The sequence below is a fragment of the Providencia rettgeri genome (assembly GCF_001874625.1).
Lineage (GTDB): Bacteria > Pseudomonadota > Gammaproteobacteria > Enterobacterales > Enterobacteriaceae > Providencia > Providencia huashanensis.
This window is the reverse complement of record NZ_CP017671.1, coordinates 1,557,129-1,672,471: the sequence shown is the minus strand read 5'-3', so window position 1 is coordinate 1,672,471 and position 115,343 is coordinate 1,557,129. Positions and strand designations below refer to the sequence as shown.

Genomic DNA, 115,343 nt, shown 5'->3' with positions numbered 1-115,343 from the left:
TTTCTGCATCGTTAAACCGACACAGAAGAAAGTCTTGCTAAAACGCTAGGGGCAATTTTAAGAATATCTTGCACCTCATCCGCCGCATCCATTTCTATCGCAGCACGCGGCATACCAAATACAACGCAACTACTTTCGTTTTGCGCATAAGTGATAGCCCCCTGCTGGCGTAAATTAAGTAGCCCTTTTGCCCCATCCATTCCCATTCCTGTCAGCAAAATGCCAATACATTTTCGGCCAACACACTGGGCAACAGAATCAAATAACACATCAACAGATGGGCGATGGCGGTTAACCGGCTCACTCTGTTGCAAAATGACTTGAAAACCTTTGCCTTTATCTGCAATTAGCATATGTGAGTCGCCAGGAGCAATGTACGCATGGCCTTTTTGCAGCAATTCGTTGTGTTCCGCTTCTTTGACTGTCAACACGCAAAGTTTATTTAGTCTTTCAGCAAACGAGCGAGTAAACCCTGCGGGCATATGCTGGGTGATCACTACGGGCGGGCACTCTTTAGGGAGCATTTCAAGAAATTGACGTATCGCCTCTGTCCCCCCAGTCGATGCACCAACCGCAATGACTCGGCTATTACAAACATATGGAGACAAAGCTTTAGCCTGTGAAATCGGCTCTGTAACTTTTTTCTCTGCACGCGTAAAACGACTGCGCTGTGTAATTTTTGACATCGCCGCTGCACGAATTTTTTCACCAATCACATCGCGATAACTGATCATCGTTTCACGGATACCAATTTGCGGTTTGGTGACAAAATCTACCGCGCCTAATTCCAATGCTTTTAACGTCACTTCGGAACCTTTAGAGGTTAATGTCGAAACCATGACGACGGGCATTGGGTGTAAACGCATTAATTTTTCTAAGAAATCAATACCATCCATACGTGGCATTTCGACGTCTAACGTAATGACATCAGGCTCATGTTGTTTAATTAAGTCACGTGCAACATAAGGATCTGGTGCGGTATCCACCACTACCATGTCTTCATGACTATTAATAATTTCGCGCATTAATTGACGCATCAGTGCTGAGTCATCCACACATAGCACTTTAATTTTTTTCATTACCCCCTCCTCGCAGCTTGCAAGCTGTAGACGGTTTGCCCTTTAATCACAAAACTTTGCGATAACTGAGATAAATTTTCTGAATGTCCAATAAATAACAAACCATCTGGCTTAAGCAATGGAACAAAACGCTCTAGCATTTTCATTTGCATTTCTTTATCAAAATAAATCATGACATTACGGCAAAAAATAGCGTCAAAACGATGCTGTAATTGCCAGTCATGGTCGCTAAGATTTAAGTAACGAAATTCAATCATTTGCCGTAATGCGGGTTTCACTCGGGCATAGCCATCAAACTCACCAACACCTTTCATAAAATAGCGCTGTCGCTGTAATGCACTTAGGTTCTTCAACTCTTCAATGCGGTATACACCCTGCTTAGCTCTTTCCAAGACTTCAGTGTCAATATCACTAGCAATCACTTTGGCATTAACAGCATTAGGCCCCAGAACATCACTCAGTGTCATGGCGATAGAGTAGGGTTCCTCACCAGTCGAAGAAGCTGCACACCAAACATTAATAGGGCTGTTTTTCCGTGTACGGATAAACTCCGCCAGCGTCACAAAATGATGCGGTTCGCGGAAAAAGGCCGTTAAATTGGTGGTTAAAGCATTTACAAAAGCTTGCCACTCTGGATGCTGAGGTTCACGCTCTAACATCCGCAAATAATCCGAAAAATTGCCGATATTACAATCCCTTAACCTCTTTAATAGCCGGTTATAGACCATATTTTTTTTATTCATGGTAAGGACAATGCCTGATTTTTTATGAATAAATCGACAAACCCGACTAAACTCATCATCAGTCAGTGGTTCCACCTGTGGTACAAAAAGCATCGTACTTGTCGTCCTATTCAATAAAAACCCAGAAGCAGCCGGATATTCAGGCTGCTCTTGATGGCGGAGGAAATGAAAATTGTGTTTCACTTCCTCAGCCGAAAACCAATAAATTGATTCACTTAAAACTGTAAATTAAAACTCATCTACTCAACGTCGAATTCGCTGAGTCCCATTTTCGGGGAGTTCAAAGAACGCAACGGTATCAACTAAGTTGTTGGCCTGATCTTCTAAGGCAGCAGTAGCACTAGTAGATTGTTCCACTAAAGCTGCGTTTTGCTGGGTGACAAGATCCATTTGGCTTACAGCGGTAGCTACTTGCTCAATACCCCGACTTTGTTCATTTGAGGCTGAAGCAATATTTCCCATCAATTCAGTAACTTGGTTAACAGCTGCAACCAACTCACTCATTGTGGTACCCGCTTCATTCACTAATTGAGAACCTTGACTTACACGGCCCACGGACTCATCAATAAGAGTTTTAATTTCTTTGGCGGCTTCGGCACTGCGCTGGGCTAAGGCCCTAACCTCCCCTGCAACAACAGAGAAACCTCGCCCTTGTTCACCCGCTCGCGCAGCTTCAACAGCAGCATTTAGCGCTAAGATGTTAGTTTGGAAGGCAATACCATCAATCACACTAATAATGGCACTGATTTTTTGAGAGCTGTTTGCAATCGACGTCATGGTATCGATGACATCTTCTGTAATTTCGCCCCCTTTCGTTGCCGTCTTAGAAGCACTCACCGCCAATTCACTCGCCTGACGCGCGTTGTCTGCGTTTTGCTTAACCGTTGCTGTCAGCTCTTCCATACTAGCCGCCGTTTCTTCCAAAGATGCGGCTTGCTGCTCAGTACGTGAGGATAAGTTATTATTGCCTAAAGCAATTTCGCGGATACCCGTATACATTTGGTCGGTATTTGAACGCAGCGCTGTCACTGATGTGACTAAAGACTCTTGCATTTGCTTTAACTTGCCAAAAACCTCGCCAATTTCATCACCCGTTTTCACTTCGATAGTTTGGTTTAATTTCCCATCTGCGACTAATGCAAAGTGTTCTCCCATACTTTTAAGAGGAGTGATTACCTTGCGTTTCATCCAATAGTGGGCAAATGCGATGACTACTATGATGATCACGATAACAGAGATAAATGAGCTCCAAGCGAAGGTGTTGTACATCCTTGCCGCAGATAAAGACTCTTCATTCTCGATTTTCAGTAAATCGAGGTAATCGCGAATCCCTGCTTCAAGTTGTTCTTGGTTTTCTTGAGCGGGTAAGGCAATGTAAGCTGGAACATCTTTATTATCTAAATGCGTTTTTAACGCTTTTAATGTGATAACAAAAGCTTGGTACCTTTCATCCAGCGCCGCGAGGTTCTCTTCTTCACTAAGGATTGGCTGGTTTTTAAATTCGGTGTAATCTTTAGCCGCTTCCGCTAGTAAATTATCGAATGTCACCTGTGTTTCTTCTATCAGAGGCTCATGCCCCCCAACTTTATTCAGTAATGCAATTTGCGTCAGGCTGTTACGTGCCTGCATTAAGTGTTTATTCGTTTCTTCTAATAGTGCACGCTTATTTGACCCTAAATCGATGCGTTCCAATGAATTTAATTCACTAACAACTATTCCAACAGAAACCCCGCTAGACACGATCTGCATCCCACAAAATAAAATGAGAAGTAGATATAAACTCACTGAAATCCGGATATTTTTACCAAACATTGAAATCCCCACTTGTGCCAGCTAAGAGAACTGATCGCCTAATACATTGCCTTGTTTTCTAATGCACAGAAACGCTGCAAAACCGAAGCTTTGCAGCGTAAAACTGAGCTTAATCGTTAGAAAGTTTCCCAATTGTCATCATCTTTATGTTCCTTCGATGATATTTTTGTTAAATCCGGCGTTTTAACGATATTCGAAACCGTTCTTTCTGCCGGTTTAATATTACGTATTTCACTTTGTTTTAATGGTGGTAAGCGGAAGATAGAAATCAATTGCGACAGTTTCGCGACTTGTTCTTCCAATACATTGGCAGCAACTGCCGATTGCTCAACTAAAGACGCGTTTTGCTGTGTGACTTTATCCATTTCGGCTACGGCGATGCTGACTTGGGCAATCCCTTTGCTTTGCTCATCGGAAGCCGTTGCAATATGAGTCATAATGTCTGTCACACGGGTAACCGATTCGACAATTTTAGTCATTGTCTCACCTGCGTCTTCGGCTTGGCGTGCCCCGGTATCCGTTCTTGATACTGAATCTTCAATAAGCGTTTTAATTTCTTTTGCCGCATCCGCACTACGCTGAGCTAAGTTACGCACTTCATCGGCAACGACTGCAAACCCGCGCCCATGCTCACCCGCTCGTGCAGCTTCTACTGCTGCATTCAATGCTAAGATATTGGTTTGGAAGGCAATGCTGTCAATGACGGCGGTAATATCAGAAATTTTTTGCGAGCTATCCGCAATGTTCAACATGGTACTCACCACATTGGAAACAACCTTACCGCCCTCTTTCGCAATAACCGATGCTTGGCTAGCAAATTCACTGGCTTGATGTGCATACTCAGTGTTTTGTTTCACCGTTGCCGTCAGCTCACTCATACTGGCAGAAGTCTCTTCCAAGCAAGCTACTTGTTGCTCTGTTCGTGCAGATAAATCATTATTACCCGCAGCAATCTCAGTAGTGCCTTGGTAAATAGTTTCGCTACCATCCAATACGCCACGCACCGTATTAATCAACTCCTGCTGCATGTGCTGGACACCATTCGCCAACTCACCAATTTCATTGTTCGCCGTTGTGGTTATATTTGGCGTCAAATCCCCTGAAGCAAAGACTTGAATTCGTTGATTTAATAAACTGAGAGGTTCAATAATTCCCTTACGAACATAGCGATAACTGAAGAATCCAATAAAGGCTAACGCAATCGATAACGTCATCAACATATATAATGACTGGCGATAATTATTGTCTGCATTTACGACTTCGGCTTGAAAGTCAGAGGAGATATCAGCAAAGTATGCGTTAAATTGCTCTTCAAATTTCACTTGATGCCCTGAGGTTCTATGGGCATAAAAACCTTCTAAATCACCTTTTTCTGCATATTCACCTAGCTTAATTAGTGCATTTCGGTAGGTTTCATAAGTGTTAAAAAGCTGTTCAAATTTGGCTTTATCATAATCCGAACTTTGCATTAGCTTCTTATAACGGTCATAAGCACCATCCGCCGCTTTGAAGTTATTTTTCGCAGCCTTAATCAGCTCTTCATTGGTGGCATCGTCTTGAATTTTGCGCCCTTCTAATAAATAAGCGTTAATTGACCGATTTAAATTAGCTCGAGCTTGTAATAAATTAACCCAACTTTCTGTTAAGACTTGCCTTTGGCGTTGTAATGAATTCAAGTAATTTATACTGTCGCTGTTATCGCCCAGTTTGGTAAACATCAAACCACTGGATACCAGCTGCAGTAAAATAAAGATAAAAATGACGGACAAAAGTCCTGATACGATTTTAATTCGACTGTACATGACGTTTTACTAACATAATTTTGTTGTATTTTGGATATCGGTCATCAAGCCAAAAACTTTAGCCAATGACTTATTATTATTTGCACAAATAGTTAGGCTGAGAATTACTCAGCCATGCTGTCAATTAGTGCCATTTCATCGCTTGTTAGTAACTTTTCAATATCGACTAATATCAACATACGGTCATTAACTGTCCCAAGACCTGTTAAATATTGTGTCGATAAGGTCACAGCAAAATCAGGTGGCGGTGCGATTTGTTCTTCATTTAATACCAGCACATCAGAAACACCATCCACAACAATTCCAACGACTCGGTCTTTTAAATTCACCACAATGACAACGGTATTATCGTTATACACCACGTTTTCGTGGGAGAATTTCACGCGTAAATCAATAATAGGGATAATCACACCACGTAAATTGGTCACGCCCTTAATAAAATCTGGTGTATTCGCGATACGAGTAACCTGCTCATAGCCACGAATTTCCTGCACTTTTAAAATTTCAATGCCGTACTCTTCTTCACCTAAAGTGAAAATAAGATAGCCTTCGCCGTTCTTTTCTTCTTCGTGTTTATTTAAATCATCATCTAACATAGACATGGTGTATGGCCTCTATTTAGTGCACGACAGGTTGAGAAACCTGTTGTTTCTTTTTAATCAAAATGCTGTTATTCATTCTTTGCAGCTCGGCCACATCTAAAATCAATGCAACAGAGCCATCGCCCATAATTGTTGCTGCAGAAATACCTGGGATCTTGCGATAATTACTTTCAATATTTTTCACCACCACTTGTTGTTGTCCTACTAGCTTGTCAACTAATAAGGCAAAGCGATGACCTGCATTTTGGATAATCAACACAATGCTGTTATCTAAATGGCGTTCAGCCCCGTCAATTGAAAAAACATTATGTAATTCAACGAGTGGTAAGTATTCTCCACGCACAAGCAACATTTTTTCTTCACCCGCTAAACGGTAAATATCTTCCTGACGTGGTTGTAATGTGCTGATGATGGCGCTTAACGGCACGATAAATACGTCTTCCGCAACTTTTACGGACATACCATCGAGAATAGCCAAAGTTAAGGGGAGTAAAATACGGATGATTGTCCCTTTACCTTCGGTGAAACCTATCTGAATACGCCCTCCCATGTCTTGAATGTTCCGCTTAACAACATCCATTCCAACACCCCGACCAGAGACATCCGTCACGACCTCAGCAGTTGAAAAACCGGGTGCCATAATCAGCATGGCTACTTCATCATTGCTCATCCCGTCATGCACATTCATGCCTTGAGACTTGGCTTTTGCCAAAATGCGTTCACGGTTTAACCCCGCACCATCATCACGAACTTCAATGCAAATATTGCCGCTCTGATGTGCCGCAGCCAACGTTAATGTGCCAGCTTCTGGTTTACCATTGGCTAACCGAACTTCTGGTTTTTCAATTCCGTGATCAAGACTATTGCGTACCAAATGATTTAGCGGGTCAACAATCCGCTCTATTAAGCTTTTATCTAGCTCCGTGGAGCTACCTTCCACTTTGAGTTCGATTTTTTTGCCTAATTTCGATGCAATATCGCGTACCATGCGAGGAAAACGGCTAAAGACATAATCCATTGGCATCATGCGAATAGACATAACAGATTCTTGTAATGCCCGTGAATTCCGCTCTAATTGCACAATCGAACTTAATAAATCGCTGTATTCGTTTTGGTCTACTTGCTGGCTATGTTGCGTCAACATAGATTGGATAATGACTAGCTCGCCAACTAAGTTAATCAGTTGGTCAACTTTTTCGACTGCAACACGAATACTGCTAGAGTCCCCTTTGGGTTTAGCTACAGCAGGTTTTTTCGATGTATTCGTTGTTACAGCAGTAGCCGGTGATGTGGCTACTGGCTTAGTTTCTTCCTTCGGCTCAACAACGTTGGCGTTGGCTTGGTTGTCAGGTTCACTAGCAGTGATTTTTTCAGGAGCAACAGCCTGGCAGTCGCTAAAAGAGACCGTTTGATGAGTAATTTGTGACTCGTCAACCACAAAACATAATACGCCACAAATATCATCAATATCTGTATTAGTTCCAAGCCAAGCCTGTAGGCTATCAGCGGTTTTTTCAGTGTGGTACAGATTGCCAAATAAACTTAATTCATCGGCAAGTAAATCAACTTCACTTTCTTTTAGTTGATTTAATGTGATCATAAAATAGTGTGAAAACTCGCCTTGTGACGTGGCCGTTTCAGCAATCTCAGTTTCAACTAATTGTTCCGTTTGCGATGGAGCTAGCTCAGTGACCTCCTCAGCATGGTTTTCAACCCGGCTAAGGACCTCGCAAATCCGCTTAAATGTTTCCTCATCAGGTAAAGAATCATTTTTATACGCATCTAACTGTGACGCCATTACATCTTTTGCATCAAGAAATACGTCAATGATGTCAGGTGTGAGCGTTAACTCATCATGACGCGCTTTATCCAGCAAGTTTTCCAATGTATGAGTGGTGTTTTGCAACTGAGTGAAACCAAAGGTTGCAGCTCCTCCTTTTATTGAATGGGCACTGCGGAAAATGGCATTTAGCTGTTCGCTGTCCGGGTCAAAAGGATCAAGCTCAAGTAAATGTTGTTCCATATCCCTGAGCAACTCATCGGCTTCATCGAAAAATGTTTGATAAAACTCGGTAATATCCATGGTTTTTATCCAGTTTCGCTTAGGTTTCACTTAACGCTGTCTGCCGGAATGACCGGCAGACAACTAAACAAATCATGTAATAAATTCAAATTACTATGATTTATCACGGTATTTTTACCGCAGATATTTCATCCACAATGGGGTCAGACGATATTTTTTGCGGTTTATTCAGCACATCGTTGATGGGTTTTGCCCCACTGTATTCACGTAATATTTGTTTTGCATCTTCATCATTTAACACGATAATGCTTATCCGGCGGTTAATAGGTGCAAGTCCATCTTCGGTATCTAAATGGATTGCAGATGCCATTCCTACAACTCGTAGTACCTTGTTTTCATCCATCCCTCCACGAATTAACTCACGACGAGAAGCGTTTGCTCGGTCAGATGACAGCTCCCAGTTACTATAATTTGCCCCATTAGCATAAGGTAAATCATCCGTATGACCGGAAATGCTGATACGGTTTGGGACATCATTCAGAAGCGGTGCAATCGCACGTAGGATATCGCGCATATAAGGCTCAACAGTGGCAGACCCCACTTTAAACATGGGTCGATTTTCACTATCAACAATTTGGATACGTAAACCATCATTAATCATATCAATGAGCAAATGTGGTTTTAATTCGTTCAAACGAGGGTCTTTTAAAATGGCTTGTTCAAGGGACTTTTTTAATTTTTCAAAGCGATAATTTGCGTCACCGTCAATAATATTGTTTGGTTCTGGCATCACATCCCCTTCGCGGAAAATAGGGTCTTTACCACCACCGGGAATTGGGTTTGTAGCATCCCCACTTTTTTTACCTGGGTTAATTGCGGTACTTAATGGGGTGCGAAAATACTCAGCAATCTGAGTCAGTTCCTGAGGACTTGAAATTGAGATCAGCCACATCACGAGAAAGAACGCCATCATTGCAGTCATAAAATCGGCATAAGCAATTTTCCATGAACCGCCATGGCCACTTTGCCGATGTGAATTACGCTTTTTAACTCGGATAATATGAGGAGTATTGGCTGCCATCCTAATGCTACTCCTCAGTCGTTTCTTGTGTGCGAGCGCCTACTTTCACCTCACGAACTCTATCCTCAAGTTCAACAAAGGAAGGTCTATCTACGCTAAAGAGTACTTTACGACCAAACTCAACGGCGATTTGCGGCGCATAACCTTGTAATGCTGAAAGAAAGGTCACCTTAATGCACTCCATCATTTTCAGTTGTTCGCTACTACGCTGCCTAATCAGTGCTGCTAATGGTAGAATAAATCCGTAAGCGACTAAAATACCTAAAAATGTCCCAACCATTGCATGGGCAATTAAAGCGCCTAACTCTCCCGCAGGACGGTCGGCCGAGCCAAGCGCATTCACCACGCCTAAAACTGCAGCAACAATCCCGAATGCAGGCATCGAGTCTCCAACCATGTTTAAACCTGAAGCTGGGACTTCATTTTCTTGACGAAAGGTTTCTAATTCTTCATCCATTAACGCCTCAATTTCATGGCTTTGTAAGTTACTACTTACCATCAGACGCAAATAATCCACCACAAACATCATGGTTGTTTCATCTTTTAAAATACGAGGATATTGGGAAAAAATTTCACTTTCTTGCGGGTTCTCAATATCTTTCTCAAGGGCAAGTAACCCTTGTTGACGTGATTTATTGAGTAATTGAAATAACAACGCCATTAAATCCATCGACATGGTTTTGTTATAAGAAGAACGGCGAAAGAGTTTTGGTAATACTTTGCACAAAGCGATGATAGATTTGCCACTGTTACCAACAACAAACGCACCTAAACCTGCGCCTAAAATAATGACAAATTCAGCTGGTTGATATAACGCACCTAAATGGCCACCGACCATTATATATCCGCCAATAACCGCTACTGTAACAATGAGATACCCGATGAGTATTAACACAATATTCCCTTTCACTCCGTTGGTTAACAGATGGCAGTCAAAGGGAATTTTGGAAATGACAGGCAAAAAGCTTTGCCTGTTGACCAATCAATCCAATTACATTACCGCTTTAGTAATGCCATCTTGTCGATATACCGTAATATCGGCTAGATGCTCGGAAAGTTTACGTTTTTTTATTGCTCTTGATGGCGGCTGGCATAAACTGCAAGTGAAACTGTTTTCAGGGATATGTGCATAAGTAATAAATGACCCATGGCAACAACTGCATTGTGAACTTTGCAACATGCCACTTTCAACAAAACGGACAAGCGTCCAAGCACGCGTTAAAGCTAACAAAGGTTCCTGATCAGGCTCTGGAATACATTGCTCAAGGTATAACCGATACGCTTTTAATATGGCATCAACCCCTTTGCATTGGCCACTTTTGAGTAAAAATTGATAAGCATTATAAAACATGGATGAATGAATATTTTGCTCCCATGTCATAAACCAATCTGTCGAAAAAGGTAGCATTCCTTTTGGTGGAGGGCAGCCTCTTAGCTCTTTGTACAAACGAACTAATCGGCCACGACTGATTTGAGTTTCGCTTTCTAACATTTGAAGACGAGCCCCTAAAGAGATTAACTCCATTGCTAAGCGAATATCATTCGCTTCTTTAACAATACTTTTCTCAGCTGCGGTACTCATCTTTTTCTCGCTATTTCATTGTCGCCTTCATTATGCGTTTGCAATAATCGGGTCGAAAGTAAGATACCTGTATGAATTTGTTGCAATTCATCCACCCTTGAATCACGAGTTAGCTTTTCTATCGTATCGCTATTCTCAAATCTAAACTGACAGATTAGCTGGTTTGTTTCTGCTAATTTGACTAATTGAGGAAGCGTGAGTTCTGCTAAAGTAGTTGCCATTGCATCAGAGATACCTAAACGGAACATCGCAGAGGCTTTCTCTTGAGAGATGAGTTTTTGGGCTAATAGCAAATATGAGAGGTTAATATCGTATATATGCTTCAGAAAATCTGTCGTCGAGCTCATTTTTTTTCCTTTACGAATATTTATCAACATCTGTGTGCAAAAAGAACAAATATGAATTTGAAAGTATTGTGTGTAGCCAAATTATTAAATATAAAAAGTAATTAAATTGGGTATATGTATTCCATTACTTTCCCATGTTGTCCATTGGTGAATACCCAGTTTGGAGTATAAAAACACAAAGTTTCAAACTTAAATTAAATACATTTCCTGAATACCTACAACAATAAAGAATGACTAGAAAGTTAGCATTTTCAGTAAAAGTCAGAATTTGCCGATGTCATTATTAGTCGTCAATTATTATGCACCACTAAATTAACTATTCAAGGTACTTATGTTTCTTTTTGTACCATTGGGATGATTACCCATTAATTCATTAAATAATCTTTATTATTTCTTTATCTTCTTTCATCTTATCCCAAATATCTACAACATTTTGAATCAACCTAAGGTAAATGGCAGGATTTTAATCAATCTCTTCACTCTCCTCATGTGATAACTAAGCAATAAAAACCAATCACAACATCAAAACCAACATATTGATCCAAATCAAGGTTTGGTATTGAGAAACTGAATTGTTGAAATTACATTTAAGTCAATATCGGCATAAGGGGAATAAAATTTAGTCATTAATTTTCAATGTGTTTAATTGAAAAACGAACCATCATTCAAAATTATTCAATCGTGTATAGATAAAAAATAATTATATTGTCATACATATTATCGCCACTCCACACAAATTTCATTAGAATCATTAAACATTGTCTATTATATAGTCACATCATAATATTAATAAAATTAATTAACTTTGTGAGTATTGTATATAATCAATCATTTAACTTAAAATTTATTGTTATATATTTTTGTTTATTTTATATTTTCAGTAATCATCTTGTTATTACTTCATTAAAGTCTATTTTTGTATTAATTCGATTTTATTTTTCTATTTAAATAGTCGAATATTTATTTTTTTTAATAAAATGATCAACCTACGATAACTAATCTCTTTTATCATTTTGAGAAAAAATAGAGGTTTCAATTAAGAACATTCTGTTCAGGATATGTTTTTTGTATCATTTTAATATACTCAAAATATGATCAAAATAATTGCCGATAAACACATTTTTACTGGTAACAATACTTATTTTTTTAAATGGCACCCAACTGTACACTGCCCACCTAATAACTATATGTTATTATTTACAAAGATTACTATATACTTTTATTTTAACTAATGGTGCTGACTAAAAACCAAATCTAAGTAAACCCCGTAATTCAATAACAACAACAATAAAAATAAATTAATTTTATTTAAAATAATTCAGTTAAAATAATGCTTATAAAAGATACAAATTTTGCTGCATTTTAAGCTTAAAAATATTGTTAAGTTTGTGACCTAATTCACATATATTTCTTGTCTTTCTTAATAGTTTCCGAATAAAACTATTCCGCTATTGATACATTTGTGTTAAGGCGACCATATAAAAAATTATCGGCCTTCCCATCAGGTTTTTAGCTAGTCTGTTTTTCCTTGGCCTACCTTATAATGGTTAGAGTTAAGCATACAAACTCGGAAGTCATGTGTTATCCCTTGTTTTACCCTCAAGCAAATGCAACACTTCCTCCCTCATTAAAAAAGCAAAAGGAAAGGTATGTTTACTTATCAAGCAACAGTCGAGTTTGTCGAGGAAGAAGGAGCATATGAAATCAGTTTTGCTGATTTTCCTGATCTTCAAGGTGTGAGCTATTGTAGAGAAGATGTTGAATTAGAAGCCCAAGAAATATTATTAGCCACTTTTGCAGAGTATATTGAAGGGAAAAAACGAATACCTACGCCAACTCAACCAACTGAGAATGCATTCACTGTCTACCTACCAATAACTTGCTGCCTAAAAATTGCCTTACATAATGCGATTCTAGATTCAAAAATTCAACGACTCGATATCGCCCGTAGGTTAAATATCAATGCGCAGCAGATAGAACGCTTACTCGATATCCATTATGCTTCTAAGCTCGATATTTTAGAGCAAGCTTTGTATTTATTAGGTTATGAAGCCTCAGTCACAGTTACCCCAAGGTAGTATTGAGGCCATTCATATTGGCGTATTGAAATATAATTGTATGGTTTAACTGGTGGTTTTCACCACCAGAAAATCACTTGTTTTAGTGATAAAAGAAAGGTTTATAACATACAGTTTTAAAAAACACTTAACAAAAAGTTAGTACCTATCAAAAACATCATAATCTGGTTTTTCACCTCTCATCACTGCTCTTTGTTGTTCATGTACAGCTTCTCTATCTATTCTTTTTTGTTCAGATGTGCGCTGATCTTTATGTGGCTTTGGCCATGTTGATTTATTCGCTTCAAAACTAGGATTAAATGTACACCCAGCAATCAAAAAAGAACAAAAAAGTGAAGAAATAAGTTTCATTAAGTCTATTTACCTAAGCGCGTATTAGAAGAAGCAAAACTTATCAGAATTAGAATATCACAACAAGATTGAAAGGTAGGTGTAGCCAGTTATTAAGGCACTATAGGTAGTTGGGTAATAACTAGTTGGGTTTCACTTTGCTTATGACACTCCACCCTATCCCCATCTTTATATATAAAATAATAACGCTTATTGTCACCTAGGGTTTTAATCAAAGAATCACCGTTTAAAAAATCGTAGATATTATATCTTGCATCTTCCTTGCGATACCGGATAGTCGGTCGCGATACAAAAAACTCGCTTCCCCATTTCAAAGTGGTAATTAAATAATTCGTATGTAGCACTGTCATTATTCCACGATCAGGGCAATCCAGTTGATAGGTTTTCATCGCATAAGTAGGTAAACTCATACTGTACAGTAATACAAAAATAGTGATTACCTTTGCCATTTTTACTCCGTAGGTTAGCTTATTGCTCGCATTTCAAGTTAAGCTAACTAGGTTCCTATCTACGTTGTTACAACACAAACATAAAAAACTGATATTCAATACAAGAAAAATGCGTAAAAACTATTTTTCTTATCAAAAAACACCCTCAACCTTGTGTAACATTCTCCAATGCAGCAACAAATTCAGTTAGCTTCGCCTAGATATCTCATACTTTTTTAAACAATCTTTGACTTATCGGTGGGCATTATTTTTTATAGGCTACAACCGTCCCCTCATAGAATATTAAAAAATCATTTTTGGCATAATTATTCACCTTGATGAATCCTACTCTATATGTTTATTGAAGTACGCAATGAAACTGACAGCAATAGACCATGTACATGTGTATGTCGATGGCCTTGACGATGCCATAAAATGGTATAAAGACATTTTATTTTTTGAAGTAACGCCTAAATTTAAGTTTTGGTTTGACCTAGGTGGGCCATTAGTCATCAACAACAATGATGTTCACCTACCCTTATTTAAAAGAACAATCAAAATATTGGTAACACAATCGCTTTTAGCGTAAACAAAGTGACTTTGTTAAGATTTATGGAACATTTGAAACATTGCAATGTTTCAATCTCTGCGGTTGACCATGATGTGTTTATATCTATCTACTTTACTGACTCATATAGTAATATGATATGAAATCATAACGTATAAGCACTTTACGCTATAAAGTTTAAACCGATTAAAAAGCTAACAGAGGTAGTGGAAATTGCGTCCCATAACGGTACACTTAACAATACTTGAAAATGATTTAAAAATCACTTAGTCCCAACCACGTCCCATTACTTTTGTGTCACAATTTATCACAGCCACTTACTCATCCATTTTCTTCTCCTATATTGCTGGTGCTCAGTTGCATTAATTAAAATAGTGAGCCACCTCACAAAGAGTTAGTGTTCATCTATGTTTTCTATAAAACTGAGACAGAAAGCAAAATTATTCATACCAACGAGTTTATACCCCACAAAAAAATAAATATAACAACCTGATATATAAAACAAAAAAGGCAATCCACATTAGGCTTTCTTAATATGAGTTCAGTATTCAAGGTATCAAATCTAAAGGTAGGATGAGTTATAAAAAATAAAAAGCTCGGTGAATTTATTAAATCCTTGCGGATAGCCCAAAATATCTCAACTAAAGAAATGATAAAATACCTAGACGTGCTTGAAACTAAATATATTCAATATGAAAATGGAAAATAATCAATATTCGTAGATGACCTATCCATGATAACAGGTATTCTGGATGTGAGTATTCAAGACTTATTGGATGCATATAGCAAGTAAAGTCACTCTCTGCGGCTTTTTTCTATCTTATTACACAAAGTATCATATTCACTAATACACTCAGAACACACATTGCTGAACGGATAAAAAATATAACTCTACTCTTACCCATTATAAATGTATCCATTACTTACAAATGCTAATACAAATTCTCTCTTAGCATTTCGTTATATGCTCTACAATACACTATTATACTTATTTTACGCTTATATTGACTTTCTACAGCAGGCATAACGAATATGAAAAAAACATTACTCTTGCTCAGCACCTTATTAACCCTATCCACACAGAGTCATGCCATTGAATTAAAAGTGCCGGTTGGTGCAACTGGATATTTAGGAGAGGTTGTTCCTCCTGTTGCAGTAACTACAACCTACCTTATAACATCAGCGGTGCTTGAAGCCAATACTTATCATTATGGACTTAGCATCACTGAACGCTATGTCGTTTCAGGGTTACCCTATTATTCTGAAATAGGCACAACGGGTATTCCCTTTGTCAATGAGGACGACCCTAACGGTGCGATGATTGTACTTACCGTCAATGGAGCCTTTAATGCACAATTTATGCGCGATTATGGGGCAATGCAACATGTTTCTGCAACTCTTAATAAGACGAAAATAACTTCATTGAATGGACTTTATATTTTCAATAATGCCTATGAAAAAGGGGAGGGCTCTTGGGGGATAAACCCGAGAAGTGGCAATAAAAAATTTTTTAAACCTACAGGTATTAATGATAGTCAAAATGCATCGGTCTTTACTGTATCAAGTTATTCTGCTTATGCTGTTGGCGGTAAGTTAAAACCGGGGACATATAAATTGCGCTCAACTATTGACTCGGTAGCTTTGCGAGCTACATCTGGTGGCATAATTAGTGAAAGTCGACCCGTTTTATTTACTCGCGGTGATAACTTCACTATCACCGCACTCAAAGCGTGCAGAGTCACCCCTATAACACAAACTGATATTACTTTTCCAACACAATTAAGCCAGAATTTCCCGACACCGAAAAAATTAGCCAGTAACCTAGCTTCTATACAGGTAAGCTGTAACGAGGCCGGAAAGGAAGGCTTTTTAACGTTATCCCCCGGGAATGCACTGGTGGAAAATAGCACCACAGGAATGGTGTTAACGAGTAGCACTGCTAATGCTGTAGCAGACTTGCCTTATATCGCCACATCATTAAGCTCTCAAAGTGATACTGTTTGTAATGCTAACTCATCTGACGCAATTTCATACTTAAACAGCCACTCGTTATCAACGCTTCCTAGCCAAAACTTTATTAAGTCGTTATATTTTAATTTATGCGCTCTAGGCAATGTTAAGCCGGGCTCCTACAAAGGACATGTGAATGTCTCTATTTTGATAGAATAAGTTGATTAAACCAATGCGCCAGCTTAAGTCGTTGGCGCATTGATTTTTATTGTTGCTCTACCTGTTCCGCAGATTCCTGCTCTGCCCTTTCCGCTTCCTCTGCTGCACGTTTAGCTTCTATCTTAGCGAGTCTCTCAGCTTCAGCTTGCTTTTGATTGTAGAGTAAGTTACTAGGCATATTTACACGCACGTCAATCCAGTGACCATTTGGAATATCGCAAGGGCCTCGCTTTCTAATTCGTCGCCGTTTTCGTTTTGGTACTCGGGATAAGTGGTGATGCAGTCAAGCACAATCTATCATGGGGATTTCGGGTGGGAAAACATTAAAATGGTTCTACGATATGCACACTTAACACCAGATCACTTAGCCAAACACGCCAAGCAAATTGATACAATATTTAATGCTCACGTCCCAAATGGTACGCATAAGTAACGCAACCAACACCTAACTTATTGAAAAACTTGGTGGGTTGTGGGGGCTCGAACCCCCGACCTAATGATTCAGCGTTTTCATTTCCATAATTAACCATTTGATTTAAGGGATTAATTAGCTTTCACACTCACATATTCGTGCCAGATAGTGACATTCTAGTGACACTATACTGATACGCCAGTAAATTCCACTCTCATTTTTGTGTCACAATTTAGGCACAGTCTCCTCTTCACCTGCTTTCAATATAATTCCATTCTTACTCATTATAAATGTATCCATTACTTACAAATGCTAATACAAATTCTCTCTTAGCACTTCGTTATATGCCCTACAATACACCATTACACTTATTTTACGCTTATATTGACTTTCTACAGCAGGCATAACTAATATGAGAAAAACATTACTCTTGCTCAGCACCTTATTAACCCTATCCACACAGAGTCATGCCATTGAATTAAAAGTGCCGGTTGGTGCAACTGGATATTTAGGAGAGGTTGTTCCTCCAGTCGCGTCAACTACAGCCTACTTGACAACAACTTCGGTGCTTGAAGACAATACTTTTCATTATGGAATTCGTGTCACTGAAGGGTTTCACGTTAAAGGGTTACCCTATTACGATGAAATAGGCACAACGGGTATTCCCTTTGTCAATGAAGATGACCCTAACGGTGCGATGATTGTACTTACTGTCAATGGAGCCTTAAATGCACAATTTAAGCGCTATGATGGGTCCATACAACATGTTTCTGCAACTCTCAATAAGACGAAATTAACTTCATTGAATGGACTTTATATATTCAATAGTCCCAATGAAAAAGGGGAAGGCTCTTGGGGGATAAACCCGAGAGGTGGCAGTAAATACTTTTTTGAACCTACAGCTTTATCTAATAACAAGAAAAACCCAGCGGTCTTTACTGTATCAAGTTATTCTGCTTATGCTGTTGGCGGTAAGCTAAAGGCGGGGACATATAGATTGCGCTCAACTATTGACTCGATATCTTTAACCACTAACGCCCACTTAATTTCTCAAGGTCAACCCCTTTTATTTTCTCGGGGTGATAACGTCACTATCACCGCACTCAAAGCGTGCAGAGTCACCCCTATAACACAAACTGATATTACTTTTCCAACACAATTAAGCCAGAATTTCCCGACACCGAAAAAATTAGCCAGTAACCTAGCTTCTATACAGGTAAGCTGTAACGAGGCCGGAAAGGAAGGCTTTTTAACGTTATCCCCCGGGAATGCACTGGTGGAAAATAGCACCACAGGAATGGTGTTAACGAGTAGCACTGCTAATGCTGTAGCAGACTTGCCTTATATCGCCACATCATTAAGCTCTCAAAGTGATACTGTTTGTAATGCTAACTCATCTGACGCAATTTCATACTTAAACAGCCACTCGTTATCAGCGCTTCCTAGCCAAAACTTTATTAAGTCGTTATATTTTAATTTATGCGCTCTAGGCAATGTTAAGCCGGGCTCCTACAAAGGGCATGTGAATGTCTCTATTTTGATAGAATAAGTTGATTAAACCAATGCGCCAGCTTAAGTCGTTGGCGCATTGATTTTTATTGTTGCTCTACCTGTTCTGCCGCTACCTTTGCTGCACGTTTAGCTTCTTCTTCCGCTAATCGCTCTGCTTCTAGCTTAGCGAGCCTCTCAGCCTCAGCTTGCTTTTGATTGTAGAGTAAGTTACTAGGCATATTTACACGCACGTCAATCCAGTGACCATTTGGAATATCGCAAGGGCCTCGCTTTCTAATTCGTCGCCGTTTTCGTTCTGGTACTCGGGATAAGTGGTGATGCAGTCAAGCCCAATCTATCATGGGGATTTCGGGTGGGAAAACATTAAAATGGTTCTACGATATGCACACTTAACACCAGATCACCTAGCCAAACACGCCAAGCAAATTGATACAATATTTAATGCTCACGTCCCAAATACGTCCCAAATGGTACGCATAAGTAACCCAACCAACACCTAACTTATTGAAAAACTTGGTGGGTTGTGGGGGGCTCGAACCCCCGACCTAATGATTAAGCGTTTTCATTTCCATAATTAACCATTTGATTTAAGGGATTAATTAGCTTTCACACTCACATATTCGTGCCAGATAGTGACATTCTAGTGACACTATACTGATACGCCAGTAAATTCCACTCTCATTTTTGTGTCACAATTTGGCACAGTCTCCTCTTCACCTGCTTTCAATATAATTCCATTCTTACTCATTATAAATGTATCCATTACTTACAAATGCTAATACAAATTCTCTCTTAGCACTTCGTTATATGCCCTACAATACACCATTACACTTATTTTACGCTTATATTGATTTTCTACAGCAGGCATAACGAATATGAAAAAAACATTACTCTTGCTCAGCACCTTATTAACCCTATCCACACAGAGTCATGCCATTGAATTAAAAGTGCCGGTTGGTGCAACTGGATATTTAGGAGAGGTTGTTCCTCCTGTTGCAGTAACTACAGCCTACCTTATAACAATTTCGACGCTTGAAGCCAATACTGATTATTATGGACTTAGCATCACTGAAGGCAATGTCGTTTCAGGGTTACCCTATTATTCTGAAATAGGCACAACGGGTATTCCCTTTGTCAACGAAAATGACCCTAAAGGTCCGATGATTGTACTTACTGTCAATGGAGCCTTAAATGCACAATTTAAGCGCTATTATGGGTCAATGCAACATGTTTCCGCAACCCTCAATAGGTCAAAAACCACCTCATTGAATGGACTTTATATTTACAATGGTCCCTATCGAGATGCAGATATCTCTTGGGGGATAAACCCGAGAAGTGGCAGTAAAAATTTTTTTGAATCTACAGGTATTAATGGTAGTCAAAACGCATCGGTCTTTACTGTATCAAGTTATTCTGCTTATGCTGTTGGCGGTAAGTTAAAACCGGGAACATATAAATTACGCTCAACTATTAACTCGGTAGCTTTGCGAGCTACATCTTCTGGCGTAACTAGTGAAAGTCGACCCGTTTTATTTTCTCGGGGTGATAACGTCACTATCACTGCACTCAAAGCGTGCAGAGTCACCCCTATAACACAAACTGATATTACTTTTCCAACACAATTAAGCCAGAATTTCCCGACACCGAAAAAATTAGCCAGTAACCTAGCTTCTATACAGGTAAGCTGTAACGAGGCCGGAAAGGAAGGCTTTTTAACGTTATCCCCCGGGAATGCACTGGTGGAAAATAGCACCACAGGAATGGTGTTAACGAGTAGCACTGCTAATGCTGTAGCAGACTTGCCTTATATCGCCACATCATTAAGCTCTCAAAGTGATACTGTTTGTAATGCTAACTCATCTGACGCAATTTCATACTTAAACAGCCACTCGTTATCAACGCTTCCTAGCCAAAACTTTATTAAGTCGTTATATTTTAATTTATGCGCTCTAGGCAATGTTAAGCCGGGCTCCTACAAAGGGCATGTGAATGTCTCTATTTTGATAGAATAAGTTGATTAAACCAATGCGCCAGCTTAAGTCGTTGGCGCATTGATTTTTATTGTTGCTCTACCTGTTCTGCCGCTTCCTTTGCTGCACGTTTAGCTTCTTCTTCCGCTAATCGCTCTGCTTCTAGCTTAGCGAGTCTCTCAGCTTCAGCTTGCTTTTGATTGTAGAGTAAGTTACTAGGCATATTTACACGCACGTCAATCCAGTGACCATTTGGAATATCGCAAGGGCCTCGCTTTCTAATTCGTCGCCGTTTTCGTTTTGGTACTCGGGATAAGTGGTGATGCAGTCAAGCCCAATCTATCATGGGGATTTCGGGTGGAAAAACATTAAAATGGTTCTACGATATGCACACTTAACACCAGATCACTTAGCCAAACACACCAAGCAAATTGATACAATATTTAATGCTCACGTCCCAAATGGTACGCATAAGTAACGCAACCAACACCTAACTTATTGAAAAACTTGGTAGGTTGTGGCGAGTTCGCCCCCGTCCTAATGATTAAGCGTTTTCATTTCCATAATTAACCATTTGATTTAAGGGATTAATTAGCTTTCACACTCACATATTCGTGCCAGATAGTGACATTCTAGTGACACTATACTGATACGCCAGTAAATTCCACTCTCATTTTTGTGTCACAATTTAGGCACAGTCTCCTCTTCACCTGCTTTCAATATAGTTCCATTCTTACTCATTATAAATGTATCCATTACTTACAAATGCTAATACAAATTCTCTCTTAGCACTTCGTTATATGCCCTACAATACACCATTACACTTATTTTACGCTTATATTGACTTTCTACAGCAGGCATAACGAATATGAAAAAAACATTACTCTTGCTCAGCACCTTATTAACCCTATCCACACAGAGTCATGCCATTGAATTAAAAGTGCCGGTTGGTGCAACTGGATATTTAGGAGAGGTTGTTCCTCCAGTCGCGGTAGTTACATCTTATCTTCCAACAAAAACAGATCTTGAGGCTAATAGAAACCATTATGGGATAAACACTCGGGAAAGTCATACTATTCTTTCAATTGACTATTTTAACGAAATAGACGCAACTGGCATTCCCTTTATCAATATAGATGACCCTAAAGGTGCGATGATTGTACTTACTATCAATGGAGTTCTAAATGCACAATTTACCCGCTATGATGGGTCAATACAGCATGTTTCTGCAACCTACAATAGGTCAAAAGCCACCTCATTAAATGGGCTTTATATTTTCAATAATGCCTATGCAAAAGGGGATACTAACTTAGGAATAAACCCCAAAAGTGGACAAAAAAACTTTTTTAAAAAGGATAGTTCTTCTCGGGAAAACCCAGCCATATTTACTGTATCAAGTTATTCTGCTTATGCTGTTGGCGGTAAGTTAAAACCGGGAACATATAAATTACGCCCCACTATTAGCGGAGTAACTTTATGGGCCGGGTCATATAATACTTCCCACGAAGGAACGCCCAACTTATTCACTCAGGCCGATAACGTCACTATCACCGCACTCAAAGCGTGCAGAGTCACCCCTATAACACAAACTGATATTACTTTTCCAACACAATTAAGCCAGAATTTCCCGACACCGAAAAAATTAGCCAGTAACCTAGCTTCTATACAGGTAAGCTGTAACGAGGCCGGAAAGGAAGGCTTTTTAACGTTATCCCCCGGGAATGCACTGGTGGAAAATAGCACCACAGGAATGGTGTTAACGAGTAGCACTGCTAATGCTGTAGCAGACTTGCCTTATATCGCCACATCATTAAGCTCTCAAAGTGATACTGTTTGTAATGCTAACTCATCTGACGCAATTTCATACTTAAACAGCCACTCGTTATCAACGCTTCCTAGCCAAAACTTTATTAAGTCGTTATATTTTAATTTATGCGCTCTAGGCAATGTTAAGCCGGGCTCCTACAAAGGGCATGTGAATGTCTCTATTTTGATAGAATAAGTTGATTAAACCAATGCGCCAGCTTAAGTCGTTGGCGCATTGATTTTTATTGTTGCTCTACCTGTTCTGCCGCTTCCTTTGCTGCACGTTTAGCTTCTTCTTCCGCTAATCGCTCTGCTTCTAGCTTAGCGAGTCTCTCAGCTTCAGCTTGCTTTTGATTGTAGAGTAAGTTACTAGGCATATTTACACGCACGTCAATCCAGTGACCATTTGGAATATCGCAAGGGCCTCGCTTTCTAATTCGTCGCCGTTTTCGTTTTGGTACTCGGGATAAGTGGTGATGCAGTCAAGCCCAATCTATCATGGGGATTTCGGGTGGAAAAACATTAAAATGGTTCTACGATATGCACACTTAACACCAGATCACTTAGCCAAACACACCAAGCAAATTGATACAATATTTAATGCTCACGTCCCAAATGGTACGCATAAGTAACGCAACCAACACCTAACTTATTGAAAAACTTGGTAGGTTGTGGCGAGTTCGCCCCCGTCCTAATGATTAAGCGTTTTCATTTCCATAATTAACCATTTGATTTAAGGGATTAATTAGCTTTCACACTCACATATTCGTGCCAGATAGTGACATTCTAGTGACACTATACTGATACGCCAGTAAATTCCACTCTCATTTTTGTGTCACAATTTAGGCACAGTCTCCTCTTCACCTGCTTTCAATATAGTTCCATTCTTACTCATTATAAATGTATCCATTACTTACAAATGCTAATACAAATTCTCTCTTAGCACTTCGTTATATGCCCTACAATACACCATTACACTTATTTTACGCTTATATTGACTTTCTACAGCAGGCATAACGAATATGAAAAAAACATTACTCTTGCTCAGCACCTTATTAACCCTATCCACACAGAGTCATGCCATTGAATTAAAAGTGCCGGTTGGTGCAACTGGATATTTAGGAGAGGTTGTTCCTCCAGTCGCGGTAGTTACATCTTATCTTCCAACAAAAACAGATCTTGAGGCTAATAGAAACCATTATGGGATAAACACTCGGGAAAGTCATACTATTCTTTCAATTGACTATTTTAACGAAATAGACGCAACTGGCATTCCCTTTATCAATATAGATGACCCTAAAGGTGCGATGATTGTACTTACTATCAATGGAGTTCTAAATGCACAATTTACCCGCTATGATGGGTCAATACAGCATGTTTCTGCAACCTACAATAGGTCAAAAGCCACCTCATTAAATGGGCTTTATATTTTCAATAATGCCTATGCAAAAGGGGATACTAACTTAGGAATAAACCCCAAAAGTGGACAAAAAAACTTTTTTAAAAAGGATAGTTCTTCTCGGGAAAACCCAGCCATATTTACTGTATCAAGTTATTCTGCTTATGCTGTTGGCGGTAAGTTAAAACCGGGAACATATAAATTACGCCCCACTATTAGCGGAGTAACTTTATGGGCCGGGTCATATAATACTTCCCACGAAGGAACGCCCAACTTATTCACTCAGGCCGATAACGTCACTATCACCGCACTCAAAGCGTGCAGAGTCACCCCTATAACACAAACTGATATTACTTTTCCAACACAATTAAGCCAGAATTTCCCGACACCGAAAAAATTAGCCAGTAACCTAGCGTCTATACAGGTAAACTGTAACGAGGCCGGAAAGGAAGGCTTTTTAACGTTATCCCCCGGGAATGCACTGGTGGAAAATAGCACCACAGGAATGGTGTTAACGAGTAGCACTGCTAATGCTGTAACAGACTTGCCTTATATCGCCACATCATTAAGCTCTCAAAGTGATACTGTTTGTAATGCTAACTCATCTGACGCAATTTCATACTTAAACAGCCACTCGTTATCAACGCTTCCTAGCCAAAACTTTATTAAGTCGTTATATTTTAATTTATGCGCTCTAGGCAATGTTAAGCCGGGCTCCTACAAAGGGCATGTGAATGTCTCTATTTTGATAGAATAAGTTGATTAAACCAATGCGCCAGCTTAAGTCGTTGGCGCATTGATTTTTATTGTTGCTCTACCTGTTCTGCCGCTTCCTTTGCTGCACGTTTAGCTTCTTCTTCCGCTAATCGCTCTGCTTCTAGCTTAGCGAGTCTCTCAGCTTCAGCTTGCTTTTGATTGTAGAGTAAGTTACTAGGCATATTTACACGCACGTCAATCCAGTGACCATTTGGAATATCGCAAGGGCCTCGCTTTCTAATTCGTCGCCGTTTTCGTTTTGGTACTCGGGATAAGTGGTGATGCAGTCAAGCACAATCTATCATGGGGATTTCGGGTGGAAAAACATTAAAATGGTTCTACGATATGCACACTTAACACCAGATCACTTAGCCAAACACGCCAAGCAAATTGATACAATATTTAATGCTCACGTCCCAAATACGTCCCAAATGGTACGCATAAGTAACGCAACCAACACCTAACTTATTGAAAAAATTGGTGGGTTGTGGGGGGCTCGAACCCCCGACCTAATGATTAAGAGTCACCTACTCTACCAACTGAGCTAACAACCCAATACGAAATATTTAACGCCCATCAATTGATACAGTCAATACTATTCTGCTATTTTTATTACCTAAGTTAAATTTTAGTTGCGAATGTTAAATTTAGGATAATTATAGTTCGAATAAACATCACTCCGGTTCCAGTAAGGTAACTTTTCCTTACTCTAATTGAGATTTATGTCACAATATTTCATGCAAACATAACCACAAAATAAAAAAAGACTGTGGCTAACAATAACAAACCACTACGGACACTTTACAGTATGGAAGAAAATCCAACATCAACACCGAAGCAGCATAATGCTGACCGTAATCAATTAAAACGTAGCCTTAGTAACCGCCATATACAACTTATTGCAATTGGCGGCGCAATTGGAACCGGCCTATTTATGGGGTCAGGTAAAACTATCTCACTTGCTGGCCCGTCAATCATATTCGTATATATGATAATTGGTTTTGTGCTGTTTTTCGTTATGCGAGCGATGGGAGAGCTGCTGCTATCCAACCTTGATTATAAATCTTTTAGTGATTTTTCAACTGACTTAATTGGCCCATGGGCTGGCTTTTTTGTAGGTTGGACCTACTGGTTCTGCTGGGTTATCACAGGAATAGCGGATATTATTGCCATAACCTCCTATGTTAGTTTTTGGGCTCCGGAATTTCCAGAATGGGTAACCTCGTTTATCTGTGTGATCAGCCTACTCACCTTAAACCTTGTTTCAGTCAGGCTATTTGGTGAATTAGAGTTTTGGTTTGCAATGATAAAAATTGTTGCCATTGTTGCCTTAATTGCCGTAGGTGGGACGTTGATCGCCATGAACTTCCAGTCACCAACTGGGCATATCGCATCCTTAAATAATATTTGGAATGATGGCGGTATGTTCCCGATGGGAATAAGCGGTTTTTTTGCTGGCTTCCAAATTGCTATTTTTGCTTTCGTTGGGATTGAATTAGTAGGAACGGCAGCAGCAGAAACTCGAGATCCCGAAAAATCATTACCAAAAGCCATTAATGCAATCCCAATCCGAATTATTGCATTTTATGTTTTGTCCTTGATTGTTATTATGGCAGTAACGCCATGGAGAACTATCTTGGCTGATAAAAGCCCATTTGTAGAAATGTTTGTCCTTATCAGCCTCCCTGCTGCTGCAAGCATTGTCAATTTTGTGGTGTTAACTTCTGCGGCTTCATCAGCCAACAGTGGTGTATTTTCTACCAGTCGAATGTTATTTGGGCTGTCTAAAGAAGGGGATGCCCCAAAACAATTCAGCCAATTATCAAAAAAAGCTGTACCTGCAACAGGCCTAATATTTACTTGCATCTGCCTGAGCTTCGGCATCATTCTGATCTACTTTATTCCTGATATCATGCATGCATTTACATTGGTTACCACTGTGTCTGCTATCCTATTTATGTTTATTTGGAGTATGATCTTATATAGCTATTTGAATTTCCGTAAGAAACGACCAGAGATGCATAAATCTTCACGTTATAAAATGCCTGCGGGTATTGTTATGTCATGGTTAAGCTTAGCCTTTTTCGCCTTTATGGTGGTGTTACTGGCATTCCAACACGATACAAGACAGGCTTTAATTGCAACACCAGTCTGGTTTATCGTTTTGGCTATTGGTTACCAAATAGCTAAACGTAGGAAAGTTAATTAACCTTTGCCCATTAATTACTAGGCTGTTGATTTGACAAACAAAAAAGCCGAGCAATTGAAATTACTCGGCTTTTTATCTTATCGGTACACCTCAATTAATGAGATTTATATTCCGCTTCCGCTTCATCAAACCGTGCTTGTGCTGCCGCACTAGGCCCTTTAGTTACCATACTGACAACAATAATTGCTATTGTTGCAAACACAAAGCCTGGGATGATTTCATATAAATCGAACCATTTATATTTCATCCAAACTAATACGGTTACAGCACCCACCAACATACCTGCCAATGCGCCTGTACGAGTCATCCGCTTCCACATCACAGAGATTAATACTACTGGCCCAAATGCTGCACCAAATCCTGCCCATGCATTACTTACTAGCGCTAAAACTTTATTATTTGGGTCACGAGCAATATAAATAGCGATGGCTGCAACAACTAACACCATACCACGCCCGACCCAAACCAACTCTTTTTGGCTCGCTTTCTTCCGGAAAAATGGTTTATATAAATCTTCCGTTAACGCACTTGCACATACTAACAATTGGCAACTTAATGTGCTCATTACTGCCGCTAATATTGCAGATAACAAGATACCCGCTATCCATGGGTTAAACAGTATTCCGGTTAACTCCATGAAAATACGTTCACTATTATTCGACACTGAACCCGCTAAGCTTGGATTGTTTTCAAAATAAGCAATACCAAAGAAACCTACTGCAATAGTTCCCACTAAACATAAAACCATCCATGTCATACTAATACGACGTGCAGAACGAATAGTGCGATGGGAATCTGCAGCCATAAAACGCGCTAAAATGTGAGGCTGGCCAAAATAGCCTAACCCCCAGCCTAATAACGATAGGATGGCAACAAAGTTCATTCCTTTAAACATATCTAGGTATTCAGGGTTTTTCGCTTTTATAACTTCAATTGAAGTATCAATTCCACCTAATGAAAGGATCACCACGATAGGCGTCAGAATCAAAGCAAAAATCATTAATGACGCTTGAACGGTATCTGTCCAACTAACCGCCAAAAAACCCCCTAAAAAGGTATAAGCGATTGTCGCTAATGCACCTAACCACATGGCTTTTTCGTAGCTCATATTGAATGTGCTCTCAAACAGTAAACCGCCAGCAACAACGCCTGATGCACAGTAGATAGTAAAGAAAACTAAAATAACCACAGCGGAGATAATACGTAAAATTTTACTATTATCCTCAAAGCGGCTAGTGAAATAATCGGGTAAAGTTAAGGCATTGTTATTCTTTTCTGTTTGTACGCGTAAACGCCCAGCAACAAATAGCCAATTAAGGTAAGCCCCTAGGCTTAAACCAATTGCTATCCAGCTTTCAGAGATACCCGCCAAGAAAATAGCACCAGGTAACCCCATCAGCAACCAACCACTCATATCGGAAGCACCTGCAGATAATGCGGTGACAACACTCCCTAAGCTTCGGCCACCAAGAATATAATCATCAAAGTTTTTGGTCGAGCGATAGGCCAAGTAGCCGATTAATAACATGCCAGTAATGTATACGATGAACATAATGATCATCGGAGTGCTTACAGTCATCCGTTTTCTCCATTGAGTATTTTTAAAAATTGTTAGTTATCTTTATATAATTGCCTTTGATAACTTGTCACTTCATGGTGTTGCACTTTATTGCACTTTTTCATTTATCTCTATGAACACCAAATAGGCTGTGATTGTTTGCGTTGCACTAATTTTAATTTCTTAGCGACTCCATCCTAGACAGACTCCTATTAAATTAACAAGAAATTAACTATTTTTTATTCCATAAATAGAATCCATATCACAAATGTTAAAATTTAAAGTCGGATTTACAAATGAATGACTAACTAATACCACAACAACCAAAAGGTTATAACTATATGAAATATATACAAAATAAATAACCATAAATTGAGCAAATAATATTCACCATATAAAAACCAGATGTGTTTCACATTTCCCTCAGAAACCACGATTAACAATGTTGCACAAAGTTGCAACATTAGGATACTCTGATGTAACTTTTCGATTTAACCGACTCGTGAACTAGAGGAATTAAGATGAGTAGCACAACAACTATGGGTGTGAGACTTGATGAAGCAACTCGTGAACGCATTAAAAATGCCGCTCAACGTCTTGACCGCACATCACATTGGCTTATCAAACAAGCTATTTATAATTACCTAGAACAATTCGATAATGGCCAATTTCTTCCTGAGCTATCAGCCGATGTCGACGCAAAAGAAAACCAATCAACAGATGAAGACACAACGGTTGACTCTAGCTATCAGCCATTCTTAGATTTTGCAGAGCACATTTTACCACAATCTGTAAAACGCTCCGCAATTACTTCTGCCTATCGGGTTCCTGAAACACAAGCAGTACCGATGTTATTACAGCAAGCACAACTGCCCGTAGAACAAGCCGAAGCTGCTCATAAATTAGCCTATTCGATTGCCGAAAAATTACGTAACCAAAAAAATGGTGTCGGTCGTTCTGGCTTAGTTCAAGGTTTGCTACAGGAATTTTCCCTGTCCTCTCAAGAAGGTGTGGCATTAATGTGCCTAGCAGAAGCCCTACTTCGTATTCCAGATAAAGCAACCCGTGACGCCCTGATCCGCGATAAAATTAGTAATGGTAACTGGCAATCACACCTAGGCCAAAGTAGTTCAATGTTCGTTAATGCAGCAACATGGGGCCTTTTATTTACAGGTAAGTTGGTTTCTACCCACAACGAAGCAAAACTATCGACCTCTTTGAATCGGATCATTAGTAAAAGTGGTGAGCCTTTAGTCCGCAAAGGTGTTGATATGGCAATGCGCCTAATGGGGGAGCAATTCGTAACAGGAGAAACAATATCTCAAGCGCTAGCGAATGCACGCAAGCTTGAAGATAAAGGCTTCCGTTACTCTTACGATATGCTCGGAGAAGCTGCGTTAACAGAAAAAGATGCCCAAGATTATATGGTATCTTACCAGCAAGCGATCCACGCGATTGGTAAAGCATCAAATGGACGCGGTATCTATGAAGGTCCGGGTATTTCGATTAAATTATCGGCGCTACACCCGCGTTATAGCCGTGCCCAATACTCACGCGTCATAGATGAATTATACCCACGTCTCTTGTCTTTAGTATTACAAGCACACCAATATGATATTGGTATTAATATTGATGCAGAAGAAGCTGACCGTTTAGAAATTTCTTTAGATTTATTAGAAAAACTCTGTTTTGAACCACAATTGGCGGGCTGGAATGGTATCGGCTTTGTTATTCAGGCCTACCAAAAGCGTTGCCCTTTTGTCATTGACTCTATTATCAATTTAGCTGAGCGTAGCCAACGCCGTTTGATGATCCGTCTGGTTAAAGGGGCTTATTGGGATAGTGAAATTAAACGTGCTCAAATTGACGGTTTAGAGGGTTACCCTGTTTATACTCGTAAAGTATATACTGACGTCTCTTATCTGGCTTGCGCTCGTAAATTATTGTCTGTACCAAATTTAATTTACCCTCAATTTGCGACACACAATGCACATACTCTTGCGGCTATCTACCAAATTGCAGGTAAAAACTATTACCCAGGGCAATATGAATTCCAATGCCTCCACGGTATGGGTGAACCTTTATATGAACAAGTCGTAGGCAAAGTTGCTGATGGTAAACTTAATCGCCCTTGCCGAATTTATGCGCCTGTTGGCACCCATGAAACCTTACTTGCCTATTTAGTTCGCCGATTACTGGAAAATGGCGCGAACACTTCATTTGTCAACCGTATTGCTGACGCAACTATTCCACTGGATGAGCTAGTCGCAGACCCAGTAAAAGACATCCTTGAATTATCAAAAACAGAAGGCCAAATTGGGCTACCGCACCCCAAAATCCCATTACCTCGCGATTTATATGGTCAAGATCGTGTAAATTCTATGGGCCTTGACCTTTCTAATGAACATCGCTTGGCGTCTTTATCTAGCGCTCTACTCAGTGCAGCAATGCAGCAAAAAATTGCCCAGCCGCTACTCGGTGGGGATTTCCAACCATCCCAAGCAATACCTGAATCGACACCAATCATTAACCCTGCATGTAATAAAGATATTGTCGGGCAAGTTCGTGAAACTACTGAGCAAGAGGCGGAACATGCCTTAAATATTGCCGATGAAGCAGGAACCATTTGGTTCGCAACGCCCCCTTCTGAACGTGCAGCTATCTTATTACGCGCAGCCGATCTGATGGAACAGCAATTGCAACCATTATTGGATGTCTTAGTACGTGAAGCGGGTAAAACCTACAATAATGCAATCGCTGAAGTCAGAGAGGCGGTAGATTTCCTCAATTATTATGCGACCCAAGTCAAAAATGACTTTGATAATAATACCCATCGACCGTTAGGTCCGATTGTCTGTATCAGTCCTTGGAACTTCCCATTGGCGATATTTTCAGGGCAAATTGCGGCAGCCCTTGCTGCAGGTAATACTGTCCTCGCCAAACCTGCTGAACAAACTCCGCTAATTGGTGCCATTGCTGTATCAATACTTCATCAAGCGGGAATACCGAGAGATGTATTACAGTTTTTACCCGGTAAAGGGGAAACTATCGGTGCACAGTTGGTTGGTGATAAGCGTGTTCGTGGTGTCATGTTTACAGGTTCAACTGAGGTTGCAGGGCTACTACAACGTAATATTGCTGGGCGTTTAGATGCACAAGGTCGCCCTACTCCGCTCATTGCAGAGACCGGGGGCTTGAATGCTATGATTGTCGATTCTTCTGCGCTAACAGAGCAAGTTATTGCTGATGTAGTTGCTTCTGCATTTGATAGTGCGGGTCAACGCTGCTCCGCGTTACGCATTTTATGCGTACAAGAAGATGTTGCCGATAGAACAATCCGCATGTTAAAAGGCGCAATGGAAGAATGCCGGATGGCTAACCCTGAGCACCTTTCTACTGATATTGGCCCAGTTATCGACCGCGAAGCAAAAGAAAATATTGAACAACATATTCAGCAAATGCGCAGTAAAGGGAAAGCCGTATTCCAAGCCGCTTTCGAAAACCCTGACGATCAACAAGAACAAACAGAAGGAACTTATGTTAAACCGACATTAATTGAACTAGATAATGTCAACGAGCTGAAAAAAGAAATTTTTGGCCCTGTTCTGCATGTTGTTCGCTTTAACCGTAATGAATTAGATGCCTTAGTAGACCAAATTAATGCAGCCGGTTATGGGTTAACTCTAGGTGTACACACTCGCATTGACGAAACAATTAACCAAGTTGTCTCTAAGGCTAAAGTCGGAAATTTATATGTTAACCGCAATATGGTCGGAGCGGTTGTTGGCGTTCAACCGTTTGGTGGAGAAGGCTTATCAGGCACAGGGCCTAAAGCTGGCGGTCCATTATACCTTTATCGTTTATTAAGTGAACGACCGGATAACGCAGTTTCAAATACATTAGAAAGACAAGATAATCATTTACCTATGGATGCAAGTGCTCGAGCAGATTTACTGTCATCTTTTGAGTCCTTTGCCCAATGGGTAGAAAAACAAAATAATATTATTGAACCTTCGGTAATTGAATTATTTACTCGCTATACACAAGCTGGAACCACCAGAGTGTTGCCAGGCCCAACAGGCGAAAGAAATACATATACCTTACGCCCACGTGGTTTAATTCTGTGTATTAGTGACAACGAAAAAGATTGTTTGATTCAGTTAGCCGCGGTTCTTTCCTCCGGTTGTCAGTCCTTATGGCCACAAAGCGAACTCCATCAAAAACTGTTTAAATCACTTCCTGAAAAAGTGAGAAAATCAATCTCATTGACTAAAAACTGGCAAGAAACGAAGGAGCCAATTGAAGGGGTGATTTATCACGGCGATAGTGATCAGTTAAAAGACGTTTGCGCAGCTATTGCACAACGTAAAGGGCCAATTATTTCAGTACAAGGATTTGAACGAGGTGAAACAAATTTGCTTATCGAACGCCTTGTTCATGAACGCTCCTTAAGTGTCAATACCGCAGCCGCGGGCGGTAACGCAAGCTTAATGACCATCGGCTAAAAAACAAAAGACCTAGTTTCACCGTACATGAGACTAGGTCTTTACTTTATAGTGCTATTCATTATTTACTTATCCCTTGAATATTCAACCTTCCATATTTTTTATCAAATGAGAATAATGAATTTTGGGGCATTATTTCGAATAATAATTCATTTTATAACAATAGGTTAATACTATAAAAACGCAAAAGGTGCCCTACGGACACCAATTCATTAAATTATAACAATGAAAATAGCTATTATTTATGTATTTTCAATATGTTATTGAGTTTTTTCTGATTCCCAGAATAAATACTGCTCATACTTGCGCAAGGCAATATTATAGTTACTAAATGCAGAGTCTGTCATTTTTTCACTTAACTGTTCTTGAACCTTACTTGCAGTAAATTCTTTCATAGAAAAGTTAGATGAAGATAACAACTCATCTAAGCGGCGTAAGCGAACAACATATTCGCGAACAGTACTATGGCTCATCTCAGTCTGTAAGAATAAATACTGTTTAAATGACATGATATCAAAATAATCAATATTACTATTGCAATAAATCTCACTACAAAAGCGGCAAAGTGCAGTAAATTTACCTTGTAGTTCCCCCCAAGTACTTTCATCGACCAATTCAGTCATATCAGCGATAGCTTCTTTATTTAAGATGTCATCGTTGAAAACCAAAGAGATACGATCCAAAGTTTTGTGACAATGTGCACAATGAGTTTGACTATGTTTAAAATCTTTAATGTAACGACTCAGAGGCCGTTTCTTTACAATAGAAGCAGACATAATGGTAAAGCCCTGTGTGTAAGTCTAAATATAAAATTGTAACTAGATAAATCAAGCTACATACATTACATGCCCATAGCATTAATAGAATATCTGCTATGTTGCATAGTGATACGAGTAACCCCGCATCTCGCCCTCTTACTTTCTCTTTAGGAGAATGATCCTCCTGAGAATGTAGTGTAAGAAAATTTAATACCCTTTATTTGAAGCATTCTAACTTGTATTTCGCTCTTTGGCGAATTTCAACAGTGAGTCAATTTTGGTATGAATTTGATTTAGCGTCAACCTAATTAACCTAAATACCGTTAACTCTGTACACTTATTGTTAACCTACCAAATAGCGACATGAGCTGTTCAGACTGCCTAAAGGCAAAGACTTTACCTTATAATTTCATCTTCGTACAAAGAAAATTTGATTTAAAAATCAAACTTATACATATACAAAGGTTTTATTCGTAAATTTGTGAAGCAGCTCACTTTTCGTATCTATAGTTGCATCTTAAATGTACAGATATTAATTCTAAAAATATTTAATAAAGCCAATTCATCACTCACATGTAAACATTTAGTTACAATTGACCCTTGTTTTAATCAATAGATACCGCATATAACAAAGTATTATAATAAATATAAAAATGTTATATGACCCCATAAAGTTAAGTAAATATGCGTAACATTAGGGTAAGCATATTTTTCAATTCAAAATATGTTTACCCCAATAATATGTAAGCAACGTCATTTTCTTCGCTAAATTTTGAAATGTTTTATCTTAGTACCCAGTACTTACTTCGAATGCATGTCTCATGACAACAACTCAATACACTGATAAACAATGATTTTATCGCTATAAGAATAATAGCAATCTAAAATAAAAAATATCCCGATATTATTATCCAACCTTTCGCATATACCACTATATTATTGAAGTATTATTTTAGGATTTGTTACGTTTGATATTAAAAACATCTCTTATATACTTCGTTTTGCTATATAAATAAATAAATTTAATAAGGTTGATTATGAAAAAGTTAATTTTAGCTTGTGGTATGGGTTTATTGGCACTGACGATCACTGCTTGTTCAGAGGAAGAGAAAAAAGGTGAAGTTGCTGGTGCAACTGAAACTTGTAATACTTACTTCGCTGAAGTTGATAGCTTAATTGCTAAAGCTTCAGAAAACCCTCAAGCAAAAGCACAGTTGGATGCAATGAAAGGTCAACTGGAAGAAGGTAAAAAGCAAGTTGCAGCACTACCTAAAGACCAGCAAGACAAAGCTTGCCAACAAGGTATTGATGCGATGAAACAAATGAAAACGGCTTTAGGTCTATAATAAAGAATTATTTAGATTAGTCAGTTTTCCAAAAAGAGCCCTATTGCGGCTCTTTTTATTCTCTTAATTACCTAGGAAATCATCCCTTCCTATACATTCACTTTTCCCATAGTTTTTTGCAAGCTTATCCCCCCTTAACTTAATAGAATTAAAATGATTTAATACATTAAGGAAAAATAATGAGCATGCATTTAAACCAAGTTGTCAAGTCACCCAAGCCATTTATTACCATAACAAAGGGTTGTAGTAAATTTAGCCATAAGATCAAAGAAGCTTTAAATATTAATAGTAAAAAAATAGAACTTAAATTTGAGAATAATACGATTACGTTAAATGAACACAAAATTGTGAGCAAACTGAAATCTCAAATCGAAAAGGTTACCCTATTAAAAGAATTTAAAAAAGGCGAAAAAAAAATTCAAATCAATAGCACTATTAACAGAGCTATTGATGAAACAAGGGCAAAATTATCGGATAAACTAGATAAAACAAAAGTCTCTCTTACCTCTAATGATAAAAAAGAAATTTTTCATCGTGTTGCGAGAAAATGTGGCATTCCTGAGTCTGATATTGATACAAATGCATCGCAACTATTTATTAAACAGCTTCTTCCTCAGCATACTCAGATAAAACAAGCAATTACACATTATCTATCCCTTAAAAAAGAACAGTCGAATGAAAATAACGCAGCAGTAACCAAATATGTAATTGATACAGTCAATGCCAGAATTCAGGAAATTTTTTTCCCGGATGTTAATTTTAAGAAAGTCAAAGATTGCGCAAATTCTGAAGCTATGGCATTGCTGGAAAATAAACTCAACCAAGCAAATGATGAGATTGTTACTTTATACTTTTCAATCGGAAAAAAAACGGCGGTTTAGTTGAAGATAGGGAGAGCAGTCCTTGCCCTCCCGTTTTCTTATTTAACGATCTATTATAGCCAAGTCCCAAAGCGTTTAATATAAAACTGCTTCATCAATTGAGCAACAACACAATAGCTCACCAATGTTAATACTAACCATGGGAAATACTCTATTGGTAATGGCTGTAACCCAATCATTTCACCAAATGAAGAGAATGGAATATATAAACCTAATGCCATAATTAGCCCTGTTGTTAATAATACAGGTAATGCCGCTGTACTTTGAATAAACGGAATTTTTTGTGTTCTTAACATATGGACAACTAATGTTTGCGAGAGCAAACCCTCAACAAACCAACCTGACTGGAAAAGCGCTTCATGGGCAACACTATTTGCTTGGAACACATACCACATCAAGGCGAAAGTTGTGATATCAAAAATTGAAGAGGTTGGCCCAATCCAAATCATAAAACGCCCAATATTTTTTGCATCCCATTTACGAGGTCGTTTTAAAAACTCTTTATCCATTTTATCCCAAGGTAATGCTAGTTGGGAAATATCGTACAGTAAATTTTGAACGAGCAAGTGAATGGCTAGCATAGGAAGGAATGGAATAAATGCACTGGCAATTAATACCGAAAATACATTACCAAAGTTTGAACTTGCAGTCATATTTAAATATTTAATAATATTACCAAAAGTCTCTCTTCCTTTAATAACCCCCTGCTCTAACACCATTAAATCTTTTTCTAGCAAAATAATATCTGCTGATTCCTTGGCGATATCTGTTCCAGTATCAACAGAAATCCCCACATCGGCATCTCGTAAAGCAGGAGCGTCATTGATCCCATCACCCAAGAAACCGACAGTATGACCGTTCGCTTGTAACCTTTTTAAAATACGCGATTTTTGTAATGGCGTTAATTTACAAAAAACAGAAACTTGCTCTACTTTTTGACTTAATTCTTCATCAGATAATGCTTCAACTTCTAAACCTGACATGATTTCACTAATATTTAGCCCTACATCATGACAAATTTTTTCGGTAATAATGGCATTATCACCCGTCAGAACTTTAACAGTAACCCCATTTTCACGCAGTGCAGCAATTGCAGAAATAGCGCTTTCCTTTGCTGGGTCAAGGAATGTTAAAATACCTTGTAACTCCAACTGTTGCTCCGCTTGTGCAGATAAGGGCAAACTAGCTTCCGCATCATTTAACTGACGAGTCGCAAGTAACAACACACGAAAACCTTGCCTGTTATAGTCACTTACTAGCTCAGTTATTTTCGCCCTCGCCTGCTCATCAAGTAAATAAGACTGTCCATCCTGCTGATAATGTTGACATACTGCCAGCATTTCTTCGGCTGCCCCCTTGCATATTAACAAGGCCTCTCCTGAAGGGGTTCTAACCGTCACTGATAATTTACGTCTGATAAAATCAAACGGTAATTCATCAATTTTCTGAAATGCTTTTAGTTTTTCAACTTCACTATTCCCTCTTCCTCGGCGAATTATCGCCTGATCCATCATGTTTTTAGTGCCGCTTTGATGGAAACTATTGAGCCACCCCAATTGCAAAATTTGACTATTTTTCTGCCCATTATTGTCTAAATAGTGTTCTAAAATAATTTTATCTTGCGTTAACGTCCCTGTTTTATCAGTACAAAGTACGTCCATGGCACCAAAGTTTTGAATAGCATTTAACCTTTTGACAATAACTTTGTGCTTTGACATTGCTATTGCGCCTTTAGCTAGATTCGAGCTAACGATCATCGGTAACATTTCTGGCGTTAACCCAACAGCAACTGCTAGTGAAAATAGCGTAGCTTCAAACCAATCTCCTTTTGTGAAGCCATTAATCAGTAGCACGATAGGTACCATGACTAACATAAAACGGATCAGTAACCAACTTACACTATTAACACCACGGTCGAATGACGTTTGCGCCCGACTACCAACAATGGATTTAGCTAATGACCCCAAATATGTGTTTGACCCTGTGGCAACAACAATTCCACGCGCTGTTCCACTGGTTACATTGGTCCCCATCAAACAAATATTGGATATTTCTAATAACTCGTTTTCTGTTGGTGAAACAGGTTCTAAACTTTTAGCAGAAATATCACCTAGAGTGTCATATTTTTCTACCGGTATAGATTCTCCGGTTAAGATAGCTTGGCTTATAAATAAGTCTCTCGATTCAACCAATTTTAAATCTGCAGGAACCATGTCACCGGCAGATAATAAAACAATATCACCGGGTACTAAGCATTTGATCGGCACTTCTTTTCGAGTAGAACGACCTGTTTTATTATCACGTCGAAATACGGTAGCAGTGGTACGTACTAATGATTTCAAGGCTTCAGCAGCTTTATTAGTTCGATACTCCTGCCAAAAACGAAGTAACCCACTCAGCAAAACCATTGTAATAATGATTATTACACCAGTTAAATCAGTCTCATCACCTTGTCGCTCAGGTATAAGATAGTCAGTAAAAAAACTCACTATTGCCAATATAATGAGTACGAATATGAATGGATTTTTAAAAGAAATGAGTAATTGCTTCCAAGCAGGAGGCGCTTTTTCATGAGCAACTTCATTTTCCCCTTCAGTAACAAGGCGATCCATCGCCTCATTTTCTGTCAGACCTAATAAATTCGTTTGATATTCATTAAGTACTTGCTCAATATTTTTACTGGCCTGTTCGCCAACAATAAATTTTTGGCGAACAGGAGCAGCTTTAACGCTTTTGCGTTGATGTCTTATTTCAGTCATAGCGTTGTCTCTAATACAACAATTGCCTATTTTTACGCTACCTAACCAAAATAAAAACCTTTTAATTATCCGTTAGATAGCTCCATTTTCTACTCCATGACGGAGGGTGATCGTCCATTTCGGCTCCTATAGTGAGTTAATTTCTAACATCAGGCGGGTAGCTCTGATGCCACTTTCCAATTGATAGCACTGACACTTTGCTCAAGGCTTATTCGGCATACCAATGCTTCGATTTCTTTCTGCTCGGCAGGTGTTGCTAAAAATTCAGCACACACTTCCAGTTGTTCAGGCTTTAAAGTGTCCGCGCTACTCAAAGACCGTAAACGAATATGTAAGCCATTAATGGCTTGCAAGATAAGTGTTCTTACTAGGATTTCATCGGTTTGATGACACATAACGCGAATTTTATAGCGCTGCTCTACATCAAGAGCTTGCTGCTGTGGTTGCTTATTGATCCGCGAAGCCGCTTCCCTTAGTAAAATATTGGCACATAAAATTAACAGTGTGGCCATCAAGGCCAGTGAGTACTGGCCTAATCCACACAACACGCCGATCCCTGCTGAGCACCAAAGAGTTGCCGCGGTATTTAAGCCACGAATATTCATACCTTCACGCATAATGACGCCTGCGCCCAGAAAACCAATTCCTGAGACAACTTGCGCCGCGATACGGCCCGGGCTATCTGGTGATGTTGTCACCGAACTTAAAATAAATACCGCAGCACCTGTAGCCACTAAAGCATTGGTTCTAAGGCCAGCCATTCGTTGACGCCATTGGCGTTCAGCACCGATTAATGCGCCAAAGCACATTGCAGAAAGCAGATTTAAAATATCAGGAGAAAAAAGCATAGTAGCTCCTCCAAAAACAGCTTGGATAATGAGACTTACATGCTTAATAAAAAGCACATAGCCATATTTTGAGTAAATAAATTACCCTAAAAATTATTGGCTATTGCCTGGAGGGAATAGAGAGTAAATATATACCAACATGATACACACTCAACATAGCAGTAATACACTGACTAAACTAAATAGCAGAGAGTACTTTGTTTATAATATAAGGGTGTGTGTGATGAAAAATATCAGACACCGCCCGCCCTAGTGGCAAGCAGCGAAAAGAAAAGACGATTACTGGCTTGCCGTTAAATTAAGTTTTTATTCCAACTCTGACTGTCCAAGTAATAATCTCCTAAGTAAAAGATGGGTGGAGTATAGGTGGGGAAATTTATGATGTAAAGAACAAAGTGTTAATTTATTTTAAATAAAGTAAAACTCTACCCTTCAATTGGGACAACAAAAGTCCCTTCATCACCATCTTTTTCATTAAAAAACCAAATACCTTCTGGGTAATCCGGCAATGAAATTAAATACATGACGCCTTCATTGAAAGGTTCAATGAGTAAAATTTTACCTTCTCGGCGCTCTTGCCCATCGGTTTTTACATAAACACGGTCATTAATATTCATAACACTTAGTTTCCAATGAAATGATGTTAATCATAAATGTAATAAAAACGAAAAAGCCCGTCATTAGAAATGACGGGCTTTAGAAAATCAGTTAAGCAATAAGCTTAGATTGCAGTTACGTTAGCAGCTGCTGGGCCTTTTGCACCGTTTTCAATGGTGAATTCAACTTGCTGGCCTTCAGCCAGAGTTTTGAAACCAGCGCCCTGAATGGCAGAGAAGTGGACGAAAACGTCTTTGCTACCATCAGCAGGAGTGATGAAACCGAAGCCTTTAGACTCGTTGAACCACTTAACTTGACCTTTCATTTTGTCGGACATTTGACTTTTCCTATATAACATCAAAAAAACTTGCCTTTTTGGCATATACGGGCCAGAGTCAACTATTTAATCAGGAAAACACCAAGATGAAGCGTCACGGTCAAAGGCTATCTGTGATAACTTTCTTCTTTAGAACACACTAACTTAGTAATCATACATCAAATAGGACTGCTAAACAGGCCGATACTCATTAACTCATGACTTAAAGATAATAGCAACTATTTTATATGTTCAAACGCTAAAATTGTGCAATTTTTTCGAGTTCGTCACTTTTACAGGCTATAATGTTAATAAAAACACAGCATTTGGTTGATAGTTTACAAAAAAATTTAATAAAAAGAGCCCCGTTTTATAAAAAGACAATCAAGAAATGCCCACCACAATGACAATCCCAGTAAATATTTTTCTTAACTGATATATAACAATCGAATCTGCTCGTGATACTCTCCTAGTATAGATATCTGACAGAGAGTTATCACATGGATATTATCAAACAAATACTCATTGAAGATTTAGATGCCATCAATAAACGCGAAAAACGTGATGGTAAGCCTTACTTTAATAGCCAGTTCCTTGGTAATCACCCTTACTTATGTATCGGTATGGTCGCCGCTTATATCCCTCTTGCTATTATTCTTTGGTACGCGCCATATTTTGGCCCTTATTGGACACTCGGTATTACTGTCTTATTTTTAGTTTTAGCCAGTGTTTTACTTTTTGATATTAAACCCGTTTATCACTTTGAAGATATCGGCGTATTAGATTTACGTGTTTGCTATAACGGTGAGTGGTTTGTCACTGAGCCAGTTTCAGATAACGCAGTGCGTAAAATACTTGATTCGAAAGAGGTTAGCCAAGCCATTAAGCAAGAAATATCACGTTTAATTGCCTTGAAAGGGGAAATTTCATTTTATGATATTTATCATGTCGTTTTCCCTGAAGTTTCTACGCCATTACAAGGTAAATTAGCAACACAAAATTAATGCATTATCAATTATCTAGCGTAAAAGTTAGCCATAATGAACAGTGAGTGAGCAATTAGATTTTTTTTGTGTTTTTACCGTTGACAGCCTGAGTCGATCTCGTTAATATTCGCCTCGTTCTCAGGAACAAGCAATTCCTCCATAGTTCAGTCGGTAGAACGGCGGACTGTTAATCCGTATGTCGCTGGTTCAAGTCCAGCTGGAGGAGCCAAATTTAAGAAGCCCGCCTAGTGCGGGCTTTTTGTTATCCATGCCTATCCTCTCTTTTTTATTTCATATCATTGTTGATGCAAATTATTGGTTCAACGAATAACTTCACTTTCGTTGTACTTATAGCTTATCAGTACTATCGGCAAAAAAATGGTTCGCCCTTTTATTCCTTTCTGTTATCTATGACTATCTAAACTTCCTGAATTTTGATGCATATTGGGGTAGATAACCATCAAGTTGCTTACTTAACACGCAGTTAATCATTTTTTTTATTTTTATGCTTTACAACTGAGTATAGGATGGGTAATATGCGCCTCGTTCTCAGGAACAAAGCAATTCCTCCATAGTTCAGTCGGTAGAACGGCGGACTGTTAATCCGTATGTCGCTGGTTCAAGTCCAGCTGGAGGAGCCAAATTTAAGAAGCCCGCCTAGTGCGGGCTTTTTGCTATCTATTTCTACTGAGTACCCACCACACACAAACTGGTTATATACCGTAAAGCCCCCATTATAAATTCCCCCGTATATTTTCACTCACTCTTTTTCAAGGAAAATTTGTTTTATCGCTTGTCGTAACCATTGATGTGCAGGGTCTCTATCTAAACGCAGATGCCAAGCTTGGACAATAAATAGCGCTCTCAAAGCAAAAAGCGTATTAGCTGGCTTAATACTTCTGTTACCCGCGGTTTGCTAAATGGCGTTCGACAACCCGTGTTAGTTATCCCTCTTTAACGCTTCTAGGTCTCTTGACGACCAAATCGTGTTTACAAACTCAGTGATTAGCCACAAGTTAGTCACTGAAATAACAACCTAAAATTTAGCCACGAACAGATGATAGAGGTTTACCTTTTAACTCATTTACCTATCAGCATGAACCTCAATTCACTGTCACCAAATCATTTTCGATCAAACTTCCCCCAGTTCGCACAGATAACAGCCAAACGAACTTTTTTTTCGATATTCTCCTTTGACAATCCAGTAAGAGAAAGCTAATATCCTCTGCGTACCAAGGAGTTCCTCCATAGTTCAGTCGGTAGAACGGCGGACTGTTAATCCGTATGTCGCTGGTTCAAGTCCAGCTGGAGGAGCCAATCATTTAGAAAAGCCTGCTTAATCATTAAGCAGGCTTTTTGCTTTTGGTACATTAATCTCCCCCTCATCTATCTATGACATTAACCTTAATTGTGATTTCTCATAGCTATTTTTTGACTTTCCCTTTATCATTCTATCCCGGCTTGAGCACCCGCTCATCACCCCTCTCTACCCTTATGGAGCCGGTTTAATGACAACTGTAACTACCCTAACAATCCGCCGCCCTGATGATTGGCATGTTCATTTTCGCGATGATGATATGTTAAAAACGGTCGTTCCCTATACGAGTGAATTTTTTGGCCGTGCCATTGTCATGCCTAATCTTGTCCCCCCAGTGACGACAATTGAAGCGGCAAAAGCTTATCGTGAACGTATTATTCAAGCCGTTCCAGAAGGTCACCAATTTACCCCCTTGATGACATGTTACCTCACTGATAGCACTGACCCTGTTGAGCTGATTAAAGGCTTCCATGAAGGGGTATTTACGGCTTGTAAATTGTATCCTGCCAATGCGACAACTAATTCCAGCCATGGTGTCTCAGATATCAAAAAGATTTATCCCGTACTAGCGGCTATGGAACAAGCAGGTATGCCCTTGCTAATTCATGGGGAAGTAACCGCTAGCCATATTGATATTTTTGACCGTGAAGCGCTGTTTATAGAACACGTTATGCTACCTTTGCGCGCGCAGTTTCCACAATTAAAGGTTGTGTTTGAGCATATCACGACCAAAGAAGCGGCCCAATACGTCCAAGAAGCAAATGAATATACCGCAGCCACATTGACACCACAGCATTTAATGTTTAACCGTAATCACATGTTAGTCGGTGGTGTCAGGCCACATTTATTCTGCTTACCTATTTTAAAACGTAACGTTCACCAAGAAGCACTTCGCTCAGCGGTAGCATCAGGCTGTGACCGTTTTTTCCTAGGTACCGATACGGCTCCACATGTGCAATCACGTAAAGAATCATCTTGTGGGTGTGCTGGCGTGTTTAATGCGCCAACTGCATTAGCCGCTTATGCCACTGTTTTTGAAGAACTTGGCGCTCTAGCACACTTCGAAGCATTCTGTTCACTCAATGGCCCTAAGTTTTATAATTTACCTGTTAACGACGGGTTTATTACATTAACTAAAGAGCCCAATATTACTTGTGAATCAATTGATTGTTGTAATGACAAGCTGGTCCCTTTCTTAGCAGGTGAGGACTCTCAGTGGACAATCGCACTTTCTAAATAATTAGCACTTATAGGAAGCTATTTGGGCTTCCTATATTACTTTTTATAGTCATACTCACCATTTTTGTGCATTTCCTGCCATTTATACAAAAAAAATTTTTAATTGCTTCCTTATTAGCGAAATCTCCTTATACTAAAAGTGGCTTCATTTCGAGAACATTGCTCTTAGTCAGTTATAGATATTTACTATTTATCACGCTGTTTGATTAGGAGGTTTCATGAATAGAAAAGATGATGTTATTCAAACTCACCCAGTTGTTGGCTGGGACATCAGCACAGTAGATTCCTACGATGCGATGATGTTGCGTTTGCACTACCTCCCTGAACAAGATAAAAACTCAGGAGATGCCATTGTGGATAAAACTATGTGGCTAACGACTGATGTTGCTAAGCAATTGATTAATATACTTCAAGCTGGCGTAGATAAGATAGAGTCAGGCGAATATATCGAACTTAATCTTAAAACACACTAGGGAAATGAATGGATATTTAAGAATTTAATATCCATTTTATTTTATATAATATTCACCAAACAAGTAGTTATATATTTATATATAACTACTTGTACCTTTTTAACTAAATAACAATTTTAAATAAAAACACTATTTACTATTTTTATTAATCCTCGGTTGACTTCACTAGCAATTCCCATTTATTGTAAGACTCTTTTCGAACAAGGATGTTCCCGATGCGAATATTAGTTATTGATGAATGTTATTACACTAGACTTGGCATTACTGAATATTTATCTAAAAATGAAAAATTAGAATTTATTAGTACAGGTTGTATTGAGGAAGCTATCAGGTTTATAAATGAATTCACGCCAAGTATTGTATTGGCTAATTTAACTTATTATTGTCATTACTCTAATTACTGTCCAGTATTACAAGATCTATTAAATAGAAAAATAATATTAGGTTTTATATTTATATAAATGCCCCTTACCCACAAACAGCCAACCCATTGTTATTAAAGGATAACTATTTCATTCTATCCAAAAATATTATTACCCAAACCCTTGATAAAGTGATTCGAGAACACGAACAAATAGAACATATCACGAAGCTCGCTAATAATATAGATTCATCCATCTTCACTGCAAAAGAACAAAACATTATTAATAACTGGATGAATGAAACACCTAATCATATTATCTCAAGGAAACTAGGGATTAGTAATAGCACGGTTTATTCACAGAAAAGACATATCACTTCGAAAGTGTTTGTAAAAAACAGAATTGAATTGTTTTTTATCTATAATGTATTTAAATATTTATATTAAGAGAGAGCCCTAATTAAAGGGCTTTCTTATTATCGTTATTCTTTATTTAATAAGCCATCTGATAAACGATGACGTGATTTATTAAAAATCTTATTGCTGACTTCACGGCCTGCACGGCGAGCACGTTGTTCTTGCTCTGGGAGTTTCATTTCCTCAGTACAAGAAACACTACAGCAACCCTCGTATTTTTCTGCGCAGCTAGGGCATTGGATAAACAACAAGTGGCAGCCATCATTACTGCAATTAGTATGGGTATCACATGGTGCACCACACTGGTGGCATTGGGCTAAAGTATCATCCGTAATGCGCTCTCCCATACGGTTGTCAAACACAAAGTTTTTCCCTTTAAAACGTAATGGTAAACCTTGTTCCTTTGCTTTACGTGCATACTCAATAACGCCACCTTCAACATGGTATACATTTTTAAAGCCATTATGCAGCATATATGCACTGGCTTTTTCACAGCGAATCCCCCCAGTGCAATACATGACAACATTTTTATCTTTTTGCTCTTGCAGCATTTCCACTGCCATCGGCAGTTGTTCCCTAAAAGTATCTGATGGAATTTCAATTGCATTATCAAAACGCCCCACTTCATATTCGTAATGATTACGCATATCAACGAATACCGTGTTTGGATCGTCAATCATTTCATTCACTTCGTGAGCTTTCAGATATTGCCCTGTATTCGCTGGGTTAAAGGTTTCATCTTCGATGCCATCTGCCACCACGCGATCACGTACTTTCATGCGTAACACCCAGAAAGACTTACCGTCATCGTCAATCGCAATATTTAAACGCAGGTTATTTAGTGCGGTATCAGTGGAATATATCAGTTCGCGCAAAGCATCAACATTAGATTCAGGCACACTGATTTGTGCATTCACCCCTTCTTTCGCAATGTAGACACGCCCAAAAACACTCAGCGCTGTAAACTGTTGATACCATTCATTGCGAAACGCCACTGGGTCTTGAATATTAAAATATTTATAAAAAGAAATTGTGGTACGTGGCTCTGTTTCCGCCAACATGCGTTCTTTTAATATTTTATTTGAAATTTGGTTATGTAACACTGGCATGGTGTTCTTAATCCTATTTAACTCGTTGATAATTTTCTATTTATTCAGATTTCAGCTCATTGCTTGAGGCTTTTTAATCTTGGTGGATATTATCGCTGTTATTATGTTAATAAAAAACCCTTTATTTGCAGGGGTATTGTAAATAAAACATCAACAAAAAGTTTTTAATGCCCGCCCACCATTCGTTATGTTATAACATATTTATATTTGGCTAATTAGATTATCTTTATGAGACGTTTTTTTCCTTTATATCTATTAATACTGGCTATCTTTGCGCCACACGTTGCAGCGCATCCTCATAGTTTTATTGAGATGCAAATGTCCCTTGAAACCAAACAAAACAAATACTCAGGTATAAGCTATGTTTGGAAGATGGACCCGATGACATCGGCAGATATTGCCTATGAATTGAAAGGGGTTAAACCCGATGACCCACGCTGGAAACAACAAGAAGCCATTATTATGGCTAATATTTTAATGCAAAATTATTTCACTGATTTTTATTATCAAGACAAAAAGGTTAACTTTAAGCGTATCCCTGACAGCTACCATTTAGAAAAAGAGGGGTTTTCATTAGTATTTTTCTTTACAGCTTCATTTATGCAGCCACTACCTATTGCAGATTCACATATCAAAATACAAACTTATGACCCTAGCTTTTATGTCAGTATGACGTATCAAAATAAACAACAAATTACTCTGCCAATTGAATTAGCAGCCAATTGTGATATTGACTTACAAGAAGCCAATATCACCGATTCGATGCGGGCTTACGCATTTTCTTTAGATAAAAGTGATACCCCAGAAGAAGATTTAGCGCTTGGGAAACAGTTTGCACAGCGAGTTGATATTCGATGTCCTTAACCCCCTCATCCTCTGTATACAAAGCAACAAAAACTTTGCTAATCATTGTCTCGTTTAGTTTATTAGCTTTCGCCATTTGGCTAGCGTATCGCTATTGGGGAACATGGTTACAACTGAGTATTGGCTGGCAAAAACAGTTAAACCAAGGTTTATCGGATTTACTACAAGAAACCAGCTCACACCCACTGTATGCTGGAAGTTTGCTAATTGCCGTTAGCTTTTTATACGGTTTTTTACATGCTCTGGGACCTGGCCATGGAAAGCTCATTATCACAACCTATATAGCGACCCAAGGAACTCATTTAAAACAGAGTGTTATCATTAGTTTATTAGCATCGCTCTTACAAGGGGTCGTTGCTATTACGTTAGTTTCTGTCGTGTTAGTGTTATTTCAGCTATCCACCAAACATTTGAATCAGGTCAGCTTATATGCAGAACAATTAAGCTATTTATTTGTCATAATACTTGGCTGTTTTTTATGTATTACTGCTTTACGCCGTTACTGGCAAACACGCCTTTCTAGGGCATTATCACCACTAGTGATAAAAAACCTTAAGCCATTAACACAATCAACCAAGCGAATGATCCAGCCCAACACATTGACACCACACCCCGTTTGTCACTGTGGTCATCAGCACGTCATCCAATCTCACCAAATTCAATCTAGTTTTAAAAGTAAAGTGTTGATTATTCTATCAATGGGGGCACGCCCTTGCTCTGGTGCCATTCTCGTATTATTGTTTTCTTATGTGATTGAAGTATACGCATGGGGAGTTATCGCGGCGCTAGCAATGGCGGTTGGTACAGCATTAACCATTTGTTTAATTGCTATTTTTGTTCATTTTATGCGTGATAAAGCTATTCGTTTATCGCGGTTAACAGGAAAACAGCTGTCCCCATATTGGGGAATAGCATTAAAAATTTTTGCCGGTGTTTTCTTTATACTGATGGGGGCTTTGATGCTACAAAGTGTCGGGCTGGAGCAATCTATTTCGCCACTTCTGCGTTAACCCAATAAAAAAGGGAGGGCTCCCCCTCCCAGGCATTTGCCGAAGTTACAGTGTGGTAATCTCACTGTGTTATGCGCAATGTCAACTGCTTAAAACAGATTGCTAATGATGAGACTATGCAGCCCCTCACACACTAGCAACCCTTACTACTTCTTTTAACCAATGAGCTCAATTCGAGCAGGTAAACCTTGACGTACAGAAGCACCCGATACCCAATCTAACCATGTATTGGCGACTTCCCTTGTTGGGTCTGCAAAACCTAAATCGTTTAGATTGATCCCTGAACCATTTGCAGCATTCATTGGCATCGGTTGGTCATCTAAATAATGCTGTTTCGCGCCCATTTCGGTATGACCATAGCCATGTTCAATTGCAAGTACTCCCGGCATCACGCCATCAAGCACACTCACTTGAGCCTCTGCTTGGCCACCCGGTGTGGTAATACGTATCCAATCTCCGTGTTTAACCCCCACTTTTGCAGCATCATCAGGGTGAATAGCAACAAGATTCGTAGGTTTAACATGACGTAAGCGTTCAATTACTGTTGTCGAACTACTCATCACATGGGATTTGAATGACATTAGTTTCAATGGCCATTCTTTTTCTGGGAACACCACATTCACATCGTCACCATTTGCCATACGCGGTGGGTAATATGTAGGGCAACCACTGTAACGTTCACCGGTGATCGCGTGGCGATTAACGGCCACAGTTGGGTTCCAAATTTGTAAGCCTTTTTTCCATTGCGGACCAGTTGCATCGCCATCCCATGCTTTTTCATATGGTGCGAAACGGCCACCTCGCGTAAAGATATAAGCAACACGGCGAACTTCTTCAGGTTTTAGCGTATTGGTGATCGCAGGTAAAATACGTTCTACCCCACTAATTTGGATATCTTCCGAAGCGGCTTCTGGTACTGGTTTTTCACCTAGCCACGCCATATTCGCAGCAACACGTAAATAATAATCTTCCGCTGTATTTAGTGAATGCAGGTTGCCATCCATATCTTCAATCACGTTGTCGCCAAAACCAGGTAACCCCAATTCTTTGGCAACTGCAATACAGAAGCTTTCCATCGATACGGGCTGACCATCTGCCGTTTTGGCGGTGCGTGACTCAACAATCGGCCAACGCGCTGTACTCGCTTTAACTTGAACCCCTGACCAAGGAGCGCTAAAACCCCAACTTTCAAAATTATGGGTATCCGGTACGATATAATCTGCCAGCGCAGTGGTTTCATTCATAAAGGCATCAATACCGATAATCAACGGAAGGTGTTTTGGATCTTTCAGTTTTTCTTCCATCACTTGGCGGATACCCGCGATTCCATACACCGGGTTGGTCATATTGGTGATCCAAGCTTTTAATGCATAAGGATAACCCATTAATGCTGATGCCAGTTGCTCAGTGAGTTGCCCTTTAGCAAACGGATACCAAGGTGCTTTTGCAGGATACGGATTTTCCCCTGCCGCAAGGCGCGCTTTGAACTCATCTGATTTTTCATACACTTCATTACTACGCGATAAAACAACGCCTTTTGGTTTTACTTTGCCTTTGTAGCTGGCAATTTTGTAACGTGGACCATCCATTTCACCGTTGAATTTACCGCCCCCAACGGACACACCACCTTTCAAGTTCAAGTTACCAATCAATGCGTTAAGCATAACGACTGACCATGCAGTGTAAAAGCCATTACCGCCCATCATGCCGCCATGAGAAATAACGGCAGCTTTTCTATCATATGACGTTAATGCTCTACCTAATGATTCAATGGTTTTCACTGGAACATGGCAGCGATCGCTATATTCTTGGAGTGTCATACGATTGGCCGCTTCTTTTAAGCATTGGAAGCTCGATTTTACGGTAACTTCACTGCCATCATGCAATGTCACTTGGCGAGTGACAAACAACTCTGCGGCTGGGACTTCACTGGCAAGTTTCAATTCACCAGACGTATCTTGGACGACATAAGCTTTTTCATCGTCGCCTTCGCCAGTAAGATAAGATGAAATTAATAATTTGCCTGCTAATGGGTGAGCATCATCAGTAATGACTAAATGCGTTGAGTTTGTCCAACTTTTCTCCCCCATCGCTTCCATTGATTTCTCACTAGGCACGCTAAGGTACTTGGCATTATAACGCTCATTTTCAATGATCCAGCGGATCATTCCCATGACTAACGCTGCATCAGTTCCGGGTTGTACTGGCACCCAGTGACCATGGTCATTAGCCAGTGTGGTTGTCAGTGGTAGCGCAGGAGAAACCACCACATAGTTAAACGAGTCACGCAGACGTGCTGTCGCTAACTGGCGACCTTGGCGTTTAAATGGGTTACCTGACTGAGCAGGTGAGGTTCCAAGGAATAATGCAAAACGAACGTTATCCCAATCTGGTTTTACGTGCGCATTTTTGTTTAAGTCATCCATTAAAGCACCCGAACCGGCGCGATAAGCAAGACCGCAATAGGAACCGTGGGCACCGAAATTTTTACTGCCAAACGCGTTTTGAGCAAAGCGACGAATAAACCCATCACGCCCGTCGTCCCCTGCATTAGTTACCAGCAGCTGGTTCGCTTTGGGGCCCAATTTTGGCTGTGCTGGGTCAAGTGGCGTTTCAAGGTCACGAATAGCTCTTAAACCATCAACATGGCCTTCACCAAATAAATCACCGCCTTCAACAACTTCTTTAATTAATTGCTCAAAACTGATGCGTTGCCACTTGCCCTCTCCACGTTTACCAACACGTTTCATTGGTTCTAAAATACGCAGTGGACTAGTTAAACCTTCCATTAAGGTTGCCCCACGTGCACAAGCGGTTGACCGATGTTCTAGCCCTGATTCCCCGCTCATTTTATTAAATGCAGTTTTCAGCGGCATTCCATAAGGAAAATGCTCTTCGTGTGATAATGGGTGATAAGGGTTACCTGCGATACGTAATACTTCATTTTTAGCGGTATCGACACGGGCACGAATACCACATTGTGTCCAACAACCAAAGCATTGGGTCATTGCAACTACTTGTTCCGGGTTTTCTTGCCAGCCTTTAGTCGCCTGACCTTCTGGTCGCAAAGAGTTGCCATTAATGCGGTCAAGAGTGACTTTACCAGAAGTGCCGTTAACTAGCCCATCGACTGCGCGTTTGGCCACATCTCGGTAGCTTGCACCAAATAATGCGATACCACCAACTACCAAACCACCTTTAAGCCATTGACGTCTTGAGAATTTAGCCATGTTGCACTCTCCCCGCAAACCAGCGAACACCTTCACGAACAATAATTGTTAACGCAATCCATAAACCAAATGTTCCTACGATAGCCAATAGTCCATCGGTTCCCAGTGGGAAATGATATGGGTTAGCGATAATGTTATATTTTGGTACAGCTTGAACTTCCATTAGGAAAATCCAACGTAATGTCCAAGCAAAAGCCATCGATACTAATGCTAAAACGGTAATGTAAGGGACAGAGCGAACGGCTTTTACATTACTCACAGACATTCCGAAAGCCACTAACCACAGTGCACATACCCCCATTAGCATCCACCAACCTGGGCTCGCCATGTCTATTTGTTGGCGTACAGCAATACCCGATGTGGTATCCCCTGAAAGCCATAGCGCAAAACAGACAGCAAATAGTAACAATGTAATCACTTGGAAGCGTGCTAAACGGTTTTGATATTGGGGCTCACGACGAGCACCGAGTCCAATCAATGCAGGCAGAACCTGCAATGCACTCAAGAACATAAGTACTGGCATCCACCAGCTGTTCCAGATTGGGCGAGCCGTTAATACAGATGCCTCACGACCGGTATAAAGTAGCAGGCCAATTGCCGATAATGCGGCAAGCAATGCCACCCAGCGCGTCGCTTTAAAGTGTTTTTTCCAAATCATTTTGACGATTAAAGCAACAAAGTATAAGCCGATAAATGTGGTAAATAAGGGTAATAATACAGAGCCCCACCACATCCAAGACCATAACGTTGGGTGTGCATAAAAATGCCACACTCTTGCGGTTTGGTGTAAATCTGCCGTTAGTGCAAGCGGTGCAGTGATCCCCATTGTGATAGCAATAAATACGGAAATCATTTCTAAGCGGCTGTTTTCACTTTTGTTTTGCCAATGTAAATAACAGGCATACAGCACCGCGCAAGAGGCGATTCCAATAAAGAAAAAGTATTGTACCGCCCAAGGAAGCCAAAAAAATTCTTGTGGCTGAGCCATCATTTCAGAAATATAAGTCACTTGGCCATTCATCAGAATACCTCCTGCCATAACGCGGGCTGCCCTTTACCTTGCAGCGGCTGAACAAACGCATCATCTAAACCGAGATAGAATACTTGCGGTAAGGTGCCACTTTCTGGCTTGAGTACTTTAATTTCTGCTTCATGCTCAGTCAGCATTTTACGAATAGTACTGTTAGGGTCTTTTAAATCACCGATAATGCGAGCCCCACCTACACAAGATTCAACACAAGCAGGTAATAAACCAACTTCTAAACGATGAGCGCAAAACGTACATTTATCTGCAGTTTGGGTTGAATGGTTGATAAAACGCGCATCATATGGGCAGGCTTGTACACAGTAAGCACACCCTACGCAACGTTCATTATCAACGACTACTATGCCGTCTTCCCGTTGGAAAGTTGCTTGAACAGGGCATACGGGTACGCAAGGAGGATTATCGCAGTGGTTACATAAGCGAGGTAGAAGTACATTGGTAAACCCTTCTTCGCCCTTAACCGCAACTTGATATTGGTTAACTGTGGTTCTAAATTGCCCTTGAGGGGTTTGGTTTTCAACAGAGCAGCTGACTGTGCAAGATTGGCAACCAATACAACGACGTAAATCAATCAACATTCCATATCGTTTTTCTGGGTTGCCTTCTCTACGCGTAGGAGAAAAATTTAGACCAGCTTCTGCAATGGGAATTAATGATGCTCCCGCAGTCACAGCCCCAATTTGTTGTAGAAATTTTCGTTTACTCAGATCCATAATAGGCTCCAGTACTGACATTGCTAATGCGAAAATAAAAGTTATTAATCAATATGTTATTTGTATTGCATGTGTTATTGACAATGAATACAGTCTCGTTAAGATAACCACTGAAATTGTTATTTCTCTTTAAAACTACTGTATTATCTTGATAAAACTTGTAATGCCATTGTAAGAAGAGAGGCACCACCGCCCTATTGTGGTTTACCACATACCCGTAGCTAAATTGATCTAACGCAACGAATAAGCCAAATATGTTAAAAAAAACATCTATACCGTTGTATCACATACTATTAATTACGCTGCTTATGTGGTCCTTACCGGCCATTTCTGCACAATGGACCATCGGGGTACTGGCTTTGCGTGGGCCCAGTACCACACAATCCCATTGGCAACCATTAATTGACACACTCAATGATTCTATTCAGGGGGAACGGTTTACTTTATTGCCGTTAAACCTTGATGAAATGAAAGAAGCTATTTCTAACCGCAAAATTGATTTTTTACTGACCAACCCCGCGCAGTTTATTCAATTAGATAATCGCTATCACTTGCGCTGGCTATTATCATTACGTTCTGATGTCGAACCAAATAGCACCACCCGTAATGTGATTGGCAGTTTGATACTGGTACGAAAAGAAAGTGATATTTCTGACGTAAAGCATTTGATTGGTAAAAAAGTCGGTGCCATTTCACCTGATGCCTTTGGTGGTTACTTATTAGGCTATAAGGTATTAAGAGATATGGGGTATGACGCGGCTAAAGACTTTCAAATGCAGTTTTTAGGGTTCCCTGCGGATGCCCTATTATATGCACTACGGGATGACTCATTGTCTGCTGCCATTGTCCCTGTCTGTTTATTAGAAAATATGCACAGTGAAGGGCTAATTGATAAAACCCAGTTTCGTCCGTTAATTCAGCATCCAAGTTCATTATCTTGTTTAACTAGTACCGAGCTATACCCAAACTGGTCTTTCGCCGCATTAAGCGATGTTCCAGACAATTTGGTCGATAAAGTCACTAAAACGTTACTTTCAACGGATAATACCACTATGCGTTGGGGGGCTCCTGCCTCAGTCACTCAAGTCGAAACTTTGCTCCGCGATGTGAATCAACATCCACAACAGCGGCAAATATGGCAAGATATCGTCAGTTGGACCATTCAAAACCAAATTACTATTAGCCTTGTTGCGTTGTTCTTTGTTTTACTAGGCGTAAATCACATTTGGATTGCCTTCTTAGTTAGGCGCCGAAGCCGGCAACTCGAAGTGGCGCACAACCGCTTACGAGAACAAGAAGCCAATTTACAAAAAGCTCAGCGATTAAATATTTTAGGCGAAATGGCATCGGGCTTTGCCCATGAACTGAACCAACCTTTATCTGCCATTCGTCATTATGCGCAAGGGTGTATCTTACGCCTTAGCAAGGAGTCAAATAACCACCCACTCATTAGTGCGTTAACTAAAATCGATGACCAAGCGCAACGTGGTGCAGACATTATTCGCAACTTACGTCTTTGGGCAGGGAAACCGGGTCAAGACCCAGCGGTAACATTAAACCAGCAATCAGTGAGGCAAGCCATTAATCATATCTGGCAACTTTTACGTGTAGATCAGCACTATCCAGATGCAAAATTGCTATTACCAGAGACACCTGATGTCACCCTGACTTTGCCCGATACACTGCTTGAACAACTCCTTTCTAATTTAGTGAGCAACAGTTTACAAGCCGGAGCCACAACCCTGAGCTTTGGTTTTCACTTTGCACAAGACCGCTTTCTTCTGGTTTTACAAGATAACGCAGGAGGAATGCCGACCGAACAACTAGAACAAGGGATCATCCCATTTCATACCACTAAAAAAGAAGGTTTGGGGCTAGGGTTGGTGATCTGCCAGCGTTTGATCCAAAGCCAAGGCGGCGATATTCGCATTGAAAATAATATCACTGATGAAGGGTTAAATGGCCTACGAGTGACCTTAATTTTCAACTACTATAATAATTCAATAAATTAAGCATGTTTTGCCACACAATTGATAACATTAACTTTAAGTCTATGTGACAATAGCTTTATTAAGACAATCAACGCTCATCAGCTAATACTTTATTTTGTCCCCCTCTAAACTACGAGGTATAAATTGATGCCAGTTATTCATCTAGTGGATGATGACACCGATGTGACCGATGCTTGCCAATTTTTACTAGAAACCCTTGGCTATAGTGTCACCGTGTGGAATGACAGCGAAACATTTATTCAGAATGCAGCCCTTCATCAAGAAGGAGTGGTTTTGTTGGATATGCGTATGCCTAAACTGGATGGTCGGCAAGTTCATCGGTATCTTAGGGAGCAACAAAGCACGCTAGCGGTCATATTTCTGTCGGGTCATGGTGATATTCCAATGGCAGTGGAACAAGTTAAATTAGGGGCTGTCGATTTCCTGCAAAAACCGATAGATAGCCAACTACTGGCAAAAACCCTTGACCAAGCGCGGGCTCAAACAACAAAGGCAACTGAACGTTATTTATTAAAACAACGTTATGAGACGCTCACTCCCCGCGAGAAAGACATTTGCCACTACGTTTTGCAAGGTTTGATTAACCGTGAAATTGCCGAGGCAGCCTGCGTTTCTGTACGAACCGTTGAGGTTCATCGTTCGCGAGTAATGGAAAAAATGGCGGTACGTAATTTAGCTGAGTTAATGAGTACCATGCAGGCGGTTAACGCTTTAAACGAATAATTTGATATAATTTAACCTAGTCTTTTTATTCATTAACCATGACTAACTAAAATATTCGGATACTCATGATATTAGCCCCAAAATTTCAAAAACGTTTTCTTCACCCTCGTTACTGGTTAACATGGGTGGGTATTGGCATCTTATATCTGCTTGTTTTATTGCCTTATCCCGTTATTTATTGGCTGGGAACTCGTTTAGGTCTACTGTCGATGCGCTTTTTAAAGAAACGGGTTCAAGTTGCTGATCGCAATCTTGAGCTATGCTTTCCAGATATGAGCTTAAAAGAAAGGCAGCTCTGTATCGACAAAAATTTTGAATCAGTTGGTATGGGGCTTTTTGAAACCGGTATGGCATGGTTTTGGCCTGATTGGCGAGTCCAGCGTTGGGTTAAAGTTATTGGGGCTGAAAATGCAGCCGCAGCACGAGAAACAGGCCGAGGGATTATCGCCCTTGGTGTGCACTTCCTAACACTTGAGATTGGTGCCCGAGCTTTTGGAATGTTAAACCCAGGGATCGGTGTGTATCGGGCTAATGACAATGATTTACTCGATTGGCTGCAAACTCGTGGCCGCTTGCGTTCTAACAAATACATGCTTGACCGCAAAGATATGAAAGGAATGGTGCGTGACTTAAAAAATGGGGAAATTCTCTGGTATGCCCCTGATCACGATTATGGCCCACGTAACAGTACTTTTGCACCATTATTTGCCGTAAAAAATGCCGCGACCACCAATGGTTCACAAATTATTTTGCGTCTTGCATCACCTTTAGTGGTGCCTTTTACGCCAAAGCGTTTACCGAATGCAAAAGGCTACGAATTAATCATCCAGCCAGCTATAGATAACTTCCCTATTGAAGATAACCTTGCGACGGCAACAAAAATGAATCAAATCATTGAAAAAGAAATCCTTAGAGCGCCTGAGCAATATATGTGGCTACACCGCCGTTTCAAGACGCGTCCCGAAGGAGAATCTTCTTTGTATGGGGATTTAGATAAAATACACCATTAACTTTTAGCTGTAGTTCATTACCTTAATTCATTCTTTCTCCTGAATAATTTGACCTACAGCTAGGTGACACTTTGAAGCCCCTTTAAAATTTCGTCGTATAAGGGGCAACTAAGTGAAGCCAGCAATACTGAAGGACAATGTATGACAGGAAAAACAGGCTATTGGAAACGAAATCTCTACGTTGTGTGGTTCGGGTGTTTTTTAACCGGTGCCGCCTTTAGCTTGATTATGCCTTTTCTCCCCCTTTACATCGAGCAACTCGGTGTCAAAGACCATGCTTCGTTGAACTTATGGACCGGCGCAGTTTTCAGTATTACCTTCTTATTTTCAGCCATTGCGGCACCATTTTGGGGGCGCTTGTCCGACCGTAAAGGGCGTAAATTAATGTTATTACGTTCTGCCTTAGGTATGGCTATCGTAATGGTATTAATTGGCTTTGCGCAAAATATTTGGCAACTACTGGCTTTAAGGGCATTACTGGGCCTGCTAGGTGGGTTTGTCCCCAATGCCAACGCACTGATCGCCACTCAAGTCCCAGTGAAAAAAAGTGGTTGGGCAATGGGGGTTCTCGCGACAGGTGCGGTCAGTGGGGCTCTGATTGGCCCACTGATTGGTGGCTTACTTGCTGACCAATATGGCCTACGCCCAGTATTTTTTATCACCGCCACCGTCTTATTCATTTGCTTTTTTGTCACTCTTTTCTATGTACGGGAACGTTTCACCCCTGTTTCACGTAAAGACGCACTGTCAGGTAAACAAGTTTTTGCTTCATTACGCAATAAAAACCTAGTGATTAGCTTGTTTTTCACCACCATGATTATTCAAGCCGCTATGGGGTCAATAAACCCTGTTATCACCCTCTATGTCCGTGACCTATCCCATTCTTTAGAAAATCTCGCGTTTGTCAGTGGGGTTATTGCCTCTATACCTGGCGTAGCAGCTTTAATTAGCGCTCCGATGCTAGGTAAGCTTAGTGACCGAATAGGCCCTGAAAAAGTTTTACTTGCGGCACTAGGTACCTCTATCTTCATTCTATTTCCTATGGGCCTTGTTGGGAGTTATTGGGAATTAGGCTTTCTGCGATTTATGCTCGGAGCCTTAAATGCGGCGCTCTTACCCGCAGTGCAAACCTTGATTATTTATAACATTTCTCACCAAGTTACCGGGCGAATTTTCAGCTATAACCAAGCACTGCGCGATGTCGGCAATGTGACAGGGCCTTTAATGGGGTCATTTGTTGCAGCAAGTTATGGTTTTAGGGCGGTATTTTTCTTCACATCCGCTTTGGTTCTCGTCAACTTAATCTATTCATGGTTAGTCATCAGGCGCCAGTCCGATGACTTACGCGCATCACCTTCAGACCCATAACTAACAAGCTATTTATTGCACAAAAACCCGATGATTTCTAAGCTTTACTGACTTACCGAGTGAAAATCTAACCAAAAATAATATAACTAATTGTTTTTAAACAACTTAATCGATTCAAAAATCTTTCTTTTATTGTCAACAAAAATCCTGTATCTTCCCCTACCTTATCGTGAAAAATGAGAGTTATATCGAATTTTCACCTTAAAATATAGCCTTTTACTATAAATTCATTCTGTATATAGGCGATTCTATAATAATGTATGTTAAAAATATGTTTCCGAACTGAAAGTTAACATATCAATAATAATTGACACTCAAGCGCTCGGCTTGGTGTTTTAAATCATGCACAACCTCTCAAGAGATAATTTATGGGAGTTCACAGATGAATAATTCTGCGACTAAAACAAAAACTTTTTTTGGGCATCCATACCCATTGAGTTCACTTTTCCTCACAGAAATGTGGGAACGCTTTTCTTTTTATGGTGTTCGTCCGTTACTTATCCTGTTTATGAGTGCGGCATTATTACAAGGCGGAATGGAATTACCCATTGAACAAGCTTCCGCTATCGTCGGGATTTTTGCTGGCGGTGTATACATCACGTCATTACCCGGTGGCTGGTTAGCTGATAACTGGCTAGGGCAACGTCGTGCGGTATGGTATGGCTCATTAATTATTGCATTTGGGCACTTATCCATCGCAATGTCCGCCTTTTTAACCAATACTTTCTTTTTCGTAGGCTTATTACTGATTGTCTTGGGAACCGGGTTATTTAAAACCTGTATTACCGTTATGGTCGGTACCTTATATAAGAAAGAAGATACACGCCGTGATGGCGGTTTCTCTCTATTTTATATGGGGATTAACATGGGTTCATTCATAGCCCCATTAATCATAGGCCCATTGCATGAAAAGTATGGCTGGCACATAGGTTTTGGCCTTGGTGGCGTAGGTATGTTAATTGCTTTGCTTATCTTCCGCTTCTACGCTATTCCACAAATGCGCCGTTATGATAAAGAAGTCGGCCTCGATTCCACATGGAACCGCCCTACTGTTCAACGCAAAAATGTCGGTAAGTGGGTTACATTATCGATGGTGCTGTTAGCTATTCTTGTCGTATTAATCGACAACGGAACGATCCCATTTAATGCTTCAATGATAGCCAAAAGCTCGGCTTATGTAATTTCCGCTTGTGTGGGTCTCTATTTCTTATTTATGTTTTTCTTTGGGGGCTTAAACAGCAGCGAACGTTCTCGCCTAATTGCCTGTTTAATTTTACTGGTCGCAGCGGCCTTCTTCTGGTCAGCATTTGAGCAAAAACCAACCTCTTTTAATATTTTTGCTCGTGACTATACTGACCGCCAAATGGGCAGTTTCGAAATCCCTACTATTTGGTTCCAATCAATTAACGCGTTATTTATCATTCTGTTAGCACCGGTATTTAGTTGGTTTTGGCCTTCGTTAGCTAAACGCAACATGAACCCAAGCAGCATGACTAAATTTGTGATTGGTATTTTATTTGCTGCTGCTGGCTTTGCTATCATGATGGTAGCCGCAAACCAAGTTCTCGCCACTCAAAGCGGTGTATCCCCATTTTGGTTAGTAGCGAGCATTTTACTGCTTACATTGGGCGAATTATGCTTAAGCCCTATTGGGCTTGCGACAATGACACTATTAGCGCCACAAAAAATGCGTGGGCAAGTCATGGGCTTATGGTTCTGTGCTAGTGCATTAGGTAACCTTGCCGCTGGTATCATGGGCGGTAATATCCGCAAAGACCAATTAGATTCTATGCCTGAGTTATTCTCTCATGTTTCTATTGCGCTAGTGATCTGTGCCGTTGTTTTAGCTGCACTGATTATCCCTGTCAGAAAAATGTTGAAAAATGCCGATAAAAACGAAGCTAATGCTTAATCACAAGTATTAATCACCAAATCCCGTTAGCTAACAGAGCTAACGGGTTTCTCACGTTATAATACCATTCACCATAATTAGCTTATTATTTTTTAATAAAATAGACGCTATACTGCCCTTCTTTCATCCTCTTTTCGCCCATTAGGGAAGCCTAAAATGAGCCTTTCATTACCAATTTATTATGTTGATGCCTTTACTGATACGATTTTTCACGGTAACCCCGCCGCTATTGTTTTACTTGATGACTGGTTACCGGATGAAAAGTTAATTGCAATTGCAGCCGAAATTAATTTATCAGAAACCGCTTTTTTAGTCGGGCACCATATCCGCTGGTTTACACCAAAAGTTGAAGTTAAATTATGTGGTCATGCAACATTGGCCGCCGCTTTTGTACTTAACGAGGTATTAAAACAAAATAATAACCCTCTCACATTGACGTCTCTTTCAGGGGAATTAACTATCACACCAAGCTCTCGAGGATTTACCCTCGATTTCCCAGCCCTAAATTCCATGCAAAGTGAACCTACGCAATATCCTCAATTAGAGGAGATCCTTGGAGTGGAACTTCAAGAGCTTTGGATAGCAAAAGACCGTTACTTATGTTTCCTTGAAAACGAAGAACAAGTCCAATCCTGCCAACCTAATTTGTTCAAATTATCGCAGCTTCCACTACCTGGATTAGTTATTACAGCTAAAAGTGCTGAACAGGGTTATGACTTCGTTTCTCGTTATTTTGCTCCTGCAAAAGGGGTCAATGAGGACCCAGTAACGGGTACCTCACATTGTGCAATAGCACCATTGTGGGCTAATCGGTTAAATAAATTGCAGTTAGTTGGTAAACAACTTTCAGCGCGAGGTGGTGTTATGCTTTGTGAACTCACGGCTAATCGCGTGAGATTAACAGGTAAAGCCACTTTATTCCTAACAGGAAAAATCCATATTTAACCTATAAATCAACAAATTAAAAATCATTTTATTTTTCCTTTTATCCAATCAACTCGCCGATAACATCCTCAATGGACGTACAAAGTATCGGCTCCCCACCTCCTTGCAATAAACAATTAAATATTTTTTTTAACATTTAATTAATAGTTTTAATTATTCATTAAATTAGTTTACACTTATAATTATTATTAAAAATATAATTACAATTATAAGTATTACTAATTGAAGCATTGATTAATTGTTAAAACTCATTCAATACAAGGAACTCAATAAGATGGCTATTACTAGAAGAAAATTTCTTATCGGTGGTGCAGTTGTTACCGTTGCTGCTGGTGCTGGAATTTTAACTCCAATGTTAACTCGTGAGGGTAGGTTTGTTCCCGGTAAACCAAGATATGGTTTTGTAGAAGGAACAGAAGGCGCGTTACCGCAGCAGGCTGACGTAGTTGTTATTGGTGCTGGAATTCTAGGAATTATGACCGCCATAAACCTTGTTGAGCGCGGTTTAAATGTTGTGGTAGTTGAAAAAGGGAATATCGCTGGGGAGCAGTCTTCACGCTTCTACGGCCAAGTGATTACCTATAAAATGCCTGATGAAACATTCTTACTCCATCACATTGCTAAACAACGTTGGAGAGAAATGAATGCTAAAGTCGGCGCAGATACCAGCTATCGCACACAAGGTCGCGTTGAAGTTCCCCTCGATGAAGAAGACTTAGTTAACGTCAGAGAGTGGATCGACAGTAGAAATAAAAACGTTGGTTCAGATATTCCTTTCAAAACACGTATCATTGAAGGCGCTGAGTTAAATCAACGTTTGAAAGGCGCACAATCAGACTGGAAAATAGCTGGCTTTGAAGAAGACTCTGGTAGCCTAGATGCAGAAATAGCCGCTTTTGTTATGGCTGATTATGCGAAAAAGATTGGGGTTAAAATTTACACCAACTGTGCAGCGCGTGGCTTAGAAACACAAGCTGGGGTCATTTCTGATGTTGTGACTGAAAAAGGGGCAATCAAAACTTCCCGTGTTGTTGTTGCTGGCGGAGTTTGGTCTAGACTATTTATGCAAAATCTAGGTGTTGATGTCCCAACCCTACCTGCATATCAATCACAGCAGTTGATCTCTGGCTCCGCAACGGCTCCTGGTGGTAACGTCGCTTTACCGGGTAATATTTTCTTCCGTGAACAAGCCGATGGCACCTACGCAACGTCACCTCGAGTGATCGTTGCCCCTGTTGTTAAAGATTCTTTCGTGTACGGTTATAAATATATCCCTCTGTTATCTATGCCTGATTTCCCTGTTCATATTTCCTTGAATGAACAATTGATTAATTCATTCACAGAGCCAACAAGCTGGAGATTGGATGAAGTTTCACCATTCGAAAAACACAGAAATATGACTGCATTACCAGACTTACCAGAATTAAATGCTTCATTTGAGAAACTAAAAACTGAATTCCCAGCCTTTAAAGATTCTAAACTTATTGACCAATGGAGTGGTGCAATGGCTATCGCGCCGGATGAGCACCCTATCATTTCTCAAGTCAAAGAGTACCCAGGTCTGGTAATTAATACGGCAACAGGCTGGGGTATGACAGAAAGCCCAGTTTCGTCAGAAATCACAGCCGACCTGTTACTCGGCAAAGAACCTATGTTAGATGTTAAGCCATTTAGCCTGTACAGATTTAGCTAATATTTAATTATCCCCCAAGAAAACCCTTATATTTTTTAAGGGTTTTCTTGTTGCCTATTCTAATTCTATTCACTAACATTCTAGACTTAATTCAAATGGAGTGATTATGAATAAGTTAATATTAGGGATAGCTATTGCACTGGTCAGTACTGTCGCATTTAGTGAAAAAAATTATACGGTTGAACAGCTAGAAAGTCTGATTGCTGCAAATAATAAACCGTCTATATTGGTACCTTCTTTAGATGGTTCAATCGCAAAAGATGACTTTCCTACCTGCAAATCAGGGCTGATAGAGTGGCTCGACGGTGTAAAAACATACCCAGTTACCATCGAAAAAGATATTGATGGCGAATTTTCAGCCACCATTTGGTCTGAATCGAAAGCTTTTCTTGTTTCCTGTGTCAAAAGCGGGGATAAAGCAAAGGCTATTCGTATGAGTGCCGAATATTCAGATAATTAGAGGTTACCCACCTCACAATAATCTTAAAGACATATTAATAAAATAATAGGTCTTTAAGATTTCCTTATTATTTTTTTCATTAACAAAAAAACCGTCACTGGAACGATTCACCTCACATTTACAGATGAATTTATTTGTAATGAGTATTACACTTACCTTTTAACATTATTTATACACTAAGTAACAACTGTAAGGCTGAACCATGAGTTCCATTGCTGATGATGTCATCGCACAAAAAATTGAACAATCAATTTCCCGCGTCTCTAAAGTCGTGTTCCCAACCACCACTAACCACCATAGTACTTTGTTTGGTGGTACTGCACTCGCTTGGATGGATGAAGTTTCCTTTATTACTGCTACGCGTTTTAGTCGTAAACGCCTTGTCACCGTTTCAACAGAAAAAATCAACTTTACCCATCCAATTCCTTCGGGAACCATTGTAGAACTCGTTGGCAAAGTCATTCGAGTTGGTAGAACCAGTCTAACAGTCAATGTCTCTATCTTTTTAGAAGATATGTATTCTGAAGGTCGTGAAGAAGTGATCCATGGCCAGTTTAATTTCGTCGCTATTGATGACAACGGTAAGCCTACCCCACTATTTGGGGAATAACCCTTTAACCTCGTGAAGAAAGGCTTGTTTTTCTTTCGCTAAAAGGCGTAGATGTACCTACTTTTATTTACGCCTTTTTAATACCGCATATATCACTCATTATGTGTTAATTACTTTCGAATACTTTTAATTATTGTCAGTGTCTATTTTTAAGTTAAAAATAACAGCTTTCTGGCATAATAATCTAAATATGTTTAATAAACTTAACCTCTTTCCCCACTTCTAATATATACAATATATTACTAGCATCTAAGTTAAAACATACTTATTAAGACAATTTAATTATTATTAGTATCTTGTTACAATAAACACATCACGTTACTAAAAGACCTTGTTTTTATACTCTAATAAGTTGTAATTACCATTAGATATTGATATTTTTTAGTTATAGTCGTAGAGTATCCAGAGATATTCATTACCTAAAAATGCGTATATCCATTGAGTTTAACTTTATTGTATTATTGGTAGTAGCCTAGGTTTTTCTTTAAAAAGATGTTTCGCATTGTTAACTTTCAGCAATAAAAGATACAGATTACCATCGCTTTTTGATAATAAAAATGAACATTACACATATAAGATATAAAATTATGCTTAGAATTCTCTCACTTATTCTTTTATTTACCTTCTCCATAAACCATAGCGTCGCTGCGGTCCCTAAAGAGACAATTAAAAGAATTGAGCAAGAAGCTCAAAAAGGCGATATTAAAGCACAAGTTATGCTTGGCATCGGCTATTACCTTGGTAATGAACTCAAACAAGATTATGGAAAAGCCAAAAAATGGCTAACTATGGCATCAAATAAAGGTAACTCTGACGCACAACTATTTTTGGGCGATATGTATTTAAATGGAAACGGCGTTGAGGAAAACCTTGAAACCGCGATGGATTTATTTGAAAAATCAGCTAATAAAGGTAACGTTGAAGCTCAAAATTATATGGGGCAATTTTACTACCAAGGTATTGGTGTAAAGCAAAACTATATTACCGCCTTTGAATGGTTTAAAAAATCGGCTGATAAAAAGTTCCCACCTGCCCAATACCAAATTGGTAAAATGCTAAACAATGGTGAAGGCACTGAGATAGATGAAAAAGCCGCCGCGGATTATCTAGCACAAGCTTGTAAAGCAGGGTTGAAAGAAGCCTGTAACAAGAAATAATTTATACTGTTCACGAACTCCCTCTGGCTTGGCAAACTCAATACTCAAAATGAGGGTGCCGAGCCTTTTCCTTTTTCTTTTCCCCATAAAAAATGTATTGCGACTACTTGCTCACAACCTTTAACTTTAAAATTCGTTATTATTAATTTATGGATAATCAATATCAAAATATATGATAATGTTCTAAACTTATAATATAAAAGAAAAAAGGAGAATATATGTACAATACAATTTTAGTTCCGATCGATGTAACCGAAGACGCACTCACCAACCTATTAGTACCCCATGTTAATTCGCTACAGAAATTAAATAATGCGACGGTACACTTTCTTGCTGTAACTGCACCAATCTCTAACTATTTACGTTATGGTGGCACCATTTTACCAGGTGATTTTCCAGATGATGCAAAACAAGCTGAGCTTATCCTTGCTGAATTGAAAGAAAAAATTAAATTGTTCTCGGTTCCTGCAGATAAAGTGCATGCAAAAGCGACTATTGGCTCTGTTAAAGATGAAATTATTGCCGTTGCTGAAGATATCAACGCTGATATTATTTTACTCGGCTCACGTCGTCCGAGTATGTCAACCTACTTATTAGGCTCTAATGCCGCATCTGTAGTGCGTTATGCTAAGACAAGCGTATTAGTCGTCCGATAATAAAGACTAATAATATATATATAGCTAGGTCAGCTCATTTTACAAATGAAAAGTTTAGCTTTAATGATTGTTACAAAAAACAATAAAGGCATACACTTTATCAGACTATTTAAGACCTATTTAGGGTACATTAAAGGCTCATAAACATTTTCGTGATTTTTTTTCACTCCCTGCTTTTATAGCAGGGATTTTTTTATGTCATTTACTTAGCTTTTATTTAAGCGAAAACGCTTGAAGAGTACCCCATCAAAATCTACGAGTGCCTCTTCAACAAAACCATAGCGCAAAATTGCTGATAATTTCAAGCGAGTTAAAGGTAAGTGGATCGTTACAGAGTCAACATTAAGTGACGTAAATGCTTTATTTATCATGCGCTCCACCAAGCATTTCCCTGCTCCCCAGAAATCAGGATGTAACACTAAAGCCAAATCCGCATCACCGGCTTCATTTTGTAAACCACCCCACCCTGCAAATTGCTCATCAATCATGATTGCCCACACACCATAGCCATGTTGACCCCAATGTTGCTCTTTGCCAGCAACCCAATCGCGACAAAATGCCTCATCAAATTGGTTATTACCCAGTGGCATATGTTTTAAAACTAATGGATGGGTATTCAATGCAATAATATCTGCGGTGCAGATTTGACTTAACTTACGAAACTCTATCAACATAGTTACCTAGTTATTACTCATATTATACAGTCAGCGAAAAATTGATTAGCGGTTTTGAACATAATTTAAATATCATATTAAAACAATAGCCCACTCAATAGAATGGGCTATTAGCATAGCAATTAACCCATTATTGCTCTAGTGCCATTGCCATGACTTTTTGGAAGTCTTCCCATGAGCAATATCCATTTTTATCAATAGGGCAACCTTTTAGCTCCAACGTGACATGTTGTGGTGGTGTTTGCAGAGACAAGTAAGCATTATCTCTTAGTTGATCAGCCGTTTGATAAACATATTCTACTTTCATAAAATCTTTATTAGCCTGTTTATCAGTCCAACGCTGAAAGACTAATTTCCCACCAATCGGCGTATGTTCATACTGCTGAGGTAATTGATAAGGTTTAAAATCCATCGCTGACATCAACGACGCAATATTTGAATCGTGGCCGACTAAGAAAATAAATTTTGCAGTTTCGCCCTTATCAACTGACACAAAACCTTTATCAATGTAATTTAATATTGGGTGTGCAACATTCTTAGCAATCAATTTTGGTGTAAACAGCGTCTCTTGATAAGCATTTTTTAATGTGTTTAATTTTTGCCATTTTTCTGGCGAATTGACCATGCCCCAAGCGACTTCATCAGCAGGGAAACCTTCATAATATTGCAGGTCGATAGCATCTACAGCTGAATTGGCCATTTTTAATGGACCGCTAACCCCAGGCTCTTTATTTTCTTCAATAATAAAACTATTTTTCTGGCTATTTAAATTACATAATTTATCCGTTTTACATTTCTGGGAATCTTTAATGTTCAAAACGGTATCAAGCTCTTCATAGCCGGCTTTCAGCGATAAACCATTCAAATAATCATCCATTGCTGAGAGTGCTTTTTGTTTGAACTCTGGGCTTCCGTTGGTAATAATAGGGTTAAATACGGGGTCCATTTTACCAATTTCAGGTTGGTGGTGGATATTCACTTTACAACCGGGGAAAGCACCCGCAGCGAAAAATTGAGCTGTCGCTATGGTTCTTTGTAGGCTGTTAGTATAAAGGTAAATATCCTCACTGCTGGTTGGGCATAGCTCATCCGCTAATAATTTGTTTTGGTCTATCCATTCCCGAAAATAATGCCCCATATACACTTCTAAAGCCCCACCTTTGGTGGTGAGATAACCACTATGTGCATCCCAAGCAGGCCATTTTTTATCGGTAATCTCAGTAAGAACGCCTGTGTTAACAATTGGTGTTCGTAAGTTATGGCGACTAAGCACTAAAACTTGGTCTAAAACCATATCAGTTTGGTTGTCTGTATTGGCTAGCGCTGGCGCGATAGGTGTGAATAATGCAGCAGATAAACAGAATGTTAGCAATTTATATTTCATTAAATATACCCCTAAGATCCAATCAAAAAAATGAAAAAGTACCCTATAAAAAAGTCAGACGCCCAGACTTCACGCCCAATATTACGACTCATCTAATAATGAATTAGTTAGCTTTTTTTTCTGCGATAAATATCTCAAAAACAACCTTAACCAAAATTAAAAAGGTCATTGACATACCATATTGGATAATTAAGATCACCCCATAAACATAAGGAGTAAATATAATGATAGTCCAAACCGCCACACGTGCACACGATAATGAAATTATTCGTGTTTGGGAGTCATCTGTTAGAGCCACACATCACTTTTTACCCGAAGAAAAAATTGCTGAATTAAAAGTGGCAATTAAAGACATTTACTTACCTAATTTAGCTGTATTTGTCACATTTGATGACCTAGGCAATATGATTGGTTTTCTGGGCTGTGATGAGCATCGTCTCGAAATGCTGTTTATTTCGCCAGAAAACAGAGGCCAAGGTACGGGGAAAAAGCTACTGCAATATGCAATTGACACTCTGGGTATTACAGAGCTAGACGTTAACGAACAAAACCCTCAAGCCATTGGTTTTTATCAGCATATGGGTTTTACACAATACGCTCGTTCTGAATTAGATGGAGAGGGAAACCCATATCCTATTCTACATATGCGCCTTAACCCTGTGGCACAATAACCATGAAAATTATTGAGTTAGAAACCCCTCGCTTACTCCTAAGAATGTGGCAAGAAAAAGATAAACTGCCATTTACACTGATGAACAGCCACCCAGAGGTGATGCGTTATTTCCCTTCAGTGCTAAGCGAGCAGCAAAGTACCGAAATGCTGGCCACAATCATCGATAAGTTTTCCCAACAAGGTGGCTGGGGGTTATGGGCTGTTGAATTGAAGTCTACCAATGAATTCATTGGGTTTATTGGTTTAAACACCCCGGCTAAAACATTGCCTTTTTCTCCCTGTATTGAGATAGGCTGGCGTTTATTACCTGAATTCTGGCATCAAGGCTTGGCAACTGAAGGGGCAAAAGCGGTGATCCAATTAGCTTTCGAACAATTACAGATTGCCGAACTAGTTGCATTTACTGCGGTACCTAATACACCATCAGAATTGGTAATGAAAAGACTAGGCATGATAAAACAACCAAATAATTTTTATCACCCAGCCTTACCTGATGGCCATTGGCTACAAGAACATGTACTTTACCGCATAACAGCTCACGATTGATTACTGGCAAATATCAACCCATGATGCTTTGACAAGTTCTAACAGACGAGTTGGTGAAATACGTATAGCACTATTCACTGACCCTGCAGCGGGTAGCACTTCGCTATATTGTTGTAGTGAAATATCACAGTAAATAACTAGGTCTCGGGGCAAGCCAAACGGGCAAACACCGCCAACCGGATGGCTTGTGGAGTCTACAACCTCATCCGCTCGTAACATTCTCGCTTTTGCCCCCAATACTTGTTTTACTTTTTGGTTATCAAGCCGCGCTTCCCCTGCACACACGACTAAAACGACCTCATTTTTAAGTTTAAGTGACAGTGTTTTTGCGATTTGGTTTGCTTCAACATTATGTACTATTGCCGCTTGTTGCACTGTTGCTGTTGGGGTGTCAGTTTCTATAATGTCAATATCGGGGGCATGTTGCGCTAAAAATGCCCTAACAGATTGTATACTCATATATTTTCTCGTTATCATTGGTGGCAAGTCACTTTGTCATATGACGGTTTTTACCTTACTAAAATTTTGCCATCTTGCAACCTAATGGTTTTACATGAATTTAATTTTAACTATAAATAACATGGTAAAACCAATAAAAAAGCCACCACAATGTATAAACAAAGTGATGGCTTGATGTGACTTAATCTAACAATAAATTACTTTTTGCCTTCAGCTTCAGCTTTGGCTTCTTTCGCCTCAACATCACGATACCAGCGAGGGTGGTGTTTTCTCGCCCAGCGGCGGCTAACCTTACCTTCTATCATGCCATTAATTGAGCCTTTCACCCAAAATGCCATATACATATGGATTAGAATCGCGTGGATTAGAATAATAGCGGAAAGTGCGTGGATCAAAATACTCCAACGAACCATCCACATAGGAAATAGATGAGCAAAATAAGGACGCCACATGATAATCCCAGTGATCAGTAGTACGAAAATCATACTCATGATACTCCAGAACATCATTTTTTGCCCCGCATTATACTTACCTACATCCGCCACCTCATGTTCATTACCTTTGAGAACTTCAACAATATTTTTAATCCATGGAAGGTCTTTCTTATCCGGAATATTGTGTTTCACAAAACGAACAAACATGAACATCAATACGACGAATATCAGTACACCAAAGAATGGGTGTAAAATTCTTCCCATTTGTGGAGTACCAAAGGTTTCCGTCAACCATTTCAGTGTTGGGAAAAATAAGGCGATACCAGACAAAGCAACCAAAAAGAAGCTGATGACAACAGTCCAGTGACAGGCGCGGTCAATAAACTTTGTCCGCACAATCATTTTGCTTTTTTTACTCATGGTCATCTTTCTCCTCATCATCACTCACTTCTTTGTTCGGTCCAATTCCCACATAGTGGAAAATTAACCCTGCAAAGGTGGCTATAAAGCCCGCAACAGAAAGTGGTTTCAAGACGCTCTGCCACAGATTGATTGGAGTATCAATTTGTGGGTCTTTCGGTAAGTCATGATAAAGTTGCGGTTTATCAGCATGATGAAGAACATAAACAACGTGAGTTCCCCCCACGCCTTCAGGATCGTAAATCCCCGCTTGCGCATATCCTCGATTTTTTAATTTCGTGACACGCTCTTCGCCGTATTCCAGCATTTCCCTCTTCGTACCAAAGCGAATAGCACCTGTTGGGCAAGTTTTCACACAAGCGGGTTCTTGACCGACAGAAACTCTATCAACACATAAAGTACATTTATACACACGATTATCTTTAGGATTTAAGCGTGGTACATTAAAAGGACAACCCGCAATACAATAGCCACAACCAATACAGTGCTCCGATTGGAAATCAACAATCCCATTTGAATACTGAATGATCGCTCCCGCAGATGGGCACGATTTTAGGCAACCCGGGTCTGCACAGTGCATACAACCATCTTTACGGATTAGCCATTCCAGCTTACCGTTTTCGCTTGTTTCACTAAAACGCATCACCGTCCACGATTTTGCACTAAGATCGGTTGGGTTATCATAAACCCCAACGCAATGCCCGACTTCATCGCGAATATCATTCCATTCAGAACATGCCACCTGACAAGCTTTACAGCCTATACAGGATGACACATCAATGAGCTTACAAACTTCAAATTTATCGTCACGCGCCTGTGGTGGAGGCGTAATACTATTGGTCGCGGAACGCTTAATAATGTCTTGAGATTGCATGGACATAGTTCCCTCCCTTACGCCTTCTCAATGTTAACTAAAAACGCTTTATACTCAGGTGTTTGAGAGTTAGCGTCCCCCACAGATGGCGTCAACGTATTGGTGATAAAACCTTTTTGCGTAGCCCCTTCAAAACCCCAGTGAATAGGTAACCCAACGGTTTCAATTGGTTTACCGTCCACCATCAGGGTTTGTAATCTCGGCGTTACCACCGCAACGGCTTTGATAAAACCACGTTTACTACTGACTTTGACCTTATCGCCTAACGCAATTCCTTTGGCTTTCGCTAATGTTTCGCTGATTTCAACAAATTGCTCTGGCTGAGCAATCGCATTCAAGCGAGCATGCTTAGTCCATGTGTGGAAGTGCTCTGTTAAACGATAAGTGGTGCCGACATAAGGGAAATCTTTGTGGTCGCCAAGACGTTTTTTGTCCTCATCAAAGATCCGTGCCGCAGGGTTAGAAACCACATTCGGGTGTAATGGGTTAGTACCAAGAGGCGTTTCAAAAGGCTCATAGTGCTCAGGGAATGGCCCTTCTGCCATCTTATCGATAGCAAATAAACGCCCTAACCCTTCTGGTTGCATAATGAATGGACCTGTTCCGACTTCTGGTGCAGATGCATTAAAGTCAGGAATATCATTACCGACCCATTTTTTGCCATTCCATTCAATTAGCACACGGTCTTTATTCCACGGCTTACCTTTAGTATCACAAGATGCTCGGTTATAAATAACGCGACGATTCAACGGCCACGCCCATGCCCAACCTAATGTGTTACCAATGCCAGACGGGTCACTATTGTCGCGATTCGCCATCTGGTTGCCTTTTTCAGTCCAACTGCCCGTGTATATCCAGCAAGAAGATGCTGTTGTACCGTCAGCACGTAATAAGGCAAATGAGCTAAGAAGTTCACCTTTTTTCGCTTGTAAATTGCCGTCGGCATCGTACAGATCAGCCAGTGCAACTCCGTTATTTTCTTTTGCCACTTCTTCTGATTCAGGGTGGAATTGCTGTTTATAATTCCATTTCATCTGCATCAGAGGATCTTGGCCTTGACCGCCTTCTTTTTCATACAACTCACGAATTTTGTATAAAATTCCTGTCAAGATTTGGCCATCATTACGCGCTTCACCTGGAGCATCCGCTGCCTGCCAGTGCCATTGCAACCAACGACCAGAGTTCGCGATAGAGCCATCTTCTTCTGCAAAACACGTTGATGGTAGACGGAAAACTTCAGTTTGAATCGAAGCTGTATCGACATCATTCATTTCACCGTGGTTTTGCCAGAAATTAGCAGTTTCAGTGACTAACGGGTCGACAACAATCAAATATTTCAACTTACTGAGGCAGCTAACAACTTTGTTTTTATCTGGGAATGACGCTACAGGGTTAAATCCTTGACAAATATAACCCGTGACCTCATTACGGCTCATCATGTCAAAATACTTCATTACATCATAAGCTTGGTCCCATTTAGGTAACCAATCATAGCCCCATTGGTTGTCAGCTTGTGCAGAATCACCATAGAAAGACTTCATTAAACTGACGAAGAATTTCGGGTAGTTACTCCAAAAGTTAACTTGATTTGGTAAGGTTGCTTTTGGTGTATTAGCAGACAGATAGCTATCAATATTCAGGTGTTTTTCTGAAGGCAACGTCAAATAGCCGGGCAGACTGGTCGATAATAACCCTAGATCAGTTAAACCTTGAATATTTGAGTGGCCACGTAAGGCATTAACACCACCGCCAGCAACCCCCATGTTACCAAGTAGTAACTGGATCATTGCCATGGTACGAATATTTTGCGCACCAACCGTATGTTGTGTCCAACCTAAGGCGTATAAGAAAGTCCCTGCTTTATCTGAAGCACTCGTGGTTGCTAAGATTTCACAGACTTTTAAGAAATCAGCCTTTGATGTACCACAAATTTGCTCAACAATTTCAGGTGTATAGCGTGACACGTGCTTGTGAAGCAGATTCCACACACAACGAGGGTCTTGTAATGTGTCATCGCGTAACGCATGACCATTTTCATCAAATTTGTAGTTCCAGCTGGTTTTATCATAACTACGTGTATCTGCGTTATAGCCACTAAAGAGGCCATCATCAAAGTCAAAATCATCTCGAACAATTAATGACGCATTAGTATAGTTTTGAACGTATTCAGCGTTTATTTTGTTATTTTCAATCAGGTACAACAAGACGCCCGATAAGAATGTAATATCGGTACCCGAACGAATCGGAACATAATGGTCTGCCACTGATGCCGTACGCGTAAAACGCGGGTCGATCACAATCAGTGTTGCATTGTTATTATTTTTCGCTTCAATTGCCCAGCGGAACCCAACAGGGTGTGCTTCCGCAGCGTTACCGCCCATTACGACGACAACATCGGCATTTTTGATATCAACCCAGTGGTTGGTCATCGCACCGCGACCAAATGTTGGAGCAAGACTTGCTACCGTTGGTCCGTGTCAGACACGTGCTTGGTTATCAACCGCCAGCATACCTAGCGATCTCGCGAATTTTTGGGTCAACATTCCTGTTTCGTTACTTGCAGCAGATGCACAAAGCATCCCTGTTGATAACCAACGGTTTACGGTTGTTCCCTCAGCGTTTTTCTCAATGAAATTTGCATCGCGGTCATCTTTCATTAAACGGGCAATACGTGTGAAAGCATCATCCCAGCTAATGCGTTGCCATTTATCAGAGCCTGGTGCTCTATATTCAGGATAACGTAAACGATTTTCGCTCTGGATATAGTCAAGCAGGCCAGCCCCTTTAGGGCATAAAGCACCACGGTTTACAGGGTGGTCGGAGTCACCTTCCACATGGAATATCGCGGACTTAGCATTCATGGCACCATCGCCCATGCTATATATTAGTAATCCACAACCGACAGAACAGTAAGTACAAGTGTTACGCGTCTCTTTAGAGCGTAGTAATTTATATTCACGTACATTAGCTATTGCCATTCCAGGCATAAAACCTAACGCAGCTACAGTTGTACCTGCCATCCCGCCAGCGCAGATTTTAAAAAACTTTCTGCGACTAACGTTCATTGCTAACCTCTTTATATTTTTTGTATAAATCGGTGAGAGAATAGCAGCCTAATATGATTAGATATTGCCTAAAATCAATGAAAGTGAAAATAAAAGTTTAATTAATATTAACTGAGTAGTTAAACATCAATTACAAATACTACCAATAGAGTAATTATTGTTAAATTGACTTAGATCAAATGTTACTTTTTGAAATATTTTAGTTAAATACATTTCATTGGCATTTTAAAAAATACAAATAAAAATAGAAGAAAATTAATTCAGGAAATACATCACAGCTGATCAAAAACCAAATTTATTTAATTTCATGAAAAATAAAATATCACCATATAAAACTGGTGGAAAAAAACATTGACAGAAATAAGCACAAACCATTTAAAATCCTTTTAAATCAATTAATTAAAAAATATTCAAGCTTAGTCTAGCTTTTTACAAAACCAATATTTAATTGTTCTAATATGAAACAATAATGATAAAAAATACCGAACATCACCACAGATACTTAAATAATAATAATAAACAAAAAAATAACCGTCTTATAAATAAGCCACCAGATAAAAATAAAACTCAGTTTTACGACAACCTTATCTGTATTTTTGAGGTAACAGCACTAGGCTATCTATGGTTCTTGCAGGCTTATAGTTTAAATATGGAAAAAGTGAATTCATTGAGAACTCACTTGCGAAATAATAATGACGTTCTTTTGGGATATTACTTTATCTAAATAATAATCTGTTTTTTACTCCCAGCCACTAATAATGATACCAGCGCCAACAAGCACAACGAAAGCCCCAACCCAGTCAGTTACCGAAAGTGCGACCCCATCGACAACTTTTAGCCATACTAACGCTGTGACAATATATATCCCACCGTAAGATGCATAAATTCGGCCACTGGCTTCTGGATGTAATGTCAATAACCAGACAAATAGCATCAAACTTAAGGCTGTAGGGATTAATAGCCAAGGCCCTCCCTGTTTTTTCATCCAGAGATAAGGGAAATAACAGCCTGCAATTTCAGCTAGTGCAGTGATAAAAAACAAACCAATAATTTTTATCGACATAAGACCCCATTCAAAATTAGCGCTACTGATTTCCCTTCTATAATAGCAACTGACTGTATGAAAAAAACACATGCTTTTAGGAGGATTTAACTAACATTAATGAGATTCGTCTCGCGATAGGTAATACAAAGAACACCGTTGGAAAGGCAATCATCCAAGAAATCCCCCAAGAGCTAACCCAAGATGGGAAAACTTCCGAAGTAAAACCTAGCGCTCTAACAGTACTAATAAGGGAAACGATCCCACTCATTACAAGGGATAAAAAGAAAGGAACTAGAAAGATCATCGCACGAGCAGGTAATTTGGGAATACCTAATACATAATTACGACTTTGATTTGGCATAAAAAACTCCAAGGTTACTGGCACACATAAGCATATAACTATTCGTGTGACCAAAAGTTATATGCGTTGGTTAACGTAAACGCTTACGAGTCTAATGACCAATCTCCGCTATTTTATAAGCAGCAAAAATTTTGTCAATTTAGCCCATCCCCTAAAAAGCATTTTACCCACTAGACTTGCACCATAGAACCAATTATTATACACCGTATAATTAATTAATGGGAAACAAATATGATTACGGGGCATGTATTTATTGCCACTAGTTTAGATGGCTACATCGCACGTAAAGATGGGCAAATAGATTGGCTTGGGTGCATTGATACTTCTAATGAGGATCATGGCTATGACCAATTTATCAATCAAATAGATGCAATTGTGATGGGAAGCGGCACCTTCGAAACACTAAGTCATATCACACCTTGGGTTTACAATCTTCCGGTTGTCGTACTTTCTTCTACATTAACCAACCAAGCCGTGCCTGAACATTTAGTGGGGAAAGTTCGTTTTAGTGATCAATCCCCTGAAAATGTGATGAAAATGCTGGAATTAGAAGGATGCCAACACGTCTATATCGATGGAGGGCAAGTGGTTCAATCATTTTTAAAAAGGGGTATGATTAGCGACCTAATTATAACTAAACTCCCCATTCTACTTGGGAGCGGGCGCCCATTATTTGGAGACCTCAATCACGATATTTTACTCAACCACCTGCATACACGCAGTTTCCCTTCCGGCTTTGTGCAATCTAAATATGAGGTTTTAAAGTGAAAGATAAAAAGCCTGGCCGCCCGCCAGCTAACCAGCAAACTATCTCTTTAGAGTTGATAGTGACTAAAGCTATTGAAATGTTAGATGATAATAAGGTTGATAACCTATCTATGCGCATGCTGGCCAAAAAGATAAACGTCAACCCGATGGCGCTCTATCATTACTTTTCAGATAAAGATGCCTTAATACAAGCTATTGCCAATAGGCTTTATCAAGATATTCAATTGCCTGACTTGCCTGACCTTTACCAACAAATCGAGTCGCTATTACTGCATTACAGGCAAAAAGTGACCCTTTATCCGCAAATCACCTTAGCTATTTTCAGTTCCCCAAATGCTTTTCCAGAACAAGCCAAAAGGATCACCGAAATACTCACCCAACAATTAATGAAACTTGGTTTATCTCAAATAGAAGCAACGAAATGGGGGCATATCCTAATAGATTATACTCATGGAGAAGCGCTATCAGTATCCCCTAAAAATCAAGCTCCCTCATTCACACCTGAAGCCATCCACACTGCTGAACTTAGTTACAGTGAGACTATTAAAATGTTACTTTTCAAGATAAATAGCAAATAATAGTGCTCCTAGGCAATTTTACTCATCAATTTCACATCTAACAGTTCGACCCTATCTTTTACCTGACTAATGAACTCGTTAAAGTGCGGTGTATTATTATGCTTATCAACGGCTTTTTGACTCTGCCATACCTCAAAGAAAACAAATGTATTAGAGTTGTCATGAAGCTGATGCAATTCATATTGAAGGCAACCTTCTTCCTGATGGCTCGACTTAACAATTGACTCTGCCGCGGCTCTAACATAAGCAACTTCGTTTTCTTTTGCTATTACCGTTGCAATGATCCTAACTTCAGACATAAAACCGCCCTATCATGAATGATAAAGTAATTAATTTATCACATAATTTCATTATTTATTCTTAAAGATAAACAATTACAAATAAAACAAAATTATATTTTATTTTATTACAGAATTTGCGTAACCTTAAAACATAACGTGATAATAGACTTAATCACGTTATATAGAATTAAAGTATAAATAAATTTAATATTAAAATAATTAAACTTCGTTCAATACTGTATTTATAAACGCCATGCGGTGTTCATTTCCTCCCTGGGTTACATAGTCACAATTCATCCATTTACTATTTTTTAAACCTACCGCTGTCATACAATGAAAAATAGCATCACTAACAGGGTCTCCCTCTTTAATAATAAATTTTGTGGCTTCTTCTGATGTCGTGACAACAGTAGTTTTGGGGATGTCTAGCAAAGGTAATAATTTTTTCTGCTGTTCGTTATAATACCAAGCAAAACCGTTAAGTATTACTTTATCAAAAAAGCCTTTTAAAATTGCAGGCATTCCCATCCACCAAACAGGAAATATGACTATAACTTGTGAGCTATTTTTCAACATTTCTTGGTATTTTCCAACTAAAGGATCAATATAGTTACCGGTGGAATAAAGTGCGAGCTCTTCTTCTGTTAACACAGGGTTAAACTTATCTCTATGCAGGTCAATTACCTGATAATCTTTCTTTTTTTCGGTTAACCCTTTCGTTATATTATCAAGTAAAAACTGGCAGAAGCTCCCTTTCCAAGGGTGTGCATATATAATTGTCACCATAAAATCTATCCTTTTATTAAAATATCAATATCTAATTTTTTATTATAACTTACTGTTAATTGGCTAAAATGACTAAGCTCAAATATATTATCTAGAATATTTAAATGTTTTTACAGTTTGAAATAATCGGTGTAGCATAACTAGACATACAGTATTCACTGGGGGTTTCATAATGAATGCGGTTCAATTAGAAATTACGCCTCAAGAAACCAATCTCTCTTTTCTATCCAATAAAATTACCTTACCTATTGGTAGCGACAGTATTAATGGGTTTAAATTTCAACACTCACCAATAACACCTTATGAAGCAGAAATAGCCATTGAATTAATTGAAAACACGGTCATTCCTGCTAGAAAGCAACTCTCTATAAATAACCCTGTTCTGATTAATAGAGATAATAAACTAAAGGCCATTTGGCAACACACTGGTAATACAGAATATTTTTTAACTACCCAGCAGATTGAAAGTGCATTTAACGAGTTGGTTAATGTCATCAATGGTAGCCCTATTAACTCAACAACTTTACCAACAGACACCTCGTTTACTGCTTTCTTAATCATTATAAGGGAACTGACACATCACTGGGAATTAGATGGCATTTACCTTAAATAAAAAAGGCGGTAAATATCATTTCTATTTACCCCCTTAATCATCTTTTGATAAATAGTTTATCAAACACTTATTTTTTCGTTGCAAGAATAATACTTGATGCTTTAATAATAGCAGTCACAGGGCTATTCACCATTAACCCCATCTCAGAGGTACTATTGTTTGTCACCACCGCAGATAACAAAGTACCTGCTTTTGTTCTTAAATTGACCACTGAATTCACACTGCCCTTTTCAATAGACTCGACACTGCCATTAAATTGGTTACGAGCAGAGAAATTATATTCATTCTCATCAGAAACAAGGACGACCCAAGGCGCTTTAATAACCGCAATTACAGGTTTCCCTTTTTCTAGACCTAGCTGTGCGGTACTATTTTTAGTAATAACCGCAGTAATGCTTTCCCCACTCGCTAAATCCAAAATAATTTCATCATTGACAGCACCAACACCAATAGATGCAACAACACCTGAAAGTTGGTTTCTTGCCGAAATAGTCATTATATATCCCCTATGAAAATGGCTGCTTTATACTCTATTCAATCTGTATGTTAATACAAATTAAACAATCATGTTCATGCCTTAATCACACTTAGCCATTAACAACAGGGTCATTTTTATCATATTCAGGAGAAGAACCATGGTCATCATGCTGAGGTCGATTTTTTATTTCTATATATTTTTTTTCACAATCGGTTAAAAATTGCAGCGAATCCGTTTTCCCTGTCTTCTGATCAATTAAAAATAAACTAATTGTTTTTTGTTTTGGGGAGAAGATCTCAATAATTTTCCCGCTATCGTGGTAATAATCACCTTTATTAACAATGACTTTAAAATCTTTAACAGTCTTTATTTGCTGTTGTTGTTGGCTTTTTTCCAGTTTATAGCCTGCATATTCACCGGCTTCAAAATCACGAATATTGAATGCGCCATTGTAAGAAAACACTTTAACTGTCGGAGCCGCAGTCGGAAAAGCAAAAAAACCATTTCTATCTCTAGAAATCTGATTAATCGATTGGTCAATATTACATTCGTAAACTAACGTTGAATTAGAAGTCTGACAGCCTGATAACACAACTAAAGCCGTGAGCAAAATTCCTACTCTTTTCATATCATCCCTTATCTCTTCAATGTGTATAATTTAGCTCAGTATAAACATTATTATCCTTAAGCTAAACATTCATATTGTAAGAATATACTGCTGAGATAAATCAAGCTCACTTTAATAGACAATTGTTCAACTGGATGATTAACCAGTAATTTATTAATGGAAAACTCAGTTACTTACGTCATTGAGCTAAAATCCAGCGGTGTTACATCAATATGATCAGAGCAGATAGCATCAACACCCTACTGTAATAATTCAGTTCACGTACAAGGGTCGCCCCGGTTTAAATTCCCTGCCCCCCACAACCATTAGTTGTTCACTCAAGAGTATCATCATGTAGAAGCACCATCACCTACGTTTTAACTTCAAATTAGTTAACACATTGAATTAACACCACCAAGATGTGCAACAATAGTTGGGTAAAACCAATTATTTATCAATATGCCCATATTTACTATTAAAAAAACAATATAGATAATACTCATGATAGTATTACCAAATTATACTGGCTTAAATGGCACAAGGTAGCAGCCAATTAGCTAATTCAAAATCTCTATTTTCAAGTAATTAGGCCATTTCGAAAATAGCTATATTCTGTGAATACCTCATGCCACAATCGGGGATTATCCACCATTAATACCCATATAATGATTATTATCTTGTTTAAGGATTCATACTCATAATCCTATAACTTTTGGTTAGATTTGCTGTTATTGGCATAAGGCATCCTATTATCAAGTAATTTAAAACTGAAACTGTCTCTATCAACATAACCAATAACATTTTCTGAATCATATAATTGCATAAAAAAATCAGCTAACTCATTGCTTGAATGATAAGTCCCAAAAACTTGGTCATAATCATAATGTGCTAGATTATTGGCGACTTTGCCGAATTCTGTTTTTGTTGCGGCTGGTGCTAATAACTTGACTTTTAATTGTGCTCCCGCGTTTAATAATTCATGGGCAAGCCCTTCTGTAAAAGCGCTAACAAAAAATTTTGAGCCACAATACGTCACCGCAGTTGGTACGATAGTATATCCTCCAGCTGAACTAACATTAATGAGCTGCTTATTTTCTAAATTATGGTTATCACGGACATACATCAATGAAAGCATTGCTAATGTATTAATGTTTAAATTTAATAACGTATTTACATCTTCAAGTGATTGTTTGGCAGCTTCACCATAATAACCAATACCCGCATTATTTACCCATACATCAATGTCAAACGGGCTTAACTCGCCATAGAGTAAACTCGCATTTTCAACACTCGATAAATCACATATTTTTGTGACTATATCAATGTTTGGGTGTAACGTTTTTAGTTCCGTTTTTAACTCTTCAAGCAAAAATCCCCGCCTCGCTATTGCAATAATATTAAAGCCTCGTTTAGCAAATGCGAGTGCTATAGCTCGCCCTATTCCGGAGCTAGCTCCTGTAATAACAGCATAATGGTAATTTTTCATAATGACCTCTCATTTACAAAATGTATTGAAAGGCTAAAAGATAGAGCTTACTCTAGGTCAAGTATTTTTTTCGATAGTAGGTACATATGAATTATTCAATTAGCCAATTTTCGCAATTAACTGGCTTTAGCATTTATACGCTTAGATATTATGAAAAAGAAGGTATCTTGGCACCTTCAAGGCAAAGTAATAACCATCGATTTTACTCAGAAACTGATATTGAATGGATTAAATTTATTATTCGTTTAAAGGAAACAGGGATGCCTTTAAAAAAAATTAAAGAATACGCGAAATTAAGGGAGATAGGCGCATCCACAACGTTAGATAGAATGAATTTACTCACAGAACATTATACGAGTCTAGAACAACAGATACTAATATTGAATGACCACCTAGATAGTTTAAATAATAAAATTAAGTACTATCAAGAACAGTTAAAGTAATCAGTTCCATGATTGAATAAAAATTCGAAACTTACTCAATATGATAGTGCTTTTAAATTAAACATCTATCCACTCAATTAGGAAACATAAATACCGTTCAAGGCATTAATGGGGACGGTGTTGGGCTGCGATCATCATTAAATACTTGGCCAAAACGAGGATGACCTTGGTTCCACGCCTCAACAGCCTCGATAATTTCAGCTTTAGTACGCCCAATAAAATTCCACCACATTAATATAGTTTCATTTAAAGGTTCGCCCCCAAGTAATAAGATGTGGCTATTTGAAGCAAACCGCACAACAACTTCAGAATTGTTTTTGCCTAAATACACTAATTGATTCGTACCTACGTGTTGCCCATCAACAATCACAGCTCCTTCAATAACAAAAATACCGTATTCAAATTCAGACTGTAACGTTAAGCTATGTTCAACACTTTTTTGAGCAATAATATCGACCCCAACTAAAGGAGAAAAGCTCAACGTCGGCGCTTTATAAGCCCCGTATTCACCCACTAACAAGTGGAATTGGGTTTGCCCTTCAAGCCAATTCGGTAAAATAGGATAATGATCAAAACGAGGTATTGTATCTTTAACGGCTTCCGGTAATGCTATCCATAACTGCACTGCATGGAGTTTATGGTTTGCTCCATAAGTGTCTTCTGAATGGCTGATCCCATATCCTGCTGTCATTAAATTAACTTGCCGCGGCCGAATAACTTGCTCATAACCTAAGCTATCGCGGTGTAATACTTCCCCTTCTATCATCCAAGTGAAAGTTTGTAAGCCAGTATGAGGATGAGGAGCCACCTTCATTCCTTCGGAATTCCCTTTAAAAACAGTAGGACCTGCATGATCAAGAAAACACCATGCGCCAATTAACCTACGTTCTCTTGTAGGTAAAACCCGAGCGACAGGGATGCCCCCAACATCTTTGGAACGTGCTGTAATCAACTGCAATTCTGTTTTCTTATCATTGGATTCAATAGTCATGACTACCTCATCGGTCATTAAAGAATATTATTGTCGAATATCATTATATTCAGGAGTTCTATCAAATATCGCTTTCGCAAACGGGCACAGCGGGATAACTTTGCGCCTTTCTTTTCTCATACGCTCTACGACTTTAGCAACAAGCAATTTTGCGATCCCCTGTCCTTTTAAGCTTTCATCAACCAATGTGTGATCAATAATCGCTAATTCGTCTCCTGTATATACAAAGGTTATCTCTGCGAGACGAGTTTGCTTATCATCAGATAAAATAAAAAAGCTGTTGTGGTCAGATTGGATATTCATCATAAATAGCTCTTCTTAAAAACCTAACGTTAATCCAGAGTAAGCGACATAACCTGAAAAGACAACTGCCCACCTTTGTTGATATGATCCAAATATTTTGAAGTGAACAGAGTCAAAAAATACATGACCGATAGCAAAACTGATGTCGGCTATGACTGTCTGAATATTTTATGACTCCATAATTTAATGTGTAAGGGATGACAGGGTATTTTTGTGTTTAACGACTAAATTCTAATGGAAGCCCACTCGTATTATTATGTATTATAAATTAAGGATAGTATGCAACCTGTAGCAGTAGATGTTTTTTAATGGATAATATTCTTATTTTAGCCGATGGTAACTACCGTATTATTTTTCGCTACATCAACAAACGCAGTACATAACGGCGAAAATTCGGTGGTTATTAAATAGTTATTTTTACTTACCATCACTATTCATCAACGCTAATCAATGATAAGTCTATCATTACGTCTATTGACTGAATCCCCCTGTACATAAGTGGTTTCTATCATAACAGCTTCGAGTAAATTACCCGTTATCCGTTTAATTTATCCGCTAGTATTTTAACTTTTCAATATATCAATTAAACTAATACAAACATATAGAACAGAGAAATATAACAATATCTATCTTATTAATTGTATTACTTGACTACTCACTGACAGGAATATGTAATGAAAGTACCATACTTAAAAATATTATTATCACTTTCAACAATTTATATATGTAGTTCTTATAGCGATGAAAATTTGAATGCTGGTTACGCTAAGCTACTTGCACTTTCATTGACAGATGACATTAGCGCTTCAACACTTCATGCTGAGGGGTTTAACTACGAAAAATATTCTTTACCATATGAATTCAAAGACCTTTATGTAATAGATGATTACTCTTTTTCTATGCAATTGAAAGGTAATTACCTTAAAGTTAAATCGTCACTAGTTAATATTGACTCTTTAGGCAATCTACGCGCCCGTTGGGATATTTTTAGTCTATCTGCATCACCAAAAGTTTCCTACCAAATAAACGAAAAGTTCAGCCTAGAAAGTGAGCTAGAATTAGGCTATGCAAATATGAGCAATAATTCCACCTTTCATGGTAGTCAACAAATGAAAGACGTATTGCGCGATGAAGGGTTATTAGATTGGAACGTAAATTCATTTCATATAACACCTAAACTTGGCCTGAGAAACACAAATATCCTAGACAATAATGATGAATTGAATCTATATGGCCATATATCCTATATGTTTACTAATGGTTTTGGAAAGACAAAAGGCCTAAACGTCAATAGCAGTACCGGAACATGGTCGATTGGTGGTGAATATGTTATGACGGAACTCATCAGTATAAATGACATTAACTTCAATCTAATCTTATCCAATGATATCGGCGGGTTCTATGGAAAGGACTATAGAGAATTGTCATTTGGTTTTATAAATAATACCTCTGTCGCATTAGAAACCCCCATTAATATCTATGATAACCAAGTAAAAGTGAAAGCTGGGATAGGCTACCTATCAAGCGATAATGCACATGGTATAGCCTTAACCTTGGGAATAAGGTAGGCGTTATTTCAATACGATGATTTAAATCGATAAACGTTAGGTTTTGGCATTATTGACCATAACGTTAATTTATCAACCGTTTTCCAATAGACGATAGCAAACGTTGGAACCATGTAATTATGCAAGGAGAGCACTATATAGCACTCATTATATTGTTATTAAATGATTATTTAATAACCTAACTTTCATTCTATTCGAATTTCTATATAACCAAGAACATGACTAGGCTATTTTTGATGCCTGTTTTTTCTTGGTTCAATGAGATGCTTAGACCGCATAAATATGCATTTATTATTAATTTTAACGCAGATAATAAAACACCAACTAGAGTAAAAGTGAAGCTTACCCTTTAACTATATAAAGTAAAAACTTGTTCCTCCTCACCCTCGCTCCAACACGACCTTTTAGATAACAACCCAGTTTTGCACTTGTAACCAAATAGCAGTGGCTATTCACCCTAGTTTTTAATACTCCATGTTTTGCTATGACTGTAATGCTGTTCTATAAAGCGTACTTCCTCAAGGTCCAAAAAGAGCAGTAATTTTTATTGAGTACTCATCTATTTCTTTTCATAAAATAATTTCTAATCAAAAAGAGGATTATCACACACTAAACGAGTAAATATTCTTATGAATCACTTTGTAATACTTTGAAAAAAAATATTACAAAAAGATTTAAATGACACTTTTTAATTATAAGCATAAAAACAACACACGTTAGATATTGATATTATTAACTTTTAAATTTACAACCAAGATAACCCCAAAAAAACGTAGATTTCCCGTCACATTTATTGATAAGAAAAGTTGATTTATTGAATCAGTGAAGATATAAAGAAAATAATTACATAAGTTAAATGAATGGAATTCAATTGCAACCATTTAACAATACACAATTCAATATAATCACTAAAACTGAAGGAAATTTCACTCATGTCAGATAGCTTTCAAAATGAAGTCCCCAAAGCACGGGTCAATATTAAATTAGAACTGCACACGGGCGGCGCTCAGAAGAAAGTGGAATTGCCACTTAAGTTATTAGCGATGGGTGATTACAGTAACGGACAAGATAACCGCGCGTTGTCTGAGCGTGAAAAAGTAAATATCAATAAAAATAACTTTGATAGCGTCCTTAGTGAATTTACACCAACAGTTAACTTAACGGTAAAAAATACCCTTGCTGGTGATGGAAGTGACGAAAGCGTAAACCTCTCTTTCAAAAATATGAAAGACTTCGAACCTGAGCAAGTGGCTCGTCAAATCCCCCAACTTCGAGCCATGTTAGCCATGCGTAATCTGCTACGCGACCTGAAATCTAACCTTCTCGATAACGCTACGTTCCGCCGTGAATTGGAAAATATCCTTAAGGACCCAGCACTCAGTGATGAACTACGTGAAGAGCTAGCACAACTTGCACCGAAGAAAGATTAATTTGGATTATTAAAGGATTATGCTGATGTCTGTAAAAAATGAATCAACCCAAGGTGCAACGACTGTACTTGATGAAACCTCGAATCAAGGCGTTTATGCTTCTTTATTTGAAAAAATCAATTTAACCCCTGTTGCTACAATCAGTGATATTAACGCATTCCAAGATAATACTGCGCTAGCTGATGCAACTGCGGATGAACGAGTCACGGTTGCCGTTCAAGTATTTTTAGACCGTTTAAAATCTTCTGGTCAAAAAGTGGAGCGTTTAGACCGCAACCTGCTTGACCATCATATTGCTGAACTCGATAAGCAAATCAGCCAGCAATTAGATGAAGTGATGCACCATCAAGACTTCCAAAAAGTTGAATCTACTTGGCGTGGTTTAAAATTCCTTGTTGATCGCACTGATTTTCGTCAAAACGTAAAAATTGAGCTACTGGATATTGCCAAGGATGACTTGCGCCAAGATTTCGAAGATAGCCCGGAAATTATCCAAAGTGGTCTTTACCACCATACCTATATTGCAGAATATGACACCCCAGGTGGTGAGCCTATTGCAGCGATAATCTCTAACTATGAGTTTGACCGTAGCGCGCAAGATATCGCCTTATTACGCAGCATCTCTAAAGTCTCCGCGTCTGCCCATATGCCATTTATTGGGTCTGTTGGACCAAAATTCTTTGGCAAAGAGACCATGGAAGAAGTGGCTGCTATCAAAGATATTGGTAACTACTTTGACCGTGCTGAATACATTAAATGGAAAGCTTTCCGTGATTCGGATGATGCCCGCTATATTGGTTTAACCATGCCTCGTGTATTAGGTCGTTTACCTTATGGCCCTGATACTGTACCTGTTCGCAGCTTCAATTACGTTGAAGAAGTCAAAGGGCCAGATCATGAGAAATATTTGTGGACTAATGCCACATTTGCTTTCGCTGCCAACATGGTTAAAAGCTTTATCAACAACGGTTGGTGTGTGCAAATTCGTGGTCCGCAAGCAGGTGGAGCAGTTAAAGATTTACCTATTCATTTATTTGATTTAGGTACAGGTAGTCAGGTGAAAATCCCATCAGAAGTGATGATCCCTGAAACGCGCGAATTTGAATTCGCTAATCTTGGCTTTATCCCACTGTCGTACTACAAAAACCGCGATTATTCGTGCTTTTTCTCGGCTAACTCCACCCAAAAGCCCGCGCTGTATGACACTGCCGATGCGACAGCAAACAGCCGAATCAACGCGCGTTTACCCTATATTTTCCTACTCTCTCGCATTGCCCATTACCTGAAACTGATCCAACGTGAAAACATTGGTACCACCAAAGATAGACGCCTCCTTGAACTTGAACTCAACAACTGGGTTCGTGGTTTAGTCACTGAAATGACCGACCCGGGTGATGATTTACAAGCTTCTCATCCACTTCGCGATGCAAAAGTGGTTGTTGAAGACATTGAAGATAACCCAGGCTTCTTCCGCGTGAAACTGTATGCCGTCCCACACTTCCAAGTCGAAGGCATGGATGTGGATTTATCGTTGGTTTCGCAGATGCCTAAAGCCAAAGCCTAACGATTAGTAAAGGTCATTCAGGATGAAAATCTACCGTCCCTTATGGACAGACGGGGCCTTTTTGGCCCCTCAACAATTTCAACAACAAGCTCGTTGGGACAGCCATGTCGCTGAAGTCGTTGCTCAAATGGGTATTGCCTCAACGTGGGGTGTGATTAGTACTGAATTTGATGACAGTGCTTTAACCCTATCTCGAGTTAGCGCACAAAAGATGATTGTGCGTTTTCACGATGGCACACTTATTGACACGACTCTGTCTGATGCTCTTCCTCCGGTATTATCCCTTAATGACTACGCAGATCGTCAGTCATTAGACATCGTGCTAGCGTTACCTTTAATGCTAGCAAATGGCGGCAACTTGGCCCCTGAAACGGGTACAGATCGCCCTCGTCGGTTTAGCCAAGAATGGGTTAAAGTTCAAGACCTACTCGGGCATGAGCAAACGGATATTGCAGTATTACGTCATGTGGCAACGCTACGTTTTGCCCATGATGAGAATGAAGCCTATATGACTTGCCCAGTTGCACGGCTGATCCGCAATGCACAAGGGGCATGGGAATTTGATAAGCGTTTTATTCCCCCCTTGCTCGCTTGTCAGGGAAGTCTTGAACTACGCACGTTACTCTCTGAATTTATGCACCGCTTAGTCGCTAAACGCCGTCGACTGATGGCTCTGCGCCGCGAAAGCAATGAGAAAATGGCAGACTTCGTGGTTGCTGATGTCTCATTATTTTGGCTATTAAATTCACTGAACAGCGCCGAACCTGTACTCAATGAACTTAGCACGGCACTACATCGTCATCCTGAATTACTCTATCGAGAACTCGCCCGTTTAGCAGGGAGCTTATTAACTTTCTCTTTAGAAAGTAAATTGGAAGATATTCCGCAATACAAACATGAGCAACCGGAGCAGGTTTTCCCTCCTCTTTTTACGCTATTAAACACCCTGCTTGAAGCCAGCTTACCTTCACGTGTTATCAGTATTGAATTAGTAAAAGAAGGTCCTTTCTGGACAGGGCAGCTTCATGATGGCCGCTTACGTGAAGAGGCGGATTTCTATTTATCCGTACGCTCATCTTTACCCGCTCACCTACTCATTGCTCAATTTCCTTTGCTGTGTAAAGCAGGTAGTCGGGATGATGTTGCTGATGTGGTCAATGTGGCACTCAATGGTATCCCATTAAAACCGCTCAGCCATGTGCCAACCGCGGTTCCACTTCGTTTAGAAAATCAATACTTTGCGCTAGATATTGAAACACCTGCGGGTCAAGCCATGCTTTCTTCAGGGCAATGTGCCTTTTACGTCCCGAGTACATTAGGTGATATTCAATTAGAGCTGTTTGCGGTACTTCGCTCATGAAAAATACAATGTCACACCACACTATTGACATGATTTTTGCTCAAACTTGGTTAATGGTTTGTCAACTTCATCAGGGCACTGCCATCTCTCAGGGGGATAATTTTTACCACCGAGTTTGTCAGCTGATTGATGAAACGCGTCAAAAATTACTTGAACATGGTTATCCAGAAACTGCCATTGAACATATGCAATATGCCCAATGCGCATTAATTGATGAAAGCGTGATGAATCGCCAGCATCAACAAGATGATGGATACAACACTTGGATACAATCACCGTTGCAAGCCCGTTACTTCAATACATTGGAAGCGGGAGATAAACTGTGGGATCGCCTACGCAGTATTTTAAATGAAACGGCACCTAACCCAGATGTTTTGCTCTGTTTTCATCGCGTGCTCACCCTCGGGTTTGTTGGAAAATTTCGCCAGCAAAATGCGCCAGAACGCGAGCGTATCGTCGCTCAACTCAATGTTCAACTTCCTGATTATCTGATTTCATCAGACTTACCTCTTGTCGTAAAACCTAAATTACGTTTTAGCCGCCGCCGACTCTACTGGTTTGGTTGGATTGGTGGAGCTCTTGTGCTCGCTGCAATGTGGTGGGGCTTCAGTGCATCGTTAGAACACTTACTACAACAATGGATGACACAAGGATAGGCATGCAAAACCCAACCAAACAGTGTCTGACACTTTTTGCGACAGGCCTTTTTCTGTGGTTACTCTGGGGGTTTTGGTCCCTAGGGCAAACTGTCACTATTTTTGTATCGGTCTTAGTGCTGGCTCTTACCGGTGGGATGTTATTTTGGCAGTATAAGCAGCGCCGCCAAATGCTTTCTACTGAGCATGATTATGCGGGTGCATTGCCTGCCGATAACTACTCGGGTCCTGTTATCCTCGTTTGTGGTCAGTCTGATGCCCTATTTTTGAGTGACCAATTACACCGAGAAACTCGCCAAGGTTGGTATATTCGGGTATCTGCCCCCACTGAATTAGTTAAATTAGTGACTGCATTGATGGAACATGCCCCATCATTATCAGGGCAGACATCATTACTGTATATCGTCCTGCCGGAACAACTTACTCAGCAAGAAACACTCACTCAAGCATTGCTCAATTGGCGTCGAGCCATTGGTGAAAGCAACCAAAAAATAGGGTCAAAACTGCCATTTTGGGTCACAGTGTATCTCACTATGCCTCGCCAAACAGGTACAGACCTACATGTGGATGGCGAACACACTCCATGGATGACTTTACTCAGCCACCAAAATGAGTTTCAGGTAGAACAAGAAGGTTCTATGTCAGCCCCCTACTCTGTCTGGTTGCCCGCCCATATTGGGCACTCAGAGCAAAGCCTGCAATTTTCCCTGTGGTTAGATACCTTACAGAGTTGGCTCAACCAAGTTTTAGTCCCACAGTTCACCGTGTCTCAAGCAGGAGCACCAAAGCAAACTCCTTCAGCATGGGCTATTCAATGGATAGATATCACCAGCCAACCTAACAACTTATGGCAGCAATTTATCCAAGAAAAAACCATGCTGCCGCTATATTCATCAATTCAAACCACTGATTTGCTGCCTTTACCCGATGTGATGTTACGACGCTTACGCCATGATATTAGCTTAAGCCGCACAGAGAAAACCCTTGGGGCTATCGGAATTATTTTCGGGGTCTTCTTGGTAGGCGCATTAATCGGAAGTTACTACCATAACCAACAACTCATTCGTCACATTGGCGAAGATGTTGCTCGTTTTTCGCAACTTTCGGATACCCCTCTTGCACCAAAACAGACCGCTTATCTGCAATTGCAAGATGATGCAACTGAATTGGCACGTTGGGAACGCGAAGGGATACCAACCTCTCACTCTTTAGCGTTATATCAGGGAAATAGAATATTACCCTACTTGCACACGCTATTAGGTAGTTGGGCTCCCCCACCGCCACCGACGCCTATCATTGTTCAAAGTGCCCCTGAAATGGTCACCCTTGATAGCCTATCGTTGTTTGATGTAGGGCAATACACCCTCAAAACGGATGCAACTAAAGTTTTAGTCGATGCCTTGCTCAATATTAAAGCCAAACCCGGTTGGTTAATTGTCGTCTCCGGCTATACCGATAACACCGGAAACCCAGCATTAAACCAAACACTCTCATTAAAACGCGCCGAATCGGTCAGAGATTGGATGATAGAAACCAGTGATATCAGCCCTGCTTGTTTTGCTGTTCGAGGGGACGGGCAAAATAACCCAGTTGCTGATAATCAAACCGCTGAAGGCCGAGCAAAAAATCGACGCGTTGAAATACGACTCATCCCTCAAGCAGATGCTTGCCAGGGCGCAGATAATCAAACCGTGTCACCGATGGACGATGACACACATTCGACACAAAAGGAGAAGTAACCATGGCTATTCCTGTTTATTTATGGCTAAAAGATGACGGCGGTGCGGATATCAAGGGCTCTGTCAATGTACAAGACCGTGAAGGCAGTATTGAAGTGGTCGCACAAGACCATAACCTGTATATCCCAACCGATAACAATACCGGTAAATTAACGGGTACACGTATCCATACGCCATTTATTTTCGTGAAAGAAATTGATGCATCAAGCCCTTATTTATACAAAGCAGTGACCACGGGTCAAACTTTGAAAGAAGCTGAATTCAAATGGTACCGCATTGATGATGCTGGGCAAGAAGTGGAATATTTCAATACCAAGCTTGAAAACGTCAAAGTGGTCAAAGTCGCGCCAAAAATGCACGACATCAAAGACCCTAACAAAGAGAAGCACAACCATCTCGAAGAGATTGAACTGCGCTACGAAAAAATCACTTGGACCTATAAAGACGGCAATATCATTCATTCCGATTCTTGGAATGAGCGTGCAACCGCTTAATTAAAACAAGCAGGCGTTTCGGCGTCTGCTTTTTTTGTACGTATTCGTACACCGATGACACACAACACACAATTTATCTTGATACCTAATGAACCTCGGTTAACGGTTAGGGGCGGTAGCATTTCTTGCTGTCTCTAACCGTTTTCACCCCAATATATTTTTACCCCAATACGAGAGAAAGAATATGGACAATTCATCCGTGATGCTATTACGCCGCCTAAACCCTTACTGTGCCAACGCATTAGAAGCGGCGGCTTCACTTTGCCAAACACGAGCGCATGCGGAAATTACCATTGAACATTGGTTGCTCAAATTATTGGAAATGGGGGAAAGCGATATCACGGTGTTAGCTCGCCGCTATGAATGGGATATGTCAGCCCTTTGGCAAAGTTTACTGACAGATATCGACAACTTACCACGCTCCATTCATACGCGCCCGTCTTTATCAAAACCGCTGCTGAATCTCATTCAACAAGCTTGGGTGATTGCATCATTGGATGAAGATATCGAACATATTCGCAGCGTGCATTTATTATCTGCCATGGCTCAGCAACCGTCACTGGTGCCCAATGATAATTTGTGGCCATTAATGACATTAAGTACCACCCAACTTCAACGCTTAAGACCGATGCTTGATGCCCAATCCGATGAGCGCCCTGAAATACAACAACTCGCCACACATAATCAATCCTTATCCCATGAAACGCCATCTGATGCTATCGATGTAGAAACGGCGAAAAGCTCAAATGTGATTGGCAATACACTGAACGAAGCACTACTGGCCGTACTGAATAAATTCACCGTCGATGTCACTGAAAAAGCACGCGAAGGCGCGATTGACCCTGTCTTTGGACGTGATGACGAAATTCGCCAAATGGTGGATATTCTTTCTCGCCGTCGTAAAAACAACCCAATTCTCGTCGGCGAGCCGGGTGTCGGGAAAACAGCCTTGGTGGAAGGCTTGGCCTTACGCATTGTCGAAGGGAATGTGCCCGTTAGCCTGCAAACCACCGCCTTGCGCACCTTAGATTTGGGGCTACTACAAGCAGGGGCCGGCGTTAAAGGTGAGTTTGAACAGCGCTTAAAAAACGTGATTGAAGCCGTACAACAATCCCCTACCCCGATTTTACTGTTTATCGATGAAGCCCATACCATCATTGGCGCAGGCAACCAAGCCGGTGGCGCCGATGCGGCGAACTTACTCAAACCCGCGCTAGCTCGCGGTGAATTGAGAACCATTGCAGCGACAACATGGTCTGAATACAAACAATATTTTGAACGCGATGCCGCCTTAGAGCGCCGCTTCCAAGTGGTCAAAGTCGATGAGCCAGACGACGAAAAAGCCTGTTTAATGCTGCGGGGGCTAAAACCACGCTATGCCAAATACCACGGTGTTCATATCACAGATGATGCAGTGAAAGCAGCGGTGACTTTGTCTCGCCGTTACTTAACGGGTCGTCAACTCCCCGATAAAGCCGTGGATTTACTCGATACCGCCAGCGCCCGTATCCGCATGAGCCTCGACACGCTCCCTGAAGAACTAACCCGTTTAAAAGCCAAGCGCAATGCCTTAGAACTTGAGCAGCAAGCCATTCTTGATGACTTGGCGATTGGCAACACCACCAATCAATCCCTTCTAAACGAATTAGTCACTCAAGATGCGCAAATAGCGATACAACTGGCTGAGTTAGAACAACGTTTTGAGCAAGAAAAAAACCTTATTAACGAGCTCTTAGAACAGCGCCGTCAATCCCAAGATGTGAGTGACATTCAAACCCAATTAGAACACGTACAGCAAGGTGAACCACTGATCACCCCTGATGTGGATGTCAGAACCGTTGCCACCGTCATCGCAGATTGGACAGGCGTGCCATTATCCAGCCTATTAAAAGACGAACAAACCGAGCTGCTTGAGTTAGAAGATTCGCTTGGCAAACGTGTCGTGGGTCAAGAAAGCCCATTGATGGGGCTTGGGCAACGACTGCGCGCCGCTCGCACGGGTCTCGCCTCAGAAAATGGCCCGCAAGGGGTATTTTTACTGGTTGGCCCAAGTGGCGTAGGGAAAACGGAAACGGCTTTGGCCTTGGCAGATGTGCTGTTTGGTGGCGAAAAATCCTTAATTACCATCAACATGTCCGAGTATCAAGAAGCCCACACTGTCAGCCAATTAAAAGGCTCTCCTCCAGGCTATGTAGGTTATGGTCAAGGCGGTATTTTAACGGAAGCCGTTCGCAAGCGCCCTTACAGCGTCGTGTTACTTGATGAAGTGGAAAAAGCGCACCGCGATGTGCTAAACCTGTTTTATCAAGTGTTTGACCGTGGTTTTATGCGCGATGGCGAAGGCCGTGAAATCGATTTTCGCAATACCGTGATTTTAATGACAGCAAACTTGGGCAGTGACTTGCTGATGCAACAACTCGAAGCGTTCCCTGAGTCTACCGATGGCGAACTGCAAGAATTGTTGCGCCCAACCTTGCGCGACCACTTCCAACCTGCATTATTAGCGCGTTTCCAAACCCTGATTTATCGCCCATTAGGCCCTGTCGCACTGCGCCAAATTGTTGAAATGAAACTGGGCAGCGTGATTAAGCGTCTCTACACTCATTACAAGCTCGAAGGGATTGTCGATGAAGCACTGTATGACACCCTCGTGAGCGCGTGTTTATTACCAGACACCGGCGCCCGTAATATAGACAGCCTGCTTAACCAACAAATTTTACCGATACTGAGCCAACAATTACTCATGCGCCAAGCTAACCACCAGCAAGCGCAAAGCCTGACTTTGGGTTATAGCGAAGAAGACGGGATCACCCTGAGTTTCAGTGATATTGAGGAGATAAATCCATGAGCCTACTCGACACAGCCAAAAACATCCTTCAAGGCCAAAACCGCTATCGCCTAGAAGTCCAAGGCTGCTCAGATTTACTGGACGTTGAACATTTTACCGGGCGTGAAGCCGCTAGCGACACCTATCGCTACCAAATTACGTTTACCTGTTCCGCCCAAGACCTTTCTGCTCAACAATTATTACGCCGTAATGCCAGCCTGACCTTTTGTGCACCAATAAATAACGTAATGGGACTCGCCACTCAACCTAGCGTTGCCAAGCGCGTTCATGGCGTGGTTACAGATTTTCGTCGTCTCTCAGGCTCTGCCGATGAAGCTCGCTACCAGTTAGTTATCGAGCCTTTTTTCGCGCTACTGCGCCATCAAATTCGCAGCCATCGTTTTTTTATTAACCAATCCATACCGGATGTGGTTGAGCAAATCTTACGCGAACACAATTTCAAAGGCTGGGAGTTCGAATTTCATCTCGAAAAAGCCTACCCAAAACGCGAACAAATCAACCAAATTAATGAAAGCGACCGCCAATTTATCGAGCGCTTACTCAGTGAAGTGGGGATTTTTTATCGCTTTAGTTTACAAGATGAAACACAAACAGAAGTTCTGCATTTTACGGACAGCCAACGCGGTTATGTGTATGACAAAACGCTGCCATTAAATAGTCCCTCAGGGCTAAGCGATAACCATGTCGACAGTGTTTGGGGGTTATCGTTACGTCATCAAGTGGTCGAAAGCTCTGTGTTTGCCAAAGACTATAACCACCGTCTGGCGGAAGATACGTTGATTTCTGCGGTAGCGGACATGACTCGCGGTGATGGCGAAAAGACCAACTACGGCGATGTTTATCACTATAAAGGCCGCCACCTCACCCGTGGGGATAAAATTCGCCCTGAAACTGAAACCGCTAACTTCTGGGCAAGACTCGACCACGAACGCTTTTTAGCTCGTCAGACTTTACTACGCGGAGAAAGTAGCGCTGCAGACCTGACGCCATTATTAGTGCTAAGTATTCAAGATAACCCGCTCAGTTCGACGTTACCCAGCGTATTCAAATCACCAATTCTAATTACTCGCCTACGCTTTACCGCCAGCCGAGATAAAGCGCTAACTGTTCGCTTTGACGCGGTGCCTTACACCGAAGCACTGTGTTGGCGCCCTGCTCTAAAACCACGCCCTGTGATTGCCGGAACATTAATGGCGCGTGTCACCAGTGCAAAAGACCACGATATTTATGCCCACCAAAATGAACACGGCTTTTATTGGGTGAAATTCGATGCAGACAGAGATGAAAAAACCAAGGGCTATGAAAGTATGCCTGTGCGTTTGGCGAAACCTTACGCCGGCGATACGTATGGGATGCATTTCCCGCTGATCCAAGGGACAGAAGTCGCCATCGCCTTCCATGAGGGCGACCCAGACCGCCCTTACATCGCCCACGCACTGCATGATTCCCGCCACCCCGACCACGTGACGGATAAAAATAACACCCGCAATGTGATCCGCACGCCTGCGAATAACAAACTGCGCATGGAAGATAAACGCGGGCAAGAGCATATTAAGCTCAGCACCGAATATGGCGGAAAAACCCAGTTAAACCTGGGGCATTTGGTGAATGCCGAGCGCGAACAGCGTGGTGATGGTTTTGAGCTGCGCACCGACAGCTGGGGCGCGATCCGTGCGGGTAAAGGGTTGTTGATTACCACCAATAAGCAGGATAAAGCCGGTGGGGATGTGTTGGCGATGGAAGAGGCGGTAGCACAGTTAAAACAAGCACAGCAGTTAACGGAATCTCTCAAAGAAGCCGCTAACGTTGCAAAAGCTGAGCTGGCTGATTTACAAACACAGAAAGAACTCCTGTCTGAAACACTCAATGAACTTCAGCAATCCGCTCTGCTGGTTTCCTCACCCGAAGGTATTGCACAGACCACCCCCAAAAGCATTCAAACCTCGGCAGGTGAAAATATCATCAGTACTGCCCGTAAAAATGCAGATTTTAGTATTGCCAAAAAGTTCACCGTGGCTGCTGGCGAAATTATCAGCCTATTCGCCCAAAAGCTCGGGATCAAAATCTTTGCCAATCAAGGCAAAATCGCGATTGAGGCTCAACATGATGAAATGTTCTTAGATGCCTTAAAGGATATAAGCATTAGCAGCCATGATGGCAAAGTCATCATCAAAGCCAAAAAGGAAATTATTTTAACCAGTGGTGGTGGCTATATTCGTATTGCAGAGGGCACGGTGGAATGTGCCGCACCCGATAAAATTATCGAGCGTGGGGCTGTCTGGCAAAAATTTGGTGGGCAAAGTATCAATGAAGCGATGCAGTCATGGGAAAGTTCTGAGTTCACAGTTAAGCCTCAATTGATAAATTTAGGCGATTTAGGCAGTCCTCATCTACCAAAGCCTGTTGGTATTTATGCCGAAGGCACAAAGAGTACCAGTGCGAGTGATGCCCAAGGAAATTTATCTGAGCGTAAGGGTTTAGGGCTAGATCAATTAGGTATTAAACTTGATAGAGAATAGTGCCAAGTTAGTGGTTAAGGAATTCAATTTAAGGATTTTTTATGACAGATAAATCAGCAACACCTACCGAATGCCAACACATTTCTTATCACTTACCTCAGTGGGATGAAAATGGAAAATGTAGTTGGATTGACATTCAATTACAGCACAAATCCCTAAATGCCGAAGCGAAGTGTATAGTTCCACCAACTAAAGTAATTCCTGTTATTTTTATCCCTGGGATTATGGGGACGAACCTTAAAGATAAGAAAAATAAATCTATTTGGCGAGCAGATTTGGAAAATGGAGCAGATACTTTATATTTACTCTGGAAAAGTAGTAATGAAAGACGCAATCTCTTGAATGTGAAAACAACCTTAGTTGATGACCAAGGCAAGATTAAACCAAGTAGCCACACGTTTTTTTCTGATGATGGAAATTTGTTTCCAAGTCGAGCTAAGCGGAATTGGGGAGAAGCACTTTACTTAAGTTATGGTGAGTTCTTAGATATATTCCAAACAACCTTAATCGATGATTGGCAAAAAGACATATTGAATATAGTACTCAAGCATAAGCCGACATCCGCACAAGAATATGTAAGTCGTAAAGGTATTCTCAGCAACCTTGAAGGTCAATTACTTGGAGAGACTCAAGACACTCCTTTAACGCACAAGGAGCTAACACACTTCAAACATTTTCTATTTCCTGTACATGTTTTTGGCTATAACTGGCTGGTTGATAATGCTGAATCAGCGGCTCAGTTGGTTAAATATATTGGTAAGGTAATAGAAACTTACAAGCATAAACACGGATATGGTTTAGCAATAGAAAAAGTTATTATTGTCACTCACTCCATGGGGGGATTAATTGCTCGCTATGCGATGAATCCACCGGAAGGCTCGTTTCAAGGGTGCCAAGATAAGGTGTTAGGTATTGTGCATGGTGTTATTCCTGATTTGGGGTCACCTGCCGCATATCGACGTATGAAAACTGGTGCTGGAAAAGAGGGAATTCCAGGTCTCGTATTGGGTAAAAATGCGGAGGAACTCATGCCAGTATTGGCATTTGCACCAGCACCTCTGCAATTATTACCATCACCTAAATACCCCCCGAATTGGCTTAAGTTTGATGATGGGATAAGCTATCCTAAGATTGCCCCTTTTGAAGAAATCTATTTAAGAAACGATGTTTGGTGGCGGTTATATGAACCTGATATCTTGGATAAAGATGAAACAATAAGTCAAAGTAACTGGGATGCATATGACAGCCTTATGGATACAACCGTCAGAAATTTTATGGAAAAACTGGATGAAGGAATATACCATCCAAATACCTATGTATTCTATGGTAAAGAAGTCAAATCTGATGGTTTTTTAACATGGGTAAAAGAAAATAAAATATATCAGAATCCTTATACAGGGCAACCCGTTATTCCTCAACATACAACACATGATCGCCAAATTGTTCAATTGCCAAATGGCGAATATTGTGAATACCTATTAACCCAATCTAATACTGCGGGTGATGGCACAGTGCCAATTGAATCTTTAAATGAAATAAAAAAACACTCTTTACTTAGAGGATGGTTAGCAACAAATGTTGACCACCAAGATGCTTATGCTGTCAGTGGTACAGCCCCTAAGAACTACAGTGAAGCAATCAAATTTACATTACAATCAATAATTAAAATGGTGCAAGAGGTAGATATTCGTGCAGCGGATTAACTTATTGGTCAGTGGCGTATTAGGTGTTATTTTCATTTTAGCGGGGATTATTTGGTATTTATTACCATACCCACTCCCTGAATTAACCGACAAGGAAAAAATGGTGGTAGATAATTTATTTGAAAAAACCAAAACCCAGTGCATTAGTCGTTATATCATTGATGTTCCTGAATCGTTTAATAATCAGCTAAAAGATAATATTTACATTGATAATTTTAAGATTGAAAGCCAGTTTATCTACCCGCCATCGTTTAAACAACGTATTGAATTACGTGAGGCAGAATTGCGGGAATGGAAAACTAGCGCAGAAAATGCGCCCATGCTAAAAGAGGTTATTCAATTACCGGATGGTAAAGGTGTTATTTTTGATCGAAATAAACCCGCTACAGATGATGCATATCGAGTATTAGAAGCACATATCTATCTTAATCATATTGCATTTATTATTACTACTGATATCCGAGATTTCTCCGATAAAAAATACACAAAAAGAAAGGCTGAATATTTAGCTCGAGGTGGAAGTGAATTCCTGTCAAATCAGAAACCATCTCGATTAGTCGCTATGCGCTCTCTTATCTCCCGGTTAAGTGGCCGATTAGATGATGAAATTCCAACCGAAAAAGGTACCTGTATTCCGAATGGTTTTATTTTAGATGACACTGAAAAACATCAACAACAAGTGACTATCCTCTACGAAAATGCAGATTTTTTCTTATCATTGGAATTTGATAATCGTTACTTAGGCTCAAGTGATACTCTATTAAACCGAGATAATGAGATTATACCGATGCTCTATCAACAAGGATATCAGACGATAAAAAAAGGTGATCTAACACCTAATGGTATACCATCACAAGAGTGGCTAGTGGCAAAAAAACAAGAAGTTTATTCTGATACTGAGAATAGGCGAATACCTAACCTGCCGTATTATGATTTTCAATTTTTTGCTAATGAAGCAACTGCAACAAACACAATTCCTAAGTTAAATATTGGCATGCATAATCAAGATAAGTTCACTTCATATAGTGGTGCACAAATGGTCGAAATTTGGGATCGAATTGTCGGTTCTCTACGTTACAAACCGAATGCGTTTTGATCTATACAAGAGGGATAATAAATACCTAAACAGTAAGCCCCTTTTCTGATACGAATCCGAAAGGGGGCGATAAAATAACGGCTAAAAAACACTGAGTATTCTGGTGGTTCTGATAAAAATGGTTTTCCATTATCAATGACTGAACTTTTGCGTAAAGATAATAACGTTATTTCCAAAAAGTAGGTTCACAATGAAAGGATTTGTCTGTCTTGGTGACAAAAATACCCATGGAGGCCATGTGCTCTCGGCTTCATCCACAATGTACATTGATGATAAACAAGTTGCACTCGTTGGAGATCTTGTTTCCTGCCCCAAACACGGAAATAACACCATCATAGAAGGGGCTGATTCTGCTTTTGATAATGGCATTGCCATCGTAGTGGATCAGTGCCTATGTGCATGTGGGTGTCGTTAGGTATTGTGCATGGTGTTATTCCTGATTTGGGGTCACCTGCCGCATATCGACGTATGAAAACTGGTGCTGGAAAAGAGGGAATTCCAGGTCTCGTATTGGGTAAAAATGCGGAGGAACTCATGCCAGTATTGGCATTTGCACCAGCACCTCTGCAATTATTACCATCACCTAAATACCCCCCGAATTGGCTTAAGTTTGATGATGGGAAAAGCTATCCTAAGATTGCCCCTTTTGAAGAAATCTATTTAAGAAACGATGTTTAGTGGCGGTTATATGAACCTGATATCTTGGATAAAGATGAAACAATAAGTCAAAGTAACTGGGATGCATATGACAGCCTTATGGATACAACCGTCAGAAATTTTATGGAAAAACTGGATGAAGGAATATACCATCCAAATACCTATGTATTCTATGGTAAAGAAGTCAAATCTGATGGTTTTTTAACATGAGTAAAAGAAAATAAAATATATCAGAATCCTTATACAGGGCAACCCGTTATTCCTCAACATACAACACATGATCGCCAAATTGTTCAATTGCCAAATGGCGAATATTGTGAATACCTATTAACCCAATCTAATACTGCGGGTGATGGCACAGTGCCAATTGAATCTTTAAATGAAATAAAAAAACACTCTTTACTTAGAGGATGGTTAGCAACAAATGTTGACCACCAAGATGCTTATGCTGTCAGTGGTACAGCCCCTAAGAACTACAGTGAAGCAATCAAATTTACATTACAATCAATAATTAAAATGGTGCAAGAGGTAGATATCCGTGCAGCTGACTAAAAAAAACCTCTATTGGGGCGTTATTACACTTATCGTGATAATGGTACTTGTGGGGCTTATTCTTTTTACGGAACAGCAAGCCCATACTCAACTGACTGACAAGGAAAAAGTGGTGATTGATACCTTATTTGAAAAAACTAAACCCCAATGCATTGGCCGTTATATTATTGATGTCCCTGATTCATTCAATAATCGGCTACATGATAGTGTGTATATTGGTGATTTTAAAATTGAAAGCAAGCTTATTTATCCTCCGGCATTTCGGCAACGTATTGAATTACGTGAGGCAGAATTACGGGAATGGAAAACTAGCGCAGAAAATGCGCCCATGCTAAAAGAGGTTATTCAATTACCGGATGGTAAAGGTGTTATTTTTGATAGAAATGAGCCTGGGGCAGATGATGCTTATCGGGTATTAGAAGCTCATCTCTATGTTGACCATATCGCTTTTATTATTACTACTGAAATCCGAGATTTTTCTGATAAAAAGTATGAAAAAAGAAAAGCCAGTTTTTTAGCTAGAGGTGGGACAGAAGTTCAATCAAACCAAAAACCAATTCGTTTAGCGGCTATGTATTCACTAATTTCTCGATTAAGTGGACGATTAGATCATGAAATCCCGACCGATAAAGGTATTTGTATCCCGAATGGGTTTATTTTAGATGATAATGATAAGCACCAGCAAAAAATCGCTATTGTCTATAAAAATGATGAATTGTTATTGTTCTTAGAATCTGACAATCGTTACTTAGGGTCTAATGATACGTTATTAAATCGAGAAAAAGAGATAAATGAGGCAATGAAGCAACAAGCGTTACACACAATAAAAAAAGGAAATTTATCAATTAGTAATATTCCAGCACAAGAATGGTTGATGACAGGAAACCAGGAAACTTTGTCTAAGGAAAAGAATATAAGAATATCCAATTTACCATATTATGATTTTTGGTTTTTTGCCAATGAAGCAACATCAACTGAAATAATACCACTACTACATATTGGTATGAATAATCGAAATAAATTTACTTCATACAGTGATGCCGAAATGGTCGAAATATGGGATCGAATTGTCGGCTCGTTACGCTATAAACCCAATGCGTTTTAATCTATACAAGAGGGATAATAAATACCTAAACAGTAAGCCCCATTTCTGATACGAATCTGAAAGGGAACGATAAATAACGGCTAAAAAACACTGAGTATTTTGGTGGTTCAGATAAAAATGGTCATCCATTATCAATGACTGAACTTTCGCATAAAGATAATAACGTTATTTCCAAAAAGTAGGTTCACAATGAAAGGATTTGTCTGTCTTGGTGACAAAAATACCCATGGAGGCCATGTGCTCTCGGCTTCATCCACAATGTACATTGATGGTAAACAAGTTGCACTCGTTGGAGATCTTGTTTCCTGTCCCAAACACGGAAATAACACCATCATAGAAGGGGCTGATTCTGCTTTTGATAATGGCATTGCCATCGTAGTGGATCAGTGCCTATGTGCATGTGGGTGTCGGGTGATCAGCTCAGAGCCCACAACCCATACAAAATAAGCAGATAAGGATATCGAATCAATGTATTGGAAAATTCCTACCATTCCCGATAAAACATTATTAACCAAACCTAATTATAAAATTGTAGTCGTATTTTTTACAACGTTAGCCGCTGCAATTTATATGTATGGAGCCACATTACCAACTGAGCAAAAAACACGTTTATTTCTTTTTTCATTGCCAGTAGTCGCACTGCTATTTTTTCTATCTATAAGTTTTTTGTATATCCGCTACCAACACGCGGTTATAACATTTGATAATTGGGAAAAAGAGAAAGAAATCACCAAACAGGAATGGCAAGCATGGTGTCAATCTTCAATTAGCTCTATCGCGAATGTTATTTATACCCCTGATAAAGACGGCACTGACGTGTTTTTGAAAGAAGCGGAAGCCATTCCGATGTTTCCTGATAAACCACGTCGTTTATTCAATAATCTGCAACTTGATGAAAATTTTATTACAGCCATCGACCTTCAACTCGAAAAACAGTGCCCTAATTATCGTTTTTATCTAACAACAATTTATATTTTAGATAATAATAGCGATGACAGTGATGTTCTAATTTATAATCAATGGCATCTTAAGCCTATTAAACCATCTCTATATAAAGATATTTTCTCTATTTATGAGAATAAAATAAATGATACATTTCTAGTTATTACTATCCAGTCAGCATCACAATTTAGTGAATTTATTTCAGCTCAACTATTTTCTAACGATGATAAACTAATTAACTCAAGTCGTGCTCGTATTGAGATAGAAAGGATAATGGAGTTTGATAATCAAGATATTGACAATGATATCGTGAAATACATTGATTACAGTGGAATATCAAAAAAAGATAAATTCCAAACATGGATAACTGAGAGTCAGCAAGATATCGTAGATAACGTTCTCATCACCTACACTGAAAAAAATATTGAGTTTGATAAAACTATTCCAATTCGTTCTTTAGCATTATCTTATTCAACACCACACCCCAATGCATTTTTAACATACCTTTCACTCGTAACTGAAATATCATTAAAAACAAAAACAGACCAAGTCCTCATTCACTCAAATCCTCATGGTGCCAATTACGCGGTTTATATTCGTAGGTCTTAATATGAAAAATAAAATATCTGCAAATTTTCCTCGTGGAAAATTATTTGCGATCCTTTTAATCTTACTACTGAGCTTTTCAGTTATTCTATTAGTAATTCATCAATATCAACCATTTAACTTAACACCTTACTATATCGGAATATCGACATTCAGTGTCATTGCTTTATTCGGTATTTATTTTTATCCTATAAAAAATAAATTTTCACAAAAGCAAGAGCAAAAAGCATTTAAGCCACAGAATAGATCCGTCGATTTAAATACGCCAATTAAACACATAAGCTTATTGCATGATGAAATTATTCAAGCACTACGTAACCAATACGGCACTTTCTGGCATTCCAAGGTCTCTATTCAACTCCTCCTCGGCTCCCACTCCGCCGTCGAAAAACTTGCCCCAAATCTTACCCAAGAAATCTGGCAAGAATGTGATGGCACCCTGCTTATCTACGGTGGCGATATCGGGAGTTCTATCGATTCAGAGCGACTAGAAACCCTCAAACACCTGCGCCGACGTCGTCCGCTCGATGGTGTGATTTGGGTGACGGAAAACAGCATTTCATCCCAGCTTTTAGACAGCAACATTCACTTTACCAACCTGAATGCGGCCACTGCCCACAATGCAGGGCGTGCAATCCAAAACCTCTTTCAAGAACTCGGCTGGCGTGCGCCTGTTTGGGTATGGAGTGTCAGTGACCAACCCTCCCTCAGTGCGGTTGAAACGCCCGCTATCCTCTGCATGACTGAGCAAAATATGCCTGCCGAGGCGCTATCGCCTAGCTTATTAAGCCTGATCCCCGCACTTGTGATCAACGGAACCCAAGCGTTACTGCGCGAACAGAAACACACCTATCTGCTTGCTTTAGCACAATTTTTACAAAACGGTGGCAGCCAACAACTCGCGACCACATTAGCGCCACTTAATACCCCATCACGTACGCTGCCTTTTTCCGGCATCGCATTTAGCCCGTCTATCAATCCGTTAAATCAGCAACGTTTGCCAAATAGTTGGCACCCCGATACCCGCTGGCAAAGCTGGTTAAACGTACAATCTGAACTGGCATCCGGTTTACAGCCGGCCGCTTTAGGCTTTGATAAAAAACGTCTCGTTCAATACGGCGCGGCCACGGCCATGACCTTGTGGGGCGCAGGCATGATTGTCTCTTACTTCGCCAATCGCCAGCTCATCGAAGACAGCTACCAAAGTGCGAGTGTCGCCGCTAACCGCCAATTACCGGAAACGGAACGCCTTCAGGCCCAATACGACTTTCAGCAAACTCTGGGGCTGTTAACGCATCGCGAACAGAGCTCCGTCCCTGTTTGGCTGCATTTTGGCTTGAATAGCAATCAGCCATTATTAGCCCATTTATGGCCGCTGTATCAACAAACGGTACTCCCTCCTCTGCAAGATAATCTCCGTCAGCAACTTGAGCAACGGTTACAAGCTTATGCACAATTATCGCCAAATAGTGATGAACGCCGCCAAGCCACCCAAAGTACGTATCAAGATTTAAAAACTTACCTCATGATGAGTACGCCAGAGCGTATGGAGCCTGCTTTTTTCACCAATCACGTTCTGACTGCCCTTTCTGTCCCGCAAGGAATGAACGAAGGCGAATGGCACACTCTCGGCAAAGAGTTACTCATGTTCTATGCCCAACAGCTACCCACGCACCCTGAATGGCAATTAACCGCCAACAATAACCTGATTAATCAAAGCCGTACCTTACTCACGCGGCAAATTGGTCAACGCAGCGAAAGCGCCACACTGTATCAAGAAGTGTTACGACAAGCGCAACATCAGTTCCCCGATATGACCTTAGATGATATGACGGGCGATACCGATGCCCACTTTTTATTGACTACAGAAGAGTTTGTACCGGGTATTTTTACCCGCAAAGCGTGGGAAGAATCGATCCAACCCGCCATCAAAAAAGTGGTTGAATCGCGCCGTCATGAAATTGACTGGGTATTGAGTGATAGCCAGCATGAACTTAGCCAAGATATTTCGCCTGATGCGCTCAATCAGCAGCTTACTGAACGCTATTTTGCTGACTTTGCTAATAGCTGGTTAAACTTCCTCAATAGCCTGCAATGGCGCCATACTGAAAGCTTATCCGATACTATCGACCAATTATCCTTAATGAGCGATGTGCGCCAGTCCCCCGTCATTGCACTGCTAAATACCCTCGCCTACCAAGGGAAAACCGGGCGTCAGGCAGAAAAACTGGCCGACTCGTTTGTTAACTCGGCGAAAGAACTGCTCAACAAAGAACAAAAACCCGTGATTAGCCAAAAAGCCGATTTTACGGGACCATTGGAAGACACTTTTGGCCCGGTCCTGAACTTTGTTGACCCTCAAGCCGCCTCACAAACTGGCGATAACCTGAGTTTACAAGCCTATTTAACCCGTATTACTCGTGTGCGCTTAAAACTGCAGCAAGTGGTCAATGCCCCCGACCCGCAAGCCATGTCCCAAACCTTCGCTCAAAGTATTTTAGACGGTAAAAATGTCGATTTTGCCCAAACGCGTGACATGGGCAGTTTAATTGCCGCCAGTTTTGGGCAAGAGTGGCAACCTTTTGGCGATGCACTGTTAGTGGAGCCGATGACGCAGGCGTGGCAACAATTGCTCACCCCAACCGCTCAGGGGATCAATAGCGAATGGCAAAATGCCATTGTCAATGAATGGAACAACGCCTTTGGCGGACGCTACCCCTTGAAAGACACGCAAAGTGATATTTCTTTGCCTCTGATGGCGCAGTATCTTCGCCCTGATAACGGACGTATTCAACGTTTCCTAGAAACCCGTCTGCAAGGGGTTTTACGCAAAGAAGGTCATCACTGGGTACCGAATAGTGCTAATGCGCAAGGATTACGCTTTAACCCTGAGTTTATTCAGGCGATGAATACCTTAAGTGAGCTGGGCGATGTGGCCTTCGCCAATGGAGAGGCTCGCCTGTACTTCGAAATGCGCCCGGGAACCAGTAAACAGGTGATGCAGACGGTACTGGTGGTCGATAAGCAAAATCTCACTTACGATAACCAATTCCCTGAGTGGCAACGTTTTGTGTGGCCTGCCGACACTATCGCTTCAGGCGCCTCATTGACTTGGATGACCACCTCAACCGGCACCCGCCTCTATCGAGATCATCGAGGTGTTTGGGGGTTAATCCGCTTACTTGAAGCGGCTCAAGTTACCCCTTATGCAGGAAGCACCAGTAGCTATACCGTGTCGTGGACCACCTCCGATGGCAATACACTCAATTACCAGCTGCGCACCGAAATGGGCCAAGGCCCACTGGCGCTATTAAAACTACGCAACTTTGTGCTACCTGAAAAAATCTTCTTGGATGACTAGATCATCATTGATAGTTATTTTCGGTTTGACGTTTTTCGTATATTAAAGACGCCCTCTAACGTCACTCACTAAATAAAAATGGGTTTTTGTTGAAATATTTCATTCATTATGCAACCCAAAATGAACGATGACAGTTCAAAAACTGATATAAAACTTCAAGATAGATATTTGTAGAGTCTTAGAATCATTTTGATGATATTTAATGTGTAGTATTGAACATTAAACTCACCAGTTTGACATTGTCGCTCTTATCAGTACCAAAGAATCGAATATTGCAAAAGAAAACACCAAAGGAACATACGTCATGTCAGAGAAAAAGGCTCCTGAAATCGGCGAATGCCAACACGTTTCCTATTACCATCCTCAATGGGATGAAAAAGGAAAATGCCATTGGAAAGGAGTTGGACTTCAACACCAATCCCTTAATGCTGAAGCTAAATGCGTCGTACCCCCAACCAAAATTATTCCAGTCATTTTTTTACCTGGGGTGATGGGCAGTAATTTGAAAGCAGCCTCGGCTGGTAGTAATTTTTTAGAAGGTGATAAGATTTGGCGGGGGGATAACGAGATCGAAGTTTATGTGGACTGGGCTAAGCTAAAAGGTCAAGAACGGCGAGAATTGTTAAACCCTAAAACCACAACGGTCGATAATCGTGGGATCATTAATTCGAAAGTGTATTCGTTAATTACGGATGATGGTCTGGGGGATTGTGGAACACTACTTCAACCGAGAAAAGAGCGGGGTTGGGGCGAAATTCTCAATTTTAGCTATGGGAATACATTGAGCGTGCTTCAAGGCGCGTTGTTAGATGATTGGCAAAAAGCCGCCAGACGGCGTGCTAATGGTAAAGCGGGCATCAGCGACAATCCGAAAGAAAATGGTATTGTGCGTCAGTTATGCAATACCGTGTTAGGGACCGAAGATAAAAACGAAGATTGCCTAACCGAAAAAGAAGTCAGTCATTTTTTGAATTTTCTCTATCCCCTGCATGTTTTCGGCTATAACTGGCTGGAAGATAATGCCATCTCCGCGTCTAAACTGGTTGAGTATATTGATAAAACCCTCCGATATTACCAAAGCCAAAATGGGCACGGTCATGGTCTCGCGATTGAAAAAGTGATTTTAGTCACCCACTCCATGGGGGATTAGTGGCTCGTTATGCCATGAACCCGCCAGATGATGCAGAATTTAAAGGGTGTCAGGATAAGGTGTTAGGGGTTGTTCATGGCGTCATCCCCGATTTAGGGTCGCCCGCAGCCTATCGTCGGATGAAAGTCGGCGGAAAACAAGAGGGACTGGCGGGCATTGTCATGGGGAAGTCTGCCGAAGAATTGATGCCCGTATTAGCTCGTGCCCCTGCGCCATTACAGTTATTACCAGCGCCAAACTATACCAGTAATGCCCATGGAATGGCGTGGTTTAGTGTTGAAAAGGGGAATTCCGATGGGAGTGATTTAGTTTTACCCCAAAAAGGCGACCCGTTTGGGGAGATTTACCTGAATAAAACCTTATGGTGGCGCTTATATGAGTCCGACATCCTCGATAAAGGGGAAGCAGTTAGCCAAAATAATTGGAAAGAGTATTTTGACCTTATGAAAGATAAGGTTAAACCTTTTATTTCATCATTAAATGTCACTGGTTATCACCCCAATACCTATGCGTTTTATGGACACACCAAACCGTCTGATGGCTCCGTGAAATGGCATATCACATCAATGACGTACCCGAAAAATATGCATGACAGCGATAAAAAAGTCCCCAATAACTACCGTGAAGTGCCTTTGCCATTTAACCGCTCCCGTCTTTATGAATTAAAATCTTCAAAATCTGCTGGCGATGGTACAGTGCCTATGGAGTCCTTTAAGACAATCCAGCGCCAAAATGGGCAGTACATTAAAAGTGTGTTAGCAACGAATGTTGACCATCAAGGGGCATATGAAATCAAAAACCTCAAGGATATTCATCAACGCCCTGCACTGCAATTCACCCTGCGTGCTATCGCAAAAATGGTCCAAGAGGTGCCCGCATGTTGATGAAGACCTCGTTTCGCGCAATCTGCTTTTCTTTAGGCTTGATGCTTTTTATTCCAACGTTGTATGCAAATCCCATTGTTAAAAAGGACGCTGTTATGGTTGAACCCTTATTTTCGAAAACAAAACCGCAATGTGCGGGAATTTATGTGGTGGATGTTCCGGAATCTTTTAATAATGGCACGCATAAAGCCACGTATGATGACTTTGATATCGAAAGCCAATTTATTTACCTGCCCGCATTTAAACAGCGTATTGCATTACGTGAAGAAGCACTTAGGAATCAGAAAACCAGTCAGAAAAATGCCCCTGCGTTAAAAGAAGTCATCCAGTTTCCTGATAATCAAGGGGTGATATTTGATAAAATTAAATCAGGATCGCAAGATTCTTATCGAACGTTAGAAGCTCATGTGTATCTCAATCATATTGCTTTTATTATTACGATAAATATTAGAGATTTGTCTGCTGCTAGATACACGGATGAAAGAAAATCTTATTTAGAAGCTGGTTTTACTGAAATGGAATTAAACGATAAACCCACTAAATTAGCGGCCATGCGCTCATTGATTTCGCGATTAAGCGGTCGATTAGATCATGATATTCCAGCCGATAAAGGCTGGTGTATCCCTAATGGATTTATTGCAGATGACGGTAGAGAGCACAAAGTTGTAGTGGGGCTTAGCTATGAAAATGACGATTTACTCTTTGGTATCAATACTAATAATGCAATGATTGCCGACGGGGATACCTTTTTTGGTCGAAGTGATGCAATTAACGATGCTTTAAAAGCGTCAAGCATGAAAACCTTAAAAAAATATGCGTCGATGGTCAATAACATTCCATTTGAAGCATGGCTTTTTGATGGTACTCAAAATTATGAACAGAAAACATTACAGGTCTACGACTTTACTCTTTATGCTAATGAAGCTGTTGCCACTGCATGGAAGCCGTTAATCAAGTTAGGTCTTAATAGTAAGTATAAACAAACGCGCTATAGCGAAGCTCAAATGGTCGAGATTTGGGATCGAATTGTCGGCTCTCTGCGTTATAAGCCTAATTCATTTTAGTGTTTCCCAGAATGATAATGATTACGTTGTTCTTGCTCAAACTTCATCCTGAAATGCTTACTTTAGTCTCCACCACTTATACACGACAATTACATCTGTTCTAAATGCGTCAAAAGATTACTTAAGTTTTTACAACACTGGATGGCAATACACTCAATTACCAGCTGCGCACCGAAATGGGCCAAGGCCCACTGGCGCTGTTAAAACTACGCAACTTTGTGCTACCTGAAAAAATCTTCTTGGATTAGACCCAATAGGACATCACCTATGCCTTTATTAACTGCCTTACGCACAGCCTGTTTTACCGGAAACCCGCTTGCTGCTAATCAATTAGTAGAACAACAAGTCGTGTTATGGGAACGCTGGCTATTGCCAATTACGGCTGAAAATCCGGTTGGGGAAGACCCCAGCTATGACGATGACTTCGAACGAATGAAAGAAGAAGTCAACAAGTTATCAGGCTCAGATACGGAGTTAATCTGTACGCTCGCCGAAAATCTCTTAACTCATGTATGTAAAGACGCACGCGTGATCACTTACTATGTTTGGGCACGCTTACATCGAGAAGGTGAAACGGGCTTAGCTGATGGATTAGGATTACTGGCAGGATTACTCCATCGTTACCACGATGACCTACTACCAAATCGCCCAAATAGCCGAAAATCAGCCATTGAATGGTTGGCAGGTCAGCGAGTTATCGACAGTTTATCCCTTTATCCTGAAGTTGATAGCAACGAATTTGCACGTATTGTGGCGCTACTGAGTTCGATTGTGGATGAGTTTAGTACATGGGATGAGGCAAACCGCCCTAATCTTGCACCACTACTACGCGCACTAGAAAATCGACTTGCGCAATCTGGCGGTGCGAATAGTGTTGTTCCACAAAATATTAAATCAACAGAAAGTATATCAACGAAGCAAACATCAACCGGTATCAGCCCTATCGCCCCTATTCAGTCTGGTCGAGAATTACTTGACCAAGCCAAAGTGCTCGCCAATTATCTGCGTAATCAGCCTAATGGTTGGTTATCGGGTCATCGGCTGATGAAATCCGTACGTTGGGATACGCTACACCAAGCTCCCCCACAAAATCAGCAAGGTTGTACTCGATTAGCCCCACCACGCTCAGATGCCAAAGCCCAGCTAAAACGTTTATATCTGCAACAAAATTGGCTCGAACTCACTGAACAAGCAGATCGATTGTTTGCAGAAGGGGTTAACCATTTTTGGTTAGATGTGCAATGGTACTTGCACCAAGCATTGAGTAAATCCTCTGCGCCATGGGATGGCTGGGCAGAAGTGATTGCCTCTGATTTAAAGCAGTTCTTACTTCGCTTACCGGGTTTAGAAAATCTCGCTTGGGAAGATGGCACACCTTTCGCAGATGAAGTCACCTTAGCGTGGATCAAACAGCATATTCTGGAAGAGAATATTCAGTCTCTCAATCACATGCCTGTTCAAGGCGCAAGTGACGATGATAACGACTCAATATTCGCGTTAGAACAAGAAGCGTTAACTCAAGCTGACACCGAAGGCGTTGAAGCCGCATTAGCATGGCTAATGTCACGCCCGAATATCCAAACTTCCCGTCAAAAATGGTTACTGCAATTAGTGATGGCAAGAGTGGCTGAACAATTTGCTCGTCATGATTTGGCACTGAATTTACTTCGTGAATTAGACCGTAGTGCTGAACAGATGCGCCTCGCGGATTGGGAACCTCATTCGCTGTTTGAAGTTAAAGCCCGCCAGTTGCAATTGTTACGAGGTAAAACGCAGCGTAATACGCCAGACAAAACTGAACTGCACCATCAAATGTCTGAGTTACTGGCTCAGCTAACTCGATTAGACCCTGTGCGAGCGTTAGTGCTCTATCCCTAAATTAATCAACGAGAACCATACTAATGGATGATTTAACCCTTCGCTATTATGATGCGGAGATGCGATATCTGCGTGAGGCAGCCAAAGAGTTCGCTCAAGCTCACCCCGATCGAGCAGCATTATTAGATTTAGACAAAGCGGGCATTCCTGACCCTTTTGTAGAACGGCTTTTTGAAGGTTTTGCCTTCTCCATGGGGCAATTGCGCCAAAAAATTGATGATGATTTACCCGAGTTAACAGAAGGATTAGTCAGCCTACTTTGGCCTCATTACCTACAAACCATTCCCTCACTTTCTGTTGTTGAACTCGCGCCGGATATTCATGATATGAAAATCTCATCAGTGATCCCCGCTAACTTTGAAGTACTTTCACGCCCTATTGGACCTAAAAAGACCGTCTGCCGCTATCGCACAACTCGAGACTTAACACTCAACCCCATTGTGCTATCAACGGTTAATTTAACCACAGAGCCTGATGGCCGTTCCGTAATTCGCTTGCAGTTCGATTGTGCGAAGCTTGCTGACTGGAAACAAATCTCACTTAATGCTCTCTCCTTTTATCTGGCTGGTGATGTTCCAACTACCTATGCACTACATTTAGCGCTGACTAAGCAAGTTGCAGCCACCTATATTCGGCTGCCATCGTCCCCTGACCGTATTCGTTTACCACTTTGGTTTTCCCCTGGTGGATTTGCTGAAGAAGACCAACTGTGGCCTAAAGGAGATAGCACCTTCAGCGGCTACCAACTATTACTGGAGTATTTTTCTTTTCGTGAAAAGTTTTTCTTCGTCAACTTAAACGGACTTGATGAGATTCAATTACCCGAAGGATTAAGTCATTTTGAGCTAGAAATTGTGCTTGATACGCTCTGGGACAGCGATATTCCATTAAGTACTGATAACCTAAAACTACACAGTGTCCCAGTGATCAACTTATTCAACATTGAAGCTGACCCACTTACTGTTAATGGGTTAGAAAGTGAATATTTACTGCGCCCTCGGCGCTTACAAGATGGACACACCGAAATTTATGCGGTCGATACAGTTCATGGTACGCGACGCGATGAACAAATTCACTATGTGCCATTCAGTAGTTTTCGCCACCGAGGCGGAATGCTCCGCCACAATGCCCCTGAACATTACTATCACACACGAATTAAACGTGGTGTCAGCGGCCTACATGATACATGGCTAATTTTAGGGGGAGAGCACGAGCAACCAACCGCATCTCTTGAAAGTGAAACGCTATCTCTACAATTAACCGGGACTAACGGGCAGCTCCCTCGCAAAGCGTTACAAAGTACATTGCTGGACAGAACTGAAGAGACCTTGCAGACACAGTTACGGGTTCGTAACTTATGCAAACCTACGCTACCTTGCTACCCTCCTGCTGAAGATAGATTTCATTGGCGCGTACTCAGCCACCTTGGTGCCAGCTTCCTGAATATGATGGATAACGTAGAGGTATTACGAGGAACGCTAGCACTTTATGACTGGCGGGAAGATGACCTGAACAGCCGCAAACTCGATGCCATGATCCACGTTGAGCAACACCTTATCGAACGCTTTGAAAAAGGCTTTTTACAGCGAGGCATTGCCATCGACATTACCCTCGATAGCCACGGCTTTAACGGTGAGGGCGACATTCATCTATTTGGCGAAATGCTCAACCGTTTTTTTGCCCTCTATACCGATGTACATCTGTTTAACCAATTGACTTTACATATTTTACCGACAGGAAATAGCCTTACATGGACCGAAAATCATCCTCAGTAAATCCGCTTTTTGATGCGCTTGGGGAGCGTCTTCCGCTGGTAAACTTCTATCGGTTTTGCCAGCTGCTAGAACAAAGTAATGCACAGAGCCCGCCGCTCGGTAGTACCCAAGACCCCAAAACAGACGCTATTCGTTTTCGCCCCCACCGTGGAATGGGCTTTCCCGTCACCGAAATTAAAGGGTTGGATATTGACGATAGATACCGTGATAGCACAACCCCTAGCATTCGAACCACTTTTTTAGGGTTATATGGTGTCACTTCTCCACTACCGACAACCTACCTTGATGATATTGCACAGCGACGAGAAGGAACCGAGTCTCTTACCGATTTTTTAGATATTTTTAACCACCGACTGACGACGCAGTTTTATCGTATTTGGCGAAAATACTCTTACCCCGCAACATTTTCAGCAGGGGGGAAAGACGAAACGTCACAATATTTATATGGATTAATTGGCTTAGGTATACCTGGCACGGCGCAACATATACAAGCGCCGTTATCCCGATTTCTCGCATTACTAGGTACGCTACGTTTTCCGACTCGTACCGCCGAAGGGGTTATATCTTTAGTCAAATTACTGGCGCCTGATACGCAAGTTAAAATCAAGTCCCATGACCCAAGACGAATCGAGCAAGTCACTCAAACAGGGTTATCCTGCAGAACACCGATGACATTAGCCAACAAACCCGTATTAGGTCAGTACGCCACCGATGTTAATAGCCAAATTTTGATTATCTTACAAACCAATAACCTTGAAGAAGCTCGGAACTGGTTGCCTGATGGGTTGCTGTATCAAGATTTAATGGCGCTATTGCATGTTTATCTCGGATCACGCGTCAATGCTCGCCTTAACTTAAAGTTACCAAGAAAGTTACTACCCAATGCAGCGTTAAGCACCCAATCACATCAAGGTGTTCAATTGGGTCGTACCGCAGCAATGGGAACACTCAGCCCACAAACTGTGCGCCAAGAACATATTATCACGTTAAATTTAGGGCGTTACCAACGATTAACGACGTCATCACAGAATACGTCTCCCCAACATTATGCTAATTATCGATTTTAATTTTGAGAATCATTTATGAAACAACTACCTTTATTACCATTTTGTGGCAAAACGTTAGTGCTCCTCTGCGCACTAAATCTATCGGGCTGTGGCCTTACTCAGATGGTCGGTGATGGTACTCGCAATGTTGCAAGCTCCATCTTTTATAAACAAGTGAAAGTCGTACACTTAGATTTTGTCGCACGTGAAGCATTAAATACCGATGATACTGGCGCATCGTTATCAACAATTATCCGTGTTTACCAACTAAAAAACTTTGAAAGCTTTGTAGAAAGCGACTATGCCACTCTTTTCGCTAAAGATAGCCAAGTACTCAAATCCTCGTTAGTCGCACAAAAAGACCTACGAATTCGCCCAGGAGAATCAATTTCGCTTGATATGCCTCTCGAAGAAGGGGCTGAATTTGTTGCTATCGCCGTGATGTTTCACGACCCAGACCTTATCACCG

At 40.2% G+C, this 115,343-nt stretch carries 104 protein-coding genes, 4 tRNA genes and 5 pseudogenes (1 of these 113 only partly in view); 70 read left to right on the top strand and 43 right to left on the bottom strand.

What is annotated here, in order from left to right:
* Nucleotides 1-11: 11 nt before the first annotated feature.
* From RB151_RS07365 to flhD, 10 genes are all read right to left on the bottom strand, one after another.
* The gene (locus RB151_RS07365) at nt 12-1,079 is read right to left on the bottom strand and encodes a protein-glutamate methylesterase/protein-glutamine glutaminase (protein ID WP_042844278.1); all 1,068 of its coding nucleotides are present in this window, start codon (nt 1,077-1,079) and stop codon (nt 12-14) included.
* Nucleotides 1,079-1,915 (bottom strand): CheR family methyltransferase, encoded by an 837-nt coding sequence (locus RB151_RS07360; RefSeq protein WP_042844279.1) that lies wholly within the window; start codon nt 1,913-1,915, stop codon nt 1,079-1,081. The genes RB151_RS07365 and RB151_RS07360 overlap by 1 nt, the downstream gene beginning before the upstream one ends.
* Before the next feature lie 150 nt (nt 1,916-2,065).
* Entirely contained in the window at nt 2,066-3,634 is a 1,569-nt protein-coding gene (locus RB151_RS07355) for a methyl-accepting chemotaxis protein (RefSeq protein ID WP_042844281.1), read from the bottom strand.
* A gap of 116 nt (nt 3,635-3,750) precedes the next feature.
* A complete protein-coding gene (locus RB151_RS07350) occupies nt 3,751-5,436 on the bottom strand; it encodes a methyl-accepting chemotaxis protein (RefSeq protein ID WP_042844282.1) in 1,686 nt (561 codons plus the stop codon).
* A 104-nt stretch (nt 5,437-5,540) separates the two neighbouring features.
* Entirely contained in the window at nt 5,541-6,038 is a 498-nt protein-coding gene (gene cheW / locus RB151_RS07345) for a chemotaxis protein CheW (protein ID WP_042844283.1), read from the bottom strand.
* Between the two features lie 16 nt (nt 6,039-6,054).
* Nucleotides 6,055-8,121 carry a chemotaxis protein CheA gene (cheA, locus tag RB151_RS07340; RefSeq protein ID WP_042844284.1) on the bottom strand — a complete coding sequence of 689 codons (2,067 nt, stop codon included), beginning with the start codon at nt 8,119-8,121 and terminating at the stop codon, nt 6,055-6,057.
* Between the two features lie 103 nt (nt 8,122-8,224).
* The gene (gene motB / locus RB151_RS07335) at nt 8,225-9,142 is read right to left on the bottom strand and encodes a flagellar motor protein MotB (RefSeq protein WP_042844285.1); all 918 of its coding nucleotides are present in this window, start codon (nt 9,140-9,142) and stop codon (nt 8,225-8,227) included.
* 7 nt (nt 9,143-9,149) lie between these two features.
* On the bottom strand, nt 9,150-10,037 hold the full coding sequence (motA, locus tag RB151_RS07330) for a flagellar motor stator protein MotA (RefSeq protein ID WP_042844286.1): 888 nt from the start codon (nt 10,035-10,037) through the stop codon (nt 9,150-9,152).
* Between the two features lie 96 nt (nt 10,038-10,133).
* A complete protein-coding gene (flhC, locus tag RB151_RS07325; RefSeq protein ID WP_042844287.1) occupies nt 10,134-10,724 on the bottom strand; it encodes a flagellar transcriptional regulator FlhC in 591 nt (196 codons plus the stop codon).
* On the bottom strand, nt 10,721-11,071 hold the full coding sequence (gene flhD / locus RB151_RS07320) for a flagellar transcriptional regulator FlhD (protein WP_042844288.1): 351 nt from the start codon (nt 11,069-11,071) through the stop codon (nt 10,721-10,723). The genes flhC and flhD overlap by 4 nt, the downstream gene beginning before the upstream one ends.
* A 1,649-nt stretch (nt 11,072-12,720) precedes the next feature.
* On the opposite strand from flhD, the gene RB151_RS07315 reads away from it, so the two are divergent.
* Nucleotides 12,721-13,149: a hypothetical protein gene (locus RB151_RS07315; RefSeq protein ID WP_071547927.1), complete on the top strand. Its 429-nt coding sequence runs from the start codon at nt 12,721-12,723 to the stop codon at nt 13,147-13,149.
* A gap of 138 nt (nt 13,150-13,287) precedes the next feature.
* Here RB151_RS07315 and RB151_RS07310 read toward each other — a convergent pair whose 3' ends face one another.
* Both RB151_RS07310 and RB151_RS07305 read right to left on the bottom strand, forming a co-directional pair.
* Nucleotides 13,288-13,500 carry a hypothetical protein gene (locus RB151_RS07310; protein WP_042844290.1) on the bottom strand — a complete coding sequence of 71 codons (213 nt, stop codon included), beginning with the start codon at nt 13,498-13,500 and terminating at the stop codon, nt 13,288-13,290.
* Between the two features lie 92 nt (nt 13,501-13,592).
* Nucleotides 13,593-13,949, bottom strand: coding sequence for a hypothetical protein (locus RB151_RS07305; protein WP_042844291.1), 357 nt, complete (start codon nt 13,947-13,949; stop codon nt 13,593-13,595).
* Nucleotides 13,950-14,301: 352 nt separating this feature from the next.
* Between RB151_RS07305 and RB151_RS07300 the strand changes: the two genes are divergently transcribed.
* Together RB151_RS07300 and RB151_RS22900 are read left to right on the top strand one after the other, a co-directional pair.
* Entirely contained in the window at nt 14,302-14,517 is a 216-nt protein-coding gene (locus tag RB151_RS07300) for a hypothetical protein (RefSeq protein ID WP_048606782.1), read from the top strand.
* 1,011 nt (nt 14,518-15,528) lie between these two features.
* Nucleotides 15,529-16,665: a hypothetical protein gene (locus RB151_RS22900; RefSeq protein ID WP_052219422.1), complete on the top strand. Its 1,137-nt coding sequence runs from the start codon at nt 15,529-15,531 to the stop codon at nt 16,663-16,665.
* Nucleotides 16,666-16,711: 46 nt separating this feature from the next.
* On the opposite strand, the gene RB151_RS24210 is transcribed toward RB151_RS22900, so the two are convergent.
* Nucleotides 16,712-16,843, bottom strand: coding sequence for a hypothetical protein (locus tag RB151_RS24210; RefSeq protein ID WP_257786027.1), 132 nt, complete (start codon nt 16,841-16,843; stop codon nt 16,712-16,714).
* A 132-nt stretch (nt 16,844-16,975) separates the two neighbouring features.
* On the opposite strand from RB151_RS24210, the pseudogene RB151_RS23605 reads away from it, so the two are divergent.
* A pseudogene (locus RB151_RS23605) lies at nt 16,976-17,098 on the top strand (integrase); the annotation flags it as partial.
* A gap of 391 nt (nt 17,099-17,489) precedes the next feature.
* Nucleotides 17,490-18,626 (top strand): hypothetical protein, encoded by a 1,137-nt coding sequence (locus RB151_RS07290; RefSeq protein ID WP_081363943.1) that lies wholly within the window; start codon nt 17,490-17,492, stop codon nt 18,624-18,626.
* 46 nt (nt 18,627-18,672) lie between these two features.
* Here RB151_RS07290 and RB151_RS24205 read toward each other — a convergent pair whose 3' ends face one another.
* On the bottom strand, nt 18,673-18,807 hold the full coding sequence (locus tag RB151_RS24205) for a hypothetical protein (protein ID WP_257786026.1): 135 nt from the start codon (nt 18,805-18,807) through the stop codon (nt 18,673-18,675).
* Nucleotides 18,808-18,939: 132 nt separating this feature from the next.
* On the opposite strand from RB151_RS24205, the pseudogene RB151_RS23600 reads away from it, so the two are divergent.
* Both RB151_RS23600 and RB151_RS22895 read left to right on the top strand, forming a co-directional pair.
* Nucleotides 18,940-19,089, top strand: a pseudogene (locus tag RB151_RS23600) (integrase); the annotation flags it as partial.
* Nucleotides 19,090-19,464: 375 nt separating this feature from the next.
* The gene (locus RB151_RS22895; protein ID WP_052219421.1) at nt 19,465-20,601 is read left to right on the top strand and encodes a hypothetical protein; all 1,137 of its coding nucleotides are present in this window, start codon (nt 19,465-19,467) and stop codon (nt 20,599-20,601) included.
* A 46-nt stretch (nt 20,602-20,647) separates the two neighbouring features.
* Here the strand turns inward: RB151_RS22895 and RB151_RS24200 are convergent, their stop codons facing one another.
* A complete protein-coding gene (locus tag RB151_RS24200; RefSeq protein WP_257786025.1) occupies nt 20,648-20,782 on the bottom strand; it encodes a hypothetical protein in 135 nt (44 codons plus the stop codon).
* 132 nt (nt 20,783-20,914) lie between these two features.
* On the opposite strand from RB151_RS24200, the pseudogene RB151_RS24195 reads away from it, so the two are divergent.
* Nucleotides 20,915-21,037: pseudogene (locus RB151_RS24195) on the top strand (integrase); the annotation flags it as partial.
* A gap of 390 nt (nt 21,038-21,427) precedes the next feature.
* Complete coding sequence (locus tag RB151_RS22890; protein ID WP_081363942.1) at nt 21,428-22,561, top strand: hypothetical protein; 1,134 nt, start codon at nt 21,428-21,430, stop codon at nt 22,559-22,561.
* Between the two features lie 46 nt (nt 22,562-22,607).
* Here the strand turns inward: RB151_RS22890 and RB151_RS24190 are convergent, their stop codons facing one another.
* On the bottom strand, nt 22,608-22,742 hold the full coding sequence (locus tag RB151_RS24190) for a hypothetical protein (RefSeq protein WP_257786025.1): 135 nt from the start codon (nt 22,740-22,742) through the stop codon (nt 22,608-22,610).
* Between the two features lie 132 nt (nt 22,743-22,874).
* Here RB151_RS24190 and RB151_RS24185 point away from each other — a divergent pair.
* Both RB151_RS24185 and RB151_RS22885 read left to right on the top strand, forming a co-directional pair.
* Nucleotides 22,875-22,997: pseudogene (locus RB151_RS24185) on the top strand (integrase); the annotation flags it as partial.
* Nucleotides 22,998-23,387: 390 nt separating this feature from the next.
* Entirely contained in the window at nt 23,388-24,521 is a 1,134-nt protein-coding gene (locus RB151_RS22885; protein ID WP_081363941.1) for a hypothetical protein, read from the top strand.
* Nucleotides 24,522-24,567: 46 nt separating this feature from the next.
* On the opposite strand, the gene RB151_RS24180 is transcribed toward RB151_RS22885, so the two are convergent.
* Nucleotides 24,568-24,702 carry a hypothetical protein gene (locus tag RB151_RS24180; protein ID WP_257786025.1) on the bottom strand — a complete coding sequence of 45 codons (135 nt, stop codon included), beginning with the start codon at nt 24,700-24,702 and terminating at the stop codon, nt 24,568-24,570.
* 132 nt (nt 24,703-24,834) lie between these two features.
* Between RB151_RS24180 and RB151_RS23595 the strand changes: the two are divergent.
* Nucleotides 24,835-24,984, top strand: a pseudogene (locus RB151_RS23595) (integrase); the annotation flags it as partial.
* A gap of 14 nt (nt 24,985-24,998) precedes the next feature.
* Here the strand turns inward: RB151_RS23595 and RB151_RS07265 are convergent.
* Nucleotides 24,999-25,074 (bottom strand) — tRNA-Lys (locus tag RB151_RS07265).
* A gap of 254 nt (nt 25,075-25,328) precedes the next feature.
* Here RB151_RS07265 and cycA point away from each other — a divergent pair.
* On the top strand, nt 25,329-26,729 hold the full coding sequence (gene cycA, locus RB151_RS07260; protein WP_042847937.1) for a D-serine/D-alanine/glycine transporter: 1,401 nt from the start codon (nt 25,329-25,331) through the stop codon (nt 26,727-26,729).
* A gap of 94 nt (nt 26,730-26,823) precedes the next feature.
* Here the strand turns inward: cycA and putP are convergent, their stop codons facing one another.
* Nucleotides 26,824-28,308 carry a sodium/proline symporter PutP gene (putP, locus tag RB151_RS07255; protein ID WP_042847939.1) on the bottom strand — a complete coding sequence of 495 codons (1,485 nt, stop codon included), beginning with the start codon at nt 28,306-28,308 and terminating at the stop codon, nt 26,824-26,826.
* Between the two features lie 500 nt (nt 28,309-28,808).
* Here putP and putA point away from each other — a divergent pair, with 500 nt between their 5' ends.
* Nucleotides 28,809-32,792, top strand: a complete 3,984-nt coding sequence (gene putA, locus RB151_RS07250) for a trifunctional transcriptional regulator/proline dehydrogenase/L-glutamate gamma-semialdehyde dehydrogenase (protein ID WP_042847940.1) — start codon at nt 28,809-28,811, stop codon at nt 32,790-32,792.
* 260 nt (nt 32,793-33,052) lie between these two features.
* Here putA and fliZ read toward each other — a convergent pair whose 3' ends face one another.
* Complete coding sequence (gene fliZ, locus RB151_RS07245; protein WP_071547926.1) at nt 33,053-33,568, bottom strand: flagella biosynthesis regulatory protein FliZ; 516 nt, start codon at nt 33,566-33,568, stop codon at nt 33,053-33,055.
* A gap of 1,019 nt (nt 33,569-34,587) precedes the next feature.
* Here fliZ and RB151_RS07240 point away from each other — a divergent pair.
* Nucleotides 34,588-34,896 carry a DUF5339 domain-containing protein gene (locus RB151_RS07240; RefSeq protein WP_042847942.1) on the top strand — a complete coding sequence of 103 codons (309 nt, stop codon included), beginning with the start codon at nt 34,588-34,590 and terminating at the stop codon, nt 34,894-34,896.
* A gap of 179 nt (nt 34,897-35,075) precedes the next feature.
* Entirely contained in the window at nt 35,076-35,777 is a 702-nt protein-coding gene (locus tag RB151_RS07235; protein ID WP_071547925.1) for a hypothetical protein, read from the top strand.
* A gap of 53 nt (nt 35,778-35,830) precedes the next feature.
* Here the strand turns inward: RB151_RS07235 and mgtA are convergent, their stop codons facing one another.
* The 4 genes from mgtA to cspE all read right to left on the bottom strand — a co-directional run bounded on the left by mgtA (nt 35,831) and on the right by cspE (nt 40,318).
* Complete coding sequence (gene mgtA, locus RB151_RS07230; RefSeq protein WP_071547924.1) at nt 35,831-38,536, bottom strand: magnesium-translocating P-type ATPase; 2,706 nt, start codon at nt 38,534-38,536, stop codon at nt 35,831-35,833.
* Nucleotides 38,537-38,685: 149 nt separating this feature from the next.
* Nucleotides 38,686-39,384, bottom strand: coding sequence for an MgtC family protein (locus RB151_RS07225; protein WP_042847948.1), 699 nt, complete (start codon nt 39,382-39,384; stop codon nt 38,686-38,688).
* Nucleotides 39,385-39,809: 425 nt separating this feature from the next.
* Nucleotides 39,810-40,001 (bottom strand): protein DsrB, encoded by a 192-nt coding sequence (dsrB, locus tag RB151_RS07220; protein ID WP_042847951.1) that lies wholly within the window; start codon nt 39,999-40,001, stop codon nt 39,810-39,812.
* A 104-nt stretch (nt 40,002-40,105) separates the two neighbouring features.
* Nucleotides 40,106-40,318 carry a transcription antiterminator/RNA stability regulator CspE gene (gene cspE, locus RB151_RS07215; RefSeq protein WP_008911725.1) on the bottom strand — a complete coding sequence of 71 codons (213 nt, stop codon included), beginning with the start codon at nt 40,316-40,318 and terminating at the stop codon, nt 40,106-40,108.
* Between the two features lie 479 nt (nt 40,319-40,797).
* Between cspE and RB151_RS07210 the strand changes: the two genes are divergently transcribed.
* From RB151_RS07210 to RB151_RS23585, 8 genes are all read left to right on the top strand, one after another.
* Entirely contained in the window at nt 40,798-41,301 is a 504-nt protein-coding gene (locus RB151_RS07210; RefSeq protein ID WP_042847955.1) for a YlaC family protein, read from the top strand.
* Between the two features lie 135 nt (nt 41,302-41,436).
* Nucleotides 41,437-41,512, top strand: a tRNA-Asn gene (locus tag RB151_RS07205).
* Nucleotides 41,513-41,848: 336 nt separating this feature from the next.
* Nucleotides 41,849-41,924: transfer RNA gene (locus tag RB151_RS07200), tRNA-Asn, on the top strand.
* A 600-nt stretch (nt 41,925-42,524) separates the two neighbouring features.
* Nucleotides 42,525-42,600 (top strand) — tRNA-Asn (locus tag RB151_RS07195).
* Between the two features lie 191 nt (nt 42,601-42,791).
* On the top strand, nt 42,792-43,841 hold the full coding sequence (gene pyrC / locus RB151_RS07190; protein ID WP_071547923.1) for a dihydroorotase: 1,050 nt from the start codon (nt 42,792-42,794) through the stop codon (nt 43,839-43,841).
* A 217-nt stretch (nt 43,842-44,058) separates the two neighbouring features.
* The gene (gene bssS / locus RB151_RS07185; protein ID WP_042847959.1) at nt 44,059-44,313 is read left to right on the top strand and encodes a biofilm formation regulator BssS; all 255 of its coding nucleotides are present in this window, start codon (nt 44,059-44,061) and stop codon (nt 44,311-44,313) included.
* A 215-nt stretch (nt 44,314-44,528) separates the two neighbouring features.
* Complete coding sequence (locus RB151_RS24175; RefSeq protein WP_237071519.1) at nt 44,529-44,774, top strand: hypothetical protein; 246 nt, start codon at nt 44,529-44,531, stop codon at nt 44,772-44,774.
* Between the two features lie 194 nt (nt 44,775-44,968).
* Nucleotides 44,969-45,121: a LuxR C-terminal-related transcriptional regulator gene (locus RB151_RS23585; protein ID WP_230083759.1), complete on the top strand. Its 153-nt coding sequence runs from the start codon at nt 44,969-44,971 to the stop codon at nt 45,119-45,121.
* Between the two features lie 35 nt (nt 45,122-45,156).
* Here the strand turns inward: RB151_RS23585 and RB151_RS07175 are convergent, their stop codons facing one another.
* Nucleotides 45,157-46,200 (bottom strand): rhodanese-related sulfurtransferase, encoded by a 1,044-nt coding sequence (locus RB151_RS07175; RefSeq protein ID WP_042847962.1) that lies wholly within the window; start codon nt 46,198-46,200, stop codon nt 45,157-45,159.
* A 228-nt stretch (nt 46,201-46,428) separates the two neighbouring features.
* On the opposite strand from RB151_RS07175, the gene RB151_RS07170 reads away from it, so the two are divergent.
* Nucleotides 46,429-47,064, top strand: a complete 636-nt coding sequence (locus RB151_RS07170; RefSeq protein ID WP_042847966.1) for a DUF1007 family protein — start codon at nt 46,429-46,431, stop codon at nt 47,062-47,064.
* On the top strand, nt 47,055-48,074 hold the full coding sequence (locus RB151_RS07165) for a nickel/cobalt transporter (RefSeq protein ID WP_052219431.1): 1,020 nt from the start codon (nt 47,055-47,057) through the stop codon (nt 48,072-48,074). Before RB151_RS07170 ends, RB151_RS07165 begins: the two co-directional genes overlap by 10 nt.
* A gap of 155 nt (nt 48,075-48,229) precedes the next feature.
* On the opposite strand, the gene ttrA is transcribed toward RB151_RS07165, so the two are convergent.
* The 3 genes from ttrA to ttrB are packed head-to-tail and all read right to left on the bottom strand — an operon-like array spanning nt 48,230 to nt 53,062.
* Nucleotides 48,230-51,304: a tetrathionate reductase subunit TtrA gene (gene ttrA, locus RB151_RS07160; RefSeq protein WP_071547922.1), complete on the bottom strand. Its 3,075-nt coding sequence runs from the start codon at nt 51,302-51,304 to the stop codon at nt 48,230-48,232.
* Entirely contained in the window at nt 51,297-52,343 is a 1,047-nt protein-coding gene (gene ttrC / locus RB151_RS07155) for a tetrathionate reductase subunit TtrC (protein ID WP_080972710.1), read from the bottom strand. The genes ttrA and ttrC overlap by 8 nt, the downstream gene beginning before the upstream one ends.
* Nucleotides 52,325-53,062: a tetrathionate reductase subunit TtrB gene (ttrB, locus tag RB151_RS07150; protein WP_042847974.1), complete on the bottom strand. Its 738-nt coding sequence runs from the start codon at nt 53,060-53,062 to the stop codon at nt 52,325-52,327. The genes ttrC and ttrB overlap by 19 nt, the downstream gene beginning before the upstream one ends.
* Before the next feature lie 254 nt (nt 53,063-53,316).
* On the opposite strand from ttrB, the gene ttrS reads away from it, so the two are divergent.
* The 11 genes from ttrS (at nt 53,317) to RB151_RS07095 (ending at nt 65,608) form a co-directional block, all read left to right on the top strand.
* Complete coding sequence (ttrS, locus tag RB151_RS07145; protein ID WP_071547921.1) at nt 53,317-55,074, top strand: tetrathionate respiration histidine kinase TtrS; 1,758 nt, start codon at nt 53,317-53,319, stop codon at nt 55,072-55,074.
* Nucleotides 55,075-55,200: 126 nt separating this feature from the next.
* Complete coding sequence (gene ttrR, locus RB151_RS07140; RefSeq protein WP_048606760.1) at nt 55,201-55,797, top strand: tetrathionate respiration response regulator TtrR; 597 nt, start codon at nt 55,201-55,203, stop codon at nt 55,795-55,797.
* A gap of 65 nt (nt 55,798-55,862) precedes the next feature.
* On the top strand, nt 55,863-56,807 hold the full coding sequence (locus RB151_RS07135; RefSeq protein ID WP_042847977.1) for a Kdo(2)-lipid IV(A) acyltransferase: 945 nt from the start codon (nt 55,863-55,865) through the stop codon (nt 56,805-56,807).
* Nucleotides 56,808-56,948: 141 nt separating this feature from the next.
* Nucleotides 56,949-58,175 (top strand): multidrug efflux MFS transporter MdtG, encoded by a 1,227-nt coding sequence (mdtG, locus tag RB151_RS07130; RefSeq protein ID WP_042847978.1) that lies wholly within the window; start codon nt 56,949-56,951, stop codon nt 58,173-58,175.
* 382 nt (nt 58,176-58,557) lie between these two features.
* Nucleotides 58,558-60,087 carry a peptide MFS transporter gene (locus RB151_RS07125; RefSeq protein WP_048606759.1) on the top strand — a complete coding sequence of 510 codons (1,530 nt, stop codon included), beginning with the start codon at nt 58,558-58,560 and terminating at the stop codon, nt 60,085-60,087.
* Between the two features lie 156 nt (nt 60,088-60,243).
* On the top strand, nt 60,244-61,032 hold the full coding sequence (locus RB151_RS07120) for a PhzF family phenazine biosynthesis protein (RefSeq protein ID WP_048606758.1): 789 nt from the start codon (nt 60,244-60,246) through the stop codon (nt 61,030-61,032).
* A 274-nt stretch (nt 61,033-61,306) separates the two neighbouring features.
* Nucleotides 61,307-62,725 carry an NAD(P)/FAD-dependent oxidoreductase gene (locus RB151_RS07115; protein WP_042847981.1) on the top strand — a complete coding sequence of 473 codons (1,419 nt, stop codon included), beginning with the start codon at nt 61,307-61,309 and terminating at the stop codon, nt 62,723-62,725.
* A gap of 106 nt (nt 62,726-62,831) precedes the next feature.
* Nucleotides 62,832-63,185 (top strand): hypothetical protein, encoded by a 354-nt coding sequence (locus RB151_RS07110; RefSeq protein WP_042847982.1) that lies wholly within the window; start codon nt 62,832-62,834, stop codon nt 63,183-63,185.
* Nucleotides 63,186-63,387: 202 nt separating this feature from the next.
* Nucleotides 63,388-63,795 carry an acyl-CoA thioesterase gene (locus RB151_RS07105; RefSeq protein WP_042847983.1) on the top strand — a complete coding sequence of 136 codons (408 nt, stop codon included), beginning with the start codon at nt 63,388-63,390 and terminating at the stop codon, nt 63,793-63,795.
* A gap of 587 nt (nt 63,796-64,382) precedes the next feature.
* Nucleotides 64,383-64,952 carry a tetratricopeptide repeat protein gene (locus tag RB151_RS07100; protein WP_042847984.1) on the top strand — a complete coding sequence of 190 codons (570 nt, stop codon included), beginning with the start codon at nt 64,383-64,385 and terminating at the stop codon, nt 64,950-64,952.
* Between the two features lie 218 nt (nt 64,953-65,170).
* The gene (locus RB151_RS07095) at nt 65,171-65,608 is read left to right on the top strand and encodes a universal stress protein (protein WP_042847987.1); all 438 of its coding nucleotides are present in this window, start codon (nt 65,171-65,173) and stop codon (nt 65,606-65,608) included.
* A 206-nt stretch (nt 65,609-65,814) separates the two neighbouring features.
* Here RB151_RS07095 and RB151_RS07090 read toward each other — a convergent pair whose 3' ends face one another.
* Entirely contained in the window at nt 65,815-66,282 is a 468-nt protein-coding gene (locus RB151_RS07090; protein WP_071547920.1) for a GNAT family N-acetyltransferase, read from the bottom strand.
* 130 nt (nt 66,283-66,412) lie between these two features.
* Nucleotides 66,413-67,666 (bottom strand): bifunctional glucose-1-phosphatase/inositol phosphatase, encoded by a 1,254-nt coding sequence (gene agp / locus RB151_RS07085; protein ID WP_042847990.1) that lies wholly within the window; start codon nt 67,664-67,666, stop codon nt 66,413-66,415.
* A 224-nt stretch (nt 67,667-67,890) separates the two neighbouring features.
* Here agp and RB151_RS07080 point away from each other — a divergent pair, with 224 nt between their 5' ends.
* Both RB151_RS07080 and RB151_RS07075 read left to right on the top strand, forming a co-directional pair.
* A complete protein-coding gene (locus RB151_RS07080; RefSeq protein WP_042847992.1) occupies nt 67,891-68,337 on the top strand; it encodes a GNAT family N-acetyltransferase in 447 nt (148 codons plus the stop codon).
* Nucleotides 68,338-68,339: 2 nt separating this feature from the next.
* On the top strand, nt 68,340-68,885 hold the full coding sequence (locus tag RB151_RS07075) for a GNAT family N-acetyltransferase (RefSeq protein ID WP_080750926.1): 546 nt from the start codon (nt 68,340-68,342) through the stop codon (nt 68,883-68,885).
* Here RB151_RS07075 and RB151_RS07070 read toward each other — a convergent pair whose 3' ends face one another.
* The 4 genes from RB151_RS07070 to fdnG form a co-directional block, all read right to left on the bottom strand.
* Nucleotides 68,886-69,344: a YbaK/EbsC family protein gene (locus tag RB151_RS07070; protein WP_042847995.1), complete on the bottom strand. Its 459-nt coding sequence runs from the start codon at nt 69,342-69,344 to the stop codon at nt 68,886-68,888.
* A 197-nt stretch (nt 69,345-69,541) separates the two neighbouring features.
* The gene (gene fdnI / locus RB151_RS07065) at nt 69,542-70,198 is read right to left on the bottom strand and encodes a formate dehydrogenase-N subunit gamma (protein WP_042848077.1); all 657 of its coding nucleotides are present in this window, start codon (nt 70,196-70,198) and stop codon (nt 69,542-69,544) included.
* Nucleotides 70,191-71,078 carry a formate dehydrogenase subunit beta gene (fdxH, locus tag RB151_RS07060; RefSeq protein ID WP_164975524.1) on the bottom strand — a complete coding sequence of 296 codons (888 nt, stop codon included), beginning with the start codon at nt 71,076-71,078 and terminating at the stop codon, nt 70,191-70,193. Before fdxH ends, fdnI begins: the two co-directional genes overlap by 8 nt.
* 11 nt (nt 71,079-71,089) lie before the next feature.
* Nucleotides 71,090-74,137, bottom strand: coding sequence for a formate dehydrogenase-N subunit alpha (gene fdnG, locus RB151_RS07055; RefSeq protein ID WP_129466691.1), 3,048 nt, complete (start codon nt 74,135-74,137; stop codon nt 71,090-71,092).
* A gap of 469 nt (nt 74,138-74,606) precedes the next feature.
* Here fdnG and RB151_RS24170 point away from each other — a divergent pair, with 469 nt between their 5' ends.
* A complete protein-coding gene (locus RB151_RS24170; RefSeq protein WP_042848002.1) occupies nt 74,607-74,861 on the top strand; it encodes a hypothetical protein in 255 nt (84 codons plus the stop codon).
* A gap of 15 nt (nt 74,862-74,876) precedes the next feature.
* Here RB151_RS24170 and RB151_RS07040 read toward each other — a convergent pair whose 3' ends face one another.
* Nucleotides 74,877-75,200: a YnfA family protein gene (locus RB151_RS07040; RefSeq protein WP_042848004.1), complete on the bottom strand. Its 324-nt coding sequence runs from the start codon at nt 75,198-75,200 to the stop codon at nt 74,877-74,879.
* A gap of 76 nt (nt 75,201-75,276) precedes the next feature.
* Complete coding sequence (locus RB151_RS07035) at nt 75,277-75,543, bottom strand: DUF2798 domain-containing protein (protein WP_042848005.1); 267 nt, start codon at nt 75,541-75,543, stop codon at nt 75,277-75,279.
* Nucleotides 75,544-75,774: 231 nt separating this feature from the next.
* On the opposite strand from RB151_RS07035, the gene RB151_RS07030 reads away from it, so the two are divergent.
* Both RB151_RS07030 and RB151_RS07025 read left to right on the top strand, forming a co-directional pair.
* Nucleotides 75,775-76,311, top strand: a complete 537-nt coding sequence (locus RB151_RS07030) for a dihydrofolate reductase family protein (protein WP_042848007.1) — start codon at nt 75,775-75,777, stop codon at nt 76,309-76,311.
* Nucleotides 76,308-76,889, top strand: a complete 582-nt coding sequence (locus RB151_RS07025; RefSeq protein WP_052219432.1) for a TetR/AcrR family transcriptional regulator — start codon at nt 76,308-76,310, stop codon at nt 76,887-76,889. The genes RB151_RS07030 and RB151_RS07025 overlap by 4 nt, the downstream gene beginning before the upstream one ends.
* Nucleotides 76,890-76,897: 8 nt before the next feature.
* On the opposite strand, the gene RB151_RS07020 is transcribed toward RB151_RS07025, so the two are convergent.
* The gene (locus tag RB151_RS07020; RefSeq protein WP_042848009.1) at nt 76,898-77,188 is read right to left on the bottom strand and encodes a putative quinol monooxygenase; all 291 of its coding nucleotides are present in this window, start codon (nt 77,186-77,188) and stop codon (nt 76,898-76,900) included.
* Nucleotides 77,189-77,389: 201 nt separating this feature from the next.
* Nucleotides 77,390-77,956, bottom strand: coding sequence for an NAD(P)H-dependent oxidoreductase (locus tag RB151_RS07015; RefSeq protein ID WP_042848010.1), 567 nt, complete (start codon nt 77,954-77,956; stop codon nt 77,390-77,392).
* Between the two features lie 172 nt (nt 77,957-78,128).
* Here RB151_RS07015 and RB151_RS07010 point away from each other — a divergent pair, with 172 nt between their 5' ends.
* Complete coding sequence (locus tag RB151_RS07010; RefSeq protein ID WP_208292081.1) at nt 78,129-78,569, top strand: hypothetical protein; 441 nt, start codon at nt 78,129-78,131, stop codon at nt 78,567-78,569.
* A gap of 67 nt (nt 78,570-78,636) precedes the next feature.
* Here the strand turns inward: RB151_RS07010 and RB151_RS07005 are convergent, their stop codons facing one another.
* The 3 genes from RB151_RS07005 to RB151_RS06995 form a co-directional block, all read right to left on the bottom strand.
* Complete coding sequence (locus tag RB151_RS07005) at nt 78,637-79,065, bottom strand: TOBE domain-containing protein (RefSeq protein ID WP_042848014.1); 429 nt, start codon at nt 79,063-79,065, stop codon at nt 78,637-78,639.
* A gap of 91 nt (nt 79,066-79,156) precedes the next feature.
* Nucleotides 79,157-79,675: a hypothetical protein gene (locus RB151_RS07000; RefSeq protein WP_042848016.1), complete on the bottom strand. Its 519-nt coding sequence runs from the start codon at nt 79,673-79,675 to the stop codon at nt 79,157-79,159.
* A gap of 682 nt (nt 79,676-80,357) precedes the next feature.
* Nucleotides 80,358-81,140, bottom strand: a complete 783-nt coding sequence (locus RB151_RS06995) for an SDR family NAD(P)-dependent oxidoreductase (RefSeq protein WP_042848018.1) — start codon at nt 81,138-81,140, stop codon at nt 80,358-80,360.
* A gap of 86 nt (nt 81,141-81,226) precedes the next feature.
* Between RB151_RS06995 and RB151_RS06990 the strand changes: the two genes are divergently transcribed.
* Nucleotides 81,227-81,583, top strand: a complete 357-nt coding sequence (locus RB151_RS06990; protein WP_042848020.1) for a MerR family transcriptional regulator — start codon at nt 81,227-81,229, stop codon at nt 81,581-81,583.
* Between the two features lie 97 nt (nt 81,584-81,680).
* Here the strand turns inward: RB151_RS06990 and RB151_RS06985 are convergent, their stop codons facing one another.
* Complete coding sequence (locus tag RB151_RS06985) at nt 81,681-82,574, bottom strand: pirin family protein (protein ID WP_042848022.1); 894 nt, start codon at nt 82,572-82,574, stop codon at nt 81,681-81,683.
* 27 nt (nt 82,575-82,601) lie between these two features.
* A complete protein-coding gene (locus RB151_RS06980) occupies nt 82,602-82,877 on the bottom strand; it encodes a GNAT family N-acetyltransferase (RefSeq protein WP_042848080.1) in 276 nt (91 codons plus the stop codon).
* A gap of 674 nt (nt 82,878-83,551) precedes the next feature.
* On the opposite strand from RB151_RS06980, the gene RB151_RS06975 reads away from it, so the two are divergent.
* From RB151_RS06975 to tssJ, 26 genes are all read left to right on the top strand, one after another.
* Entirely contained in the window at nt 83,552-84,445 is an 894-nt protein-coding gene (locus tag RB151_RS06975) for a hypothetical protein (RefSeq protein ID WP_042848025.1), read from the top strand.
* A gap of 932 nt (nt 84,446-85,377) precedes the next feature.
* The gene (gene tssB, locus RB151_RS06970) at nt 85,378-85,875 is read left to right on the top strand and encodes a type VI secretion system contractile sheath small subunit (protein ID WP_042848028.1); all 498 of its coding nucleotides are present in this window, start codon (nt 85,378-85,380) and stop codon (nt 85,873-85,875) included.
* Nucleotides 85,876-85,894: 19 nt separating this feature from the next.
* Nucleotides 85,895-87,439, top strand: a complete 1,545-nt coding sequence (gene tssC, locus RB151_RS06965) for a type VI secretion system contractile sheath large subunit (RefSeq protein WP_042848029.1) — start codon at nt 85,895-85,897, stop codon at nt 87,437-87,439.
* A gap of 22 nt (nt 87,440-87,461) precedes the next feature.
* Nucleotides 87,462-88,799, top strand: a complete 1,338-nt coding sequence (tssK, locus tag RB151_RS06960) for a type VI secretion system baseplate subunit TssK (protein ID WP_048606638.1) — start codon at nt 87,462-87,464, stop codon at nt 88,797-88,799.
* Nucleotides 88,796-89,455, top strand: a complete 660-nt coding sequence (gene tssL / locus RB151_RS06955) for a type VI secretion system protein TssL, short form (RefSeq protein ID WP_048606636.1) — start codon at nt 88,796-88,798, stop codon at nt 89,453-89,455. The genes tssK and tssL overlap by 4 nt, the downstream gene beginning before the upstream one ends.
* A 2-nt stretch (nt 89,456-89,457) precedes the next feature.
* A complete protein-coding gene (locus RB151_RS06950) occupies nt 89,458-91,194 on the top strand; it encodes an OmpA family protein (RefSeq protein WP_042848034.1) in 1,737 nt (578 codons plus the stop codon).
* A 2-nt stretch (nt 91,195-91,196) separates the two neighbouring features.
* Nucleotides 91,197-91,688: an Hcp family type VI secretion system effector gene (locus RB151_RS06945; RefSeq protein WP_004912469.1), complete on the top strand. Its 492-nt coding sequence runs from the start codon at nt 91,197-91,199 to the stop codon at nt 91,686-91,688.
* A 184-nt stretch (nt 91,689-91,872) separates the two neighbouring features.
* Complete coding sequence (tssH, locus tag RB151_RS06940; RefSeq protein ID WP_071547918.1) at nt 91,873-94,536, top strand: type VI secretion system ATPase TssH; 2,664 nt, start codon at nt 91,873-91,875, stop codon at nt 94,534-94,536.
* Nucleotides 94,533-97,055, top strand: coding sequence for a type VI secretion system Vgr family protein (locus RB151_RS06935; protein WP_071547917.1), 2,523 nt, complete (start codon nt 94,533-94,535; stop codon nt 97,053-97,055). Before tssH ends, RB151_RS06935 begins: the two co-directional genes overlap by 4 nt.
* A gap of 41 nt (nt 97,056-97,096) precedes the next feature.
* A complete protein-coding gene (locus RB151_RS06930) occupies nt 97,097-98,758 on the top strand; it encodes a lipase family alpha/beta hydrolase (protein WP_071547916.1) in 1,662 nt (553 codons plus the stop codon).
* Complete coding sequence (locus RB151_RS06925) at nt 98,745-99,854, top strand: T6SS immunity protein Tli4 family protein (RefSeq protein WP_071547915.1); 1,110 nt, start codon at nt 98,745-98,747, stop codon at nt 99,852-99,854. Before RB151_RS06930 ends, RB151_RS06925 begins: the two co-directional genes overlap by 14 nt.
* 190 nt (nt 99,855-100,044) lie before the next feature.
* Nucleotides 100,045-100,269 (top strand): PAAR domain-containing protein, encoded by a 225-nt coding sequence (locus tag RB151_RS06920; protein WP_071547914.1) that lies wholly within the window; start codon nt 100,045-100,047, stop codon nt 100,267-100,269.
* Nucleotides 100,248-100,532 (top strand): hypothetical protein, encoded by a 285-nt coding sequence (locus RB151_RS06915; protein WP_145927300.1) that lies wholly within the window; start codon nt 100,248-100,250, stop codon nt 100,530-100,532. Before RB151_RS06920 ends, RB151_RS06915 begins: the two co-directional genes overlap by 22 nt.
* A 24-nt stretch (nt 100,533-100,556) precedes the next feature.
* On the top strand, nt 100,557-100,721 hold the full coding sequence (locus RB151_RS24165) for a hypothetical protein (protein WP_158516015.1): 165 nt from the start codon (nt 100,557-100,559) through the stop codon (nt 100,719-100,721).
* A gap of 87 nt (nt 100,722-100,808) precedes the next feature.
* Nucleotides 100,809-101,063 (top strand): hypothetical protein, encoded by a 255-nt coding sequence (locus tag RB151_RS24160; RefSeq protein ID WP_071547912.1) that lies wholly within the window; start codon nt 100,809-100,811, stop codon nt 101,061-101,063.
* Nucleotides 101,044-102,168: a T6SS immunity protein Tli4 family protein gene (locus RB151_RS06905; RefSeq protein WP_225833259.1), complete on the top strand. Its 1,125-nt coding sequence runs from the start codon at nt 101,044-101,046 to the stop codon at nt 102,166-102,168. The genes RB151_RS24160 and RB151_RS06905 overlap by 20 nt, the downstream gene beginning before the upstream one ends.
* Before the next feature lie 189 nt (nt 102,169-102,357).
* Nucleotides 102,358-102,615 (top strand): PAAR domain-containing protein, encoded by a 258-nt coding sequence (locus RB151_RS06900; RefSeq protein ID WP_071547911.1) that lies wholly within the window; start codon nt 102,358-102,360, stop codon nt 102,613-102,615.
* Nucleotides 102,616-102,636: 21 nt separating this feature from the next.
* A complete protein-coding gene (locus RB151_RS06895) occupies nt 102,637-103,719 on the top strand; it encodes a hypothetical protein (protein WP_071547910.1) in 1,083 nt (360 codons plus the stop codon).
* Nucleotide 103,720: 1 nt separating this feature from the next.
* Entirely contained in the window at nt 103,721-107,077 is a 3,357-nt protein-coding gene (locus RB151_RS06890) for an ImcF-related family protein (RefSeq protein WP_071547909.1), read from the top strand.
* Nucleotides 107,078-107,381: 304 nt separating this feature from the next.
* The gene (locus RB151_RS24155; RefSeq protein ID WP_336431472.1) at nt 107,382-108,227 is read left to right on the top strand and encodes a hypothetical protein; all 846 of its coding nucleotides are present in this window, start codon (nt 107,382-107,384) and stop codon (nt 108,225-108,227) included.
* Entirely contained in the window at nt 108,227-109,111 is an 885-nt protein-coding gene (locus RB151_RS24150; protein ID WP_336431471.1) for an acetyltransferase, read from the top strand. The genes RB151_RS24155 and RB151_RS24150 overlap by 1 nt, the downstream gene beginning before the upstream one ends.
* The gene (locus RB151_RS06880) at nt 109,105-110,175 is read left to right on the top strand and encodes a T6SS immunity protein Tli4 family protein (RefSeq protein WP_080750899.1); all 1,071 of its coding nucleotides are present in this window, start codon (nt 109,105-109,107) and stop codon (nt 110,173-110,175) included. Before RB151_RS24150 ends, RB151_RS06880 begins: the two co-directional genes overlap by 7 nt.
* 267 nt (nt 110,176-110,442) lie before the next feature.
* Nucleotides 110,443-112,053: a type VI secretion system protein TssA gene (gene tssA, locus RB151_RS06875; RefSeq protein WP_071547908.1), complete on the top strand. Its 1,611-nt coding sequence runs from the start codon at nt 110,443-110,445 to the stop codon at nt 112,051-112,053.
* A 23-nt stretch (nt 112,054-112,076) separates the two neighbouring features.
* Nucleotides 112,077-113,828 (top strand): type VI secretion system baseplate subunit TssF, encoded by a 1,752-nt coding sequence (tssF, locus tag RB151_RS06870; RefSeq protein ID WP_048606626.1) that lies wholly within the window; start codon nt 112,077-112,079, stop codon nt 113,826-113,828.
* The gene (tssG, locus tag RB151_RS06865; protein ID WP_048606625.1) at nt 113,804-114,895 is read left to right on the top strand and encodes a type VI secretion system baseplate subunit TssG; all 1,092 of its coding nucleotides are present in this window, start codon (nt 113,804-113,806) and stop codon (nt 114,893-114,895) included. Before tssF ends, tssG begins: the two co-directional genes overlap by 25 nt.
* Before the next feature lie 15 nt (nt 114,896-114,910).
* On the top strand, nt 114,911-115,343 hold the 5' portion of the coding sequence (tssJ, locus tag RB151_RS06860; RefSeq protein WP_042846428.1) for a type VI secretion system lipoprotein TssJ. It continues 107 nt past the right edge of the window; only the first 433 of its 540 coding nucleotides appear in the window; the start codon lies at nt 114,911-114,913; its stop codon lies off the right edge, out of view.

What these genes read in the sequence shown, in the direction of transcription:
- motB (WP_042844285.1), bottom strand. Translation starts at nt 9,142, where the DNA reads ATGGCAGCCAATACTCCTCATATTATCCGAGTTAAAAAGCGTAATTCA.
- RB151_RS07080 (WP_042847992.1), top strand. Translation starts at nt 67,891, where the DNA reads ATGATAGTCCAAACCGCCACACGTGCACACGATAATGAAATTATTCGT.
- RB151_RS24205 (WP_257786026.1), bottom strand. Translation starts at nt 18,807, where the DNA reads ATGCCTAGTAACTTACTCTACAATCAAAAGCAAGCTGAGGCTGAGAGG.
- RB151_RS07095 (WP_042847987.1), top strand. Translation starts at nt 65,171, where the DNA reads ATGTACAATACAATTTTAGTTCCGATCGATGTAACCGAAGACGCACTC.
- RB151_RS22890 (WP_081363942.1), top strand. Translation starts at nt 21,428, where the DNA reads ATGAAAAAAACATTACTCTTGCTCAGCACCTTATTAACCCTATCCACA.
- RB151_RS07070 (WP_042847995.1), bottom strand. Translation starts at nt 69,344, where the DNA reads ATGAGTATACAATCTGTTAGGGCATTTTTAGCGCAACATGCCCCCGAT.
- RB151_RS06950 (WP_042848034.1), top strand. Translation starts at nt 89,458, where the DNA reads ATGCAAAACCCAACCAAACAGTGTCTGACACTTTTTGCGACAGGCCTT.
- RB151_RS06920 (WP_071547914.1), top strand. Translation starts at nt 100,045, where the DNA reads ATGAAAGGATTTGTCTGTCTTGGTGACAAAAATACCCATGGAGGCCAT.
- RB151_RS07240 (WP_042847942.1), top strand. Translation starts at nt 34,588, where the DNA reads ATGAAAAAGTTAATTTTAGCTTGTGGTATGGGTTTATTGGCACTGACG.
- RB151_RS07315 (WP_071547927.1), top strand. Translation starts at nt 12,721, where the DNA reads ATGTTTACTTATCAAGCAACAGTCGAGTTTGTCGAGGAAGAAGGAGCA.
- cspE (WP_008911725.1), bottom strand. Translation starts at nt 40,318, where the DNA reads ATGTCCGACAAAATGAAAGGTCAAGTTAAGTGGTTCAACGAGTCTAAA.
- agp (WP_042847990.1), bottom strand. Translation starts at nt 67,666, where the DNA reads ATGAAATATAAATTGCTAACATTCTGTTTATCTGCTGCATTATTCACA.
- RB151_RS07100 (WP_042847984.1), top strand. Translation starts at nt 64,383, where the DNA reads ATGCTTAGAATTCTCTCACTTATTCTTTTATTTACCTTCTCCATAAAC.
- RB151_RS22885 (WP_081363941.1), top strand. Translation starts at nt 23,388, where the DNA reads ATGAAAAAAACATTACTCTTGCTCAGCACCTTATTAACCCTATCCACA.
- RB151_RS06915 (WP_145927300.1), top strand. Translation starts at nt 100,248, where the DNA reads ATGTGCATGTGGGTGTCGTTAGGTATTGTGCATGGTGTTATTCCTGAT.
- RB151_RS24170 (WP_042848002.1), top strand. Translation starts at nt 74,607, where the DNA reads ATGATAAAAAATACCGAACATCACCACAGATACTTAAATAATAATAAT.
- RB151_RS07035 (WP_042848005.1), bottom strand. Translation starts at nt 75,543, where the DNA reads ATGCCAAATCAAAGTCGTAATTATGTATTAGGTATTCCCAAATTACCT.
- putA (WP_042847940.1), top strand. Translation starts at nt 28,809, where the DNA reads ATGAGTAGCACAACAACTATGGGTGTGAGACTTGATGAAGCAACTCGT.
- flhD (WP_042844288.1), bottom strand. Translation starts at nt 11,071, where the DNA reads ATGAGCTCGACGACAGATTTTCTGAAGCATATATACGATATTAACCTC.
- RB151_RS07135 (WP_042847977.1), top strand. Translation starts at nt 55,863, where the DNA reads ATGATATTAGCCCCAAAATTTCAAAAACGTTTTCTTCACCCTCGTTAC.
- tssF (WP_048606626.1), top strand. Translation starts at nt 112,077, where the DNA reads ATGGATGATTTAACCCTTCGCTATTATGATGCGGAGATGCGATATCTG.
- RB151_RS07040 (WP_042848004.1), bottom strand. Translation starts at nt 75,200, where the DNA reads ATGTCGATAAAAATTATTGGTTTGTTTTTTATCACTGCACTAGCTGAA.
- RB151_RS07005 (WP_042848014.1), bottom strand. Translation starts at nt 79,065, where the DNA reads ATGACTATTTCGGCAAGAAACCAACTTTCAGGTGTTGTTGCATCTATT.
- RB151_RS06995 (WP_042848018.1), bottom strand. Translation starts at nt 81,140, where the DNA reads ATGAAAAATTACCATTATGCTGTTATTACAGGAGCTAGCTCCGGAATA.
- RB151_RS22900 (WP_052219422.1), top strand. Translation starts at nt 15,529, where the DNA reads ATGAAAAAAACATTACTCTTGCTCAGCACCTTATTAACCCTATCCACA.
- RB151_RS24200 (WP_257786025.1), bottom strand. Translation starts at nt 20,782, where the DNA reads ATGCCTAGTAACTTACTCTACAATCAAAAGCAAGCTGAAGCTGAGAGA.
- RB151_RS06890 (WP_071547909.1), top strand. Translation starts at nt 103,721, where the DNA reads ATGAAAAATAAAATATCTGCAAATTTTCCTCGTGGAAAATTATTTGCG.
- dsrB (WP_042847951.1), bottom strand. Translation starts at nt 40,001, where the DNA reads ATGAATATTAATGACCGTGTTTATGTAAAAACCGATGGGCAAGAGCGC.
- RB151_RS07360 (WP_042844279.1), bottom strand. Translation starts at nt 1,915, where the DNA reads ATGCTTTTTGTACCACAGGTGGAACCACTGACTGATGATGAGTTTAGT.
- RB151_RS06880 (WP_080750899.1), top strand. Translation starts at nt 109,105, where the DNA reads ATGTTGATGAAGACCTCGTTTCGCGCAATCTGCTTTTCTTTAGGCTTG.
- ttrS (WP_071547921.1), top strand. Translation starts at nt 53,317, where the DNA reads ATGTTAAAAAAAACATCTATACCGTTGTATCACATACTATTAATTACG.
- RB151_RS06980 (WP_042848080.1), bottom strand. Translation starts at nt 82,877, where the DNA reads ATGAATATCCAATCTGACCACAACAGCTTTTTTATTTTATCTGATGAT.
- ttrR (WP_048606760.1), top strand. Translation starts at nt 55,201, where the DNA reads ATGCCAGTTATTCATCTAGTGGATGATGACACCGATGTGACCGATGCT.
- cycA (WP_042847937.1), top strand. Translation starts at nt 25,329, where the DNA reads ATGGAAGAAAATCCAACATCAACACCGAAGCAGCATAATGCTGACCGT.
- RB151_RS24210 (WP_257786027.1), bottom strand. Translation starts at nt 16,843, where the DNA reads ATGCCTAGTAACTTACTCTACAATCAAAAGCAAGCTGAAGCTGAGAGA.
- RB151_RS07355 (WP_042844281.1), bottom strand. Translation starts at nt 3,634, where the DNA reads ATGTTTGGTAAAAATATCCGGATTTCAGTGAGTTTATATCTACTTCTC.
- ttrB (WP_042847974.1), bottom strand. Translation starts at nt 53,062, where the DNA reads ATGGATCTGAGTAAACGAAAATTTCTACAACAAATTGGGGCTGTGACT.
- RB151_RS07305 (WP_042844291.1), bottom strand. Translation starts at nt 13,949, where the DNA reads ATGGCAAAGGTAATCACTATTTTTGTATTACTGTACAGTATGAGTTTA.
- RB151_RS07165 (WP_052219431.1), top strand. Translation starts at nt 47,055, where the DNA reads ATGTCCTTAACCCCCTCATCCTCTGTATACAAAGCAACAAAAACTTTG.
- RB151_RS22895 (WP_052219421.1), top strand. Translation starts at nt 19,465, where the DNA reads ATGAAAAAAACATTACTCTTGCTCAGCACCTTATTAACCCTATCCACA.
- RB151_RS07235 (WP_071547925.1), top strand. Translation starts at nt 35,076, where the DNA reads ATGAGCATGCATTTAAACCAAGTTGTCAAGTCACCCAAGCCATTTATT.
- RB151_RS06935 (WP_071547917.1), top strand. Translation starts at nt 94,533, where the DNA reads ATGAGCCTACTCGACACAGCCAAAAACATCCTTCAAGGCCAAAACCGC.
- mdtG (WP_042847978.1), top strand. Translation starts at nt 56,949, where the DNA reads ATGACAGGAAAAACAGGCTATTGGAAACGAAATCTCTACGTTGTGTGG.
- RB151_RS07210 (WP_042847955.1), top strand. Translation starts at nt 40,798, where the DNA reads ATGGATATTATCAAACAAATACTCATTGAAGATTTAGATGCCATCAAT.
- RB151_RS07110 (WP_042847982.1), top strand. Translation starts at nt 62,832, where the DNA reads ATGAATAAGTTAATATTAGGGATAGCTATTGCACTGGTCAGTACTGTC.
- RB151_RS06900 (WP_071547911.1), top strand. Translation starts at nt 102,358, where the DNA reads ATGAAAGGATTTGTCTGTCTTGGTGACAAAAATACCCATGGAGGCCAT.
- RB151_RS07075 (WP_080750926.1), top strand. Translation starts at nt 68,340, where the DNA reads ATGAAAATTATTGAGTTAGAAACCCCTCGCTTACTCCTAAGAATGTGG.
- RB151_RS06985 (WP_042848022.1), bottom strand. Translation starts at nt 82,574, where the DNA reads ATGACTATTGAATCCAATGATAAGAAAACAGAATTGCAGTTGATTACA.
- RB151_RS07125 (WP_048606759.1), top strand. Translation starts at nt 58,558, where the DNA reads ATGAATAATTCTGCGACTAAAACAAAAACTTTTTTTGGGCATCCATAC.
- tssK (WP_048606638.1), top strand. Translation starts at nt 87,462, where the DNA reads ATGAAAATCTACCGTCCCTTATGGACAGACGGGGCCTTTTTGGCCCCT.
- RB151_RS06990 (WP_042848020.1), top strand. Translation starts at nt 81,227, where the DNA reads ATGAATTATTCAATTAGCCAATTTTCGCAATTAACTGGCTTTAGCATT.
- RB151_RS07010 (WP_208292081.1), top strand. Translation starts at nt 78,129, where the DNA reads ATGAATGCGGTTCAATTAGAAATTACGCCTCAAGAAACCAATCTCTCT.
- RB151_RS07015 (WP_042848010.1), bottom strand. Translation starts at nt 77,956, where the DNA reads ATGGTGACAATTATATATGCACACCCTTGGAAAGGGAGCTTCTGCCAG.
- cheW (WP_042844283.1), bottom strand. Translation starts at nt 6,038, where the DNA reads ATGTCTATGTTAGATGATGATTTAAATAAACACGAAGAAGAAAAGAAC.
- RB151_RS24180 (WP_257786025.1), bottom strand. Translation starts at nt 24,702, where the DNA reads ATGCCTAGTAACTTACTCTACAATCAAAAGCAAGCTGAAGCTGAGAGA.
- RB151_RS23585 (WP_230083759.1), top strand. Translation starts at nt 44,969, where the DNA reads ATGAATGAAACACCTAATCATATTATCTCAAGGAAACTAGGGATTAGT.
- RB151_RS07365 (WP_042844278.1), bottom strand. Translation starts at nt 1,079, where the DNA reads ATGAAAAAAATTAAAGTGCTATGTGTGGATGACTCAGCACTGATGCGT.
- tssC (WP_042848029.1), top strand. Translation starts at nt 85,895, where the DNA reads ATGCTGATGTCTGTAAAAAATGAATCAACCCAAGGTGCAACGACTGTA.
- fdxH (WP_164975524.1), bottom strand. Translation starts at nt 71,078, where the DNA reads ATGTCCATGCAATCTCAAGACATTATTAAGCGTTCCGCGACCAATAGT.
- tssG (WP_048606625.1), top strand. Translation starts at nt 113,804, where the DNA reads ATGGACCGAAAATCATCCTCAGTAAATCCGCTTTTTGATGCGCTTGGG.
- tssA (WP_071547908.1), top strand. Translation starts at nt 110,443, where the DNA reads ATGCCTTTATTAACTGCCTTACGCACAGCCTGTTTTACCGGAAACCCG.
- RB151_RS07020 (WP_042848009.1), bottom strand. Translation starts at nt 77,188, where the DNA reads ATGTCTGAAGTTAGGATCATTGCAACGGTAATAGCAAAAGAAAACGAA.
- RB151_RS24155 (WP_336431472.1), top strand. Translation starts at nt 107,382, where the DNA reads ATGTCAGAGAAAAAGGCTCCTGAAATCGGCGAATGCCAACACGTTTCC.
- RB151_RS24175 (WP_237071519.1), top strand. Translation starts at nt 44,529, where the DNA reads ATGCGAATATTAGTTATTGATGAATGTTATTACACTAGACTTGGCATT.
- ttrC (WP_080972710.1), bottom strand. Translation starts at nt 52,343, where the DNA reads ATGGCAGGAGGTATTCTGATGAATGGCCAAGTGACTTATATTTCTGAA.
- mgtA (WP_071547924.1), bottom strand. Translation starts at nt 38,536, where the DNA reads ATGACTGAAATAAGACATCAACGCAAAAGCGTTAAAGCTGCTCCTGTT.
- RB151_RS07310 (WP_042844290.1), bottom strand. Translation starts at nt 13,500, where the DNA reads ATGAAACTTATTTCTTCACTTTTTTGTTCTTTTTTGATTGCTGGGTGT.
- RB151_RS07030 (WP_042848007.1), top strand. Translation starts at nt 75,775, where the DNA reads ATGATTACGGGGCATGTATTTATTGCCACTAGTTTAGATGGCTACATC.
- flhC (WP_042844287.1), bottom strand. Translation starts at nt 10,724, where the DNA reads ATGAGTACCGCAGCTGAGAAAAGTATTGTTAAAGAAGCGAATGATATT.
- RB151_RS07000 (WP_042848016.1), bottom strand. Translation starts at nt 79,675, where the DNA reads ATGAAAAGAGTAGGAATTTTGCTCACGGCTTTAGTTGTGTTATCAGGC.
- RB151_RS24190 (WP_257786025.1), bottom strand. Translation starts at nt 22,742, where the DNA reads ATGCCTAGTAACTTACTCTACAATCAAAAGCAAGCTGAAGCTGAGAGA.
- RB151_RS07105 (WP_042847983.1), top strand. Translation starts at nt 63,388, where the DNA reads ATGAGTTCCATTGCTGATGATGTCATCGCACAAAAAATTGAACAATCA.
- tssL (WP_048606636.1), top strand. Translation starts at nt 88,796, where the DNA reads ATGAAAAATACAATGTCACACCACACTATTGACATGATTTTTGCTCAA.
- fdnI (WP_042848077.1), bottom strand. Translation starts at nt 70,198, where the DNA reads ATGAGTAAAAAAAGCAAAATGATTGTGCGGACAAAGTTTATTGACCGC.
- bssS (WP_042847959.1), top strand. Translation starts at nt 44,059, where the DNA reads ATGAATAGAAAAGATGATGTTATTCAAACTCACCCAGTTGTTGGCTGG.
- RB151_RS07170 (WP_042847966.1), top strand. Translation starts at nt 46,429, where the DNA reads ATGAGACGTTTTTTTCCTTTATATCTATTAATACTGGCTATCTTTGCG.
- cheA (WP_042844284.1), bottom strand. Translation starts at nt 8,121, where the DNA reads ATGGATATTACCGAGTTTTATCAAACATTTTTCGATGAAGCCGATGAG.
- RB151_RS07090 (WP_071547920.1), bottom strand. Translation starts at nt 66,282, where the DNA reads ATGTTGATAGAGTTTCGTAAGTTAAGTCAAATCTGCACCGCAGATATT.
- RB151_RS06895 (WP_071547910.1), top strand. Translation starts at nt 102,637, where the DNA reads ATGTATTGGAAAATTCCTACCATTCCCGATAAAACATTATTAACCAAA.
- putP (WP_042847939.1), bottom strand. Translation starts at nt 28,308, where the DNA reads ATGACTGTAAGCACTCCGATGATCATTATGTTCATCGTATACATTACT.
- tssB (WP_042848028.1), top strand. Translation starts at nt 85,378, where the DNA reads ATGTCAGATAGCTTTCAAAATGAAGTCCCCAAAGCACGGGTCAATATT.
- RB151_RS07120 (WP_048606758.1), top strand. Translation starts at nt 60,244, where the DNA reads ATGAGCCTTTCATTACCAATTTATTATGTTGATGCCTTTACTGATACG.
- RB151_RS07290 (WP_081363943.1), top strand. Translation starts at nt 17,490, where the DNA reads ATGAGAAAAACATTACTCTTGCTCAGCACCTTATTAACCCTATCCACA.
- RB151_RS07115 (WP_042847981.1), top strand. Translation starts at nt 61,307, where the DNA reads ATGGCTATTACTAGAAGAAAATTTCTTATCGGTGGTGCAGTTGTTACC.
- RB151_RS07300 (WP_048606782.1), top strand. Translation starts at nt 14,302, where the DNA reads ATGAAACTGACAGCAATAGACCATGTACATGTGTATGTCGATGGCCTT.
- fliZ (WP_071547926.1), bottom strand. Translation starts at nt 33,568, where the DNA reads ATGTCTGCTTCTATTGTAAAGAAACGGCCTCTGAGTCGTTACATTAAA.
- RB151_RS06945 (WP_004912469.1), top strand. Translation starts at nt 91,197, where the DNA reads ATGGCTATTCCTGTTTATTTATGGCTAAAAGATGACGGCGGTGCGGAT.
- pyrC (WP_071547923.1), top strand. Translation starts at nt 42,792, where the DNA reads ATGACAACTGTAACTACCCTAACAATCCGCCGCCCTGATGATTGGCAT.
- RB151_RS06975 (WP_042848025.1), top strand. Translation starts at nt 83,552, where the DNA reads ATGAAAGTACCATACTTAAAAATATTATTATCACTTTCAACAATTTAT.
- RB151_RS07225 (WP_042847948.1), bottom strand. Translation starts at nt 39,384, where the DNA reads ATGCTTTTTTCTCCTGATATTTTAAATCTGCTTTCTGCAATGTGCTTT.
- RB151_RS06930 (WP_071547916.1), top strand. Translation starts at nt 97,097, where the DNA reads ATGACAGATAAATCAGCAACACCTACCGAATGCCAACACATTTCTTAT.
- ttrA (WP_071547922.1), bottom strand. Translation starts at nt 51,304, where the DNA reads ATGGCTAAATTCTCAAGACGTCAATGGCTTAAAGGTGGTTTGGTAGTT.
- tssH (WP_071547918.1), top strand. Translation starts at nt 91,873, where the DNA reads ATGGACAATTCATCCGTGATGCTATTACGCCGCCTAAACCCTTACTGT.
- RB151_RS07350 (WP_042844282.1), bottom strand. Translation starts at nt 5,436, where the DNA reads ATGTACAGTCGAATTAAAATCGTATCAGGACTTTTGTCCGTCATTTTT.
- RB151_RS07175 (WP_042847962.1), bottom strand. Translation starts at nt 46,200, where the DNA reads ATGCCAGTGTTACATAACCAAATTTCAAATAAAATATTAAAAGAACGC.